Source organism: Marinobacterium marisflavi (assembly GCF_982447095.1).
The window spans coordinates 518298-630905 of sequence record NZ_OZ457898.1; the positions used below are offsets into that span (position 1 = coordinate 518298).

Consider the following 112608-nt stretch of genomic DNA (forward strand, 5'->3'; position numbering starts at 1 on the left):
GTCGTAAGTCCATTTGTGATAAGGACATACCAAGTTTGCAGCTTTTCCGCGTTCGGCTGTGCAGATGCGTGAACCACGGTGGCGACACATATTGTGGAAGGCGTTAACTTCGCCATTTGCGCCACGCACAATCAGGACAGGGTTCTTACCAATCTCGACAGTGAAGTATTCGCCTTTGGTTGAGATTTCGCTGGTCATTCCTACGAACAACCACTCTTTCTCAAAAATCTCTTCCATGTCCGCTCTGAACATGAAGGGATCGTTGTAAAAGGGTTGTGGCAGCGTGTAGTTGGGATCGCGCTCTTCCAGCATTTTTGCCATCTCTTCGCGTGCCTGCTCAATAGATGAGAAGCTAGCGTAAAGCAGATCGTTCTGATTCATGGTGTGACCGTCTCAACAAATCAGGGTTTACTAGAGGGTTAAGCTTTAACCCTCCCATCAGGCCGTTGCGGGACTGGAACATACCGACACCCCAATAAGTGTTGGAGGAACAGTTCGCTCGGCAAAGAGCCGGACGTTCCGGCTGCGTTACTGAGCGAATATATCTGGTTTAAAACTGTCGATACATTAGAAAAAAGCTCAGCGGGGGAATTTAGACAGATCTTTGTCGCGATTAGATAAGTGCGCTATGTTCTATGAAATGAAAATGCACTAACAGCGCAGGGTCCAGCTGGGTGTGCGCGCGTCAAATTGAAAAGGATTCCCCGCCATGGCCAGCTCGAACCTTACTGTCACTCATTCTGATTCGTTTTCTCCGATCACCACCCAAACTTGGGCCAACGGTCGACACGTGGTTCGTTGTGTCAAAATTATCCAAGAGACATGGGATGTAAAGACTTACTGCTTCATGGCGGAGCAACCGGTGATGTTCTTCTTCAAGCCCGGGCAGTTTGTCACACTGGAGCTTGAGATCGAAGGTGAGCAGGTCTTTCGTTCCTACACGATTTCGAGCTCTCCATCCGTGCCGTACAGCTTTTCGATAACGGTCAAACGCGTTCCAGGTGGGATGGTTTCAAATTGGCTGCATGACAATCTGTCTGAGGGCGAGATGCTCGCAGTGCATGGACCTGTCGGGCAGTTTAACAGTATCGATTTTCCAGCGGAGAAAGTGCTGTTTCTTTCCGGCGGTGTGGGTATCACGCCGGTTATGTCCATGGCGCGCTGGGCGTACGATACCAATATGGACACCGATATGGTCTTTGTCCACAGTGCTCGCACCCCAGCGGATATTATTTTCCACCGCGAGTTAGACAACATGTCTTCACGTGTTGGAAATTTCCAATTACACCTTATCTGTGAACGTCAGGTGTCGGGTCAGTCCTGGCATGGCTACCGTGGTTTTCTTGATCTGACCAAGCTCGAGATGATCGCGCCTGACTTCCTTGAGCGCGAGGTGTTCTGCTGCGGTCCGACTCCATATATGGCTGCCGTGCGCAAGATCCTGGAGGAGCAGGGCTATGACATGTCGCGTTATCATGAGGAGTCCTTTGGTGCGACGCCGGATACAGTTGAAGAACAAGCTGTAATCGATGCTGAGGTGGCAGTAGAGGAGGCAGAGGCAATCCCACGCGAAGATCTGCTCTCGATCTCATTTGATGCCTCTGGAAAATCCATCCAAGTCGCACCGGGCGAAACACTGCACTCGGCCGCTTCGCAGCTGGGGCTACATATTCCTAAAGCTTGCGGTATGGGAATCTGTGGTACCTGCAAGGTGATGGTTAAGTCAGGTAGCACGTCTATGGACCACAATGGTGGTATCACCGATGAGGATGTTGCAGAGGGGTACGTACTATCCTGTTGTACAGTACCCGAATCTGACGTGGTAATAGAGTTCTAGTTGGTTACCGAAAACTGATATCAACTAGCAGGTCTGAGGCGATCTCTTCGAGCGCATCCTGTAGTTGGTCTAGATCTGCGTCTTGCGGCACTAGCACTTTGCCTTGGGCTTTGAATAGAAGCTCACTGGACATAGAACCGGGTACTAGTTCAGTGTTCAGCTTGATAACGTTGACTTGGTGCTTGGCAAGAACTGCTGAGATATCTCTGACGATACCGGGCTTGTCATGACCCACTAAATCGAGCAAAACCTCGTTGTGCGGTACAGCGTCCTCGCCTTGTACGCTCACTTCAGAGTAAACGTGTATACCCTGATGAGCCAGATCCCCAAGCGCAGCATTCAGGCTTGAAACGCGATCCTCGGCTAGTTGTACTACGACAATCCCGGTAAACTTCCCTCCGAGGCGAGACAGGCTAGAGTCGAGCCAGTTACCCTCATGTTCTGATACTGTTTTCGAAAGCAGATTAACGAGGCCGGGTTTGTCATCGGCCATAAAAGTTAAAACGACTGTGGTCATCTAAAGTGTCCTTTAAAAGGTTTTGGCTTAAATCTAGCACTTTGTCCCGGCGGAGGGCACACGTTTGAACATAATTGCCTCTTTGGGACCTGTTTTCGCGCTACTGATGCTCGGTTATCTGCTCAAACGCTCAGGTTTTCCCGGCGATAGTTTCTGGCCACCCGCCGAGCGCTTTATCTACTTTATTTGCTTTCCTGCACTGCTGTTGACTCGGCTCTCACAGGCGCAGCTTGATGGCGCAGTTGCCTTGGATCTATTTTGGGCGGTGCTGATCCTGCTAGCGATTGCAACGCCCATATTGCTGGTGATTCAGAGCCTTATTCGGTTTGGTGGAGCTCAGTTTACCTCGATCTATCAGGGCAGTGTGCGTTTCAATACTTACATCGCCTTCGCTGTGGCCGCCGGTGTTTGGCCGGTGCAGGGTGTGGTCTATGCAGCGATCATTGCTGCGCTGCTGATTCCGCCCCTGAACGCGCTCTGTGTTCTGATGTTCGCTATCTATGGTGACAAGCGTCCCTCGCCGGGCCGAGTCTTGCTGAATGTGCTGCAAAATCCGCTGATTGTCGCCTGTCTTGCGGGTCTAGCCCTAAATTTTTGCGGCATCGGCGTTCCTGCAATGGTCTACGATGTGCTCGATCTGTTGTCACGTATTGCCCTACCACTGGGGCTTCTCGCTGTCGGTGCTGCGCTTGATTTGCGTGCACTGCGCTCAACTGGCCTGCCTCTGATTACAACCTTGGTGTTTCGCATTATTTTGATGCCCGCTATCGCGCTTTTGAGTGCCGCGTTACTCCATCTGGCACCTGAAGTGGCTCAGATACTGTTGGTTTTCGGTGCAGTGCCTGCTGCTTCTGCTGCTTATATCCTTGCACGGCAGCTGGGAGGCGATGCACCGCTGATGGCGGCGATTTTGAGCGGTCAAACTCTGGTAGCTATGGTGGTGCTACCCCTAGTGCTGACATATGGGGCGCAGTTCTATCCCACTCTGCTCTCGTGGTTTAATGGCTAATTCCGAAACGGGTAGTTAGCGCTGTTTTTTCACTGAAAGAATCACTAAAACAGCTTATTTCGTTGAAAATATGAAAATTTTTCCTGTTAGGTATGAACTTTTTGTGACAACTGGGGTCTACTCTGTCAAGAAGGTGATAGTGAGCCTTCGCTAACCCGGCAAAGCCGGACAGGAAAGACCCGATGAAAAGAAGTCCAGACCTAATTCTATTGATGCTGATCGCAGTAGTGGTTGGTGTTGTGATGACAGGTTTTGCGCAGAGCGATATTCAGATCGCTGCGCTGATGAAAGATATTTTTAACAGCTAAAACGCTACGCAGTACCGTAGCGTTCCTGGTCTGTTACCACCGCCTTGAGAGGAACATCCCAATCTGCAAGGCTTAGCTTCTCTACCCTCTGAAAATCATGTGCCATCCCCACCAATTTGGGACCTTTTAGCCCCTGTCGAGCGAGTGTAAAGGCGAAGGTGCGGTCGTAATAACCGCCGCCCATCCCCATGCGATTACACTCTGAATCAAAGGCAACCAGAGGCATTAACACCATATCCAACGCGTAAGCGGGTGCGCCAGGTCGCTTCAGTTGCGGTTCGAGTATTCTGTAGCGATTGTGGCTGAGTTTAGTTTGCGCAGTGTACGGGGTAAACCAGAGTCGGTTATGGCGCACGGGGTGGAGGACTGGAAGGTAAACAGATTTACCCAGCTTCCAGCAGAGTTCGATCAGCGGTTGGAGGTCAATTTCGCCATCACTCGCCAGATAGACTGCGATACGCTTAGCACGGCAGAATGCACGCATAGAGCGCACATTGGCACAGAGTTTACGGCTAGCGGTACGTTGTTGCAGGTCGCTGAGTGCTCTACGCTCCCGGCGGATGCGCATCCGAAGTTGGCGGCGGTCGTCAGATTTGCTGTCAGTGGAGAGTGTCATGAGAGAGTCAAAGTGGCCCCAGAATGCCGGTGGTGTTCTTGGCCCTGAACCCGAAGGTTCAGAGTGGAGGCAAGTAAAGGTGAATCAGGCTTTCCGAGTACGGACATGCTCACAACACCCCTAGCCTGCGTCCGGTAAAATGATTATCGGCTCGAGGGACTTGAACAACTGTCGAACATCCCAGGGTTGCCCTAATTATATATCCAGCGGGGTGCGGCTTTCCAACCCCTTTCACGGAATAATGCTATGAAAACTGCTCAGCTTGTTCGAGTGCAGAATCAATTTTTTCCGCCAGACGTTTCAGGTGAGCTTCAGTATCAACCGCATTGCTCGGGCCTGACTGCATGAGCTCGTGCGCAAGGTTAAGTCCCGCCATAACGGCGATGCGCTCTAGCCCCAGTAGTTTTGCCTGATCGCGGATCTCTCGCATTTTGCTATCCAATAGGTCGGCAGAGGCGATCAGCTCAGCCTCGGCGCCATCAGGGCAACTGATGGCATACTCTTTATCGAGCAGTTTTACACTGACGGTACGAACCTGGCTCATTTGGTTTTCTCCAGAGTTTTGAGGCGGGTTAACATTGCCTCCACCTGCGCCCGAGTCGCGTCGCTACTCTGCACCAGTTGTGCGCGCTCCTCTTCGAGTTTTGCGTTTTTACTGCGCAGTGCTCGGTTCTGCTCTTCAAGCTGGCCTAAACGCTTGATCAGTTGGTCGAGCTTCTGCTCAAGCGCAGCGAAATAGTGTTCGGTCATCAGATAGTCCGCAAAAGAGTGATCTGTAGATAGTATCAGCCCGCATCTGAGCGTCAATCTCTGCTGACGCGACGCGAGCGCTGGTTTAGACTAGTCGACATTGCTAAGTAAACCGTACCTATCAGGAGATTCTGTGGTTACCCAAGCGTCAGCCCCCGATTTTGAACAACTTGCTAACCTGCTGCTGGAAGAGGGTGCGGTGACTTTCTCACCCTCTGAATTACATGGACTCATTGTTGGGCAGATTGCCGCAGGGCGTCGCTTTGAAACGCCGGAACTGGCGACTTTTTGTGCCGAGCAGATAGATCTCTCGATACTCTCTCAGCCAAGTACGGTGCCTAATCTCACCCTGCTGTATAAAGAGTCGTTGGAGCAGTTGGAATCCAGCAACTTTGAGCTGGAGTTGCTGCTACCGGATGACGAGCACAGCCTAGGCCAGCGTGCCGAGCAGCTCGGTCTATGGGTTACGGGCTTTATCGCTGGCTTTGGCCTAGCAGTGACCGAGAAAGCCTCTACCCTCAGTAGCGAAGCTCAGGAGAGTATCGGCGACCTTGTACAGATTGCACAGATCGATGCGTCTGAAGAGGCGGAAGAGGATGAGGGGCTGTTGATGGAGGTAGAGGAGTATGTGCGCATGGTGGCTATGCTGCTCTTTACAGAATGTAATCAGGCCCCAGCAGAGAACAAATCAGATGATGCGCCAACACTCCATTGAGGAGAGACGATGAAACTGGATCAGCAAAACTACCGGGAACGACGTAAGCAGTTACTAGAGAAGATGCCAGAGGGCTCGATCATGGTGATCGCCGCTGAGTCGCTAAAGACGCGCAATAACGATGCTGAGTACCCCTTCCGTCAGTCGAGTAATTTTTACTACTTGACTGGTTTTAATGAGCCAGACGCGCTGCTGGTGATGGCTAAAGGGGAAGAGGCGGCGGTTACGCTTTTCTGTCCGCCGCGCGACCCCGATATGGAGATCTGGACTGGTTATCGTGCGGGACCTGAGGGCTGTGTTGAGCGTTTTGGCGCTGACCAAGCGTTCAATCTGGATGAGATTGATGAGCGCCTTCCGAAGATGATTGATGGCGCTAGCCAGTTGCTCTATCCGATTGCGCGAGACAAGGCGCTGGATGCACGCGTCAAAGGTTGGCTGGAAACACTCGGGCGCTCTGTGCGCTCGGGCGCTGTGCTACCACAAACCTTGGCAGACTCGGACCGCTTGTTGCACGAGATGCGCCTGTTCAAATCAGCTGCAGAGATTGAGGTGATGCAGCGGGCGGCGACTATCTCTGCCACCGCACACTGTCAGGCAATGATCGCCTGTAAACCCGGTATTTATGAATTTCAGTTGGAGAGTGTAATCCAGGCTTACTGCGGTTCTCAGGGGGCTCGGTTCCAAGCTTACACGCCGATTGTTGCGGGCGGCGCTAACGCCTGTATTCTGCACTACATTGAAAATGATCAGCCGATCGCCGACGGTGATTTAGTTCTGATCGATGCTGGCTGTGAATTGGACAACTACGCCAGCGATATTACTCGAACATTTCCAGCCAATGGTCGCTTCTCCGACGAGCAGGCGGCGATCTACGATCTGGTGCTCAAGGCAAATGAGGCCTGTATTGAGGCAGTTCGTCCAGGCACCTGCTGGGACTCCTTGCATCAGCTTTCAGTACGGATTCTGACTGAGGGGCTTATCGAGTTGGGTCTATTGCAAGGTGATCTTGATGAGTTGATCGAGGCGGGCGCCTTCCGTCGCTTCTACATGCACCGCATAGGTCACTGGCTCGGCATGGATGTGCATGACGTCGGTGATTATCGTGTAGACGGCGAGTGGCGCAAGCTGGCGCCGGGTATAGTGACCACGATCGAGCCGGGTATCTATATTGCACCTGATGATCACAGTGTTGAGGAGCGCTGGCGCGGAATCGGCGTGCGTATTGAAGATGATGTGCTAGTGACCGAGCAGGGCTCAAAAGTGTTGACCGCTGAGGTGCCTAAGCTGCGCTCTGAGATTGAGGCGTTGATGCAGAATGCCGGATAAGCTCCAGCAGTTTGATCTTATTGTCTGCGGTGGTGGCATGGTTGGCGCTAGCCTCGTTGTGGCGCTGCTACCCGCTGCCGAGCAGCTAGGACTGCGGATTGCTCTGATTGAACAGAACGCACTGCCTACGGTCGCGAACCCAGAGTATCAGCCCAGTTTCGACGCGCGTAGTACAGCTTTGGCTGCGGGCTCTCGTACGCTGCTAGAGACTATGGGGGTCTGGTCGGCACTCGCTGAACATCTAACCCCCATCAAAGAGATAGAAATATCGGCGAAAGGGCAATTTGGCCGGACACAGATGCAAGCTGAGCGAGAGCAGGTTCCGGCGCTCGGTTATGTGGTCGAGAATCACTGGATGGGGCAGGTGTTGATGAGCCATATCCAGCAAGTCGATTCGCCGCAGATTGAGTTCTTTAGCCCAGCGACTGTCCGATCGATCTCTCCAGCAATGCCGCTCTCTGAAGTGATAATTGAATCTGAAGGGGTGACTCAGACGCTCTCGGCTCCGTTAGTCGTTATGGCCGATGGTGGGCGCTCGGAGCTACGTCTGGCTATGGGGATCGACTACAGCGAGCAGGACTACCATCAGCATGCGCTGGTTGCCAACGTTGCGCTGGATAGACCGCATGAGGGTGTTGCCTATGAGCGCTTCACCGAACAGGGGCCTATTGCGCTTTTACCGATTGAGTCTGCGGATGGGCAGGCACGTATGGGGCTTGTCTGGACACTGTCTGAAGAGCGTATCGATCAGGTGATGGCGCTGGATGATGCAGCCTTCCTTGAGGAGTTGCAGGGAGCTTTTGGCTTTAGAGCCGGAGCACTGACACGAGTGGGTGAGCGTTTTAGTTACCCACTGAAGCTAATACTCGCTCAAGAGCAGGCGCGAACCGGATTGGTGGTGCTGGGCAATGCCGCTCACTCCTTACATCCAATTGCTGGTCAAGGTTTCAACCTGGCTATTCGGGGCGTGGCGCAACTGGCTGAGCTAGTTATTGCCCGTAAAAAAGCGGGGCAGGCGCTGGGTGATCTGGCTGCACTGCAAACCTTTGTTGAGCAGCGACGAGCTGATCAACAGCGCACCATTCGATTTGGTGACAGTTCGTTAAAGCTTTTTATGAGCAGAAACCCAGCGGTGCGACTGGGCCGATCTTTGGGCTTGCAATTGCTTGACCTAATTCCACCCGCTCGAACCTTGCTAGCACGCGCGGCTATGGGATTGGATACACCGGCTGCGAGGTTGAACCCAGATGACTGATCGCACTGTGGACCTGTTAGTTGTTGGGGCCGGCATGACCGGTTTAGCCTTGGGTCTTGCGCTGGCCGATGAGGGTTTCAGCGTTGAGTTGATCGAGCCGCAGCAGCCCGATCTGGATACACTTGAACAGCAGTTTGATCAGCTTTGCACAAATCTTCCTGGTGCTCGAGTCAGCGCGCTGACCCTAGCCTCGGAAGCGCTGCTGCGCAAGCTCGAGGTTTGGCAGCGGGTCTCTCAGACTCGCGCTGAAGCCTACACTCGGATGCATGTCTGGGACGGCGAAACCCGAGGCGAGATCAGCTTCGATGCGTTGGAATTGCACGAGCCGTGTCTGGGGCATATTGTTGAAAATCGTCTGATTGTAGCGGCGCTGTTAGAACGAGCAACCCAGCACCCCGATGTCCACTGCAGTTTTGGGCTTTCGCTTCGCTCGCTCGAGTTGAGTGGCTCAAGTCAGCGAGTGCTACTGAGTGATGGCTCTGAGCGCCACTGCTCTCTGGTTGTCGGTGCGGATGGGGCAAATTCAGTGACGCGCCGTTTGGCAGGTATGGGTACGCACGAGTGGGATTATGGCCATCATGCACTCGTAGCCACTCTGCGGTTAGAGGGTTCGCATCAGCACTGCTGCTGGCAGCGTTTTACCGAGGACGGTCCTTTGGCGCTGCTGCCGCTCAAGTCTGATGCGAATGACCTTGTGTCACTCGTTTGGTCGACGTCACCGGAGCATGCGCAAACACTGTATGGACTGGATGATAATTTGCTGTGCGAGGCGATTACACGGGGCAGTGACTCCCGTGCGGGGCGTGTTATCGAGGTTCATCACCGAGCCTTAGTGCCGTTGCGTCAACGCCACGCGCAGGATTACGTCTGCGCCGGTGTCGCCTTAGTTGGCGATGCTGCGCACACCATTCACCCGCTTGCGGGCCAGGGTGTAAACCTTGGCTTTCAGGATGTCGCTGCGCTCGTCGAGATACTCTCTGAAGCGCGCGACGGTTCTGAGGGACTCGGCAGCTTGCGAGTGTTGCGTCGCTATCAGCGTCGCCGAATGCTCACCAATCTTCGCATGAGTGCAGTGATGCAAGGTTTCCGCACGCTCTTTACACCTCAGCCTGCTATTGTGGAGTTGGTGCGCAGTCTCGGTATGCGTGCCGTAGATCAATGTGCGCCAGTTAAACAACATCTAATGTTAGATGCGATGGGTCTGCGCGCAGATCTACCCGAGCTGTTAAAGCGACCGTTGAAAATCTAGTCGTGCTCAAGATTGCGCGCTACACTATCGTCAAATCCTGATTAACCCCGAATAAGGTAAATAGATAATGAGCAACGTACCTAGTGAACTGAAGTATGTCAGCAGCCACGAGTGGATTCGTGAAGAGGGCGATGGCGTAGTCACTATTGGTATCACCGACTATGCGCAGGAGTCGCTCGGTGATGTCGTTTTCGTTGAGACACCGGATGTTGGCGCCGAAGTATCCGCAGGTGACGATGCGGGTGTTGTTGAGTCGGTTAAAGCGGCTTCGGATATCTACGCACCGTTGAGCGGTACGGTTATTGAGGTTAACGAAGAGCTGGAAGATGCGCCTGAGAACGTTAACAACGACCCTTACGGTGATGGCTGGTTCTTTAAGCTGAAATTGAGCGATGCGGCTGAGTTGGATGACCTTCTGAGCGCTGAAGAGTATCAGGAGCAGTGCGAAGAGGAGTAATCTCGTCGTACATCCTGTTTCAAAATATCCCCCGATCTGCCCCAGTCTCGCGCTGGTATTAGCAGTTCGGGGATTTGTTTTTTTAAGAGATTGAGTCAATGAGTGCAAAACCTCTGGTGCTTCGCACCGGTGCCGATAAGCGTCTGCGAGCTGGACATGTGTGGATCTACAGCAATGAGGTCGATACAAAAGCGACGCCGCTAAAGGATTTTGAACCCGGCGAACAGGTGCAGGTTGTCGACTCTCAGGGGCGTCCACGAGCGGCTGCGTACGTAAACCCAAACACGCTTATTTGTGGTCGAGTTTATAGTCGAGATCCTGAACAGGCCCTGGATCGCTCGTTGATTGTTCACCGCCTCAATATCGCGCTCTCGCTGCGTGAGATGAACTTTCCTGATCCTTGCTACCGATTAGTTTATGGTGACTCAGATGGCCTACCTGGCCTCGTGATCGACCGTTTCTACGACATCTTCGTGGTGCAGATCTCTACGGCGGGGATGGAGCGCGCTCAACACCATATTATTGATGCCCTCAATAAGGTGTTCAAACACTGCGCTATTCTGCTGCGTAACGATGGAAAATTCCGCGCGACCGAAGGTCTCGATACCTACGTTGAAGTGGTTCAAGGTGATATTCCTGACCTTGCGCCGCTGCGTGAAAATGGAGTCGATCTGCTCGCGCCGCTAATGACCGGCCAGAAGACCGGCTGGTTCTATGATCACCGCGAAAACCGCGCTCGCATGCAGCAACTGGTTAAAGGCAAGCGGGTTCTTGACCTATTCAGCTACGTCGGTGGCTGGGGTATCCAGGCGCTGGCCGCCGGTGCTGAAGAGGTGAGCTGTGTTGACGCCTCCGCTGGTGCACTCGAAGTGGCTGTAGAGAATGCACGGCTGAACGGCGCTGAAGCGAAACTGCGTCCACTGCAGGGTGATGCGTTCGATATTTGTAAGGCGTTGGTGGCCGAGAAGGAGCGTTTCGATCTGATTGTGGTAGATCCGCCGGCATTCATCATGCGCAAAAAGGATATTCGCAATGGTGAGCGTGCTTACGCGCGTATCAATAACTTCGCGATGCGTCTGCTGAATAAGGGTGGAGTGCTGGTGTCGGCTTCCTGTTCTATGCATCTGGAGACCAGTCGTCTGGTCGATATGCTGCGCCAGAACAGTCGTGAACTGGACCGCCAAGGGCAGATTTTTGCTCAGGGTTACCAAGGCGCGGATCATCCAATCCATCCGGCTATTCCTGAAACCGAGTACCTCAAGGCTTACTTTATGCGCCTGCTGGCCAGCGAGTAGCCTGAGTAGTTGTAGATCAAAGATCGAAGTCGCTTTCTTATATGTTTTGGGAGGCGACATCGCCATCCTTGTGCCACACTGAGTTTATAAGAACCGAAAAACTCTGGAGGTACCGATGGAAAGTATTCTTGTTCGCGATGTTATGGACGCTTCAATTGTTCCCCTTCGTCCAGAGACATCTCTCTCCGATGCGGTTGATCGCATCACCAGTTCGCACCATCTTGGCCTGCCTGTGATGGACGAGAATCACGTGCTTATCGGATTTCTCTCCGAACAAGATTGCATAAAGTATGTGATCAGCGGTAGCTACTATGCCGATAGTCTGATTCGAGTCGGCGATATCATGCGTACTGATCCTCTCTCTGTCGGTGCTAATGAGCAGATTCTGTCGTTAGCTGAGAAGATGCAGACCAGCCGTCCCAAAACCTATCCGGTGTGTGAAGATGGAAAGCTAGTCGGCATGGTGACACGCTCGGCGGTTATTCGCGCGCTTAACGATAAGTTGAAAACCACCAAAATTGCTATTTAGGTACAGGCACCCCGCATACCCTCTTTAGACACGCTCAAGCACATCCTTGTGACGCTCCGTATTTGCTATCCATGGCAAATAAGGGTCTAAAGAGGGTATGCGCGGCGCCACGAAACGACAATGTTGACACCTTCTATCCGCGGAGGTCGAGCATTGGCCAGTTTCTTTCGGTCGCGATTGCGGTTAGGCGCTCATCTGGGTTGACGGCTACTGGGTGGGTGACGCCCTCCAGCAACGGCAGGTCGTTAATTGAATCGGAGTAGAAATAACTCCCATCCAGTGATTCGCTGTTCTCTTTTAACCAACGATTTAAACGAACAACTTTGCCCTCTTGGAAGCAGGGGATATCTGTCACCTGACCGGTATATTTACCGTCGACCTGTTCAGGTTCGGTGGCGATAATTACGGGGACGTTGAGGCGTGCAGCGATTGGGCCGGTGACGAATCGGTTGGTGGCGGTAATGATCATCAGCTTATCGCCCGCATCACGGTGTTTTCGCAGTAGCGCTTCGGCTTTGGGTAGCATCATTGGCTCCACGACATCGCTCATGAACTCAGCGTGCCAAGCTGCTAGTTGCTCGTTTGAGTGTTGCGACAGAGGCTTGAGGGCAAAGCTGAGGAACTCAAGAATATCGAGTTTTCCCTCTTTGTAGAGCTGATAAAAGCGATCATTGGCTTCGCGGTACTCCACCTCATCCACCACACCTTTACGGCAGAGAAACTCGCCCCAAGCGTGATCGCTGTCGCCATTTAGCAGGGTATTATCTAAGTCAAATATTGCGAGGGCCATAGTGTCTCCGGTGCCGAGTTTGGGGCGCAATATTACTGCAATTCCCCAGATGACCGAAACACTCATATGTGAAACAATGGAGTTAAGAAAAATTTTTAGTTAAGGATTACTTACGTGATCGATTCTGATGGGTTCAGACCGAATGTCGGTATCATTCTGGTCAATTCGTCGGGTCAGGTGCTTTGGGCGCGTCGTTGCGGCCAAGATGCTTGGCAGTTCCCCCAGGGCGGGATCAAGACAGACGAGTCAGCCGAAGAGGCGATGTACCGAGAGCTGCAAGAGGAGGTTGGGTTATCACCCACCGATGTGGAGGTTCTAGGCGTTACTCGCGGGTGGCTGCGTTACCGTTTACCCAAACGCATGATTCGACGTCATCAGCACCCGCTCTGTATTGGCCAGAAGCAGAAGTGGTTTATGCTGCGCATGCTGAGTCAGGACGATGCGGTAAAAATCGACTGCTGTGATACGCCAGAGTTTGATGGATGGCGCTGGGTCAGTTACTGGTACCCCTTGGGTCAGGTTGTCTCGTTCAAGCGCGAGGTGTACCGCAAAGCGATGCGCGAGCTGTCGCCACGACTGGTTCGTGCGATCAAAGCCAAGTAGTCCAATAAAGAAGATAGAAACAGTTTAGACCGCAACTTAGGGAGTTGATGGATGAGTGTACTGACCCGTTTGCGTCAGATCGTACAGGAGGTTGCTTCAGCACCTGACTTTGAGTCGGCGCTAGAGCTCTGTGCCGAACGCATTCGAGACACAATGAAGACTGAGGTCTGCTCAATCTATCTGCTCGATACGAACACTCAGCGGTATGTTTTGCGCGCCACTGAGGGCCTTAATAAAGATGCAATCGGTAAGGTAAGTCTCTCACCCACCGAGGGCATTGTTGGCCAGGTCGGTACCCGATCTGAGCCGATTAACCTCGAAGATGCATCGACTCACCCTGCGTTCCTCTATCTGAAGTCTACCGGTGAGGAGCGTTACCACGCTTTCCTCGGTGTACCGATCATCCATCAGCGCACGGTATTCGGGGTTCTAGTTGTACAGCAGCGCGATGTGCGTCGTTTCGATGAGTCGGAAGAGGCGTTCATGGTAACGATCTCCGCTCAGTTGGCGGGCGTTATTGCGCACGCCGAGGCGACAGGATCAATTAACCCCGATAAGAATGTCTCGGATGATCAATCCGGTCGCCCGGCGCGCCACTTTACCGGTGTTGTCGGTAGTCCGGGTGTTGCTATCGGTGAGGTGCGTGTTGTTTCACTAACGGCCGATCTGGGTAGCGTACCGGATAAAGACGCCGAAGATATCGACGCTGAACTCGAGATTCTTGATAAAGCGATCGCAGCGGTACGTGAAGAGATCAGTGAGATCGCCGAGACTCTGGCGACTCGGTTGCGTACCGAAGAGCAGGCACTCTTCCAAGTCTACCTGCGCATGCTCGATGATAATGCGTTAGTTAGTGAAATTCGTGAGCGGATCAAATTGGGTAACTGGGCTCAGGGCGCGCTGCGTGATGTGATTCAGTCACATGTGCGCGAGTTCTCGATGATGGAAGATGCCTATCTGCGCGAGCGCGCCGCGGATATTAGAGATCTGGGGCGTCGTGTCCTGAATTGTCTGCAAGAGGGGGCCTCGGCTAAGCAGCAGGAGTACCCCGCTAACACTATTCTCGTTGCTGACGAACTCTCTCCAGCGATGTTTGGTCTGGTCCCGGAAGAGCAGTTGGCCGGTATGATCTCTATCAGCGGTTCGGGTACGTCGCACGCCGCTATTTTGGCGCGCTCTATGGGTATCCCAACCATTATGGGTGTCGTGGACCTACCTCACACGCGTATTGAGGGGCGCCACGTTATTGTTGATGGTTATTCGGGGCGCGTTTTTGTCGATCCGAAGGATGATCTGCTCTCCGCCTATGGCGATATCCTCAAAGAGGAGAGAGCGATTGCTGCGGGCTTGGATAAGCTAAAGGAGTTACCGGCTGAGACAACCGATGGTCACAGCATGCCGCTCTGGGTGAATACGGGCCTGACGGCTGATGTTGAGCGTTCGCTGGAGCGCGGCGCGGAGGGAATTGGCCTCTACCGTACCGAAATTCCATTCATGATTCGTGACTTCTTCCCTAGTGAACAGGAGCAGACCGAGACCTACCGTCGCCAGCTAGAGTTGTTTGCTCCACGAACAGTAACCATGCGCACGCTGGATATCGGTGGTGATAAGGCGCTGCCATACTTCCCGATAGAGGAGGAGAACCCCTTCCTCGGGTGGCGTGGTATTCGTGTAACCCTAGATCACCCTGAGATTTTCCTGGTTCAGGTGCGTGCTATGTTGCGCGCCTCTGAAGGCCTCAACAACCTGCGGATCATGCTGCCTATGGTGACCAGCGTGCACGAGGTTGAGACGGCGCTGGGGCAGATTGATCAGGCCTACAGTGAATTGTGCGAAGAGGGTCTCGATATCCGCAAGCCGCCGGTCGGTATCATGATTGAGGTACCTGCTGCGGTCTATCAGATTGGTCGGTTTGCAACGTTGATTGATTTTATCTCTGTCGGCTCTAATGACCTGACGCAGTATCTACTTGCGGTTGACCGTAACAATCCTCGAGTGGCTGGGCTCTATGCTTCCTACCATCCGTCTGTGTTGCATGCACTGCAGCATATTGCGCAAGAAGCCCAGCGAGTGAATAAACAGGTCTCCATCTGTGGTGAGATGGCCTCTGACCCCGGTGGTGCCCTGCTGTTGATGGCGATGGGCTATGACGTGCTGTCGATGAACTCCAATAACCTGCCGAAGGTTAAACTGGCGATTCGCAGTATCAGTTACAAAGATTCATTAGCACTTCTCGGGCGCGTGATGCGCATGTCGGATACTGCTGAAATCCATGCTGCGCTGCGTGCCGCGTTACAGGAGAGTGGTCTGACACAGCTTACCCGTCCCGATCTTCCTGGAGAGAAAGCGTGATCGAAGCGCTCCTTTTATATTTGGTTCTAGGTGCCGTGGCCGGTGTGGCTGCGGGTTTATTCGGTATCGGTGGTGGTCTGTTGATCGTGCCGGTTTTGATCTTTAGTTTCACGTTGCAAGGGCTGCCAGAGGCGGTGGTTACACACGCCGCAATCGCAACCTCGCTGGCGACTATTGTGATCACCTCAATCTCCTCTGTTCGAGCTCACAATTCTCGTGGCAGTGTTCGCTGGGATCTGTTTAAGCCCTTGGCTATCGGTATCGGCCTGGGTGCGATCATCGGGGTGTTGATCGCTGACTCACTTAGTGGCCCCAATCTACAACTACTGCTCGGTATCTTCGTTCTCAGTGTCTCGGTGCAGATGGCACTGGATCTGAAGCCCAAGCAAGGTTCAGAGGCACCCCAAACAGGCGAATTGGGTTTCGCTGGATCCTGCATCGGTTGCGCCTCATCTATTTTCGGTATTGGTGGCGGCACTTTGACGGTGCCCTATTTGACGATACGCAGTACAGAGATGCGCCAAGCTGTGGGTACCTCGGCGGCCTGTGGTCTGCCAATCGCTGCAGTCTCTGCGCTTGTCTACATCTGGGCCGGACAGGACGCGCAAGGCATGCCTGAGTACAGTTTGGGTTACATTTATTTGCCCGCATTTGCCGGCATTGCTGTGGCTAGCTCACAGTTTGCTAAGGTGGGCGCCAAGCTGGCGCACACCCTACCGCAGAAACGCCTAAAGCAAGTATTTGCGCTCTTCCTCTTTATTGTCGGTGTGCGTTTTCTTGTACTGAACCTGATGGGTGGCTAGGCCATGGTTTGGACGCATGCGATAGATCCGATCGCGCTGGCGCTTGGGCCGCTGCAGATTCACTGGTACGGCATCATGTACCTGGTTGCCTTTGGTTCAGCTTGGTTGCTAGGCGGTTACCGAGCTCGTCAGGCAAACTCTGGCTGGACCGAGCAGCAGCTCTCTGATTTGATCTTTTACGGCGCTATGGGGGTTATTCTCGGTGGTCGCACGGGCTACGTGCTCTTCTACCACTTCGATTATTTCCTTACCGATCCGCTCTGGCTCTTTGCGATCTGGGAGGGCGGTATGTCCTTTCACGGTGGTTTACTGGGAGTGATTGCAGTGATCGCCTGGTTCGCTCGCAAACAACAGAAATCGCTGTTTGAAATTGGAGATTTTGTAGCGCCCTTGGTGCCCCTCGGTCTGGCCGCAGGGCGCATGGGTAACTTTATTGGTGGAGAGCTTTGGGGGCGAGCCACCGACCAGAGCTGGGGAGTGATTTTCCCTCGCGCAGCTGATCAACTGGCTCGCCACCCATCGCAGCTCTATGAAGCTCTGTTAGAGGGTATCTTGCTGTTCGCTTTAGTCTGGTTCTACTCGGTTAAGCCGCGCAAGCCAGGTGCCGTGGCGGGTCTTTTCCTGCTCGGTTACGGTTTGGCGCGCAGTTTTGTGGAGTTCTTCCGTGAGCCGGATGCGCATCTTGGATTGATTGGGTTTGAACTGCTGTCGATGGGGCAGTTGCTTTCACTGCCAATGATTTTGGGTGGGCTTTTTTTACTTTTCCGCCCAACTGCGAAAAGCTGATGCGGTGGAGTCTGAATTGCTAAGCTGTTAGCCTCCTCGCTATAAAACTAGTTAAGAGAAGATGTTCGAATGAGACAGTATCTCGATCTCTGTCAGCGTATTGTTGACGAGGGTGTCTGGGTTGATAACGCGCGCACGGGCAAGCGCTGTTTGACGGTTATTAATGCCGACCTAACCTACAATGTGGGCGCTGGTGAGTTCCCACTAGTGACCACGCGTAAGAGCTTTTACAAAGCAGCGATCGCTGAGATGATCGGTTATCTGCGCGGCTATGACAATGCGGCCGATTTTCGCGCTCTAGGCACCAAAACTTGGGACGCCAACGCCAATGATAACGCCGACTGGTTGGCTAATCCGCATCGTAAGGGCGATGACGACTGTGGCTTTATCTACGGTAAGGTTGCACGTAATTTTCCTAAACCGGATGGCGGTTCAGTCGATCTGCTACGGAAAATCATCGATGATCTAAAAGCGGGGCGCGATGATCGTGGCGAGATCCTCACTTTTTATCACCCGGGTGCTTTCCATATGGGGTGTCTACGCCCGTGCATGTACTCGCACCACTTCTCACTGCTAGGCGGTAAGCTCTATCTGAACTCGACTCAGCGCAGCTGTGATGTGCCGTTAGGATTGAACTTCAATATGGTGCAGGTCTACTTCTTGCTGGCAATTGTGGCGCAGATTACCGGGCATGAGCCTGGTATGGCGTACCATAAGATTGTGAACGCGCATATCTACGAGGATCAGCTGGAGTTGATGCGCGATGTTCAGCTCAAGCGCGAGCCGTTGACGCCACCGACATTGAAAATTAATCCTGATATTCGCTCGCTCGAGGACCTTGAGACCTGGGTCAGTATGGATGACTTTGAGATTGAGGGTTACGAGTATCACCCAGCAATTCAATACCCCTTCTCGGTTTAAGGAGCTCACATGCGTTTGGCACTGATTGTTGCGCAAGGGAAGAATCGTGTAATCGGTAACGAGAACCGGCTGCCTTGGTATCTGCCAGAGGACCTGCGTTACTTTAAGCAGGTGACCTTGGGTAAGCCGATTATTATGGGGCGTAAGACCTACGAGTCTATCGGTAAGCCCCTGCCTGGCCGCACTAATATAGTCATCACTCGCGATCCTAACTGGAGTGCCGAAGGGGTGAAGTTGGCTAAGTCACTGGATGAGGCGATTGAGTTGGGTGAAGCGCAGGCCCTGATTGATGGTGCTGACGAGGCGGTTGTGATCGGTGGTGCTCAGATCTATGAGCAGTCTCTGTCGCGTGTCGATCGCCTCTACATGACTGAGGTCGACGCTGAACCTGAGGGCGACGCCTGGTTCCCGGAAGTTGATTACACCCAGTGGCGTGAGTTGGGTCGCGAGTCTTATCCTGCTGGCGATCAACCGAATCGTTACCCTTACGCTTTTGTGGTCTACGATCGCGCGGACGGCTGAACGTGAACCTACAGCTGTTGCGCCTTCTAGCAGATGGATCCTTTCATAGTGGTGCGCAACTCTGCGAGCAGCTAGGCGTCAGCCGCACGACTGTGTGGAATCAGGTACGCGAGATGCAGGCTTACGGTGTTGAGATTAACTCAGTACGTGGCCGCGGGTACCACATCACCGGTGGTATGGACCTATTGGATGAGGAGCACCTAAGAGCCCAGTTAGAGGCTCTAGGGATACTCGATCATTTAGACCTCCTAGATCTATCTGTGATCAGCGAATCAACCAATCTGAGCGCGCAGCGCGCCAGTTCAACGGGACATCAGCGTTCGCTTTTCGTTGCCGAGTATCAAAGCGGCGGACGTGGTCGCCGAGGTCGTACTTGGGCCAGCCCGCTCGGTGCAAATCTTTACTTCTCTTTGAGTTGGCCGTTCAGTGGCGGAGTTGCATCGCTAGAGGGATTGAGCCTGGCTGTGGGTGTTGCGCTCAAGCGAGCACTCGCTGCTCTGCATGTAGAGGGTGTCGAGCTGAAGTGGCCAAATGACCTCTTGTTGGACGGTCGCAAGCTCGGTGGTGTTTTGATTGAAGTGGGTGGTGACCTCTCTGGCGATTGCAGTGCGGTGATCGGTGTTGGATTGAATGTAGCAATGCCAGAGTCAGCGCAATTGCAGATTGATCAGCCTTGGTCGGATCTTACAGGGCGACTGCCAAAGGGTTTAACTCGCAGTGATTTACTAGCAGTGGTCGCAAAGTATCTGATTGAGATGCTCCAGCAGTTTGGTCAATCTGGATTTGCCGGGTTGCAGCAGGAGTGGGAAACGGCACACGCGTTTCAGAATAGGCCGGTTAAGTTGATCCTCGGTGACTCGCGTATAGACGGTCTCTGTCTCGGTGTGGATCGTACAGGTGCGCTACGACTGAAAACGGCTGACGGCGAGCAGCTATTTCAGGGTGGTGAGATAAGTATGCGGGCCAACTGATGCGATTAGAGTTTGATCTGGGTAACAGCTTCCTTAAGTGGCGCTTGGTGAATCCGCTGAGAGTCTCCGGTGGACAGCTCTTATTGGCTGAGCTCGAAGCCTGGTTAGCAGAACAGCACCAAGCAATCGATGAAATCTGGATTAGCTCGGTTGCTAGCGATTCGGTGAATCATCAGTTGGCGAACCGTCTTGCGCTGCACTTCGGTGTTGCACCTGAATTTGCCCGTGTGACAAAACAGGCAGCGGGAGTCGTTAACGCCTACGCTCATCCAGAGCGCATGGGCGTTGATAGGTGGCTAGTTATGTTGGCCGCCTGGGAAAAACTGCAGTGTGCATTCATCGTTGTTGATGCCGGCAGTGCCATAAATATCGAACGTGTCTCTGCTGATGGGCACTACCTCGGCGGCACTATATTAGCTGGCTATCAAATGCAGCAGCGCACCTTGCTTGGGCAGACTGCACGTGTACGCTTTGATCTGGCCGCAGGCGATGCTTTGCAGGGTGGGGTCGATACGGCCAGTTGTGTCGCTTCAGGTGCTGAGCTGGTGTTGCGTGGTGTGGCGCAACAGCTCCCGGATCTACTTGCAGAGTTGGCAGATGTCGGTGGACGATCTAAGCTAGTGTTAACCGGGGGCGATGCTCAACACCTAGTGAAATACTTACCCGAGGGGTTGGAGTACCAACTGTTACCTGAGCTAGTTATGGATGGCCTGGTTCTGGCAAAGAGGGAAAATATTTAATGCTGCGTTGGGTGTTTCTGCTCATTCTTTTAGCAAACTCGCTGCTCTTCTTCTGGTACGCCCAGAAGTATCACTTTACCGAGTCTAAATCTCAGCCCGATTTTAAGCCGAAGGTGTTGCGCCTGCCGTCTGAGTTGCAGCCCGGTGAAACTCTCGAAGCTCGGCCGCGTGAATGTGGTATTTTTCAGCCGTTGGCGAGCGAGTTTGAAGCGAGCCGCCTGGCTGAGCTATTGGCTGAACGTGGTTTCGCTTCTGAATATAAGGCGATGCCACCGGTAGAGGATGGTGTGCGGGTTGAATATCCCCTTCCAGCGGATGCTGAAGCGCGCATTCAGGTGCTTGACGATCTGGCCCGCGCTGGCTGGGTGCCAGAGACGCGAGATGGCGCCCTGGTATTGGGAAGCTATACTGACGAGAGCGTCGCGCGGCAGATGTTAGCGGGCCTTCCGGCACAGATAACTGATAAGGCGCGCGTTAAATCAGTGCTGCGTGCCTCGGGTGATTTTGAGGTGCATACTTCGTACCTAATTGGTTACGAAATAAGCAGTGAAATCAAGCAGCTAATCACCGATAGCTGGCCTGGTGTAAAATTTGAAAAAAATCTATGTGAAGGGGTTGCAAGGCCTAGGGTCGATCAGTAAGATACGCCCCACTTCGTCGCTGAGCCGGTATAGCTCAGTTGGTAGAGCAACTGACTTGTAATCAGTAGGTCCCGAGTTCGACTCTTGGTGCCGGCACCATTTAGCGATGAGGTTGTGGTGGGATTCCCGAGTGGCCAAAGGGATCGGATTGTAAATCCGACGCGAAAGCTTCGATGGTTCGAATCCATCTCCCACCACCATCCTGATCAGCTGCTTTCGGCGGGTATGGTATAGTGGCTATTACCTCAGCCTTCCAAGCTGAAGAGGCGGGTTCGATTCCCGCTACCCGCTCCAGCTCTGACTCACACTCCACTGTTTGGAGGAGATTTTCAGGGCAAAGCAAGCAAGATTCGCTCATGTAGCTCAGGGGTAGAGCACACCCTTGGTAAGGGTGAGGTCGGCGGTTCAAATCCGCCCATGAGCTCCAGTATTTAGAAGGGTAGATGTAGCGATATATCTGCCTTTTTTCGTTTTTGACCGAGGATATAAATCGTGGCAAAGCAACAATTTGAACGTAACAAACCACACGTTAACGTAGGTACAATCGGCCACGTTGACCACGGTAAAACTACTCTGACTGCAGCGCTGACTCGCGTATGTGCAGAAGCATTCGGCGGTGCAGCCGTAGCATTTGATGGTATCGACAAAGCTCCAGAAGAGCGTGAGCGCGGTATCACAATCAACACTTCTCACGTTGAATACGAGTCACCAACTCGTCACTACGCACACGTAGACTGCCCAGGACACGCTGACTACGTTAAGAACATGATCACCGGTGCTGCACAGATGGACGGCGCTATCCTGGTATGTTCAGCAGCTGACGGCCCAATGCCACAGACTCGTGAGCACATCCTGCTGTCTCGTCAGGTAGGTGTACCGTACATCGTTGTATTCCTGAACAAAGCTGACATGGTAGACGACGAAGAGCTACTTGAGCTGGTTGAGATGGAAGTTCGCGAACTTCTGGATACTTACGACTTCCCAGGTGATGACACTCCAATCGTTGTTGGTTCAGCGCTGATGGCACTGAACGGCGAAGATGGCAACGAAATGGGTACAACTGCTGTTAAGAAGCTGGTTGAGACTCTGGATGCTTACATCCCAGAACCACAGCGTCTGGTTGACCTGCCGTTCCTGATGCCAATCGAGGACGTATTCTCGATCTCTGGTCGTGGTACTGTAGTAACAGGGCGTGTAGAGCGCGGTATCATCAACGTAGGTGATGAGATCGAGATCGTTGGTATCAAAGACACTACCAAGACGACTTGTACTGGTGTTGAAATGTTCCGCAAGCTGCTTGACCAGGGTCGTGCAGGTGAGAACGTTGGTGCGCTGCTGCGTGGTACTAAGCGTGACGAAGTTGAGCGTGGTCAGGTTCTGTGTAAGCCTGGTTCAATCAAGCCACACACTCGTTTCGAAGGTGAAGTATACGTACTGAGCAAAGAAGAGGGTGGTCGTCACACTCCATTCTTCAAAGGCTACCGTCCACAGTTCTACTTCCGTACAACTGACATCACTGGTGCTGTAGAGCTGCCAGAAGGTGTGGAAATGGTAATGCCAGGCGACAACATCAAAATGGATGTTACGCTGATCAACCCAATCGCAATGGAAGATGGTCTGCGCTTCGCGATCCGTGAAGGTGGCCGTACCGTTGGTGCAGGTGTTGTATCTAAGGTCATCGAGTAATCGATATCTTTAAAGTGTAGGAGGGATGTACGCGAAGCGTATTTCCCGACTCAAGAAGCCCGCCCTGTGCGGGCTTTTTTGTTAATTGGGGTCAGACCCCTATTTTGGCTAAATTAGTGGCATCTACATTAGCGAAAAATGGGGTCAGACCCCGGATCACCGAGAAGTTTCCTGTATTCGCCCTGCCTTTGCCTATAAGCGACATTTTGTCCCGCCGACCAACGGCTAACTAGAAACTCCGAAGGGGTTGATATAGTCTCAGAGAGGTGTGTAGTCAGGACCGAAAAATATCCGGCTGCGGCGACAATAACAATAAAGGGAATAACGATGAAAAAATTCAAACTCACTGGCGTTGCTCTGGCGGTCAGTCTCTCTTCAGGTGCAGCTTTCGCAGATTGCGGTAAAGTCAGCATTGGTGCTATGGGCTGGGCCTCTGGTGAAGCGCTGGCAGCCATCGCTAGTTTCGTTCTTGATCAAGGTTACGGCTGTGAGACTACTATCGTTCCGACGGATACGGTACCTGCTGTGACTTCTCTTGCAGAGAACGGCGAGCCTGACCTAGTTGTTGAGCTTTGGCAGAACTCAGTACCAGCCTATGCAGATCTAGTTGCACAGGGTAAGGCAATTACGGCGAGCAGCATATTTGCTAATGGCGGTGAAGAGGGCTGGTGGATACCTAAGTACCTCGCTGACAAGCATCCTGAACTGCTGACTCTCGAAGGTATACTCGCAAATCCCGAATTGGTTGGCGGACGTTTCCATAACTGCCCAGTGGGCTGGGGTTGCCGTATCGTTAACGACAATCTGGCAAACTTCCACGATATGCGTGGCAAAGGCGTTGAGGTGTTCGATCACGGCTCTGGTGCAAACCTTGCTGCTTCCATCGCAGCGGCGTTCGAAGAGAAAGCTCCATGGTTCGGCTACTACTGGGGTCCTACAGCGATTCTTGGTAAATACCCAATGGCTCGCGTAAGCCTCGGTGCTGTTGATGCTGATCAGCACAAACTCAACCAGGTGCAGGATCAGGATCCAGCCAAGGTAGGCGTGTCTGACTTCCCAAGCGCGCCAGTGCTAAACGTCGTTACCACTTCACTTGCTGATCGTGAGCCAGAGGTAGCAGCATTTGCGAAAAACTTCTCTATTCCAAATGACGTTTTGAGCCAGATGCTGGCTTGGCAGGAAGAGAACAACGCTTCTGCTGATGAAGCGGCTGCATGGATGCTGACTCAGCAAACTGACCTGGTAATGGGTATGGTAAGCGACGATGCCCGTGCTAAGCTCAGCAAGCTGATGTAATCGCTACAACCCTTCAAAGTCGCGCCCCTTGGGGCGCGCATAAAAAACGACAAGAACACTAAAGGATCTCGGATGAGTAGTTACTCCGGTCTTTTCGACCTGCTCGGTATGCGCGAGTGGTGTGATGAAGACAAAAAGCCTTCTCTTATGTCCCTTGGAAAACTCAAGGGTGGTGAATCCAACTGGTACGACGTTAAATTTCCCTCCTTGGATAATCTGCATGAAGCCTGTGCAAAGGTCCCTCAGACACGTGATTTCACCGCGGGGATAGAAGATGGTTTTTTGGCTATCAGACCGGCACTGCGTACGGTCCTGGATCCTCTTACACAACCATTGAGTTGGGCACTTGATGGTGCGCTCTGGTTGTTTACCTCCACGCCTTGGTGGGCGTTAGTCCCGTTGCTGTTTATGCTTTGCGTTTTCGTTACTAAGAGCTGGAAAATCGGTGCTCTAGTATTATCGTTCCTCGCGACTTTTCTATTTATTGATCACTACGATCACGCAATGCAAACCTTGGCGATAATCTTTGTTTGTACGGTAATCTGTGTCGTGCTGGGTGTTCCGCTAGGTATCGCTATGTCAAAAAGCGATCGATTGCAAAGAGCGATAACGCCTGTCTTGGATATGTTGCAAACACTACCGACCTTCGTGTACCTGATTCCGCTCATCTTCCTGTTCAAAATTACAGAGCCGAAGCTCTATGGCCTAGCGATTATTCTCTACGCGATAGTACCAGTAGTGCGGTTAACTAATCTCGGTATCCGACTGGTAGATCCCGATGTTATCGAGGCTGCTGAAGCTTACGGCTTGAATAAGCGTAAGAAGCTTTGGGGTGTTGAGATTCCTCTGGCGCTGCCAACCATTATGGCGGGTGTGAACCAGACTATCATGATGTCGCTGGCGATGGTGGTAATTGCCTCGCTGGTATCAGCACCTGGCTTGGGTACGCTGGTACTGGACGGTATCAACAACCTGCGCCTGGGTGTAGGTTTCGTTGCTGGGTTTGCAATTGTACTGTTGGCGATTCTGCTAGATCGCGTATCTAAGGCTGCCTTGGATCGTGTCAATGCGACGCAGTCGAATCACTAAGGACTGATCATGAGTAATAAAGTTAAAGTATCGGTTCAGGGTCTCTACAAGATCTTCGGTGAGGATGGCGCTTCAAAAGTCGACCTTGTGAAAAACGGGATGACCAAGGCTGAACTGCTAGATCAGCATGGGCATGTTCTCGGATTGCAAGATATCAATGTGGATATGAAAGAGGGTGAGATCACCGTCATTATGGGCCTCTCTGGTTCAGGTAAGTCGACGCTGATTCGCCATCTTAATCGTCTAATTGAACCTACCGCGGGCAAAATTCTGCTCGACGGTGAGGATATTCTCTCGCTCCAAGGCGAGGCTCTACTTGAGATGCGCCGCACGCGTATGTCGATGGTGTTCCAAAAGTTTGCGCTCTTCCCGCATCGCACAGTTGCGGAAAACGCTGCGTTGGCGCTGGAAGTGGGCGGCGCAAGTAAGCAGGAACAGCGCGCAGAGGCTGAAAAGTGGCTGGCGCGTCTGGGTTTGAAAGGCTTTGAAGATAGCTATCCGAACCAGCTCAGTGGTGGTATGCAGCAGCGTGTGGGTATCGCCCGCGCCCTCTGTGCTCACTCTGAAGTCATGCTGTTGGATGAAGCCTTCTCTGCGCTAGATCCGATTATTCGTTCGCAGATGCAGGATCTATTGCTAGAGCTGCAGAAAGAGCTGCACAAGACCATTATCTTCATCACCCATGACCTGGATGAGGCGCTGAAGTTGGCTGACCACCTGGTCATTCTCAAGGATGGCTATGTGATCCAGCAGGGTGAACCGCAGCAGATAATCCTCAACCCAAGCGATGTCTACATTGAACGCTTTGTCAGTGATATTAACCGTGCTCGCGTATTGCGTACGCGCTCAATCATGAAGCCGCTCGATGGTCAGGATCTCTCAGTGGCGCTGCCTGTTGCTGCGGATGATAATCTTGAGTCGGTCATAGAGATGGTGGGCGGGGACACATCCAAGAGCTTTGTTGTTGAGGATAATGGACAGCAGCTAGGCTACTTCGATATGCACGATATTGTTGCAGCGATGGTGCCGCAGCGGGCAAAAGAGGAGTGGGTAGGCTAAGGTTTTTTCTCTCCTCTAAATATAAGGCGCACTTCTTCGGAACTGTGCCTTTTTTGTTTCTGGGAGCCAGCTATACGGGCTAGATACTGTTCTAGTTTTAGGTTGAGGGGCCTCAGAAAAAAGTTGAATTTTTCTCGTCTTTTTGATGTAAAAAAATCACTGGATGATGAGCAAGTCTGGGCGTATTCTCGCGCGCGCTGACCCACAAGGGCTGCAATCAAGCTAGGTAATTTGATTGTTTTTAGGGAGTCCTAAGCATGTACCAGAGTGAATCTTTCCTTAAAGAAAAAGATCGTCTTGCGAAATCTCGTGCTGCGCACCTGCGTCTAATGGCTTCTGGCCTGGGTGGTGCAATTACGCCATGGTTTGGCAACACTAGCAAAGCCTCAAACAAAGCTGCTAAGAAGATCTGATCGGATCTACACCCTCTTTCGAAACCCGAGCCTGTGTCGATACAGGCTCGGGTTTTTTATTTTGGGTTTTGTTGGCTGTTAGCTCCAAGGGAAGGGGCTATTGGAGGTAGGGTGAAGGTCCCCTTCGGCGTAGCGGCTGAATCTGAAGGGCAGCAGAAGTTCAGACCTTGCACCGCTCGTCAGTTCTTCAGCAACGAGTTTTCCGACACCTATCATCTTATAGCCGTGGTTTGAGTCAGCTAAAAACGTACAGTTCTCAAAGAAACGATCGAACACAGGGAAACTATCAGGTGTGAATGCACCTATGCCGCCGCTTGGCTCTTTCTTAAATTTGGGTAGCATCCCCTCGAAGCGTTTCTGGCAGTGAGCCAGGGCGCTAACCCACATGTGCGCGAAATCTTCGCCGACAATAAACTCAGGACTTTTCGGCCCATAGGGATCCACCGCCACCTGGTCAGCATCACGTTGCACTGGGAAGGGCGCTGCTCCGCCCTGGATGCCACCAAAGTTGAGGTCGGGCTTGTAATAGATACCCCACATCTTATCGGTAACCAGCGATCCGTCCCTTGTACTGTGCAGTGGGGCGTCACTGTCGACATGCAGTACGGGCGGCGCTGAACCGTCATTGGTTCTCTGTAAACCCGGATCTACCCCGAGAGTTCCCTCTTGTAGCGACCAGTAGAGCCACATATTAACGTCGGTGTGATCGACGCCCTGAGCGTCTCTGACCGTTATAGTCTTGGGCAGTTCAAGCATGTCCCAGAACTGCTTCGCCCAAGGACCGGGACAGATAATGAGCTGCTCACAGCTGATTTGCCCCTGACTTGTCTCAACGCTGCTAATCGACCCAGAGCTATCTTTGTTGATCGCGTTAACTTCTACTCCCGAGGCAAACTGCACACCCAAACCCTTCGCCATATTGGCCAGTCCGACCATTGCAGCACGGTTGTTGGCGTAGCCACCGCGCTTCTCATGGAGAACGCTGGTGATTCCCTTAGCTTGCCAGTCGTCAAATAGTCCGAGCATATATCGGCGGCTATCTGCTTCACCCTCTATAAAAAGAGATTCGTAACCGATATCCCTTTGCTGGGAAGCAATGCTGGCAACATCTTGATGCATAGATTCAGGGCTGATCTGCATGTAACCGACATTGTGGTAACTCAGTGCGGCAGCATGCTCTTCCCAAATATCAACGCTGTGTGCCATGAGTTTGCGCATGGCTGGTTGGAAATAGTTATTGCGTACAACCCCGCAAGCGATCCCTGATGCGCCAGCTGCGATATCCTGTTTGTCGATGACTAGAATTTGAGCTGGATCTTCACCTTTGGCTTTGAGACTAGCGCCCAGATGATAGGCGGTACTTAGTCCGTGAACGCCAGCGCCAACGATGAGATATTTAGCCGAATCGGGGATGCTCATAGATAGAAGTTCCGTTTTTTGTTGTTGTGTTCTGATGATGCTCTCAAAGTGTGAACATGATTTGCCTAATTTGGACAAAAAATTGCGTTTTTAAGCAAGTGTTTCAGGTAAATTCTGATTTACTCTGGAAGAACAACAATAAGCTAGGTCTAATATGGACTACTCAATTTTTCGCGTCATCAAAGAGGCGTTAAATAATCACAAAGGCTGGGGCCCTGCCTGGCGTACTCCTACTCCCAAACCGCACTACGATATCGTCATTGTAGGCGGCGGCGGTCACGGTTTGGCTACCGCTTTCTATCTTGCGAGCCGTTATGGTTTGCGCAATATTGCGGTGCTGGAGAAAGGCTGGCTGGGTGGTGGTAACGTCGGTCGCAATACCACGATTGTGCGCTCCAACTATATGTTGCCTGGAAACGAACCCTTCTATGAACTGTCGATGAAGCTCTGGGAAGGTTTGGAGCAGGAGCTCAACTACAACGCCATGGTATCCCAACGTGGCGTTCTCAATCTTTGTCACTCCGATGCTCAGCGTGACGCCTTCCGAAAGCGTGGTAACGCCATGTTGCTGCAGGGTGCTGATGCAGAGTTGCTAGACGCTGAGGGTGTCCGAAAACTCTACCCTTATCTCAATTTCGACGATGCACGTTTCCCTATAATGGGTGGTCTTTTGCAGCGCCGCGGCGGTACTGTGCGCCATGATGCCGTGGCCTGGGGCTACGCGCGCGCGGCCGATCAACTTGGCGTCGACATCATCCAGAACTGTGAGGTGCTCGATTTTCGCATCGAGAATGGTCAGGTGTCTGGGCTGGAAACCAGTCGCGGCTTTATTGGCGCGAATAAAGTGGGTACCGCCGTGGCAGGCTCCTCGAGTCGCTTACTTTCTAAAGCCGGCTTACGATTGCCTATCGAATCCCATGTACTACAGGCGTTTGTCTCTGAGGGTCTAAAGCCGGTAATACCCGGTGTAATTACCTTCGGAGCGGGACACTTCTATCTAAGTCAGTCGGACAAAGGCGGCCTGGTATTTGGTGGCGATATTGATGGCTATAACACCTATGCCCAGCGCGGCAATATGCCCGTGGTTGAAGATGTCTGCGAGGGGGCCATGGGGCTAATGCCGATGCTTGGCCGAGCTCGTATGCTGCGTAGCTGGGGTGGCATTATGGATATGAGCATGGATGGCTCTCCATTTATTGATCGCACCGATATCAAAGGTCTCTACTTCAATGGTGGCTGGTGCTACGGCGGCTTCAAAGCGACGCCTGCATCTGGGCTCTGTTTTGCGCATCTGCTGGCTACTGGTACCTCGCATGAGGTGGCCGCGCAGATGCGCCTCGACCGGTTTGCTCGGGGCGCCATGATAGATGAAAAAGGTCAGGGCGCTCAGCCCAACTTGCACTAGAGGTCTGTATGCTGATTAACCATCCACTGCTGGGACCGCGAGACGCTCAGGAGTTTGTTTACAAAGGCGATGCCAGTTTGTTGCACCGCCCTGACGCTATGGCTGAGGACGCCTTAGAACGATTCACTGAATATGCCTATCTGCGGGATAACCCTGCCGGTGAGCACCGCGAACTCTGGTATCACGAGCAAGGCGACCGCTCCTGGCTAGTTGTAACACGTAACACGCTGACGCATGAGATTTTGGATGTGCGGCTTGCGAGCGAGGTAGCACTATGAGCCGTCGTATCTCTGCAGGCCGCATTGGTACCTCTGTAGTGCGATTCAACTTTGATGGTAAACAGCTTGAGGGGCGAGAGGGCGATAGCCTAGCTGCGGCCCTGCTCGCTAATGACACCTTGCTAGTGGGGCGCTCGTTTAAGTATCACCGTCCTCGCGGCGTGCTCGCTCTGGGAAGTGAGGAGCCGAATGCGTTGGTTACCGTTGGTTCGAACGGATCCCAAACGCCAAATACGCGGGCCACTACGCAAGAGCTGTATGATGGATTATGTGCTGTCAGTCAGAACCGTTTTCCGTCACTAAAATTTGACCTGCTCTCTATCAATGATCGCTTAAGTCGCTTCTTGACGGCCGGGTTTTACTACAAAACCTTTATGTGGCCCAAGTCGTTTTGGGAGTCCGTGTACGAGCCAATAATTCGCCGTGCTGCTGGCCTGGGTCGACTTAGCGAGGTTGAGGATGAGGCGCATTATGATAAGGGGTTCTTACATTGTGACAGGCTAGTCATTGGTGGCGGCCTATCCGGCATTGAGTCGGCGCTGACAGCGGCGAAAGAGGGTAAGCAAGTTATCCTGTGTGAGGAGTTCTCACGTCTCGGAGGCGTTGCGTTATTTGAGTCCGCACCGCTAACCCAGGTTGACTCGTTGGTCGCAGAGCTTGAAGCGAATGCAAACATACGCGTTATGAAGCGCACAACGGTTCAAGGCGCCTACGATCACGGCGTCTATTCTGCCGTGACACTCAATACTGACCATCTTGCACAACCTCAGGCTAAGGCACCACGACAAACGCTGTGGCGCATCTACTCCAAAGAAGCGGTGCTAGCGACCGGTGCGCATGAACGGATGATCGCATTCGATAACAATGATCGCCCCGGTGTGATGCTATCAAGTGCTGTACGCGGTTACCTGAACTACTACGGGGTGCTGGCAGGTGATAGCTGCGTGGTGTTTGGTTGCCACGATGATGCGCGTAAGACGGTGGTAGACCTGAACGCTGCTGGTGCACAGGTTGTCTGGGTCGATACACGGGCGTCGCATCAGTCGGTGGACGGTGTTGAGTCTTTTACCAATGCAAAGGTTGTGAATACCCGCGGGCGGCACCGGTTAACTGGGGTCGAGATTGAGCAGCAGGGGCGCCGTTTCTGGATAAATTGCGAGGCTCTAGCGGTAGTAGGCGGTTGGAATCCACGGATTCAACTCGCTTGCCATCAGGGCGGCCGGCCAATCTGGTCTGCAGAGACCGGTGGTTTTGTGCCGGGCACTAAGCTGCCGCCTGGGATGCAGGTAGTTGGTTCGGCTGCGGGTGAGTATCTCGAGGGCAACTGGGAACCGGTTTGGGATGTCTCGGTAAAAGGTGCCGCCTTTGTCGATCCGCAAAATGATGTGACGGTTAAAGATATTAAACTCGCACATCAAGAGGGTTACATCAGTGTCGAGCATCTTAAGCGCTACACCACCTTGGGTATGGCCACGGACCAGGGTAAGAACGCCAACGCTTTGGGTATAGGTGTACTGAGTCAGCACTCTGGCGAATCGATAGAGTCAGTCGGTACGACGCTTTTCCGCCCGCCCTATACGCCGGTTGCTATTGGTGCGTTAGCGGGGCGAGCTCGTGGTAAGGATTTCAAGCCGACCCGTTTGACGCCATCACATGAGTTTGCCACCCGCCGCGGTGCTGCGTTTGTGACCGTTGGAAACTGGCTTCGAGCCTCCTACTTCCCGCTTGTCGGTGAGACGCACTGGCGCGAGTCGGTCGACCGTGAAGCTTTAACTGTGCGCCAAGCAGTGGGAGTCTGTGACGTCACGACTCTGGGAAAAATTGATGTTCAAGGGCGCGATGCGGCGGAATTTCTGAACCGAGTCTATGCCAACGGCTTCCTCAAACTGCCCATCGGTAAGACGCGTTATGGCTTGATGTTGCGCGAGGACGGCATTGTCTTTGATGATGGTACGGCTGCGCGTCTGGCGGAGAATCACTTCGTTGTAACTACAACCACAGCCAATGCAGTATCGGTCTATCGACACATGGAGTTTGTGCATCAGTGTCTGGCACCAGATTTGGATGTACACCTGATCTCTACAACTGAGGCCTGGGCTCAGTTTGCTGTTGCCGGGCCGAAGTCGCGTGAGCTGGTGCAGCGTGTGGTTGATCTGGATATCAGTAATGAGGCCTTCGGTTTTATGGCCTGTGCTGAGACTCAGCTGATTGACGGTACGCCGGCGCGTCTGTTCCGCATCTCTTTTTCGGGCGAGCTGGCCTACGAATTGGCCGTGCCAACTCGTTTTGGTAATAGTCTGATGGAGGCGCTGCTGGATGTGGGTAAGGATCTAGGCGCAGTCCCATACGGCACTGAGGCGCTAGGCGTTCTGCGTATCGAGAAGGGACATGCAGCAGGCAACGAACTTGATGGCCGCACCACAGCACTTAATCTTGGGTTGGGGCAGATGGTGGCGCAAACCAAAGATAGCATCGGTCGGGTATTGGCAAATCGCACAGAACTGGCTGATAGCACTCTGCGACTTGTCGGTTTTCGCTCAGAGGAGCAGATTCTTACCGGTAGTTGGTTGGTTCCCAATGGCGCTCCTGCCGAGCAGGCCCACACCCTAGGTTGGGTGTCGAGCGCCTGTTATTCGCCTAATCTAGGCTGCTACATTGCAATAGGCTTTATCCGTGACGCGCAGCAGCACATGGATACCCAGATGCGAGCTGTGAGCTTGTTGGATGGCGCTGACGTGAAGGTTCAAGTCGTTTCGCCCCATTTTGTTGATCCTGAAGGGGAGCGCTTACGTGTTTAAATTAACTGAAGCTCCGGCGCTGCGCACGGGTAAATATGAGCTAATGGAGTTAAGTATTGAACTGCTGGATAACACCCCGCGGCTCTCTATTGCGCCACTCAAAGGCGAGCTTGAGCAGGTACAGAAATGTCTGCAACAGCAGGGACTCAGCCTGCCGGCACCCACCGAGGCTAGTTTAGGTCCCTGTGTTGTGCTGCCGCTGGGTCAGGGGCAGTGGCTGTTCCAAGGTGTTCTACCAAATCTTGAATCATTGGATGGGCTGGTGGCCCTAACTGACCAGAGTGACGCCTGGTGTGGTTTCGCATTGCGTGGATCGAAAGCTCCTTTGATGCTGGAGCGTCTGGTCGCGAACGCCCCAGCTACATATTCAAGTGGTAAGGCAGTGCGAACTCAGATTGAGCATATTGGCTGTTGGGTGGTAGGTTTAGCTCAGAACGAATGGCAAGTCTTGGGTCCGAGATCCTCAGCCCAGTCGCTGTTTGACGCGCTCAAACATGCAGCTGATGCTGTCGTTGCGCTAACCGATAATTGGAACGAATAATCATACAGAGGAGAGCGGCGATGAACATACCGCTTATCAATCTCGACAGAGTCCAGGGTGATATTGAACAGGCGCGTGGATTGCCGAATCACTACTACATCACCGCAGAAGGTTATGCGCAGGAGCGCGATGCTGTTTTTGGTGCGAGCTGGGCCGGTGTGGCCTTCGCCTCTGATCTACCCGAGAAGGGTTCAATCTATCCGGTGCAGCTGGCGGGGATGCCCCTCTTAGCAGTGCGTGACAGAGACGATGTCATTCGTGTCTTCCATAATGTCTGCTCTCACCGCGGTGTAGCTCTAGCTGAAGAGCCGACGACGTTGATGGGTATGCTTTGCTGCCCCTATCACTCATGGACGTATGACCTGACGGGTAAGCTGGTAGCAACGCCTCACGTTGGTGGTATAAACAAACACCAGGTTGAAGGCCTCGCCTGCGAAGAGCACGGTCTGAAAGAGGTAAAAAGCCATATCTGGATGGGTATCATCTTTGTCGATCTGAATGGTAACGCGGGCCCGTTTGAAGAGCGTATTAGTGGTTTACTTGAGCGCTGGTCTGAATTTCATCCCGCTGGCGACTATGAAGCACTGGAGGCAGACGCTGAATCGGGTAACTGGGAGCAGGAGCTCGCCTGTAACTGGAAGCTGGCGGTGGAGAACTACTGCGAAGCCTACCATCTACCCTGGATTCATCCAGGTCTGAACAGCTATTCGAAACTCGACGATCACTACAATATCGTTGAACAGAGTTATTCCGGCCAAGGGAGTACCGCTTACCGCCTATCTGAGTTTGAGGGCTATCAACTACCCAAGATTCCGGACTGGCCAGCGGAGCGCATAGAGAACGCCGAGTACATCAGCCTCTATCCAAATGTGCTTCTCGGGCTGCAAGCGGACCATGCCTTTGCGATGTTGTTGCTTCCGCGAGGTCCCGAACGGACACAGGAGAGGCTGCGTCTGTTTTACATGCCGGGTGTGGTGTCGGATAGCTCAACCGCTGCGGCGCGCAATTCGGTACTCAAAGCTTGGCAGGAAGTTTTCCAAGAGGACATTGGTGTCGTTGAGGCGATGCAGCGCGGTCGTCACTCGCCGGGGTTCGATGGCGGGAAGTTCTCTCCCGTGATGGATCCGCCAACCCATGTGTTCCATCGATGGGTAGCGGCAGCGTTGGAGGCCCAAGGTGTATAAAAACTATTGGGGTGGAGCCTGGTATGAGGGTGGCGCCGGGACGGTTGATGTCGAGAATCCTGCCACAGGCGATATCATTGGTCAGCAGGCCCTTGCGTCGGTAGACGATGTGAATGCGGCCGTTCAAGCTGCTCGCCAGGCGGTTAACGACCGCACCTGGTCGGGCATGCGTCCGGGAGATCGCGGACGTATGGTGCGTAAACTCGGCGAGTATTTCACGCTCAACCGCATGGAGATAGCTGCTGAGTTAGCTGCAGAGTCCGGTAAACCGCTGTTTGAGGCGCTGATTGAGGTTGATGGTACGGCCCGCTACTTCGAGTACTACGGCTGTCAGTCCGATAACTTTCAGGGCGATAGTATCCCGCTGGGTGATGCCTATATCGACTTTACTGAGCTTGAGCCTCTGGGTATCTCAGCGCAAATTATCCCCTGGAACTATCCACTAGAGATGGTTGGGCGCAGTGTGGGCGCCGCGCTAGCGGTTGGCTGTGTGACGGTTATTAAATCCCCCGAACTTGACCCGCTCTCGAGCCGGCACTTTGCACTAGCAGCAGAATATGCTGAGTTTCCTGCGGGTGTCATGAACCTAGTGTGTGGTGAGGGTGCGGTAGCTGGCGCGGCGCTTGCTGGCCACAGCGATGTGGATCAGGTGGTGTTCACTGGATCGGTTGCGACCGGTCGTAGTGTTGCCACGGCCGCTGCGCAAAACTTAATTCCCTGTGTGCTGGAGCTCGGTGGTAAATCGGCAGCGATCGTGCGCAAAGATGCTGACATGGAGCTGGTCATTGAGAGCGTGCGCTGGGGGATTTTCTTTGGTGCCGGTCAGGTCTGTTCAGCCCTCTCGCGCGTGATTATTCAGCAGGATCGACTGCAAGAGTTCACTCAGCGTGTTACGCAGTTGGTGAGTTCTATCAAGGTAAGGGAGGCTTCAGCGGTAGCTGACGAGAGCCTGATAATGGGTGCTATGGTTAATACCGCGCAGCGCGACAGGGCGGCTGAGCTGGTGCAACAAGCCCTGGATGCTGGTGCCCTCATGTTGGCGCAGGGTAGTGCGCCGAGTCAGGGCGCCTTCTACCCTCCAACGGTCCTGCAAGTAACAGCTGAGAGTGATATCGCTCAGACAGAAGTCTTTGGTCCTGTCCTCTGTGTAATTCCGTATCAGGACGACGAAGAGGCGCTGGCGATTGCTAATGGCACGGATTATGGCTTAGTGTCGGGGGTATTCAGTCAGGATATCAATGCTTGTCTGCAACTGGCGCGCCGCTTGCGCGCGGGGCAGGTATTCATTAATGAGTGGTTCGCGGGTGGCGTAGAGACTCCGTTCGGCGGAGTAAAACAGAGTGGTTATGGGCGTGAGAAGGGCCGCGAGGCCATGTTGAACTACGTCGCTACTAAAAACATTGCAGTTCGTCTGCGCAGCTAGTTATTAGTATTAAATGAGTTAGGAAGAGAGATGACAAAAAGCTATCAGAATTACATTGGCGGTACCTGGGTTGACGGTTCAGGCGAAGTTGAAAATATAAACCCATCGGATACACGTGATGTTATCGGGCTTTTTGCTCAAGGCAGCTCGGCGCAAGTTGATCAGGCAGTCGTAGCCGCGACTGAGGCGCAGGCGGTCTGGAAGGGTTACGGACTAGAGAGACGTCAGGCGGTTTTGCAGGCGATCGGTGAAGAGTTGATGGCGCGCAGCGCAGAACTTGGCGAGTTGCTCAGCCGCGAAGAGGGTAAGCCTCTGGCTGAAGGTAAGGGCGAGATCTACCGAGCCGGCCAGTTCTTTACCTACTATGCCGCCGAGTGTCTGCGCCAGTTAGGCCAGAATGCTGATTCGGTACGCCCCAATATTGAGATAGATGTGCGTCGCGAGCCGGTGGGTGTGATTGCCGTAATTAGTCCGTGGAACTTCCCAACCGCAACGGCGGCCTGGAAGATCGCCCCGGCTCTCTGTTACGGCAATGCGGTTATCTGGAAACCGGCAAACCTTACGCCGGCATCAGCTGTAGCGTTGACTGAAATTATCGCCAAACAGGATATACCCGCGGGGCTGTTCAACCTGGTGGTGGGTTCAGGCTCAGAAGTAGGTGAGGCACTGGCGGCGCACAAAGGTGTTAAGGCGATATCCTTCACCGGTTCTGTGCCCGTCGGTAGACGCATCGCGCAGGTTGCAGTGAGCAACTTCACCAAACTGCAGATGGAGATGGGTTCGAAAAACGCATTGGCCGTGATGGACGATGCCGACCTTGATCTTGCGGTTGCGGTTGCGCTTGGTGGAGCCTTTGGTGGTAGCGGTCAAAAGTGTACGGCCTCATCACGTTTAGTGGTGCACGAGGGGATTCATGATGCATTCGTTGAGAAGCTTATTGCCGGAGCAAAAGCGATGCAGGTGGGCCACGCGCTCGAGCAGGGCACACAGATGGGCCCCGTTGTGTCGCAAACTCAGTTGGATGAGAACCTCGAGTACGTCCGTCTGGGACTGAGTGAAGGTGCGGAGCTGGCTTGTGGCGGCGAGCAGTTGGAACTTGCCACGCCTGGCTTCTACATGAGCCCCGGGGTGTTCCTGGGTACGCGCAACGATATGCGTATCAACCGCGAAGAGATGTTTGCCCCGCTGACTTCGGTGATCAAGGTGGGTAGCTATGATGAGGCGCTCAGTGTTGTAAACGATACTGAGTTCGGGCTTACCTCAGGTATTGTCACGCGCTCGTTGGCACGGGCTAACCATTTCCGCCGTAACGCTCAGACCGGCGTAGTTACAGTTAACTTGCCGACGGCCGGTACGGACTATCACGTGCCCTTTGGTGGCCGCGGGGAGAGCTCGTATGGCCCGCGTGAACAGGGTCGCACAGCGGATGAGTTCTTTACCGTGGTTAAGACGGCCTACATCAGTGCAGGTGATGATTTATGAGAATAGATGCGCTTCAGTACTGCAACTATTCGGAGAAGATCTTCCGTCAGTGGCGTGAAGCGCAACTAGATGCGGTTCATGTCACGATCGCCTACCACGAAAATTTCCGTGAGATGGTAGCCAACCTTGAAGCCTGGAACCGTCACTTTGAGCGATTTCCAGAGCTGATTTTCAAGGGTACAACAGCAGCTGACGTAGAGCTGGCGCATGCCAGTGATAAAACTGCAGTGTTTTTCGGCTTTCAGAACCCCAGCCCAATCGAGGACGACATAGGTCTGGTCGAGATCGTGCACCAGCTCGGTGTACGCTTTATGCAGCTGACCTATAACAACCAGTCGCTGTTGGCTTCCGGTTGTTATGAGCCAGTCGATGCGGGTATTAGCCGAATGGGCAAAGAGGTTATCGCCGAGATGAACCGTGTAGGGCTGGTCGTTGATATGTCTCACTCGGGTGACCGCAGTACCATAGAAGCGGCCGAAATCTCATCGCGGCCGATCGTTGTGACGCATGCCAATCCGCATGAGTGGCACCCGGCACTGCGCAATAAACGCGAAGAGGTTCTGCGCGCTGTATTTAATAGCGGTGGCATGATCGGCTTTTCGCTCTATCCACACCATTTGAAGGATAAGAGTGACTGCACACTGGAAAGCTTCTGTCGCATGGTGGCTGATACTGCACATAAGTACGGTATTGAGCACATCGGTATAGGGTCGGATCTCTGTCAGGATCAACCCGATTCGGTTGTAGAGTGGATGCGAGTTGGTCGCTGGACGAAGCAGATTGACTTTGGTGAGGGCTCCAAAGCCGCTCCAGGGTTTCCTGATCAGCCTGATTGGTTCGCTGATAGCCGGGGTTTTAATGACTTGGAGGCGGGCCTCTCTGCCGTCGGTTTTTCTGAAACAGAGGTGGGGCTGGTGCTGGGTGATAACTGGCACCGCTTCTTCCGCGATAACTTTTCCGCTATAGAGTGATGATCTAGATAAGCGTTGGAGGTGGTGAGATGAGTATGGCGCTTCGTACACCTGATCGATTAATGAAACTGAATCGGCTTGGTTCATTTCATCCGAGCCGTATGAGTTTTATGCACCAACTGCTAAGGCGAATGGGGCGGGAGCAATGGCGCTATGAGCAGGGTCTGTTTGATATAGATGAGCGGGGCGTGGGGCGTGCGGTGTTAACCATGCATGGGCCAGAGCGCAGCTACTCCTTGGTGGCTTTTGCCCACGATCTGCCCGACGAGCTCAGATCAGACCGGGTCATTGCTCAAGCTTGGGATGCCACGTTTTGCCTGTTTGACGGCATTCCGACGCCACACGATGTAGCTCGCTTGGAAACGCAGGTGCCCGGGCAAGAGACGGCTCGCTTGACGCCGACTGAACTTTGCCTTTCGCGCGCCAATCGTTCGGTGCGACTCTGGAATACGGTGGTAGAGGCCCTGAGTCGTGGAGAGCAGCCGGGTCTCCATACCCTCAATGAAGTGGGGTATTTGATGCGCACTACTGCGGTCTATGGTTCCGGCAAATTCGGGCTTTGTGACCGTTTTGCGATTGCTAATCGTCCAGAGTTTAATTCACCCTTTCAGGCGGAGATGCTAACAGTCTTCTTGATTCGCCAGTTTGTGCTGGATCTAATTAATCAATGCGCACGCAACGTTGGAGGTAACGCGGCTGTCGAGCTCGCCCCTGAATTGGCGCGTACGCTCGGTATTGGTAACTCTACAGGTCTGGGTATGGCGCCATTTCTGGTTAACCATCCGCGTCTGATTGACCGTTGGATCGGTGCGCGCGAGGGCGCGCTCGCAGAGATCTGTGAGAGCGGCAGTTTTGCATCTGAACATCTCTCTCGGGCTTTGGCTCGGCTCTCGAAAGGGCAGGCTAATCTGCCGCGCTGGAGAAGTACGCATCCGTATCAAGTTGAGCGGGTTTCCCAGCTAAGGCGCGACCTTGATAACTTAGATGCAGTAGATCTTTCATCTCCGTCGGCTAGTTTGCAGTGGGCGGAGGAGCAGCTTTCAGATGAGGGGCGGGAGTTCTGGATAACTTGTCTGTTAGAGGCTTATCCCGAAATCGCTGATCGCTGGTCAGAGCAGATGTCGATTGATGAGTCTAGCGACTATGAGATTGACGGGCGTTGGTCACTGCGCCAAGCGCTGGATGCGATAGATGAGCATTTCGACTGGGCGCTGCAGCGTGACTGGAACGCGTCAGATACTGCTCGTGTTTGGTATGTTTCGCAGGAGAAGCTGGAGCCGCGTCTAGCTGAGCGTGCTGATGAACCGGTGGAGCCCTACGAGCAGCCTTTGGCACCGGGGCGTGATATGGCGCTCTTTGCCGCAGCGCTGCGTCAGAGCGATGCAATAAATCTCGCAAGCTTCTTGTTGCAGCACCCCGAGCATCGTCACACTGCGCGGCGGCTACAGTGGGTGTGCAAGTCGCCCTTCGGCGAAATTCACGACAACACCATCTCAGCTCAGCTCAAACCGATCGATATGCTACGTCTCAAGCTCTCATTTTTTGGTGCCAACTATTTCGACCCTCGCTCTGATCGATGGCTACGTATCTGTATGTTTGCTGATGCCCCTTATGCTACTGAGCTATCGATGGAGAATTGTGAGGGCTGGGGTTAGGTGAAGGTCAGTTTTAATGAGCTTGAAGCTCGACTAAAAAAAGCCGCCAAAGGTGCGGGTCTACCTTGGGGGTTGAGCGAGGAGTTCGCTAAATCACTCCTATGGTTGGCGCAGCTAAATGTGCGTCTGGATACCTGGGTTGCAGACTTCCTAAAGAATCAAAAATGTGCCGACCAACTGACTCAATGGGCCTACGATTTAGACCTGAGAGTGGTACCTTCAGCACCGCAGGATCCAGCCGTTGGAGAATACTGGGTTTGGCTCGGGTTTCAGGGGCGTTTAGCGAAGTTACACAACACACAACTCGATTTTCAAACCGCGCGTGTCAGCTCTATGAGACTTGAGTTGATTGGGGAGTCCGAGACTGCAAGTTACGCGCAATCTGCAGAGCCGATCTTGCGAGCGGATGTTAGCTCATCGCTCTGGAGTGAACTTGAAATTTTTGAATACAAGACTTATGCGCCAGAGTCCGAGGCATCTCGTCTCAAGGGGGCTGGAGCCGGTGTTACGGATAACGATTAAAGCGTCGCAATGACGCAAGTCGAACCTCTTCGTTTCAGTTAAAAGTGCGGTTTTGCTGAACAATTTTAAGAGGAGCTCGGCAGATGAGTCAGTCACCCCTTCCCCTGAGTGGCGTGAATGTTGTCGATTTTGGGCAGTACATTGCAGGTCCTGCGGTCGCGATGATACTGGCCGATTTGGGTGCCACAGTCGTTCATATTGACCCGCCGGGTGGCGCGCTCTGGGATAATCCAGCAAATGCCGTCCTCAATCGCAATAAATTGAGCGTCGAGATAGACCTCAAAACAGAGCAGGGTCTCATTGACGCGCTCGCTCTTATTGATCAAGCCGATATCGTTATCGAGGGCTTTCGCAATGGCGTAATGGCACGCTTGGGTATCGATTTTCAAACGCTGCGAGAGCAGCGCCCTGAGTTGATTACCCTAAGCATTCCTGGGTTTGCCTCCAATGACACCCTGCGAGCACAGTGGCGCGCATTTGAGAGCGTGGTTGCAGCTCAGTCTGGTGTCTTTACAGATATGGGGCTTAACCGTGTTCTCATGGGGATAAATCCCTCATTTTCTCCACTTCCGCTCAGCAGTGCGTACGGCACTATGTTAGCCGCATCGTCAGTGGTAATTGCACTGCAGGCCCGCGAGCGTATCGGCTATGGTGACCATATCGAAGTTCCGTTGGCGACTGCCGTGATGGAAGGTCTCTGTTACAACTCGATCGAAATTGAAAACCTGCCCGAGCGCTATCTGACTCAGCGTGAGCAGGAGATCAACCGCCGTCGCGCTGAGAACCTGCCGATGGATCTAAGCTTTGAGGATCTTCAGGAGCTGCTGGACCCCTTCTACCGTTCCTATAGATGCAAAGATGGCCGTTACTTCTATGTGGTCTGCCCGAGTCACCGTTTTCATGCTAAACGCTGCCTACAGACCCTCGGTATATATGATGAACTTCTAGCCGAAGGGCTGGAGGAGCAGATCGATACCTATCTGCCACAGAGCCAGTGGACTTCTGATGTGAGTCTGGGCGTATACCCCTTACCCAAACGCTGGGCAGATAAGATCGCAGAGCGCATGAAAGAGATCTTCCTGACCCGCAGTGCAGCGGAGTGGGAGAAAATTTTTGGCTGGGGTAAGTTTCCTGGAGCTCGTCAGCGCTGGCTGCAAGAGTGGATGTATGATGATCACGTCGAAATGGCGGGCCTCATGTTGCAGGTAGACGATCCGCAATACGGACGAATGCTTCAGCCCGGTCCGCTGGTGTGGTTCCGTGAAAGCGCTGAGCAGATGGCAACTCCCGCAGGACGAACCTGGGGCAACGTCAGCGATGCCCTTGAGCGTCTAGCGCAGAATCCGCGTCCAGATTTTACCTTCACCGACGCCGATCAGCCTTGGATGCAAGGTGTGAAGGTGCTGGATCTGTGTAACGTTATAGCGGGTCCGCACTCGGTGGGCTATTTTGCCCGGTTCGGCGCTGAGGTGATTAAGATCGACCCGGCTACACCGCTCTACGATGCGTGGAATACGGTTATCTTCGGTATGTCGCATATGCGCTCCAAGCGTTCCGCCTTGCTGGATATTCGTGAGGGTGCAGGACGCGAGGCGCTGGAACGCCTGATTAAACAGGTGGATGTAGTTGTCTGGAATGCAACTGACGCCCAGGTAGCTGAGATGCGACTGGACCGCGAACATCTGCAGCAGATTAACCCGAATGTGATTCTCTGCCAGCTCGACTGCTTCAGTGGTATTCGTCAGGGACCTAAAACCAACTACCTTGGTTATGATGACCTGGTGCAGGCCTGCACCGGCATTATGCAGCGTTTCGGTGGGTCGATGGATCGGGTTGAGGAGCACGCTCATGTCGGCACTATTGATGTGATGTGTGGCTTCGGTGGTGCAGTCGGTGTCGCTGCTGCGCTCTACCAACGCCAGCGCACCAGCGCTGTAGGACGCCCGAAAACCTCGCTCTCGGCACTCAGCGGGCTTGCGCAGATTCCTTTCTGTCATGATTTTCAGGGGAGGGGCTCATTCAATGAGCCCAGTGGTCCGTATGTGCGTGGGTATAATGCGCTTGAGCATCTCTACGAGGCAGCGGATGGCTGGATGATGATCGCTTGTCAGGAGCCTGATCTCGCCTCTTTGGAAGCGGTTGTAGGTAAACTTCCAGATCTGGACTCGGAGAGGCAAGAGTTTCTTTCTGCTATCCTTGCAACTCGCACTCGACAGGAGTGGGTGGAGCAGTTCCAGCTCTACAATCTTGCAGCGGCCCCGTGCGGCAAGATGGAGACCTTGCGTACCGAGTACAGTCGGCCTTACGACAATAGCTGCGGTACTGAACACGGCAGTTATGCTTTTAGTATCTACCCTGACCATCCGGCGGGACGCAAAGTGGTGCAGCTGGACGCCTGTGCTGTGCGATCACGTCGCGCCCCATTGATAGCTCCACGACCCAGTGAGAAATATGGTGCGTCTACCCGAGCGGTGTTGCTGCAAGCAGGTTACACCGACGCCGAGATCGATGCGTTGATTGAACAGGGAGTGGCCTCTGAGAGCTGGAGCTCAGAGTATTTCCCCTCTTAAAAGCGGGGCTCAGAGTAGCTCTCTGAGCCCCGTCATTTAGCCGCGCAGTAGCTCGTCTTCATATGGGAAGCGGGTAAGGTTCTCAAAACCATCCTCGGTGATCAAAATCTGATCCTCCAGTTTTACGCCCTCTTTTCCGCCAACCGCGCCAACGTAGGCCTCGACGCAAAGCGTCATTCCGGGTTCAAGCACTCCGGGATAACCGTGATGTTCGACATCTTCTGGGTAACGCACGCAGGGGTACTCATCACACAGACCAATGCCGTGCATGATGACGCCATAGCGCTGCGCACGAAACTCTTCTGGAAGGCGATGGGCTCGCTGAGTTATCTCTTCAAGCGTCATCCCAGGTTTGAGTATGCTCATGTTGGTTTGAATATGCTCGTAGGCGATCTTGTAGAGACGCTTCTGTTCTGCAGTGGGCTTCACATCGCCGATGATCCAGGAGCGAGATAGATCTGCGCAGATGCCGTAAGGGCCGATAAGATCTGTGTCGAAGGCGAGCATATCGCCCGCTTGGACTACGCGCGGCCCGGACTCTTGGAACCAGGGGTTTGTGCGAGGGCCTGAGGAGAGCAGGCGGCACTCGATCCACTCGCCGCCGCGACGAATATTTTCGGCGTGTAGAACTGCCCAGATGTCATTTTCGGTCACGCCGGGCTGGCTGGCATCACGCATCAGGTGCATTGCAGCCTCTGTGGCTGCAATTGAACAGCGCATGGCGTTGATCTCATCAAGCGACTTGATGACACGTGCGTGCTCCATGACGCGCTGTCCATCGCTGACCTCTATACCCAGCGCTTCAATGCTCCAAAGCCCTGCTATCTCGATCTTATCGATCGCCAGGCGTCTGTTACTACCGGCATGACTTTGCAGGAGTTCATCGATCTCTTGGGCAAAGTGAGCCGCATGTTCAGCGGTCTTGTCGCCTGTTTCGAAGTAAAAAAATGAAGCGCCTGAACGCACCTCTTTTACCAGCGGCAGGTGTGCAGAGAGGTGGTCGCAGTTGTGAAAGTCCCAAAGCACCATGTACCCGTCCGCTGAAACGAAACAGGCGCGTGCATGGTTGTGCGTAATCCAGACCTGCATATTGGTGGTATCGGTAGCGTAGCGGATATTAAGTGGGTCAAATAGCAGGATGCCGGCGAGATCTTGAGCTTGGAGCTGTTGCACAATTCTATCGAGGCGGTAGTGTCGCATCGCCTCAAGGTTGGGTGCGGTAAGTCCAAGTTCGCGCCATTCATTAAAGGCGAGTTGGGTGGGCCCAATCTCTACACGATCGTTGTTGTCCGGTGAGCCATCGGGTCTCAGTAGTCGAGACGGGCGAACGTAGGGTTCCATCTTGCTCATGATTGCGGCCTCCCGCTAGAGTTGGCTATCGAGCAAGAATATTCAAAGTCGGTAGGGTAGGTAAGTAGCCTGTCGCGATTAGGCAACTTTTGCGTTATTGCACAAAAATAGGCAGTGTTACCTAGCGAGTACATTGTGATTAAAAACCAACGGTCAGGAATTAAAACTAATGCCCAAACTCTCCCTAGAACAGATAGAGGCACTCTGCTTCGACGCGCTCCGTACATGTGGCGCCTCCGAACTGCAGGCGCGAGCCGCAGCGCTTGAGTTGATGGACGCTGAAGCCGAGGGAATTCGCAATGTCGGTTTAGGTTATATCCATCTTTACCTGAAACACCTTCGTTGCGGCAAAGTGCTTGGTGATGCACAACCTAGCGTTGTAAAAAGTTCAGCGTCAGCAGTGGTCGTGGATGCTGCTCACGGTTTTTGTCATACAGCCTATCTACACGCCGAGGAGCAGTTAGTTGAGGCGGCCAAGGCGCAAGGTGTGGCTACTATGGTGATCCATCGCTCCTATTCTGCGGGTGTGTTGGGTTGGTTTACACGGCGGCTGGCTAAACGAGGTCTGGTTAGTTTGATGTACGCTAACTCTTCAAAAGCGGTCGCGGCTCATGGAGGGAAAGTGCCGTTTTTTGGAACCAATCCGATGGCCTTTGCTGCCCCCCGTGCCGGTGATGAACCACTAGTGTTCGATATGGCAACTGCATCTACCGCAAGGGTCAACCTCGTAAAAGCGGCTCGCGACGGCGTGTCTATCGAACCTGGACACGCGATCGATCCCGAGGGAAATCCAACGACTGATCCTGCGCTGGGTTTGAAAGGTGCTCAACTCCCGATGGGGGGGGCGAAGGGTTTTGGCTTGGGCTTGATGGTCGATATTCTCGGTGGCGTACTTAGTGGCAGCAACTGCTCATACGAAGCGTCTATGTTCTCGACTGAGGACGGCGGTCCGCCAAATGTGGGACAAACTATTATTGCGTTTTGTCCTGACTATTTCGCTTCTGGTTTTGTCGAACACCTCGAGCAGATGTTGGCAGATCTAACCGAGGACAATGACGTACGAGTGCCAGGTGAACGCCGTGGACAGCTGCGTGCTAAGCACGAGTCTGAGGGTGTTGAGGTGCCTCAAGAACTGTTGGATCAGATAGTAGCGCTTCAGAAATAAGGGGCAGACCCAGTTTCCCACTAAATTAGAAGGCGATAAATTCGCGAAAATAGGGCTCTGACCTCAATTAACGGCTTGCTTGTGTGCGGTCTCCCTGTTTAAATACGCGCCGTCTTCAGGGCGCTCGGCAAGCTCGGTGTCCCGGTCTACTCTTTCAACGAGTAGTGCTCAGAGGTTTTTCAAGTAAAAAGGGTCTTACCCCTTTTCCTACGCTGGCGACGCGGGTATAATGCGCGTCCCTTACTTGTAGGGTAGTGGCTCAATTGGCAGAGCAGCGGTCTCCAAAACCGCAGGTTGGGGGTTCGAGTCCCTCCTACCCTGCCATCTCTTTTGAGATGGTAAGTTATTGAAACAAGTAGGCTATCTGATTTTAACCTGAGGCTTTTACGTGAACGCAAAAGTAGAAACCCAAGCATCCAAGCTCGACGGTCTTAAGTGGCTGATTGTTGTCGCGCTTGTAGCAGTTGGCGTTGTTGGTAATTCAATGTTTGCCAACGAGTCGCTGCTTTATCGTGTACTGGCTTTGGTGGCTTTGGCGATCGTGGCGGGCTTAATCGCGCTGCAAACGGCAAAAGGTAAAGCGTTCTTCCAGCTATTTAAAGAAGCTAAGAACGAGATTCGTAAAGTGGTGTGGCCTACGCGTCAGGAGACTCTGCAGACAACCGGTATTGTGGTTGTAGCAGTGCTGATTATCGGTCTTCTACTTTGGGGTCTGGATTCGCTGTTGGGCTGGATTATTTCTGGCTTCATCGGTTAAGGGGAAAATATGAGCTCTGAAAACAAACGTTGGTACGTTGTGCATGCATACTCAGGTTATGAGAAGCGTGTTATGGCTGGCCTGCAGGAAGCTATCGAGCGTAACGGCGTAGAAGATCTTTTCGGTGACATCTTGGTACCGACCGAAGAGGTTGTTGAGATCCGTGACGGTAAGAAGCGTAAGTCAGAGCGCAAGTTCTACCCAGGCTATGTGTTGGTCAACATGGTCATGAATGATGAGACTTGGCACCTAGTAAAGAGCACTCCACGTGTTCTTGGCTTTATTGGTGGTACAGCTGATAAGCCAGCACCAATCACTCAGCGTGAGGCGGATGAGATTCTTCAGCGCGTTGAATCAGGTGTTGATAAGCCACGTCCAAAGACTGTGTTCGAGCCAGGCGAAATGGTTCGCGTTACCGATGGTCCATTTGCCGACTTCAATGGTGTGGTTGAAGAGGTTAACTACGAGAAGTCACGCTTGCAGGTAGCAGTGTTGATCTTCGGTCGCTCAACTCCGGTTGAGCTGGAATTTGGCCAGGTAGAAAAGGCTTAATTCAAACGAATTTTTGGAAGCTGAGTAGCTCAAAAGGCTACTCGGTTTTTGTTGTGTAAAGGGGAGCCGAAAGGCGTTTGTACCCAAAGGAGTAGCTCAATGGCTAAGAAAATTTCTGCATACATTAAGTTGCAGGTTAAAGCCGGTCAGGCGAACCCGAGTCCACCAGTAGGTCCGGCTCTGGGTCAGCACGGTGTAAACATCATGGAATTCTGTAAGGCTTTCAATGCTCAGACTCAGAGCATGGAGCCAGGTCTGCCGATTCCAGTTGTAATCACTGTATACAGCGACCGTAGCTTCACATTCATCACTAAGACTCCACCAGCTTCAATTCTGTTGAAGAAAGCTATGGGTCTGAAGAGCGGTTCAGCTCGTCCAAACACTGAGAAAGTGGGTACTGTTACTCGCGCTCAGCTGGAAGAGATTGCAACTGTTAAAATGCCTGACCTGACTGCATCTGACATGGATGCTGCAGTGCGCACTATCGCAGGTTCTGCACGTCGCATGGGTCTGATCGTGGAGGGTGATGACTGATGGCTAAGTTGACTAAGCGTCAGAAAGCGATTGCTGAGAAAGTAGAAGCAGGCAAGCACTACGCTGCTGAAGAAGCTTTCCAGATTCTGAAAGAAGTTTCGGCTGTTAAGTTTGCTGAATCAGTAGACGTAGCGGTAAACCTGGGTGTTGACCCACGTAAATCTGATCAGGTTGTTCGTGGTTCTACTGTAATGCCACACGGTACTGGTAAAGATGTACGTGTTGCTGTTTTCGCTCAGGGCGACAACGCTGAGAAAGCGAAAGAAGCGGGTGCAGATATCGTTGGTTTTGAAGATCTGGCTGAGTCAGTAAAAGCTGGCAACCTGGACTTCGATGTTGTAATCGCTAGCCCAGACGCAATGCGCGTTGTTGGTGCTCTCGGTACTGTACTTGGCCCACGCGGCCTGATGCCAAACCCTAAGGTTGGTACTGTAACTCCAGACGTTGCTGGTGCGGTTAAAAACGCTAAAGCGGGTCAGGTACGTTTCCGTACTGACAAGAACGGCATTATCCACGCTTCAGTGGGTAAGGTTGGCTTCGAAGCGAACGCAATTAAAGAGAACGTAGAAGCCCTGATGGCAGACCTGAAGAAACTCAAGCCTGCTTCAGCTAAAGGTATCTACTTCAAGAAAGTGACCCTGAGCACCACTATGGGGCCGGGTCTGGTTGTCGATCAGGCGTCTCTGAACGTTTAATCGCGCAGCCAAAGGTTTTTTGAGGGTCTTTAGATCTGTCTGACAGAGACGAAGACTGTCAAAGACCGCAGGTGAGGGGGTAAGCCTAGCTTCTCCCTCTTAATGGAATACCGGCCTGCGCAGACGGTGAGATTCACTCAGAATCACGACCACCGTACTCATGCCTCGGTAAGGCGTAAGCTGAATCGGGGTGGTTGGTAACAAGTCGAAAGACAAACCAGGAGTAAATCGTGGCAATAGGACTTGAACAAAAAAAGGCGATCGTCGCTGAAGTTCAGGAAGCTGCCAATGGCGCTCTTTCAGCTGTCGTAGCGGATTCGCGCGGCGTTGAAGTAGGCGACATGACTGCACTGCGTAAGCAGGCACGTGAAGCGGGAGTATGGCTACGCGTCGTACGTAACACGCTGGCACGTCGTGCAGTTGAAGGTACAGCTTTTGAATGTCTGACAGATACCTTCGTTGGTCCGACTATCATTGCTTTCTCAAATGAGCATCCGGGCGCTGGCGCTCGCATCCTCAAAGACTTTGCGAAAGGCAACGACAAGTTCGAACTGAAAGCAGCTGCTTTCGAAGGAAATGTTGTAGACGTAGCGATGCTGGCAAGCTTGCCAACATACGACGAGGCGCTGGCGAAACTGATGAGCTGCATGAAAGAAGCAGCTGCAGGCAAGCTGGTACGTACTCTCGATGCGGTACGCGTTGCGAAGGAAGGCGAAGCTGCATAAGCAGTTGGGCCTTAATAGTTTTAGAACAAGTTTATACAGGAATTAAACAATGTCTCTGTCTAAAGACGATATTATCAATGCAATTGCTGAAATGTCAGTAATGGATGTAGTAGAACTGGTTTCTGCTATGGAAGAAAAATTCGGCGTTTCTGCAGCTGCTGCTGTAGTTGCTGGTCCTGCTGGCGATGCTGGCGCAGCTGCTGAAGAGAAGACTGAATTCGACGTAGTTCTGACTTCTGCTGGCGAGAAGAAAGTAAACGTAATCAAGGTTGTTCGCGGCGCGACTGGTCTTGGTCTGAAAGAAGCGAAAGAGATGGTTGATGGCGCTCCAGCAACTATCAAAGAAGCCGCTTCTAAAGAAGAAGCTGAAGCTATCAAGAAAGATCTTGAAGAAGCTGGCGCGTCTGTTGAGCTCAAGTAATTTACTTGATACTCGATCCGCTGCTTAACTAGCTTAAACAGCGTGGGCTGGGGGCAAAAATGCCTCCGGCCCTTTTCCGTTATTAGTAGGCACACTAATAATGGAAATTTTTGACCCGACAACGTTCGGGTTTCCGTTTCTCAACCTAGGTGCACATGCTGGGGAACATTGATGACATACACATACACTGAAAAGAAACGTATCCGTAAGGATTTTAGTAAGCTGGGCACGGTACTGGACCTTCCATACCTACTCGCGACCCAGTTGGATTCTTACCGCAAGTTTCTACAAGCTGGCACAGCGGCTGAAAGTCTAAATGACGAAGGTCTGCATGCTGCCTTTAACTCCGTATTCCCTATCGTTTCCTATTCAGGAAACGCTGCGCTGGAGTACGCTGGCTACCGTTTGGGTGAGCCAGTATTTGACGTAAAAGAGTGTCAGCAACGCGGCATTACTTATGCGGCTCCACTGCGCGTAAAAGTACGTCTGGTTATCTACGATCGCGATTCGTCTACGAAAGCGGTTAAAGATATCAAAGAGCAAGAAGTTTACATGGGCGAGATTCCGCTCATGACCGAGAATGGTACCTTTGTAGTCAATGGTACCGAGCGCGTTATCGTATCGCAGCTCCACCGTTCACCTGGTGTATTCTTTGACCACGACAAGGGTAAGACTCACTCGTCTGGCAAGTTGCTCTATTCAGCACGTATCATCCCGTACCGTGGTTCATGGCTCGACTTTGAGTTTGACCCGAAAGATTCACTCTTCGTGCGTATCGACCGTCGTCGTAAGTTGCCGGCAACTATTCTGTTGCGTGCACTCGGCTATCAGGCGGAGGAGATCCTCGAAACCTTCTTTGATACTACTGGCTGGAACCTCTCTGCTGAGAAAGTTCAGATGGACCTGATCCCTGAACGTCTGCGCGGTGAGACTATGAGCTTTGAGATCCTGTCACCTAAGGGTGAGGTGATCGTAGAAGCTGGCCGTCGTATCACGCCACGCCACATCCGTCAGATGCAGAAAGATGGTATGACTCAGTTGGAGACTCCAGCAGAGTATCTGTCGGGCAAAGCGATTGCCAAAGATATCGTTGATCCAAGCACCGGTGAAGTGCTGCTGCCATGCAACACTGAACTGACTGAAGAGGCGATTGAGAAGCTTATTAAAGCGGGCGTAGATCGTATTGAGACTATCTACACCAACGAGCTGGACTGCGGTCCATTCGTCTCTGATACCCTGCGTATCGACCCAACGCGCAACCAGCTGGAAGCACTGGTAGAGATCTACCGTATGATGCGCCCGGGTGAGCCACCGACTAAAGAGTCGGCTGAAGGTCTGTTTGAGAACCTGTTCTTCTCTGAAGAGCGATACGACCTCTCTGCAGTAGGTCGCATGAAGTTCAACCGTCGCCTCGGCCGCGAAGAGGAGACTGGTTCAGGCATCCTCTCTAAGGATGACATCCTGACTGTCATGCAGACGCTGATCGATATCCGTAACGGTAAGGGCGTTGTCGACGATATCGACCACCTCGGTAACCGCCGTATCCGCTCTGTCGGTGAGATGGCTGAGAACCAGTTCCGTGTTGGTCTAGTGCGTGTAGAACGTGCTGTGCGTGAGCGTCTGAGCATGGCTGAATCAGACAACCTGATGCCTCAGGATCTGATCAACGCTAAGCCAGTTGCTGCAGCAGTTAAAGAGTTCTTCGGCTCGTCTCAGCTGTCACAGTTTATGGACCAGAACAACCCGCTGTCTGAGATCACGCACAAGCGTCGTGTCTCTGCGCTTGGCCCAGGTGGTCTGACGCGTGAGCGTGCTGGCTTCGAAGTCCGCGACGTACACCCAACGCACTACGGCCGTGTATGTCCTATCGAGACTCCGGAAGGTCCAAACATCGGTCTGATCAACTCGCTGGCGGTTTTCGCTCGCACCAACGATTACGGTTTCCTTGAGACTCCGTACCGTCGCGTTGTTGACAACAAAGTAACCGATGAGATCGATTACCTCTCTGCGATCGAAGAGTCTAACTTCGTTATCGCACAGGCATCAGCTGCAACCAATGATAAGGGTGAGCTGACTGAAGAGCTGGTAACCGTTCGTCATATGAATGAAACAACGGTAATGCCTAAAGAGCGCGTTCAGTACATGGACGTATCTCCTCGTCAGGTAGTATCGGTTGCTGCATCGCTGATTCCATTCCTGGAGCACGATGATGCGAACCGCGCACTGATGGGTTCAAACATGCAGCGCCAGGCCGTTCCTACACTTAAGGCTGACAAGCCTCTAGTAGGTACCGGTATCGAGCGTAACGTAGCAACTGACTCAGGTGTCTGTGTGGTTGCCAAGCGTGGCGGTGTTATCGAATCTGTAGACGCTAGCCGTGTAGTTGTTCGTGTAAACGATGACGAGATCACTGCAGGCGACGCAGGTGTAGATATCTACAACCTGACTAAATACGTCCGTTCTAACCAGAACACCTGTATCAACCAGCGCGCTATCGTAGCTCTGGGTGATTCAGTGTCTCGCGGCGACATTCTGGCTGACGGTCCATCGACTGACCTCGGTGAGCTGGCTCTGGGTCAGAACATGCGCATCGCGTTCATGCCGTGGAATGGTTACAACTTCGAGGACTCGATTCTGATCTCTGAGCGTGTCGTTCAGGAAGATCGTTTCACGACGATCCACATTCAGGAGCTAACCTGTGTGTCACGTGACACCAAACTGGGTTCTGAAGAGATCACTGCGGATATTCCTAACGTCGGCGAAGCTGCTCTGGCGAAGCTGGACGAGTCTGGCATCGTGCACATCGGTGCGGAAGTCGGCCCAGGCGACATTCTGGTTGGTAAGGTGACGCCTAAGGGTGAAACTCAGCTAACTCCAGAAGAGAAGCTGCTGCGTGCGATCTTCGGTGAGAAGGCATCTGACGTTAAAGATACGTCGCTGCGTGTTAAGACAGGTACGGTCGGTAAGGTTATCGACGTTCAGGTCTTCACCCGTGACGGTGTTGCTAAAGATGAGCGCGCTATCGCGATCGAGCAGGACGAACTCCAGCGCATCCGTAAGGACCTGGATGATGAGTTCCGCATCGTTGAAGTTGCGACTTACGAGCGTCTTGAGCGTGCTCTTGTTGGCCAGAAGGCTGATGGTGGTGCTGGCCTGAAGAAGGGTCAGGAGATCACGTCTGAGTTCTTGGCTGAGCTGAAGCGTTCTGACTGGTTCAAGATTCGTGTGGCAGACAGCGCTGCGCAGGATATGCTCGAAGCGGCTCAGAAGCAGTTGGAAGAGCGTCGCGAACAGCTCGATGCACGCTTCGAAGACAAGAAAGGCAAACTCCAGACTGGCGATGATCTGGCACCCGGTGTGTTGAAGATCGTTAAGGTATACGTTGCAACTAAGCGTCGTGTACAGCCAGGTGACAAGATGGCAGGTCGTCACGGTAACAAGGGTGTTATCTCGGTTATCATGCCTGTCGAAGATATGCCATACGATGAGCACGGTGAGCCAGTAGATGTGGTTCTTAACCCTCTGGGCGTACCTTCACGTATGAACGTTGGTCAGATCCTTGAAACCCATATGGGTATGGCTGCTAAGGGCCTGGGTCGTAAGATCAACACAATGCTCGAAGCAGAGCGTGCTAAAGCTGAGACTGTTAAGGAGCTGCGAGGCTTCCTGGATCAGGTCTACAACGCCAAGCACAGCGATCTTGAGTGTAAACGTAGCGAAGCACTGGATACTCTCTCTGATGATGAGATCTTGGCAATGGCCGCCAACCTGAAGGATGGTGTACCACTGGCAACGCCAGTATTCGATGGCGCGAAAGAGTCTGAAATCAAAGCGCTGCTGCGTCTGGCAGACATGGATGATTCCGGTCAGGTAACGCTGTTTGATGGCCGTACAGGCGATCAGTTCATGCGTCCTGTAACCGTGGGTTACATGTACATGCTCAAGCTCAACCACCTGGTTGATGACAAGATGCACGCACGTTCAACCGGCTCGTACAGCCTCGTTACTCAGCAGCCGCTGGGTGGTAAGGCGCAGTTCGGTGGTCAGCGATTCGGTGAGATGGAAGTATGGGCACTCGAAGCGTACGGCGCGGCCTACACGCTTCAGGAGATGCTCACCGTTAAGTCCGATGACGTTAATGGTCGTACGAAGATGTACAAAAACATCGTCGATGGTGACCATAGCATGGAGCCAGGTATGCCTGAGTCCTTCAACGTGCTGATCAAAGAGATCCGTTCACTCGGTATCGACATCGAACTTGAGAGCGAATAAGAGCCCGGAGTACTAGACCATGAAAGATTTGTTAAATCTGTTGAAGTCTCAAAGTCAGAGCGACGAGTTCGATGCTATTCGCATCTCTCTGGCGTCACCTGAGATGATCCGTAGCTGGTCATTCGGTGAGGTTAAGAAGCCTGAAACTATCAACTACCGTACCTTTAAGCCGGAGCGTGATGGCCTCTTCTGTGCCAAAATCTTCGGCCCTGTGAAGGACTACGAGTGCTTGTGTGGTAAATACAAGCGCATGAAACACCGCGGTGTTATCTGTGAGAAGTGTGGCGTTGAAGTGACCATGACTAAAGTGCGTCGTGAGCGCATGGGTCACATCGAGCTGGCTTCTCCAGTTGCACACATCTGGTTCCTTAAGTCACTGCCATCTCGCATCGGTTTGATGCTTGATATGACACTGCGTGATATCGAACGTGTTCTCTACTTCGAATCATTCGTTGTTATCGATGAAGGCATGACTACGCTACAGCGTGGCCAGATGCTCAACGACGAGCAGTACTTTGAAGCGCTAGAAGAGTTCGGCGATGACTTCGATGCCCGTATGGGTGCCGAGGCGATCGGTCAGCTACTGGCGTCTATCGATCTTGAGCACGAGATCCAGGTGATCCGTGAAGAGATCCCAGCAACTAACTCTGAGACTAAGCTCAAGAAGCTGTCGAAGCGTCTGAAGCTGCTGGAAGCTTTCTACAAGTCTGGCAACAATCCAGAGTGGATGATCATGCAGGTACTTCCAGTACTGCCGCCTGATCTGCGTCCTCTGGTACCGCTGGATGGTGGTCGTTTCGCGACTTCAGATCTGAACGATCTGTACCGTCGTGTTATCAACCGTAACAACCGTCTGAAGCGCCTGCTGGACCTTAACGCACCGGATATCATCGTACGTAACGAGAAGCGTATGCTGCAGGAGTCTGTCGACGCGCTGCTTGATAACGGTCGTCGTGGCCGTGCGATCACGGGCTCTAACAAGCGTCCTCTGAAGTCGCTTGCAGACATGATCAAAGGTAAGCAGGGTCGTTTCCGTCAGAACCTTCTTGGTAAGCGTGTTGACTACTCTGGCCGTTCAGTAATCGTGGTAGGTCCATACTTGCGTCTGCACCAGTGTGGTCTACCTAAGAAGATGGCACTTGAGCTGTTCAAGCCATTCATCTTCAGCAAGCTCGAACTGCGTGGTTACGCTACGACTATCAAGGCTGCGAAGAAGATGGTTGAGCGCGAAGAGCCGCTGGTATGGGATATCCTCGATGAGGTTATCCGTGAGCATCCAGTACTGCTGAACCGTGCGCCAACACTTCACCGTCTGGGTATCCAGGCGTTTGAACCTGTACTGATTGAAGGTAAAGCGATTCAGCTGCACCCACTGGTGTGTGCGGCATACAACGCTGACTTCGACGGTGACCAGATGGCTGTACACGTGCCGCTGACGCTGGAAGCGCAGCTCGAAGCACGTGCACTGATGATGTCGACAAACAACATCCTGTCTCCAGCGAACGGTGAGCCAATCATCGTACCTTCGCAGGACGTGGTACTGGGTCTCTACTTCATGACCCGTTCACGTATCAACGCGAAAGGCGAAGGCATGCACTTCTCTGATATCAAAGAGGTACAGCGTGCATACGGTGCTGGTCAGGTTGATCTACAGGCGATCATCAAGGTTCGTATCGCCGAGACTATCCGCGACATCGAAGGTAACGAAGAGGACCGTTACGGCCTGGTAGAGACTACCGTTGGTCGTGCGATGCTGTTTGATATCGTGCCTAAGGGTCTGCCATTTGAGCTGGTTAACCAGCCAATGAAGAAGAAGGCGATCTCACGTCTTCTCAACGAAGCCTACCGTCGTTGTGGTCTGAAGGACACTGTCATCTTCGCTGACCAGATCATGTACATGGGCTTCCGTCAGGCAACTATGTCGGGCGCTTCTATCGGTGTTAACGACTTCGTTATCCCAGATGAGAAGACTGAAATTGTTGCTGAGGCGGATCTTGAAGTTAAAGAGATCGAGCGTCAGTTCGCTGAAGGTCTGGTAACTCAGGGCGAGAAATACAACAAAGTTGTCGACATCTGGTCACGTGCGAACGAGCTGCTGGCTAAGAAGATGATGGACAACCTGAAGACCGATATCGTCACTAATAAAGATGGCGAGCAGGTTGAACAGGATTCGTTCAACTCGGTTTACATGATGGCCGACTCGGGCGCTCGTGGTAGCGCGGCTCAGATTCGTCAGCTCGCAGGTATGCGTGGTCTGATGGCTAAGCCAGACGGTTCGATCATCGAAACCCCAATCACTGCGAACTTCCGTGAAGGTCTGAACGTACTCCAGTACTTCATCTCGACTCACGGTGCTCGTAAGGGTCTGGCGGATACTGCACTTAAGACTGCGAACTCAGGTTACCTGACTCGTCGTCTGGTAGACGTAGCACAGGATATGGTTATCACTGAGCACGACTGTGGCACCGAGGAGGGTCTGGTAATGCAGCCTCTGATCGAAGGTGGCGACATCGTGGTTGGTCTGGGTGACCGCGTACTGGGCCGTGTTGTGGCACAGGATGTACTCAACCCTAAAGGTAACGATGTACTGATCGAAGCGGGCACGTTGATCGATGAGTCTTGGGTTAACCGTCTGGATAACGACGAAACCTACAGCTCAATCGATGAGATCATCGTACGTTCAGCGATCACCTGTACTTCACGTCACGGTATCTGTTCAAGCTGTTACGGTCGTGACCTCGGTCGCGGTCACAAGGTTAACATCGGTGAAGCTGTCGGCGTTGTTGCGGCACAGTCAATCGGTGAGCCAGGTACACAGCTGACCATGCGTACCTTCCACATCGGTGGTGCGGCATCTCGAGCAGCTGCTGTTGATAACATCCAGGTTAAGAACGGCGGCGAGATCCGTCTGCACAACCTGAAGTTTGTCGAGCGTACTGATGGCAACCTGGTTGCGACTTCACGTTCTGGCGAGCTGGGTGTTACTGACGAGCACGGTCGTGAGCGTGAGCGTTACAAGCTCCCTTACGGTGCAGTAATTAAAGTCAAAGATGGCGATACTGTTGATGCAGGCGCAATCGTAGCGAACTGGGACCCGCACACTCACCCGATCGTATCGGAAGTGGCTGGTCGCATTGAGTTCGCAGGCATGGAAGACGGTATCACTGTTAAGCGTCAGACAGATGAGTTGACCGGTCTGTCGACTATCGAAGTTCTGGATGCGAAAGATCGTCCACAGGCGGGTAAAGATATCCGTCCGATGATCAAACTGCTTAACGCCGACGGTTCCGAGGTGAAACTGACTGGTACTGATATGCCAGCACAGTACCTGCTGCCAGCTAAGTCGATCATCAACCTGAACGACGGTGCTGATGTACAGGTGGGTGACATCCTTGCTCGTCTGCCGCAGGAAGGTACAGTCAATAAGGATATCACCGGTGGTCTTCCGCGCGTTGCTGACCTCTTTGAAGCACGTAAACCTAAGGAAGCTGCAATCCTTGCAGAGATCTCAGGTACCGTGACCTTCGGTAAAGAGACCAAAGGTAAGCGCCGTATCGTTATCACTCCACACGACGGCGGTGATGCGATCGAGATCATGATCCAGAAATGGCGTGGTCTGAACGTATTCGAAGGTGAGACAGTACAGAAGGGTGAAGTGATTGCAGATGGTCCATCTAGCGCTCACGATATCCTGCGTGTTCTCGGCGTCGAAGAGTTGGCTAAGTACATCGTTTCTGAGATCCAGGACGTTTACCGTCTGCAGGGTGTAGGTATCAACGACAAGCACATCGAAGTCATCGTACGTCAGATGCTGCGTAAAGTTGAGATCCTTGACTCGGGTGATACTGAGTTTATCCAGGGTGAACAGGCTGAATTCGCTGCCGTACAGGAAGCGAACGAAGCAGCTGAAGCTGAAGGCAAGATTCCTGCGAAGTTCGAACGCGTTCTTCTGGGTATCACCAAAGCATCGCTTGCGACTGAGTCGTTCATCTCTGCAGCATCGTTCCAGGAGACGACTCGTGTCCTAACTGAAGGTGCAGTAACAGGTAAGAAAGATTACCTACGCGGCCTGAAAGAGAACGTTGTTGTGGGTCGTCTGATCCCGGCAGGTACAGGTTTGGCTTACCACTCAGAGCGCAAGCGTAAGCGCGCAATGGGTAGTGAGCCGACAGCGACTGTAAGTGCAGAAGAGGTGCAAGCAGCACTGACCGAAGCGCTTAATGCTTCGCTATCTGACTCAGAGTGAGTCTGCTGTTTATCTCCTGAAGCACCATCCATGGTGCTTCGCGGAGGTCGAAAGGAAAAAATGTGATTTTTCCTTTCTCGCAAAATAATCGCCGAGGGCGCTTATTTTGGTGATACATCCTTGTATCACATGGCGATCCCTAGGGATTGCTATATAGGTGCAGATTGATTACAATCTGCGCCCCTTAAAGTCCGTGACATTGGGTTGCGGACTTTTTGATTTGTTTATTTAACTTAAACGTGGAGTTTGCTTAATGGCAACAATCAACCAGCTGGTACGCAAACCACGTAAACGTGTTGTGGAGCAGAGCGATGTCCGTGCATTGCAGGCTTGCCCACAGCGTCGTGGCGTATGTACTCGCGTTTATACAACTACACCGAAGAAGCCAAACTCGGCACTACGTAAAGTATGTCGTGTTCGTCTGACAAACGGTTTTGAAGTTTCATCTTACATCGGCGGTGAAGGCCACAACCTGCAGGAACACTCTGTTGTCCTGATTCGTGGTGGTCGAGTTAAGGACCTGCCAGGTGTTCGTTACCACACTGTACGTGGTGCGTTGGACTGTTCTGGCGTTAATGACCGTAAACAGGCTCGTTCTAAATACGGTACTAAGCGTCCTAAGGGTTAATAGACCTTTAAGGACCTAATCGTCTGACAAAAAGTCGGTAAGAGTAAGGTCGAGTTAGATGCTCGGATTACCTGAAGACCTACAAACAATTTATTGAGGGCTTACACATGCCAAGACGTCGCGTAGCCGCGAAGCGTGAGATCCTACCGGATCCTAAATTCGGAAACATCACGCTGGCAAAATTTATCAACCACTTGATGATCAGTGGTAAGAAGTCTGTAGCTGAGAGCATCGTTTACGGTGCCCTAGCGAAAGTTGAAGAGCGCACTAAAGCAGATCCACTGGAACTGTTCGACAAAGCTCTGGAAACTGTACAGCCAATGGTCGAAGTTAAGTCTCGCCGCGTAGGTGGTGCAACTTACCAGGTACCTGTTGAAGTACGTCCATCTCGCCGTATGGCTCTTGCAATGCGTTGGCTGGTTGACGCATCACGCAAGCGTGGTGAGAAAGATATGTCACTTCGTCTGGCAGGTGAACTGCTGGATGCGGCTGAAGGTCGTGGCGCTGCTGTTAAGAAGCGTGAAGACGTTCACCGTATGGCTGAAGCAAACAAGGCGTTCGCGCACTACCGCTTCTAATTTTGCTACCGAACTGCAGTTGCTTGAGGGCAAGTGCAGTAAGGTGGGTGCTCTATTTGAGCATAAAAAAGCCCTCGTCTTTGACGGGGGTTTTTTGTTTGTGGTGATGTCCCTATACTGCTGCGCAAGCGAATTCGCAGTTAGAGTTTTTGGAGTTAAAAATGGCTCGTATAACCCCTATCGAACGCTACCGTAATATCGGTATCTGTGCCCACGTTGACGCTGGTAAAACCACGACAACTGAGCGCGTTCTGTTCTACACAGGTCTGTCTCATAAGATTGGTGAGGTGCACGACGGTGCGGCTACTATGGACTGGATGGAGCAAGAGCAGGAGCGAGGTATCACCATAACCTCAGCTGCTACTACCTGTTTTTGGCAGGGTATGAATCAGCAGTTTGATAAACACCGCATCAATATTATTGATACCCCGGGGCACGTTGACTTCACCATCGAAGTTGAGCGCTCTTTGCGAGTTCTTGATGGTGCCGTTGTTGTGCTTTGTGCTTCATCAGGTGTACAGCCACAGACCGAGACTGTATGGCGTCAGGCGAACAAATACGAAGTGCCACGCATGGTATTTGTTAACAAGATGGACCGTGCCGGTGCCGACTTCTATATGGTTGTCGAACAGTTGAAGAAGCGTCTAGGCGCAGCACCAGTACCGATCAACATCCCGATCGGTGCGGAAGAGAACTTCAAAGGCGTCGTCGATTTGATCCGCATGAAGGCGATCATGTGGAATGAAGATGATCAGGGCATGACCTACGACCTGGTCGATATCCCTGCCGATCTTCAAGCACGCGCTGAAGAGCTGCGTGAAGAGATGATCGAAGCGGCTGCCGAAGCTAACGAAGAGCTGATGGATAAGTACCTTGAAGAGGGTGAGCTATCAGAAGAGGAGATCAAAGCCGGTCTGCGTGAGCGCACGTTGAACAACGAGATCGTATTGATGCTGGCAGGTTCTGCCTTCAAGAACAAAGGCGTGCAGGCAGTACTGGATGCCGTAATCGAATACCTGCCGTCGCCGGTCGAGGTTAAAGCGATTGAAGGTACGCTGGACGATAAAGATGAGACTGTCGCGTCTCGTGAAGCCGATGACAACGCGCCTTTCGCAGCCTTGGCATTCAAGATTGCCACAGATCCTTTCGTTGGTACGCTTACTTTCGTTCGCGTTTACTCAGGTGTACTTAAGTCCGGCGATGCTGTCTACAATTCGGTTAAGCAGAAGAAAGAGCGCATCGGCCGTATGGTACAGATGCACGCAAACAACCGTGAAGAGATTAAAGAGGTTCGCGCAGGCGATATCGCTGCTCTGATCGGTATCAAAGACTGTACAACGGGTGACACCCTGTGTGACGGCGATCAGAAGATAGTACTGGAGCGCATGGAGTTCCCTGAGCCAGTAATCTCTGTCGCTGTTGAGCCAAAATCACAAGCTGATCAGGAAAAAATGGGTGTTGCGCTAGGTAAGTTGGCACAAGAAGACCCATCCTTCCGTGTTGAGACTGACCAAGAGACTGGGCAAACTATTATCTCAGGCATGGGCGAGTTGCACCTCGATATTATCGTCGATCGTATGAAGCGTGAGTTCAAGGTTGAAGCAAACATCGGTAAGCCGCAGGTGGCATACCGTGAGAAGATTCGCCGTGCCGTGGATGCCAACCACAAGTTTGCTCGTCAGTCGGGCGGTCGTGGTCAGTACGGTCACGTCGTGATCGAGTTCACACCAAGCGAAGAGGAAGGTCTGGAGTTCATCTCTGAGATCGTCGGTGGTTCTATTCCTAAGGAGTACATCCCAGCGATCGAGAAGGGCATTCAGGAGCAGATGAAGAACGGTGTTATGGCGGGTTACCCGCTGATCGGTCTGAAAGCGCGTCTGTACGATGGCTCGTTCCATGAGGTCGACTCAAATGAGATGGCGTTCAAAATCGCGGCATCCCAGGCCCTTAAAAAGTATGCGGCCGAAGCTGATCCCTGCCTGCTAGAGCCGATGATGAAAGTTGAAGTGGTTACCCCGGAAGATTACATGGGTGATGTCATGGGTGACCTTAACCGTCGCCGCGGCCTAGTACAGGGCATGGATGATCTGCCATCTGGCAAAGCGATTCATGCACTCGTGCCACTCGGAGAGATGTTCGGCTATGCCACAGATCTGCGTTCTGCATCACAAGGCCGTGCAACCTACTCAATGGAGTTTGACTCTTACGGTGAAGCGCCGAAAAACGTTGTTGATCAGTTGATGGGGCGCATCTGATAAGGTGCTCTAATCTACTATCCATTGAAGGGCCGCTAGGCCCTTTTTTTATGATTTTGTGTTACTTTCGGTACAAATATTGCCCGCTAATTCTAAAATAAGTATCAAAACAGTGGTAAAAAAGTGCTTGAAACTGCGAAACTCTCGATAAAGCAAAGGTCGGACATCGTTCAAATTGTCCTTGGCACTGTAGCGACGATATTGAGTTTCTTATTGCCGCCGCACCAGACCGGCTCGGCTATCGCGATTTATCCACTTATTTTGACCCTTGTTGTCCTATTTCACTTTGGCTGCAGTATCAGAGGGCATGATCGGTTCGAAATTGCTGCAAGTTATCTGCTTTACCTCCTCGCTTGTCTTTATTGGGTTGTAGTTTTGGTAAATGGCACTTTACCCATTATTCTTGCCCCCGCTTTTTTGGCGTTCATCGGTCTCAACGGATTTAATAGACGTTGGCTGTTGCCACTCTATGGTGGGGCTACCATCATGGTTGTGCTCTGGGTGGCGCACACAGATCCAAGTGTTGATTTAGCTGTTGCTACAAGGAGTGTTGTATCAGCTTTGGCCGTGCTGCTTATATTGGTTATGTTGCAACAAGCCTTGATACAACAGGAGTTGACTATTGATCGACTAAACCGAGCGCAAAAGGAGCGCGAGCATTATGACGATTTGCTGCTGGGTGCAATGCAGTTCGCTGGGCTCGATGTGTACGATGAAAATGTAGACTCAGGCGACGGTTTCAATATTCATCAATCGCCCTTTGAGGGCAATGTCTACGTCGGTGGCGGAGACCGACTAGCCTGTGTTGCGCCCGAGCAACGTGAACTTTTGCGAGCCAACTTGGAGGTTGTGGGACGTTCAACGGAGTTCCGCTTTCGTCACCCAGGGAATACCGAGTACGGCTGGTTTAAGCAGGCAACCATTAAGGAGTACCTTGATTCTGTTGGTGATCTGCATCGTGTGGGTGTCTCCCAATCGATACAGGCCGAGATCGATATACGACAAGAGTTAGCGAGCGCACTAGAGAGCGAGCAAAAAGCTAGCGATACATTGAAGCAGTTGGCTGCGCAGCGCAACATAATGCTAGGCATGATTGCTCACGAGTTGAGAACGCCGGCTTCTAGCATAAGTATGTTGGCAGCTACCACTACCCAGCAGGAGTGGAGCTCGCAACAGCAGGTGGTTCTGGAACAGAGTAACCAGTTGTTGACCACAATTGATGATATGCGCCTACTGCTTAATCCGGATCAACAGCGGCCGCTGCGTCTCGAGCAAGCCGAAATTGCCGGGTTTAACACAGTCATGGAGATCGGCTTGGCCTCCATAGCTAACGCTTCAAATGTAGAGTTGCGTTTTTGCTCAGCTTTTCCAAATGAGCTGAGGCGAAAGGTATTTGTAACCGACACTTACAGAGTCAAAACGGCTGTCACAAACTGCGTGCGTAATGCCTGTCTGCACGCTTTTGCAAGCGAGGTGAGGGTCGTCAATCGTATCGTGACTGATACTGCTGGTTATAAATTCATAGAGTGGGTTGTCATTGATAATGGTGTGGGTATTGATGAGTCCAATAGAAAGAAGATCTTCAAGCTAGGTGAGCGCGCATCAGCGTCTACCGATGGTAGCGGCTTTGGACTCTACATCGCCAAAGTCTGGCTCTCTGAGATAGGCGGGGACGTTTATTACACGCCAGGTGCAAGACGAGGGAGTCGCTTCCATATTCGTGCACCTCTTGATCTGGTCGAAAACCCGGCGATTGTCTCTCAGACTCAGCCTGCAGAGGTGGACTCTGACGCTCAGGAGCTCTCTACACTTAAGGTTTTGTTTGTTGAGGATGATGCATTACTGCGAATGTTGGGTCAAAAATTGGCTGAACAGCTGTTTGGTGAAGTGGTCGTTGCTAGTGATGGGCAAGCGGGACTAGAGCTGTTTGAGCAGGGATTCGATCTGATTCTAACCGACTATTTTATGCCCAACCTTTCAGGACGTGAGATGATTTCAGAGATCCGAAGTAGGGGATACTCGGGTGCAATCATCGGTGTGACCGCAGCCACGCTAGGCCAACAGAGCGAAGAGTTGCTAGAATCGGGTGCCGATCTGGTCATTTCCAAGCCGCTTACACTCGAAAAACTGCAGGCAGCAATCGTTGAGCTGCGTACACGGCTCACCTAGCCTGCATTGAATGTATGAACTCAGTCTACTAACTGTCTCCCTGCTGCTCGTAACCGGCTTTCTGGCGGGCATGATCAATGTTTTGGCCGGGGGTGGTTCGAACCTAACCCTACCTGCGCTTATGGTGATGGGGTTACCAGCAGATATCGCCAATGCAACGAATCGTGTATCGATATTTTTGCAGTCTGTTACGGCAGTGACAGGTTTCCGTAAGCACGGTAAGTTGGATATGCCCGATCTGAGAAAGATTCTGGGTGTCACAGTCGTCGGCGGGCTTTTTGGCGCATTGACCGCCTCCTATATGCCCCAGGGGCTGCTTAAACCGGTGCTGCTTAGTGCGATGGTGATTATGGCGGGCATTATCCTATTTAAACCCTCTGTTGTGGCGCCGCCTGAGGGTACGCCGCCTCGAGGTTTGACCGACTCCTCAAGCTCTATCCCCCTGTTGTTGCTGGCCGGTTTTTACGGCGGGTTTGTCCAGGCGGGCGTAGGTTTTATTTTGATCGCAGCGATCGCTGGTGGTTTGCGCTATGACTTGGTGCGCACTAATGCGCTGAAAGTCGCTTGCTCCCTGGCGTTTACCGCTATCGCACTGCTGGTCTTTATCGCTAATGATCAGATACTTTGGGTCCCTGGATTAATTTTAGCGCTTGGCAGTATCGTAGGTGCCCATATGGCGGTGAAGATCACCATCAATCTCAGTCAAAAAGCGCTCAAATGGATTCTCTTTGTGATGACCATCATTGCGAGCGGATTTGCCCTGTTTAGTTAGTACTCTAGGCGTATGGCCTCTGCGTCGGCTTTTATGTCATCAGTGTGACCTGGATTGTCCCAAAATTCGGCGTCACCAATGCGATCGCTTTTGCGCTTTTAGGTCAGTTAGTCGCAATGACCATCATCGACCACTTCGGCCTCTTTGGTGCAACTCAGTACAGCATCACGCTCAAGCGAACCCTCGGTTTGGTGATGATGGCTTTGGGGATCTATCTCGTGCTCGATAAGGGTTTGTCGAAGCTCTCTTAAATGCGCTGATTACGAGTGAGTCGAGGGTATTTTCAGGCCAATCGACTCAAAGATGACCTTTTTCGATTGAAACTGGTTCAGGATTCTGTTTACTCTCAAATGGCGACCCATCCACCCTAACAAGTGAGGCGTTATGTTTGAGAACAATAATAAGATTTTACTAACCGAAGATGAGATGCCAACCCAGTGGTATAACATTCTTCCTGACCTGCCGGAGCCGATGGCTCCACCTCTGCATCCTGGTACATTGCAACCGGCGACGGCGGAGGATTTTGCTCCGCTCTTCCCAATGGCACTGATTCAGCAAGAGATGAGTCAGGAGCGCTTCATTGATATTCCCGGAGAGGTGCTGGATGTTTACAAGCTCTGGCGTCCATCACCGCTTTTCCGTGCTCGTCGTCTAGAGAAGCTTCTCGATACGCCTGCACGAATTTACTACAAGTACGAGGGTGTTAGCCCTGCAGGCTCTCACAAGCCTAACACCGCAGTACCTCAGGCTTATTACAACCACAAAGAGGGTATTAAGAAACTCACGACTGAAACAGGAGCAGGTCAGTGGGGTACTTCTCTCGCCTTTGCCTGTGCACAGTTTGGTATGGAGTGTGAGATATGGCAGGTCGCTGCCTCATATCGCTCCAAGCCATATCGCAAAACGATGATGGAGATTTACGGGGGTATACTGCACCCAAGTCCATCTGACAGAACAGAATATGGACGCAAGCTATTAGCCGAGGATCCTAATCACCCCGGTTCACTGGGTATCGCAATATCCGAAGCGGTAGGCGAGGCTGCGGCTAATCCTGAAGCGCGTTACGCACTCGGTTCAGTGCTTAACCATGTGTTGATGCATCAGACCATTATCGGTGAGGAGGCGCTGTTGCAGCTTGCTAAAGTCGGTGAGACGCCTGACGTATTAGTCGGTTGTACCGGTGGTGGTTCCAACTTTGGTGGGCTAGCCTTCCCATTCTTGCGAGAGAAGATGGCCGGTAAGATGAATCCGACGATTCGGTGTGTCGAACCATCGGCTTGTCCCACCTTGACTCGCGGAGAGTTTCGCTACGATTTTGGCGACACTGCCGGAATGACGCCGCTGATGAAGATGCACACACTTGGTCATGATTTCATCCCCGATACCATTCATGCAGGCGGTTTACGCTATCACGGTATGGCACCGCTGGTATCACACCTCTACGAGCTAGGTATGGTCGAAGCGATTAACATTCCACAGACAGAGTGTTTTGAGGGTGCGCTTAAATTTGCACGCACCGAGGGTATTGTTCCAGCACCTGAGCCAACCCATGCTATCGCTGCAGCGATCCGTGAGGCTCTGGCGTGTAAAGAGTCGGGCGAGGAGAAGGTGATTCTTACTGCACTTTGTGGTCATGGACATCTGGATTTGGCAGCCTACGAGAACTTCCTGGCAGGTGAAATGGTTGATGCTGATCTAGAACAGTCTGTTATTGATCACTCGATGGAGACGGTACCTCAGATTTAAAAAAACGACCGCTTTTCCTAAAGGGCCGAAAGGCCCTTTTTTATTAGTTTCTTTCAGCATGCGAAAGCTGGATTGACTATTTTTTAAACAACCTTGTGATCTGTGCGGAGATTGGCGGACGTAATCGCAAAAGTTAGACCCGTACTCTAAATACAAAAAAACTCGAGGTTGATATGATCCCTTCGTCCTTTGAATACCATCGGGCGACAAGCGTTGCCGACGCTGTTGCCAAACTGGCAGCTAATGACGAGGCAAAGATCATCGCAGGTGGGCACTCGCTACTGCCGATGATGAAGCTTCGTTTTGCTGAGCCACCCTGTCTTATCGATATCAATGGCATTGCCGAACTCAAAGGTATCTCCGTAGATGGAGATCACCTTGTCATCGGCGCGATGACATCAGAAAACGAGCTCATTGCCTCTGATCTAGTCGCTCAACACTGCCCTCACCTCATTAATGTGGCCAAGCTGATTGCCGACCCGCAGGTGCGTAACCGCGGTTCAATTGGTGGCGATATCGCCCACGGTGACCCAGGTAACGACCACCCAGCCGTAATGCTATCTCTCGATGCGCAACTAGTGCTGCACGGCCCAGATGGCGAACGCTCGGTGCCAGCTAATGGTTTCTTCCTGGGAACCTACTGGACTGGGCTCGAAGAGCATGAGTTGCTGGTTAAGGTAAAAATCCCAGTGCGCAAGCCCAGCATGGGCTACGGCTACGAGAAGCTGAAGCGCAAGACGGGTGACTATGCAGTTGCCGGTGCATCCGTGGTGGTCGAAATGAACAGTGGTCAGATCGGTGACGTTCGTATCGGGCTAACGAATGTAGCTCCCTGTGCGATCCGTGCGGAAGCAGCTGAGGATATTCTCCGTGGTCAGACCCCGAGCGACGATCTGATTGCACGCGCCGCTGAAGCGGTTCGTGACGCTTGTGATCCAGCAGAGGATCTGCGTGGTGACGCTGAGTACAAAGCGAACATGGCAGCGGTGATGTTTAGCCGCGCAATCGAAAAAGCAATTGCGGACGCGCGGGGGTAATCATGGCTAAGCAAGCAGTTTCATTCAAAGTAAACGGTAAGCAGGTCGATGTACTGGTCGATCCTCGCGAGCTTCTAGTGCACACGCTGCGCGAAAAATTGCAGCTCACCGGCACTCACATCGGCTGTGAGAGTACTCACTGTGGTGTCTGTACAGTCGATATTGATGGTCAGTCAATTAAGTCTTGTACCTTTCTAACCGTTCAGGCTGAAGGCGCAGAGATTACGACTGTTGAGGGCCTAGCCTCGGCAGATGGTCTGCACATTGTGCAGCAGGCATTTGTTGAAGAGCACGGTCTGCAGTGTGGTTTCTGTACTCCGGGCATGATGGTTCGTGCCGCAAGCTTCCTTAAAGAGAATCCAAATCCGACCGAGGAGGAGATTCGTTGGGGTATGTCGGGCAACCTGTGCCGCTGCACCGGTTACCAGAACATCATCAAAGCTGTGAAAACAGCTGCGCGCATGATGCAAGAAGCTTAAGGGAGGTTCGCAATGACTGAACAGATGGATAAAGAGACCCGAGAAGCGGCCCTCCAAGGGATGGGCTGTTCGCGCAAACGCAAAGAGGATGCGCGTTTTATTCAGGGTAAAGGCCGCTATACTGATGATATTCAGATGGCGGGAATGTTGTTCGCGGACATGGTGCGTAGCCCTTACGCTCACGCGCGAATCAAGAGTATCAACAAAGAGAAAGCCTTGGCGTTGCCAGGTGTGCACGCTGTCCTGACGGCGGATGACTTGAAGCCGCTTAACCTGCATTGGATGCCAACGCTGGCAGGTGATGTGCAGGCTGTGCTTGCAGACGAAAAGGTACATTTCCAGTACCAAGAAGTGGCCGTCGTTGTAGCGGATGACCGATACATTGCGGCTGACGCGGTTGACTTAGTAGAAGTGGAGTACGAAGAGCTTCCAGTGCTGGTAGATGCACACAAGGCCATGGATTCGGATGCGCCAGTGCTGCGCGAGGATCTGGTTGGCAAGATGCAGGGCGCGCACTCAGAGCGTAAGCATGACAATCATATCTTCAACTGGCAGGCAGGTGACAAAGAGGCGGCTGATCGCGTCTTTGATAATGCCGAGGTCGTAGTCTCTCAGGATATGTACTACCACCGCGTACACCCATGTCCACTAGAGACCTGTGGCTGTGTCGCGTCGTTCGACAAAGTGAATGGTCACCTGACTGTATACCTCACATCGCAGGCACCGCACGTCGTGCGTACTGTCGTATCGATGCTATCAGGTCTACCGGAGAGCAAGGTACGGGTAATCTCGCCTGACATCGGCGGCGGCTTCGGCAACAAGGTCGGCATCTACCCAGGCTATGTAACTGCGATAGTTGCATCAATCGTGTTAGGTGTTCCTGTGAAATGGGTCGAAGACCGCATGGAGAATATCTCCACTACCGCCTTTGCACGTGACTACCATATGACTGGCGAAATCGCTGCAGATAAGGACGGTATCATTAAGGCCCTGCGCGTTAATGTACTGGCTGACCATGGTGCATTCGACGCTTGTGCCGATCCATCCAAGTTCCCAGCAGGTCTGATGCATATCTGTACCGGTTCTTATGATGTGCCGGTAGCTCACCTCAATGTTGACGGTGTTTACACCAACAAAGCGCCGGGCGGCGTAGCATATCGCTGTTCATTCCGCGTAACTGAAGCGGTCTATGTGATTGAGCGTACGATGGACGTTCTAGCGCAGAAACTGGGTATCGATAAAGCGGAGATCCGTCGTCGTAACTTCATTAAGTCTGAGCAGATGCCGTACAAGACTTGCCTCGGCTGGGAGATCGACAGTGGTGAGTACCACAGCTCTCTGCAGAAGGTGCTGGATGCTGTTGATTACGACGGTTTGCGTCGTGAGCAGGAGGAGAAACGTGCCAAGGGTGAGTTGATGGGTATTGGCCTAGTAACCTTCACTGAAATCGTCGGTGCCGGACCAAGCCGCAACTGTGACATTCTGGGTATCGGCATGTTCGATAGTGCCGAGATCCGCGTCCATCCTACCGGCAGTGCGATTGCTCGCATGGGTACGATTACTCAAGGTCAGGGCCACCAGACAACCTATGCGCAGATCATTGCGACTGAATTGGGTCTGCCGTCTGAAGAGATTCAGATTGAAGAGGGTGACACCGATACTGCACCATACGGTTTGGGTACCTACGGTTCGCGCTCTACACCGGTTGCAGGTGCTGCAACTGCCGTAGCCGCGCGCAAGATTAAAGCTAAAGCACAGAAGATCGCCGCTCACCTGCTAGAGGTGAGTGAGGATGACCTTGAGTGGGAAATCGATCGCTTCAAGGTGAAAGGCAATCCAGGTCAAGAGAAGACCATGAAGGAGATCGCTTGGGCGGCTTACAACAACGTACCAGAAGGTATGGAGCCGGGACTTGAGGCAGTGGATTACTACGATCCACCAAACTTCACATACCCGTACGGCATCTACCTCTGTGTTGTTGATATCGACAAGCAGACCGGTGAGACCAGCGTTCGCCGTTTCTATGCACTCGACGACTGTGGTACCCGTATTAACCCGATGATCATTGACGGTCAGATCCATGGTGGCCTGAACGAGGGCTTTGCGGTCGCTATGGGGCAGGAGATGCCTTACGACGAGCAGGGTAACCTGCTGGGTAATACCTTGATGGATTACTTCGTGCCGACCTTTGTAGAGACTCCGAAGTGGGAGACCGACTTCACTGTGACACCATCACCACACCACCCTCTGGGTGCTAAGGGTGTGGCTGAGTCACCGCATGTAGGTTCGATCCCGACCTTCACGTCGGCTGTTGTGGATGCATTTTCCCACCTCGGTGTAACGCATCTCAATATGCCGCACACGGCTCCACGTCTGTGGAAAACCATGCAAGAACTTGGTGTTAAGTAGTGATGATGGCCGGCCTCACGCGAGGTCGGCCTTTTTTGGAGCAGTAAGATGCAAGTAGATCTAGATAAAACCTTTGAACTTCCCGGCTCTGCTAATCAGGGATGGGCCTTTTTGCAGGATATTAGCGGCGTTGCGAGCTGCATGCCTGGCGCTGAAATCACCGAGCAGGTGGATGACAGTAACTACAAAGGTAGCGTTAAGGCGAAGATCGGACCGGCTACGATGGCCTTCGCCGGTAACATAGAGATCCGCTCGATTGATCTTGATAAGCGCGAGTTGCAGATGGTAGGTAAGGGACAAGACTCGAAAGGTTCATCCTCCGCGACCATGGATTTGACGGCTTGGGTTACTGAGGAGGAGGGAAAGGTTGTCTTGCGTGGAAAGGCTACCGTGACGGTGACCGGCAAAGCGGCGAGTCTCGGTGGTCGTATGATGACACAGGTGGCCGATCAGATTCTTAATCAGTTTGGTAAAAACTTCTGTAATAACGTGGCAGCGATGGGCGAGGACGAGGTTGCAGAGCAAGCGCGTGAAGAACTTTCAGAGCAGCCTAAAGAGCTCAATGGATTCGCTTTCGCTTGGTCGGTATTTACCGGCTGGTTGCGCAGCCTATTTGGCGGTAAAGCGAGCAACTAATCGTGTCCCATCAGGATATCTCAGCCTTTCGTTCTGAATTGCTTCAGGCGGGTTATGTTGCAGACGCCGAGCTTGGCTCGGCGCTCTGGCTTGTTAGTCGACTGGAGCGTCCTCTTCTACTTGAAGGAGACGCTGGGGTTGGTAAAACCGAGATTGCCAAAGCGCTCGCTAAAGTGCTGGGCACGCAATTGATTCGGTTGCAGTGCTACGAGGGGTTAGATGTTAACTCGGCTGTTTATGAGTGGAACTACCAGCACCAGCTATTAGCCATTCGCTCACAAGAGGGAAGTGCTAATTCAGATACAGCTATCTTTGATCCAAAGTATCTCCTTGAACGGCCTCTACTAGCGGCCATCCAATCTGATAAGGCTGCGGTGCTGCTTATCGACGAAATTGATCGATCTGACGAAGAGTTTGAAGCCTTCTTATTGGAGGTGCTGTCAGATTTTCAGGTCAGTATCCCTGAGTTGGGGACGATTGAAGCGAAGAGTCGACCGAGGGTAATTCTGACATCCAACGGTACACGACAGCTGAGCGATGCACTGCGCCGCCGCTGTCTTTATCACTACGTAGACTATCCAAGCTTCGATAAAGAGTTGAAGATTTTGCGTACCCGCTTGCCCGAGGTGAATGTTGCACTTGCGCGTCAGATCGTCGGGTTCGTGCAGGATCTGCGCAAGGTTGACTTGGTTAAACGGCCGGGTATTGCGGAGACGCTCGACTGGGCGGCCGCTCTGTTGCAGTTCGGTTTGGATAAATTAGATGCTGATCCAGAGGTATTGCGCTCAACCCTGGTTTGCCTGTTGAAGACGCGGGAAGACAGTGAGCGTCTCGAAGACTTTGAGCTCGAGCGCTTGGTCGCTCGTGCGGTGTGAGTCTCAATGAGTGATGTAGCTGAGATTCTCGATCCTCAGATACCTGACAATCTGTCTCAGCGTCTCTTAGGTTTTGTGCATCAAGCACGCGCGAACGGCTTTCGGGTTGGTGTCTCTGAGCAACTCTTAGTACAGAACTCGATAGCCCTGATCGATCCCTTTTCGGAGAGGGAGTTGCGTTCACTCCTACGCTTGATTCTTTGCAGCGAAAAACGGGACTGGAATCGGTTTGACGAGCTGTTCGATAGCTATTGGCACGGCGAGCGTAGTCGCCGGCAAGTACACACAGCAGGCGGTTCGGGAAGCGCACTGAAACTGGCAACAGAACAATCCGAGGATCCAGACCGAACCGCTTCGAACTCTAACCAAGGCGATGCAAATGAGGGGGCGGGAGACTCTGATGGCACCGGCGAGGGCTATCAGGAGGGTGCCAGCCGTTCGACCTCTATCGAGAAAGTTGATTTTGGTAGCATCACGGACCCAGAAGAGATGCGCCGAATCGAGTTGATGGTAGAGCGTATGGCGTTGGATATGCGCAAACGGCTGAGTCGGCGCAAAAAAGTGAGCAAGAAGCAGGGTGCTGTCGATTTAAGGCGGACGTTGCGTCGTTCGTTAGCGACGGGCGGAGAGCCCATCACCTTGTTGCGCAAACAGGTGCGCAAACGTCAGCCGCGTCTGCTACTGATACTTGATGTGAGTCGTTCGATGTCGATGTACAGCTTTTTACTCCTTCGATTTGCTCGCGGTATCGCGCGCTGTTTCCGTGATGTCGCAGTCTTTGCCTTCCATACCCAGATAGTCCCTATTACCGATGCCCTGCGGCAAACCAGTCTCGTCCGTGTGCGCAATTCCCTGGCGATGTTGGGTTCTGGTTGGTCTGGCGGTACACGCATTGGCGAGTCTTTGGCCCAATTTAATGAGCGCTACGGTAACTGGGTGAACAGCCGTACGCTCACCTGTGTTGTTAGTGATGGTTATGACACGGGCGATTTAGATGCATTGCAGCAGTCTTTGCACCAGCTTAAGCAACGCGGGCGTAACTTGTTGTGGGTTAACCCGTTATGGAAACGCGAAGGCTTCACCCCCGAGGCTAAGGGCATGAAGATTGCTATGGACTACGCAGATCAAGTCGCTGGCGCACACAATATAGAAACGTTGCGAGCCTTGGGGCCGCACTTTACCCGACTGGCTTAAAGGTGCCAGCAGAAATGGGGAGAGATCGATGCTAACAAAAGAACTGCAACAGACGGCTGATCAACTCAGCTTAGAGGGCGAGCGTTTAGCGGTTGCAACGGTGGTGCGTGTTGAGTCCCCCACTTCATCTAAGCCGGGCGCTCGAGCGTTGATTACGGAGCAGGGCGAAATCCATGGCTGGATTGGCGGTGGTTGTGCGCAGCCGGCGGTTATACGAGCAGCACAGCGCGTGCTAGCGGCAGGAGAGCCCGAGCTGGTAAGAGTGACCCCCGAGGCAGACAAGGTTACCGAGATCGGTATGGTTGCACACAAGTCGTCGTGCAAGAGCGGCGGTGTGCTCGATATCTTCATTGAACCTTTCGTTAGCCGCAAGGCCTTGTTGATTCTCGGTTCTAGCCCTTGTGCGTTAGCGCTCGCGCGTCTTGCCACGGCCCTCGACTTCGACGTTACGCTAGCAGCCAATGGCGAACTACCGGATATGTACGGAGTGATATCGCACCAAGGGTATGAATTGAGTGAACTCTCCTTCTCTTCTCTCCCCTATATCGTCGTTGCTACCCAAGGACGTGGTGATAAAGCGGCACTCACTGCAGCATCACGCTTGCCTGCCGCTGTATTTGGATTCGTGGCAAGTGCCAAAAAGGGCGCTGCACTGAAGGCAGAGTTAGTGTCAGCCGAGGGTGTTGGACCGCATATCCAGCAGATGATCGCCCCCTTCGGCGTTGATCTGAAGGTTAAGTCCCCGCAAGAGATCGCTGTTGCTGTACTGGCCCAACTTATTGAACTGCGTAACGGCGGTATGGCTAAAAGCACGCCCAGTGAAGTGCGGCTCGATGCGATCGGTCAACCTGCCAAGAGCTGTTGTGGAGGTTGATATGACTACTCTTAAAAGGCTATCGGTGGTGCTACTGGCTGCGGGAGAGTCTCGTAGAATGGGCGAACTCAACAAACTCACTTTGCCTGTTGACGGTCTCCCCATGCTGCGTCGCACTGCAATGATGTTATCTAACTACGGACGGGCCGAAGGGTGCGGCTTTGCTGAAGTAGTCGTCGTCACCGGTCATCAGCAGCGCGAGGCAGTTGAGCAACTCTCAGGGCTGCCGACATTGATTGCCCATAATTCTGATTACGCCGACGGGCAGATGAGTTCAGTGCTATGCGGTTTGCGGGCTTTTAGCCAGCCAGTAGATGGTGTCATGGTCTGTTTGAGTGATCTACCGCTGCTTGATCTTGAAGACTTGCGCACCATTCACCAGGCGTTTACTAGAGCTCAGAAGCCCATACTTGTACCGACTTTTGAGGGTCAGCGCGGGAATCCAATTGTTCTAGCGTTTGAGCAGGTAGAAGAGATCATATCGACCGGCCGCAACCTAGGGTGTAAGCATCTGATCGAACGCGAACCCGAGCGCGTAACCACCATAGAAATGCCGAATGACCATGTCGTTGTCGACATGGACACACCTGATAATTATAAGAGCGTACAGGCGCGGATTGCGAAAAAGTCGATCACGCATCTAGTTGACGCAGTCTAGGGAGGCGCGATGAATCCTATCTTTTCTTTAATTGAAAAGCTGCAACAGAAGAGAGAGCCATTTGCGATCGCAACTGTGGTGGAAACCTACGGTTCGGTCTCTGCTAAGACCGGCTCGAAAGCCGTGATTGATAAAGAGGGGCAGTTGCTAGCCGGCTGGGTCGGTGGTGGTTGCGCTGAGTCCACCGCATGTCAGGAGGCTTATGACGCGATTATCTCCGGCGAAACGGCGATTATCGATCTTGACCTCGATGACGAAGTGTTGGGTACAGGTATGCCCTGCGGCGGCGGTATGCGGGTCTACATAGAGCCGGTGCTACCCAGTCCTAGTATCTGGTTGATGGGGCATGGGCGCGTTGCAGAAGTGATCTGCGAGATGGGTGCGATCTTGGGCTACGATGTGATCGTTAATGACCTGGGTGCCGATGTGGCGCGCTTCCCGAAGGCGCAGCAAGTTATCGTAGATGATCTCGATTATGCGCAGTTACAACCCAAGCCGGATGATTATGTTGTCATTGCGACACAGGCAAAAGGCGATCATGAATCGATGCTGCGTGCCCTGGCCTCGGAATCAAAATATATAGCACTGATTGCCAGTCGCAAGCGTTCACGCCTGGTCATGGAGTTTCTTCATCGAGAGGGCTTTAGTGATCAAGAGTTAGAGCGTGTGATGGCCCCGTCTGGAGTGGACTTGAACCCCAGAACACCGGAAGAAATTGCGCTGTGTATACTCTCCGAAATCACATTGGTACGTCGTAACGGCAGCGGCATGCGCATGAAAGATAAGTTTGCCCAAGAGGAGGCGCAGGCTGCCCAGCGTGATAATTTGGCAAAATTCGAGGCGAAGTCGAAGGAGGCGGGCTAATGACGTCGCTCTCTGGCGCGTTGGCTAATATACGGAACCTGTTCCCACAGGTGCGTGAAAGCCCCACTGCTTACCTTGACAGCGCAGCGACCACGCATAAGCCTGAGATGGTTATACAGGCGATGCGTGAGGCGACATCAACCAGCTACGCGCCGATTCATCGCGGCTTTTATGCAGAAGCTGAAATGGCCAGCAAAGCGTACGAGCATGTTCGACGCCAATGTGCTGACCTCCTCGGTTTTAATCAGCAAGAAATCATATTCACTCGCTCTGCGACTGAGAGCATTAACGCGGTTGCTGAATCCTTTTTAACACCCAAGTTATCCGAAGGGGATTGGGTCTGGGTTACAGAGCTCGAGCACCACGCAAATTATCTGCCGTGGCAGCGTGCCTGCCAGAGGAGCGGGGCAGAGCTAAAGGTGCTTAAGATAGATTACACCACCGGCGCTGTCTCAGCGGAACAGGTCGAGGAGCTCGCTGACGAGCGTACGAAGATGTTGGCTATCACCGGGCAGTCGAATGTTCTGGGTGTGATGCCACAGCTGGAGCCGTTAATGCAGGTCGCGCATGCGGTCGGAGCGACGGTACTCATAGATGCAGCCCAGTGTATAGCGCATCAGGCTTCAGCCTTATCCAAGTTGGACGCTGACTTTATTGTATTCTCCGCTCATAAGGTCTTTGGACCTACTGGGGTAGGAGTATTGGCTGGCCGATACAAGCACCTTGAAAACATGGAACCCTGGTTGTTGGGCGGCGGAATGGTAGATTGGGTTGGCGAGGGAGCGCAGCCTTCTGAGTGGACTGACATCCCCGCCCGGTTTGAGGCCGGATCTCCTAACTATATCGGCGTGATCGGCTTGGGGGCCGCATTAGGGTTCCTTGAGCAACTTCCGTCAAAGCTGGTCTCTGAACAGCTTCTACGAATTGGCGTCTACGCCCATCACTCACTCAGTGTCCTTCCCAAGGTGCGCATGCTGACCCCATCTTCAGCTGCAGCCACCGGCGTAATTAGTTTTCTACACGAAGATATTCACCCTCATGACCTAGGGCAGATCTGCGCTGACTCCGGCGTGGCTGTCAGAGCTGGGCATCATTGTGCTCAGCCGCTTATGGCGGCACTAGATATTCCTGCATGTCTGCGAGCGAGTTGTTCTGTCTACACGAATCGGGATGATATTGATCGCCTAGTAGACGCAGTTAAGCAGGCTGAGAGGATCTTTCTTTGAGTAGTGACGCACTCTATAAAGAGGCATTGCTGGAACATTTCAAACATCCACGCAGCCACCGTAAGGAGCCGTTTGAGCCAGGTTATCTAACTGCGCGTGGGCGTAACCCTCGCTGTGGTGATGATGTCGAGGTTGGTTTGATGGTTCAAGATGGTAGGGTTGCGGTCTCAGGTTTTCGAGGCCGTGGGTGCTCCATCTGCATAGCTTCAACATCAATGTTGGTAGAAGCAGTGGAGGGATCGGATATAGGTGAGTTAAGGACGCTGTACAAGCAGGTTATCAACTGGGGTGATGATGCATCAGCGCTCCCCGCTGCGCTTGAAGCGCTGGATGCCGTGCGCAGCTCGCCATCACGCAAAAAATGCGCTTTGCTGGGATGGAACGCGCTGGGAGAGATTCTGGAGCAGTCGCAGAATTAGGCCCTTGCCAGCTATTCAGTTCTCGGCTGTCGAGGGCTGGTTAGGCGTGAGATTTAAAAAATAAAAAAGGGCCCGTAGGCCCTTTTTCAACTGGAAGCCTAATTACTTAGCTTCTTTGCGTGCTTTCGCTTCAGCGATAACTGTATCAGCTACGTTCTGAGGACATGCAGAGTAGTGGCTGAACTCCATAGAGAACTGGCCGCGACCTGAAGTCATAGTACGCAGGTGACCGATGTAACCGAACATCTCTGACAGAGGAACGTCTGCCTTGATGCGTACACCAGTAACGCCAGCTTCCTGGTCTTTGATCATGCCGCGGCGACGGTTAAGGTCACCGATAACATCACCAACGTGATCTTCAGGAGTGAACACGTCAACTTTCATCACAGGCTCAAGCAGCTGTGGGCCTGCTTTAGGCATAGACTGACGGAATGCGCCTTTAGCAGCGATTTCGTAAGCGATTGCTGATGAGTCCACTGCGTGTGAAGCACCGTCGAACAGTTCAACTTCAACGTCAACTACAGGGTAACCAGCGAGGGTACCTTCCTGCATCATTGACTGGAAGCCTTTCTCAACTGCAGGCCAGAACTCCTTAGGAACGTTACCGCCAACTACAGAAGAGGTGAAGCTGAAGCCAGTACCGGCCTCTGCAGGGCGCATGCGGTAATCGATCTTACCGTACTGACCTGAACCACCAGACTGCTTCTTGTGTGTGTAGCTGTCTTCAACTGGGATAGTAATAGACTCGCGGTATGCAACCTGTGGCTTACCAACAACCAGTTCAACGCCGTAAGTACGCTTGAGGATGTCGACTTTAACGTCCAAGTGAAGCTCACCCATACCTTTAAGGATGGTTTCGCCTGAATCTTCATCAGTTTCAACGCGGAATGAAGGATCCTCTGCAACCATCTTACCGATCGCAATACCCATCTTCTCAGAACCACCTTTGTCCTTAGGAGCAACGGCGATTGAGATTACTGGCTCTGGGAATACCATCGCTTCCAGAGTACATGGGTGTTTAACATCACACAGAGTGTGACCGGTCTGAACGTTCTTCATACCAACGATCGCGATGATGTCACCTGCGGTAGCAGTTGAGATTTCGTTACGATCATTTGCGTGCATCTCAACCATACGGCCGATACGCTCAGTTTTGCCGGTTGCTGAGTTAAGGATAGTGTCACCCTTGTTCAGCACACCTGAGTAGACACGTACGAAGGTCAGGGCACCGAAACGGTCATCCATGATCTTGAATGCCAGCGCGCGCAGTGGCTCGTCTGCAGATACGATCGCTTTCTCACCAGTTGCGTTACCTTCTTCGTCGGTCAGATCCTGTGGTTCAACTTCAGTTGGGCTTGGCAGGTAGTCAACAACGCCATCCAGAACCAGCTGAACACCTTTGTTCTTGAACGCAGAACCACAGAAGGTTGGGAAGAAGTCGAGGTTACGAGTACCCTTACGGATACACTCTTTGATCTGCTCAATGGTTGGCATCTCGCCTTCCATGTAAGCCATCATCAGATCGTCATCTTGCTCAACTGCAGTTTCAATCAGTTGCTCGTGGTACATCTCTACATCGTCAACCATGTCCGCAGGAACATCAGTGATCTCGTAGTTTTCTGGCAGACCAGTATCGTCCCACACCCAAGCTTTCTTGGTTAGAACGTCAACAACGCCAACGAAGTTCTCTTCTGTACCGATAGGCAGAGTCATAACCAGTGGGTTAGCGCCCAGTACCTTCTTAACCTGCTCTACGACGCGGTAGAAATCTGCACCCAGACGGTCCAGTTTGTTTACGAAGATTACACGAGCTACTTCTGACTCGTTCGCGTAGCGCCAGTTAGTTTCAGACTGAGGCTCTACACCGCCTGAACCACAGAATACGCCTACACCACCGTCAAGTACCTTCAGTGAACGGTATACTTCGACTGTGAAGTCAACGTGCCCTGGAGTATCGATGATGTTGAAACGGTGGTCTTTCCAGAAACAGGTCGTCGCTGCAGACTGGATGGTGATACCACGCTCCTGCTCCTGCTCCATGAAGTCGGTAGTCGCCGCACCTTCATGTACTTCACCAGTTTTGTGGATCTTACCAGTGAGCTTCAGGATACGCTCAGTAGTTGTGGTTTTACCCGCATCTACGTGAGCGAAGATGCCTATATTTCGGTATTTGCTTAAATCAGTCATGGTTTCACTCTGATTAGTGGGTGTAAAAAAGTGCGCGCATTATACGCGCCTTAGACCAATGATGGAATAGCTGTAAGTGGTGGGATTGGCTAAAAGTTGTTCAACCGGCTGAAGTGTGTTTGTGTTGCTATATATAGCTGACTGAATCTGGCGAAAAACTCAGTTTTTAGCAAAAAATGGGTTGGCGAAGCTTGACTCTGGGTCTGATAGCGTTAAACTTTCGCGCCGACTCGGACTCTCTTTGCGAAAGCGTGTCCGCTAATTTAAGTGATCAATCAAGGGATACAGCCCGTGGCTAAGCAACAATTTGAACGTAACAAACCACACGTTAACGTAGGTACAATCGGCCACGTTGACCACGGTAAAACTACTCTGACTGCAGCGCTGACTCGCGTATGTGCAGAAGTATACGGCGGTGAAGCCGTAGCATTTGATGGTATCGACAAAGCTCCAGAAGAGCGTGAGCGCGGTATCACAATCAACACTTCTCACGTTGAATACGAGTCACCAACTCGTCACTACGCACACGTAGACTGCCCAGGACACGCTGACTACGTTAAGAACATGATCACCGGTGCTGCACAGATGGACGGCGCTATCCTGGTATGTTCAGCAGCTGACGGCCCAATGCCACAGACTCGTGAGCACATCCTGCTGTCTCGTCAGGTAGGTGTACCGTACATCGTTGTATTCCTGAACAAAGCTGACATGGTAGACGACGAAGAGCTACTTGAGCTGGTTGAGATGGAGGTTCGCGAACTTCTGGATACTTACGACTTCCCAGGTGATGACACTCCAATCGTTGTTGGTTCAGCGCTGATGGCACTGAACGGCGAAGATGGCAACGAAATGGGTACAACTGCTGTTAAGAAGCTGGTTGAGACTCTGGATGCTTACATCCCAGAACCACAGCGTCTGGTTGACCTGCCGTTCCTGATGCCAATCGAGGACGTATTCTCGATCTCTGGTCGTGGTACTGTAGTAACAGGTCGTGTAGAGCGCGGTATCATCAACGTAGGTGATGAGATCGAGATCGTTGGTATCAAAGACACTACCAAGACGACTTGTACTGGTGTTGAGATGTTCCGCAAGCTGCTTGACCAGGGTCGTGCAGGTGAGAACGTTGGTGCGCTGCTGCGTGGTACTAAGCGTGACGAAGTTGAGCGTGGTCAGGTTCTGTGTAAGCCTGGTTCAATCAAGCCACACACTCGTTTCGAAGGTGAAGTATACGTACTGAGCAAAGAAGAGGGTGGTCGTCACACTCCATTCTTCAAAGGCTACCGTCCACAGTTCTACTTCCGTACAACTGACATCACTGGTGCTGTAGAGCTGCCAGAAGGTGTGGAAATGGTAATGCCAGGCGACAACATCAAAATGGATGTTACGCTGATCAACCCAATCGCAATGGAAGATGGTCTGCGCTTCGCGATCCGTGAAGGTGGCCGTACCGTTGGTGCAGGTGTTGTATCTAAGATCATCGAGTAATCGATAATCTTTCTTGAAGAAGCCCGCCTTGTGCGGGCTTTTTTGTGCTCAAAATTTGAGTTGGCTATTTTTTATACAAAACCTTGGGTTTGGGGGTGTGAAAAGGTTTGACTCTGTTGAGTTAGTCCGCGTACAATTTGCGTCCCCTTATTCCGAGGGGAGGTCGGCTATTGCCGTAAATTAACTATTAGGAAATGCGTGATCAAAATGCAGAACCAAAAAATCAGAATTCGTCTGAAAGCTTTTGACCATCGACTGATCGATTCATCGGCTCAGGAGATTGTTGAAACAGCTAAGCGAACTGGTGCTCAGGTGCGTGGTCCGATCCCACTTCCTACTCGCAAAGAGCGTTACACCGTTCTGATCTCTCCGCACGTCAACAAAGACGCGCGTGATCAGTACGAAATTCGTACGCACAAGCGTGTTCTAGACATCGTTGAGCCAACTGAAAAAACAGTTGACGCACTGATGAAGCTGGATCTCGCAGCGGGTGTAGAAGTGCAGATCAGCCTAGGCTAATAAGCACGCGCAGATTTATTAATTAATGAAGCGCTATTTGTGGAATACCCCTGCAAAGGGTAGCCGTAGTGGGTAACAGCCCCGTACACAACTGGCAAGAGGTATAGAAAATGTCATTAGGACTTATCGGACGTAAAGCGGGTATGACCCGTGTCTTCACTGAAGACGGCGTGTCCGTGCCAGTCACCGTCATCGAGGTAGAACCGAACCGCGTGACTTGCGTGAAAACTGTCGATACCGATGGTTACGCAGCTATTCAGGTGACTACTGGTGCAAAGAAGGCTAACCGCCTTTCAAAACCAGAAGCTGGTCACTTCGCAAAAGCTGGCGTCGAAGCAGGCGCAGGTTTGTGGGAGTTCCGCGCGAAGGGTGATGAGGAAATCAACGTAGGTGATTCACTTACAGTTGAGCGCTTCGAAGCAGGTCAGAAAGTAGATGTTACTGGTCAGTCAAAGGGTAAAGGATTCCAAGGTGGCGTTAAGCGTCATAACTTCCGTACTCAGGACATGACTCACGGTAACTCACTGTCTCACCGTGCTCCGGGTTCAATCGGCCAGTGTCAAACACCAGGTCGCGTTTTCAAAGGTAAGCGCATGGCGGGTCATATGGGCGCAGAGCGTTCTACAGTACAGAGCCTTGAGGTTGTACGTGTAGATGCAGAGCGTAACCTGATCCTCGTCAAGGGTGCCGTTCCAGGTGCTCCAGGCGGTGATGTCATCGTTAAACCAGCTGTTAAAGCGCGCGGCTAAGGGAGATTGACATGAATTTGAATCTAACTGGTGCCAACGGTTCAGTAGAAGTAGCTGAATCAGCGTTTGGTAAAGAGTTTAATGAAGCACTGGTACACCAGGTTGTAACTGCTTACATGGCAGGTGCGCGTCAGGGTACTAAAGCTCAGAAAACCCGTTCAGAAGTTGCTGGTGGTGGTGCTAAGCCATTCCGTCAGAAAGGTACAGGTCGTGCTCGTCAGGGTACTACTCGTTCTCCTATCTGGCGTACAGGTGGCGTAACATTCGCTGCTAAGCCACGTAGCTACGACCAGAAAGTAAACAAGAAGATGTACCGCGCTGCGATGCGTTCTATCTTGTCTGAACTGGTCCGTCAGGAGCGTCTGGTTGTTGTTGAGAACTTCTCTGTAGAAGCTCCAAAAACCAAGCAGTTCTTGGCAAAAATGAAAGAGTTCGACCTGAGCAATGCTCTGGTTGTAACTGAAGAAGTTGATCAGAACCTCTACCTCTCTTCACGTAACGTGCCACACGTTGATGTGATTGATGCAGCAGGTATCGACCCAGTATCACTGATCGGTTTCGACAAAGTCGTTATGACTGTTCCTGCTCTGAAGAAGATCGAGGAGGTGTTTGCATGAACCCGGAACGCATCTACAAAGTGCTGCTCGGACCGCACATCTCTGAGAAGGCTACCATCGTAGCTGAAGGAAGTGAGCAGGTTGTTTTCCGTGTAGCTAAAGACGCAACTAAGCCTGAAATCAAGGCTGCAGTTGAGCAGCTGTTCAACGTCACTGTTGAAAGCGTTAACGTACTGAACCAGAAAGGCAAAACCAAGCGCACTATGCGTGGTATGGGTAAGCGTTCTGATGTTCGTAAAGCGTACGTACGTCTGGCTGACGGTTCAGAAATCGATTTTCTGGCTGCTGGCGAATAAGAGGGGTTGAGACATGGCAACTGTTAAAGCAAAACCAACCTCAGCAGGACGTCGTCACGTCGTTACTGTGAAAGGTCAGGAACTGCACAAAGGTAAGCCTTTTGCAGCTCTGGTTGAGAAGAAGTCTAAGTCTGGCGGTCGTAACAATAACGGTCGTATCACTACCCGTCATATCGGTGGTGGTCACAAGCAGGCTTACCGCGTGGTTGATTTCCGTCGCAACAAAGACAACATCCCAGGTGTTGTTGAGCGTCTGGAATACGATCCAAACCGTTCTGCGAACATCGCACTGGTGAAATACGCAGACGGTGAGCGTCGCTACATCATCGCCCCTAAAGGCGTTGAAGCTGGCGCGCAGCTGATGTCCGGCGAAATGGTCGATATCAAGCCAGGCAACTGCATGCCTCTACGCAACATCCCAGTGGGTTCTACTATCCACTGTATCGAACTGAAGCCTGGTAAAGGCGCTCAGCTGGCTCGATCAGCTGGTGCATCAGTTCAGCTGGTTGCGCGTGAAGGTACTTACGCAACTATCCGTCTGCGTTCAGGCGAGATGCGTAAAGTCCTGGTTGAGTGTCGTGCGACTCTCGGTGAAGTTGGTAACGGCGAGCATAGCCTTCGTCGTCTGGGTAAAGCTGGTGCTACGCGCTGGCGTGGTGTTCGTCCTACGGTCCGCGGTGTGGCGATGAACCCAGTAGATCACCCACACGGTGGTGGTGAAGGTCGTACCTCTGGTGGTCGTCACCCAGTTACACCTTGGGGTGTTCCGACTAAGGGTCACAAGACTCGTAAGAACAAGCGTACCGATAAGCTTATCGTACGTGACCGTCGCAAGTAAGGGGAATCAGCCGTGCCACGTTCATTGAAGAAAGGTCCTTTTATCGACCTTCACTTGTTGAAAAAGGTAGAAGCTGCAATCGAAGCGAATGATCGCAAGCCAATTAAGACTTGGTCACGTCGCTCTACAATCTTTCCGAACTTTGTCGGACTGACGATTGCTGTACACAACGGCCGCCAGCACGTCCCAGTTTATGTAACTGAAGACATGGTAGGTCACAAACTAGGCGAATTCTCTGCTACTCGTACCTTTAAAGGTCACGTAGCAGACAAGAAGGCTAAGAAGTAATAGGAGTCGATGATGGAAGTTGTTGCTAAGCATAACGGCGCCCGCATCTCCGCTCAGAAAGCTCGACTGGTTGCAGACCAGATTCGTGGCAAGTCTGTTGGCGAAGCTCTGAATATTCTGGCGTTCAGCACCAAGAAAGGTGCACACCTGGTTAAGAAAGTGCTTGAGTCTGCTATTGCAAACGCTGAGCACAATAACGGTGCTGACATCGACGAACTGCGTGTATCTACCGTATTCGTTGATGAAGGTATGACTATGAAGCGTATCCGTCCACGTGCTAAGGGTCGAGCTGATCGTATTTTGAAACGCTCTTGCCATATCACGGTTAAGGTCGCGGACTAATAGCTGAGTACTAGGAGATTTAATCATGGGTCAGAAAGTTCACCCAACCGGTATTCGGCTTGGCGTTGTTAAAGACCACACTTCTGTGTGGTACGCGGACAAAGCCGATTACGCGAAAAAATTGCTGAATGATCTCGAGGTACGTAAGTACTTGGAGAAGCAGCTTGAAAAAGCATCTGTAAGCCGCATCGAAATCGAGCGTCCTGCACAGAATGCAAAAATCACTATCTATACTGCCCGTCCCGGTATCGTGATTGGTAAGAAAGGTGAAGACGTAGAAGTTCTGCGTTCAACTGTATCTGCGATGATGGGTGTGCCTGTGCACATCAACATCGAAGAAGTTCGCAAGCCAGACCTGGATGCGAAACTGGTTGCACAGAACGTTGCGGGTCAGCTGGAACGTCGTGTGATGTTCCGTCGCGCTATGAAGCGTGCGGTACAGAACGCTATGCGTGCTGGCGCGAAAGGTATCAAGATCTCTCTGGCTGGCCGTCTTGGCGGTGCTGAGATCGCGCGTACTGAATGGTACCGCGAAGGTCGTGTGCCTCTTCACACTCTGCGTGCCGATATCGATTACGCGACTTATGAAGCGCACACCACTTACGGTGTAATCGGCGTTAAAGTATGGATCTTCAAAGGTGAAATCCTTGGCGGTATCGAACAGGTACGTGCTGAGAAAAATGCACCTGCGAAGAAAGGCAAGTGAGGTAGAGATCAATGCTACAACCTAAACGCCTAAAATTCCGCAAGGTACAGACTGGTCGTAACCGTGGTCTGGCGCAGCGCGGCAGCAAAGTAAGCTTCGGTGAAATTGCACTGAAAGCAACAGGTCGCGGCCGTATCACTGCACGTCAGATCGAGGCAGCTCGTCGTACCATGACTCGTCACGTAAAGCGTGGTGGTAAAATCTGGATCCGTGTGTTCCCAGACAAGCCAATCACTGGCAAGCCACTTGAAGTACGTATGGGTAAAGGTAAGGGTAACGTTGAGTACTGGGTCGCTCAGATCCAGCCTGGTAAGGTTCTGTTCGAAATGGCAGGCGTACCAGAAGATCTCGCTACCGAAGCCTTCGCGCTGGCTGCTGCTAAGCTGCCGGTTCCAACAAACGTTGTTAAGCGGACGGTGATGTAATGAACGCAACTGAACTACGTGAACAGTCCGTTGATCAGCTTCAGCAGTCTCTGCTGGGTTTGCTCAAGGACCAGTTTAACCTGCGTATGCAGAAAGCTACTGGCCAGCTGGCACAGACTCACCTGCTTGGTCAGGTTCGTCGTGACATCGCTCGCGTAAAGACAGTACTGAACGAAAAGCAGGTGAATAAATGAGCGCTGAAAAACGTACCCGTACTGTGACCGGTAAGGTCATCAGTGACAAGATGGATAAAACCATCACTGTGCTGGTTGAGCGCAAGGTAAAACACCCGATCTACGGCAAATTCGTTAAGCGTTCAACTAAGTTGCACGCACATGACGAAAAAAATGAGTGCCAGATGGGTGACCTCGTGACCATCGCGGAAAGTCGCCCATTGTCGAAGACTAAAACTTGGTCTTTGATTCGCATTGAAGAACGTGGAGCAAAGGTGTAATATACCGCACCTTTGCTTCACTAGCCGCTTCGCTCACTGCGATTTTGTTGTGGGCGAAGACATAGAGATTGTGGAGTAAACCATGATTCAGACAGAAACTATGCTTGATGTCGCTGACAACAGCGGTGCCAAGCGAGTTATGTGTATTAAGGTCCTGGGTGGTTCTCACCGCCGCTACGCCAGTGTTGGCGATGTCATCAAGGTGACAGTCAAGGAAGCAATTCCGCGTGGCAAGGTTAAGAAAGGTCAGGTTCTTAAAGCAGTCGTAGTACGTACCCGTAAAGGTGTTCGTCGTCCTGATGGCTCACTGATCCGCTTTGATACTAACTCAGCGGTTCTGTTGAACAACAACGATGCACCAATCGGTACTCGTATCTTCGGCCCAGTAACGCGTGAGCTTCGTAACGAGAAGTTCATGAAGATCATTTCCCTGGCGCCTGAAGTGCTGTAAGACCCCGAAATTTTTTCGGAGTTTTGACGAAAACGCCAAGCTCGAGAGAGTTTGGCGTTTTTGAGCATGAGGAAGGTAGTAGGAAACGAAGGTAATTTAAAATGCGCAAGATTAAACGTGACGACGAAGTCATCGTTATCGCAGGCAAGGACAAGGGTAAGCGTGGCAAAGTTGTACGCGTACTCGAAAACGATCGTTTGATCGTGTCTGGCATCAACATGGTTAAGAAGCACCAGAAACCAAACCCCATGCTTCAGCAGCCTGGTGGCATCGTTGAGAAAGAGGCAGCTATCGCTACTTCTAACGTTGCGATCTTCAACGCTGAAACTGGTAAAGGCGACCGTGTCGGCTTCAAGACTCTTGAAGATGGCAAGAAAGTTCGCTTCTACAAATCAACCGGCGCTGTAGTAGCTGGCGATCAGTAATAGGAGTTGAACAGATGTCTAGATTGAAAGCGCTTTACGACTCAGAAGCAAAATTGAGTCTGAAAGAAGAACTGAATTCGCCAAACGTAATGGCCGTTCCACGCGTCACTAAAATCACCCTTAACATGGGTGTGGGTGAAGCGCTGGCTGACAAGAAACTGCTGGAAAATGCAGTTAACGATCTAACTCAGATCGCTGGTCAGAAGCCGGTTATCACTAAGGCACGTAAATCTGTCGCGGGCTTCAAGGTTCGTGAAGGTTGGCCAATCGGTTGTAAGGTTACCCTGCGCGGTGAGCGTATGTGGGAATTCCTGGACCGTCTGGTAGACGTAGCAATTCCACGTATCCGTGACTTCCGCGGTCTGAACCCTAAGTCTTTTGACGGTCGTGGTAACTACAGCATGGGCGTTAAAGAGCAGATCATCTTCCCAGAGATCGACTACGACAAAGTAGACACTCTGCGTGGTCTTGATATCACTATCACGACTACTGCGAAGACGAACGACGAAGGTCGTGCTCTGTTGAGCGCGCTGCAGTTCCCATTCAAGCAATAAGGGTAGGACTATGGCTAAGGTATCAATGTGGAATCGCGAGTCTAAGCGCGAAAAGTTGGCGGCTAAGTTCGCTGAAAAACGCGCTGCTCTTAAAGCGGTTATCGCTTCACCAGCTTCTTCTGAAGACGAAGTTTGGGAAGCTCAGGTTGCGTTGCAGAAAATGCCACGTGACGCTAGCCCAGTACGTAAACAGCGCCGCTGTCAGGTTACAGGTCGTCCACACGCGGTTTACCGCAAGTTTGGTCTGTGCCGTAACCAGCTGCGCGAAGCTGCAATGCGCGGCGACGTTCCGGGTCTTAAGAAAGCTAGCTGGTAATAATCCACTACTAGCTGGTTAACGGTAAGCGCGGTGGACTGGGCCTAATGAATAGGTTGTTAGGCTACCGCATCGCGCTGCACATTAGAGGAAGTAAAGCATGAGCATGCAAGACACGCTCGCGGATATGTTCACACGCATCCGTAACGGTCACATGGCTGAAAAAGCTGCTGTGGCTATGCCTTCTTCGAAGCAGAAAATCGCTATTGCGAAAGTACTGAAGGAAGAGGGTTACATCGCTGACTACGCCGTAGAAGGTGATGTGAAACCTGTGCTGTCGATCGAACTGAAATACTTCGAAGGCAAGCCAGTTATCGCTGAGATCAAGCGCGTAAGCAAACCATCTCTGCGTATCTATAAAGGTGTTGGTGATCTGCCTAAGGTCTCTGACGGTCTGGGTGTCGCTATCATTTCTACTAGCAAAGGTGTAATGACCGATCGCGCTGCGCGCGCTGCTGGTATTGGTGGCGAAGTTATTGCAACTGTATTCTAAGGGAGTATTAGGATGTCTCGTATCGCTAAGAAACCTGTTGCACTCCCATCAGGCGTCACTGTGACAGTTGCAGGTCAGTCCGTTACCGTTAAAGGTTCAAACGGTCAGCTGACTCACGACATTCACCCATCTGTTGCTATGGAACAGGGTGATGCACAGCTGACTTTCGCTCCACGCGATGGTTCTAAAGGTGCTATGGCATTGGCCGGCACCACTCGCGCTATCGTTGGTAACATGGTTACTGGTGTGAGCGAAGGGTTCAAAAAGGAACTGCAACTTATCGGTGTAGGTTACCGTGCTGCGCTTCAGGGTAAGTCTCTGAACCTGTCACTCGGTTTCTCACATCCAATCGAATACGCACTGCCAGAAGGCATCACTGCTGAAGTTCCTGCTGCAACTCAGGTTGTAATCAAAGGCGCTGATAAGCAGGTTGTTGGTCAGGTAGCTGCAGAAATTCGTGGTTTCCGTCCGCCAGAGCCTTACAAAGGTAAAGGTGTTCGCTACGTCGACGAATATGTTCGCCGTAAAGAAGCTAAGAAGAAGTAAGGCAGGGTTATGAACGTTAAAAAAGAAGCTCGTATTCGTCGTGCTCGCCGCTCACGCTCTCAGATGCGTGAACAGGGTGTAGTGCGTCTGTGTGTTAACCGCACACCGCGTCATATCTATGCGCAAGTTATCTCTGCCGACGGCAGCGCTGTACTAGCATCTGCTTCTACAGTTGAAAAAGAACTGCGTGAAGGCGCAACTGGTAACATCGATGCTGCTAAAAAAGTCGGTGCGCTTATCGCAAGCCGTGCTAAAGAAGCAGGTGTTAGCCAGGTAGCGTTTGACCGCTCTGGTTTTAAATACCACGGTCGTGTAGCTGCTCTCGCAGACGCTGCACGTGAAGGCGGTCTGGAATTCTAAAGGTCTCATTATGGCAAATCACGAACAGAAAGACGGTGAACTGCAAGAGAAGCTTGTTCAGGTTAACCGCGTAGCCAAAGTAGTTAAGGGTGGTCGTATCTTCGGCTTCACTGCTCTGACTGTAGTTGGCGATGGTAAAGGTCGTGTAGGTTTTGGTCGCGGTAAAGCGCGCGAAGTGCCTGTTGCGATTCAGAAGGCTATGGAGCAGGCTCGCCGTAACATGGTAAGCGTACAGCTCAATGGCCACACTCTGCAGTACCCAATTAAAGCCCGTCACGGTGCTTCAAAGGTATACATGCAGCCAGCATCTGAAGGTACCGGCGTAATCGCGGGTGGCGCAATGCGTGCTGTACTGGAACTTGCAGGTGTAGAAAACGTACTGGCTAAGTGCTACGGCTCAACTAATCCAGTGAACGTTGTTCGCGCGACTGTTAAAGGTCTTGCTGCAATGACTTCACCAGAAGATGTTGCTGCTAAGCGTGGCAAGTCTGTAGACGAAATTCTGGGGAGCTAAGCAATGGCTAACACTGTAAAAGTAACCCTAGTACGTAGCCCAATCGGCACTCTGCCGAAGCACAAGGCGACCCTTACTGGTCTGGGCCTGCGTCGCATGAACCACACTGTTGAGTTGGAAGATACTCCTGCAGTCCGTGGCATGATTAACAAAGTCAGCTACATGCTTCGTGTAGAAGGCGAGTAAGAGGATCACCCAATGCGTTTGAACACTCTACGCCCGGGTGCCGGCTCTAAGCAGGCGCCAAAGCGCGTCGGCCGAGGTATCGGCTCTGGTCTGGGTAAAACTTGTGGCCGTGGTCACAAGGGTTTGAAAAGCCGCTCTGGCGGTTCTGTAAAACCGGGATTTGAAGGCGGTCAGATGCCGCTGCAGCGTCGTCTGCCTAAGTTTGGCTTCAACTCTCGTATGGCGCGTTACGTAGCTGAGATTCGTCTGAACGAGCTCGTTGCTGCGGGTGTTGACACTGTCGACCTAGCTGCGCTGAAACAGGCTGACATCATCCGTGAAGAGATCACCTCTGCACGTGTGATTCTGTCTGGTGAAATTACCAAGGCAGTTACCGTCAAAGGTCTTAAAGTGACCAAAGGCGCTAAAGCTGCTATTGAAGCTGCCGGTGGTAAGGTAGAAGAGTAATGGCAATCAAAGGACAAGCAACAGCGGGAATGCAGAGCGGTTTGGGTGAGCTATGGGCTCGTCTACGCTTCGTCGCGATCGCAATCATTGTGTATCGAATCGGCGCGCATATTCCGGTACCGGGTATTAACCCAGATCGTCTCGCTGCGCTCTTTGATCAGAACGAGGGTACTATCCTGAGCCTGTTTAACATGTTCTCAGGTGGTGCGCTCGAGCGTATGTCGATTCTTGCGTTGGGCATCATGCCGTACATCTCTGCATCTATCATTATGCAGTTGATGACCGCTGTGAGCCCGCAGCTCGAAGCTCTCAAGAAAGAGGGTGAAGCGGGCCGCCGTAAGATCAACCAGTACACCCGTTACGGTACCGTTGTTTTGGCAACTGTACAGGCGCTGGGTATGGCGGTTGGTCTGGCTAATCAGGGCGTAGCCTTCACTACTGCGTTCAACTTCTACTTTGTAGCGGTTGTCACTCTAGTAGCGGGCGCAGTATTCCTGATGTGGCTTGGTGAGCAGGTGACAGAGCGTGGTATCGGCAACGGTATCTCTATTCTGATCTTTGCTGGTATCGTGGCGGGTCTGCCGGGTGCGATCGGTCAGTCCTTTGAATCGGCTCGTCAGGGTGACTTGAACATCCTAGCGCTGTTGGCAATCGGTGTGTTGGCGATTGCGACTGTTGGTTTCGTGGTATTCATGGAACGTGGACAACGTCGCATAACGATCAACTATGCCAAGCGCCAGCAGGGCCGTCGCGTTTACGCGGCGCAGACTAGCCACTTGCCGCTGAAGGTCAACATGGCGGGTGTAATCCCGGCGATCTTCGCGTCTTCTATCCTGCTGTTCCCTGCATCCCTTGGCCAATGGTTTGGTCAGTCGGAAGGCATGGATTGGCTGCAGGACATTGCATTGGCACTTGGCCCAGGCCAGCCGCTGTATATCCTGTTGTTTGCCGCAGCAATTATCTTCTTCTGCTACTTCTACACGGCGATTATGTTTAATCCTCGTGAAGTAGCGGATAACCTGAAGAAATCGGGTGCCTTCATTCCGGGGATTCGCCCAGGTGAACAGTCTGCCCGTTACATCGACACGGTATTGAGCCGCCTGACCCTGTTTGGTGCTCTTTACATTACTGGGGTATCGCTGATGCCGCAGGCTCTGGTTGTCGCATGGAACGTGCCTTTCTACTTCGGTGGTACATCGCTACTGATCGTTGTAGTTGTGGTGATGGACTTCATGGCGCAGGTGCAGTCGCACTTGATGTCACACCAGTACGAATCCTTGATGAAGAAATCGAATCTTAAGGGCGGCGCAGGCTTCCTGCGTTAAGCCGAAAGAGGTGGACCATGAAAGTACGTGCATCTGTTAAAAAGATTTGCCGTAACTGCAAGATTGTACGTCGTAACGGTAGCGTTCGCGTAATCTGCAAAGTGGAGCCCCGTCATAAACAGCGTCAGGGTTAATCCTGACGTTTGATGGGGGGAAGGCCGCAACCGTTGATTTATTTTTAATCAACGTGTAGTATTGCGCGCCTTCCACGAACTGAATGAATTTCGTTCCGGTTCATGCCGGGAGAGAATTAATAGAATTGGAGTACATTGAATGGCCCGTATAGCTGGCGTCAATATTCCTGACAATAAGCATGCGGTAATTTCGCTGACCTACATTTACGGGATCGGCCGCACAACTGCTCAGCAGATTTGTGCCGCAGTAGGCATTGAGCCATCTACTAAGATTGGTGAACTGTCTGAAGAAGTTCTCGATATTGTTCGTGGTGAAGTTACCAAGTTGACTGTCGAAGGTGACCTTCGTCGTGAAGTCAACATGAATATTAAGCGTCTTATGGACCTCGGTTGTTTCCGCGGTATCCGCCACCGTCGTAACCTGCCGGTTCGCGGTCAGCGCAGCAAGACTAACGCACGTACCCGTAAGGGCCCGCGTAAGCCGATCCGTAAGTAAGCGATAGGAATTACCATTATGGCAAAGCCAAACAATCGCACACGTAAAAAGGTTAAAAAGCAGGTAGCCGATGGCCTCGCGCACATCCACGCCTCTTTTAACAACACCATTATTACCATTACCGATCGTCAGGGTAATGCTCTGTCATGGGCAACCTCAGGTGGCTCCGGCTTCCGTGGTTCTCGTAAGAGCACGCCGTTCGCTGCACAGGTTGCTGCTGAACGTGCTGGTCAGGCTGCACTTGAGTACGGTCTGAAAAACCTAGACGTTTTTGTTAAGGGTCCTGGTCCAGGTCGTGAGTCTGCAGTACGCGCACTCAACGCTTGTGGCTACAAGATCGCCAACATCACTGACGTGACGCCAATTCCGCACAACGGATGTCGTCCACCGAAGAAACGTCGCGTTTAATCTGGAGACGGTAAGTAATTATGGCTCGTTATATTGGACCTAAGTGCAAGCTGTCACGCCGCGAAGGCACCGACCTCTTCCTGAAGAGCGGTGTTCGCGCATTAGACAGCAAGTGCAAGGCTGAAACTGTACCAGGCGTACACGGCGCTCGTCGTGGCCGTCTGTCTGACTACGGTCTTCAGCTTCGTGAAAAACAGAAAGTTCGTCGTATGTACGGTGTGCTCGAGAAGCAGTTCCGTGGATACTACAAAGAAGCGGCTCGTCGTAAGGGCGCAACAGGTGAAAACTTGATGCAGCTCCTCGAAAGCCGTCTAGACAACGTTGTATACCGCATGGGTTACGGTTCTACACGTGCTGAAGCACGTCAGATCGTTTCTCACCGTCAGATCACTGTTAATGGCGCTGTTGTAAACATCGCTTCTTACCAGGTTCAGGCTGGTGACGTTGTTGCTGTACGTGAAAAGTCAAAAAACCAGCTCCGAATTAAAGCGGCCCTGGAACTGGCTGCACAGCGTGCACCAGTTGAGTGGATCGAAGTAGACAGCGCTAAAATGGAAGGTACTTTCAAGTCCGCTCCAGAGCGTTCAGATCTCTCTGCTGACATCAACGAACTGTTGATCGTAGAGCTCTACTCTAAGTAATTTAACTTTGACTGGTGGAACACACATGCAGCGTTCAGTAAATGAGTTTCTAAGCCCACGTCATATCGACGTACAGGAGATTAGCCAGACACGTGCGAAGGTGGTTCTTGAGCCGCTGGAGCGTGGTTTCGGTCACACTCTGGGTAACGCGCTGCGCCGTATTCTTCTCTCTTCAATGCCAGGTTGTGCTGTTACTGAAGTTGAGATCGACGGTGTTCTGCATGAGTACAGTACCATTGAAGGTGTGCAGGAGGATGTTATTGAGATCCTCCTCAATCTTAAAGGTGTAGCTATTACTCTGCATAACGCTGACGAAGCGGTGCTGACAATCAACAAATCTGGCCCTGGTGCTGTTACCGCAGGTGACATCCAGGTTAATCAGGATGTTGAGATTGCAAACCCAGAACACGTAATAGCAAACCTGACTTCAGGTTCGCTCAATATGCGTCTGACAGTTACTCGTGGTCGCGGTTACGTGCCTGCTGATGCTCGCATCAGCGACGAAGACGAAACTCGTGCGATTGGCCGACTGCAGTTGGATGCTAGTTACAGCCCAGTTCTGCGCGTCTCGTACGCTGTTGAGAGTGCGCGTGTAGAACAGCGTACTGACCTCGACAAGCTGGTTATCGATATCGAATCTAACGGTACGATCGATCCAGAAGAGTGCATCCGTCGTGCGGCAACAATCCTGCAGCAGCAGCTTGCAGTATTTGTTGACCTCGAAGATGCAGGCGAGCAGGCGAAGGCTGAGCCAGCAGAACCAGAAATCGATCCAGTGCTTCTGCGCCCGGTTGATGACCTGGAACTGACTGTACGTTCTGCTAACTGTCTCAAGGCTGAGCAGATCTACTACATCGGTGACCTGATCCAGCGCACCGAAGTTGAACTGCTGAAAACTCCGAACTTGGGTAAAAAGTCACTCACGGAGATCAAGGATGTCTTGGCATCTAAAGGTCTTTCCCTGGGTATGCGTCTTGAGAACTGGCCACCGGCTAGCCTCAAAGGCGACGAGAAAGCGGCTTCCTGAGTTGGCTTAAGCTAAGTTTTAAAGGATACATAAGATGCGTCATCGTAAATCTGGTCGTCACCTAAATCGTACCAGTGCGCACCGCAAAGCGATGTTCAAGAATATGGCTGTGTCTTTGATCGAACACGAAGTGATCAAGACTACACTGCCAAAAGCTAAAGAACTCCGTCGCGTTGCAGAGCCACTGATTACTCTGGCGAAAAATGATTCAGTCGCTAACCGTCGTCTGGCTTTCAGCCGCACACGTAGCGATTCTGCTGTCGGTAAACTGTTTAACGAACTGGGCCCTCGCTACGCGAATCGTCCAGGCGGTTACATCCGCATCCTGAAGTGTGGTTTTCGCGCTGGCGACGCTGCACCAATGGCATACGTTGAACTGGTTGATCGTCCAGTAGCTGCTGAAGAGTCTTCTGAAGACTAAGTTTTAGCAGACCCTTAAAAACCCGGCCTTGGCCGGGTTTTTTATTGTTTACAGTTTTACACCTCGCTGTGTAGATGTAAAAACGCCCGCTTGTGCGGGCGCTTTATTAGAAGTTAACTACAAACTTCTGTTTACTCAGTAGCGGTGTTACCAAACGGAGCTTCTTCGAAGGCTCCCTTGGACCAGTCGTACGCCGAGTCCACCACTGCTTCATCGATTGCGTAGCTAGTAATCGGCTGTGGCTCACCGTAAGTTGGTGTCATCACCAGAGCGCTGTCGACCATGGCTTCGTCAACAGCGTAGCTGGTCAGCTCCAGTGGCTCGCCTCGACTGATTTCCATCACGTATGCTGTGTCTACCATTGCCTCCTCTTCGGCGTATGTTAGACCAGCTGCGACAGCTGAAGTTGACATCATAATTGCTGCACCAAATGCTGTAGCGATTTTGATAGTTTTCATGGGGTGTTCCTCCAAATGTTTTAAGTAGCGGTGTTCGCTTTTTAACTCCCCGTGGGGTGTACTTACATATTACGAGAGTACAGAGAATTGGCCTTATGACATTCCTCTAGAGGTACGTAGGAGGAACCTCCCTATCGGTGTTTTATCTGAAACTTTCCTGAAATATTTCGGTCTATGGTGGTTTTGGTCTTTGTTTCTCACCGAAATCTTTGTGCTGTTCCGTTCTTGGTAATATTAAAAATACCTTAAAACAACAACATAAAACGTTTCTGTTGGGTCTTAATATTCAAGTTCTAAAATCTCCATTTTTTGTTCCTTGTCGCGCTCTCATTGGGCGGTTGAGCGCACGTCTGCTTAAACGGAGATATCTGTGATTGAGATTTCGGTTGGGATATTTATTTAAATCTATATATCTAGATCCGTTTTTATCGGCGCAAAAAAGCCGGCGATAGCCGGCTCTTGTTTAAACTCTAGATAGTCTCAGTGGTGGGTCATTTCGAGGTAGCCTCGCATCACCTTGTTTAAAAGGGCTGAACGATTCTTTACCCCTAGCTTTCGGTAGACGCGTGTCAGATGGTTGCGCAATGTACTTTCGGAAACGTTCAGTTTCTCCGCTAGACCGGTTGCCGAATAGTCTGGATGCTCTCTAAACAGCGTCACTATCTGCATCTCCCGCTTTGTTAGTTGTTCCCCATATTCGCCTTGAGGGGTAGGGTGATGTTCATTCTGTAATCGGTGTAGGAGGTAATGCGTAGCTTTACCCTGTAGCCAGACCTCGCCGCGGGCGATAGCGACGATGGCCCTGCAAAAGGTTTCGATACTCTTATCTTCGCTGATGATCCCTTTGCAACCAGTCATCAGTGCCTGATCAATAACATACTCATCAATTCGGCGTCCCAGAAGAGCAACGGGGCTGGGCTTGCTGGTTCGCTGGTGACGCTCCATCCAAGCCAGTGCTTCGGTTGCATGTTCGTCGACATCAATCAAGACTAGGTCTACGTCATGGCTTTGTCGGGGGTCTAAGCTATCCAGGTTGGTCGATATTTCAACGCTTATAGGTTGAGGGCTGGAGCTGTGCGCGAGTGCGCTAATGTAAACTTCGCGAGAGAGTTGGAAGTCGCTGAGTAAGGCGATTCGAATACCGCTATTCATTCCGAAGGTACCTGCCTGGTTGCTTAAATAGTATGTACCTCCTACATACTAGGCAGTTCCTCCTGTATTTCATCTGACAGACGTGCTGTTAGTGACTTACACACGATTAATTTATTGAATATTTCGCATATGCACAAAACTATCGAATTAATCGATAAATCGGGTAATCGGACTAATGTAGGGCGGCACTTGAACCGCCACATAGCACGAACTAGTCGGACGAATAGCCAACCTAGTTGGAAGTTTCTTAAGAGAATATCTGCAGGGTAAGTCGGCTTAAAAACCGACCTACCGTGCGAATGCGCACTAAGCAGTTTTACTTGAGCATCAGCTTTAAGAAGCGCCCTGTCTCAGATCCTTTGGTATCGGCGACCTGTTCAGGAGTGCCGGCGGCGATAATCTGCCCGCCACCTGAACCGCCCTCGGGGCCCAGATCGACAATCCAGTCTGCAGTCTTGATGACATCAAGGTTGTGCTCGATGACCACAATGGTGTTGCCGTGGTCGCGTAGACGATTCAGGACCGCCAGCAACTGCTCAATATCGTAGAAATGCAGACCGGTGGTAGGTTCATCAAGGATGTAGAGTGTTTTACCGGTATCGCGTTTAGAGAGCTCTTTCGCCAGTTTGACGCGCTGGGCTTCACCACCCGAGAGGGTTGTTGCGGCTTGGCCAAGGCGGATGTAACTCAGACCTACATCCACTAGGGTCTGTAGTCGTCGCGCTAGAGCAGGAATCGCTTCGAAGAAGCTGAGTGCGTCCTCTACCGTTAGATCGAGAACCTCATGAATATTTTTCCCTTTGTACATCACTTCAAGGGTTTCGCGGTTGTAGCGCTTTCCTTTACACACATCACAAGGCACATAGATATCCGGAAGGAAGTGCATCTCTACCTTGATTACACCATCGCCCTGACAGGCTTCGCAGCGTCCACCTTTGACGTTGAAACTAAAGCGCCCTGGTTTGTAGCCGCGCGAGCGTGCTTCTTGAGTGCCCGAGAATAGCTCGCGAATCTGCGTAAAGATCCCGGTGTAGGTTGCCGGGTTTGATCGCGGTGTGCGTCCAATCGGACTCTGATCGATATCGATCACCTTATCGAAATGGTTGAGCCCCTCGATCTTGTTGTAAGGTGCTGGTGTCAGGGTGGTCGCCTTGTTCAACTCGGTTGCCGCGAGCGGGTAGAGCGTATTGTTGATCAGTGTTGATTTACCTGAACCTGATACACCGGTTACGCAGGTGAATAGGCCGACAGGAATCTCAAGGTCAACGTTTTGAAGGTTGTTGCCACGGGCTCCCAGAAGTTTGAGTTGCTTCTTCGGATCGGCTTTGTGCCGTTCCTTTGGAATCTCAATTGCACGGGAACCACTCAGGTACTGCCCAGTCAGTGAACGCTCACTCTTGATGATGTCATCATACTGCCCGGCAGCAACAACCTCGCCGCCGTGCACGCCTGCACCGGGTCCTATATCGACGATGTAATCTGCACTGCGGATCGCATCCTCATCATGCTCAACCACGATAACCGTGTTGCCTAGGTCGCGTAGGTGCACCAGGGTGTTCAACAGGCGCTCGTTGTCACGTTGATGCAGGCCTATCGACGGTTCGTCGAGGATGTACATAACGCCAACTAAGCCAGCGCCAATCTGGCTTGCGAGTCGAATACGTTGTGCTTCACCGCCTGACAGCGTGTCTGCGCTGCGCTCGAGCGAGAGGTAGTCGAGCCCTACGTTAACTAGGAAGCTTAATCGCTCACGAATCTCTTTGAGGATCTTCTCGGCGATCTCACCCTGTTTGCCTTCTAGCACAAGTTGTTCGAAGTAGGCTTTAGCTGCTCCGATAGGTAGTTGTGTTAGCTGTGGCAGCGTCCGCTCATCAATAAAGACATGTCGAGCCTCTTTGCGAAGACGGCTGCCATTACAACTCGGACAGGGTTGCATGTTGAGGTACTTGGCTAGATCCTCGCGAACCATCTCCGACTCGGTTTCGCGATAACGGCGCTCTAAGTTGTTCAGTACGCCCTCAAACGGGTGTGATTTGCTGATGATATCGCCACGGTCGTTTAGGTAACGAAAGGGGATCACTTCGGATCCGCTGCCTTTAAGCACAGCGTCCTGATGCTTTTTGCTCAGCTCTTTAAACGGTGTATCGATATCGAATCCGTAGTGCTCCGCAACCGCTTTAAGCTGCTGAAAGTAGTAGAGTGTGCGTCGGTCCCAACCTCGAATAGCACCCTCAGAGATCGTTAAACTTGGATCATGTACCACTTTGATAGGATCGAAGTACTGGCGCACGCCCAAGCCATCACAGCTCGGGCAGGCGCCGTGTGGGTTGTTAAACGAGAATAGTCGCGGTTCAAGCTCTTGGATTGAGTGACCACACTTAGGGCAGGCAAAGCGCGCGGAGAAGATGATCTCCTCACCTGCACCCTCATCCATCCAATCGATCGTAGCGATACCGTCTGTAAGCTCTAGAGCCGTTTCAAACGACTCAGCCAAGCGCTGCTGCAGGTCGTCGCGCACCTTAAAACGATCGACAACCACATCGATACGATGCTTTTTGTTCTTGTCGAGTTCGGGGGCTTCATCTAGGTCAACGACGATGCCGTTGATGCGCGCACGGACGAAACCCTGGGCACGCAGATTGCTTATTGTGTGTAGGTGCTCGCCTTTGCGATCTTGCACAACGGGGGCAAGCAGCATCAGTTTGCTGCCTTCTGGCAGCGCCAATACTTGGTCAACCATTTGGCTGATCGTCTGGGCCTTCAGTGGTAAATCGTGCTCTGGACAGCGAGGTTCACCCGCACGGGCAAACAACAAGCGCAGGTAGTCGTAGATCTCGGTAATCGTGCCCACAGTGGAGCGCGGGTTATGCGAGGTCGATTTCTGTTCAATAGAGATAGCAGGCGAGAGACCCTCTATATGGTCAATTTCCGGTTTCTCCATCATGGACAGGAATTGACGCGCGTAAGTAGAGAGTGACTCTACATAGCGGCGCTGGCCCTCGGCATAGAGTGTATCAAAAGCGAGAGAGGACTTGCCCGACCCTGAGAGTCCGGTAACCACTATTAACTTGTCGCGAGGGATATCGAGGTCAATATTCTTGAGGTTGTGCGTACGGGCTCCCCGTACGAGAATCTTGTCCATTACTGCTCCAGTCGTGCGGGCAAAGGCGAAATTATAACACGCGGCCCTAGTCAAAAATCAGCTAATTTTACGGCTGATTCATCAACACTGATCTGTTAAAGTAGAGCGAAATTTTTGAACCATATTGCGGAGAGAACGGATGGCACGCGGTGTAAATAAAGTAATTCTGGTCGGGAATCTGGGGACTGATCCAGAGGTGCGTTACATGCCTTCCGGTGGTGCGGTTACCAACGTCAACATTGCTACCAGCGAAACTTGGAAAGATAAGCAGTCGGGCCAGATGCAGGAGCGCACTGAGTGGCACCGAGTGGTCTTCTTTAACCGCCTAGCGGAGATCGCTGGTGAGTACTTGAAGAAAGGCTCCAAGATCTATTGCGAGGGTTCACTGCGCACCCGTAAGTGGCAGGATAACAACGGCCAGGATCGCTACACTACAGAGATTGTTGCTAGCGAAATGCAGATGCTGGACGCGCGTGGCGGGGAAGGCGGCATGGGTGGTGGTTACAACCAAGATCCAGGTTACGGTCAGCCACAGCAGCAGGCACCACGCCAGCAGGCGCCGCAGCAAGCGCCTCAACAGGCTCCAGCCCAGCAGCCGCCAGCCTTTGATGACTTTGACGACGATATTCCGTTCTGATCAGACCTATATTAAGAAGAACCTCGCTGCGGCGAGGTTTTTTGTGGGTTCTAATTCTCCAATTCAGCGAACAAGTCGCTGATACTCATTACCTCACCCGAGTGATCGCAGCTATAACCAGGCAGCGTCAGAATTCCATCTGTAAAGCGCTCAGAGCGAATGTCGTTCAGAAAACGCTGCATCGCAGGGTTTGCCAAGGTCTCTTTGAGGCAGATCAGCAGATAATGCTCGCTCGCTACCGGAATAAAGTCGAGAGAGAACTGGCGCGCCGGTGGTTCTACACCCAAGCCCGTATCTGCCATTCCGGAGGCAACATAGGCGGCGATGGCTGAGTGGGTAAACTCGCGGGTGGTGAAGCCTTTTATTCGTCCAGTCTCTACAGAGTTACGCTCCAGCAGTTCATTGAGAAGCGCGCTCGTTCCTGAGCCCGCCTGTCGATTTACAAAGCGCACGTCTTCACGACTCAGATCTCGGAGCGATCTGATCTGCTTTGGATTGCCAGCAGCCACCATCAACCCTTGTTGGCGCGTGATAAAGCGAATAATACGCAAATCTGGATTCGACAGTCTCTCTTTGTATTCCGCGTAGATACGCGATCCAGATAGCTGCGCAGGAAGATGAAATCCCGCCACCTGACAGTCTCCACACTCCACAGCAGCTATGCCCTCTAGGCTCGGCATGTACTGTATATTGAGTTGTAGCTCTTGAACTAGGTTCGGCAGCATCGCTACAGCATAACCATGACTGGCAAACAGATTGATAACCGGGGTGTCCGATCGTAGTGCCTGGTGGATCTCTAAATTTAACTCCGAGGCAAGTGACTCCATCTGCGGACCGAGACGTGCCAGTACACGTTCCTCTGCCCAGAGAAGTTTTTCTCCGAGGTTCGTCAGGCTAGCGCCGCGCCCCTTCTGCATATCCACGAGTGGTGTGCCAAAAAATTCAGCCCAGCGCTGAATCAGGTTCCAGCCGTGGCGGTAGGAGATACCGAGTTTCTTTGTTGCGTTGGTGAGCTTTCCGCTCTCGTGCAGTTCCCGGAGTAGGTCGAACAGCTGCGGATTGAGTTGGTTTCCCTCGCTGTCACTAAACGCCCAATTGGGTACAACTTTTATCTGTTTCATATGCACAAGAGTACATATTTTTAACCCATTCAAACAGTGTTAAATTGCGCTATCGAGTCGCAAACCTAGTTTTTGCGGCATAAATATGAATACATATGCATATATGTACAGAGTTAGAGGGGCATAATATGCCTTTAACTGCCGAGCAGATTACCACTGAGGTTCAGGCCTCTATCGATAAGCTGATAGCCAAGCCCGGTGCGCTGCTGCCTATACTTCACGACATTCAGGAGACGCTAGGGTACATTCCACCTGAGGCGGTTGGGCAGGTAGCCAAAGCGCTGAACCAGTCGAGTGCTGAAATTCACGGCGTTATCACCTTCTACCATCAGTTCCGTACCCACCCAGTTGGCAAGCACAATGTCGAGATCTGTCGTGCTGAGGCCTGTCAGGCGATGGGTAGCCGCACTCTGGAGAGACACGCAAAAGCATCGCTCGGTATCGACTACCATCAGACTACAGGGGATGGAGCCATCTTCCTCGAGCCTGTTTACTGCCTTGGCAACTGCGCCTGTTCACCTTCGGTTCGTATTGGCGATCGTGTCCATGCACGTGTTACTCCAGAGCGCTTCGATGCACTGATGGAAGAGCTGCGTACGGAGAAGTTGGAGGTGCTCCATGGTTAAGGTTTATGTGCCTCAGGACTCCACAGCCAAAGCTCTCGGCGCTGATGCTGTCGCAGCGTCCATCCAGATTTTTGCAGCAACCAAGGGCATAGAGCTTGAATTGGTGCGCAACGGTTCACGCGGTATTTTTTGGCTTGAGCCTCTGGTTGAGGTCGAGACATCTGCAGGGCGTGTCGCCTATGGTCCAGTACTGGATGATCAGATCGACTCGCTGCTCAACGCAGGTCTGCTGGATGCCACAACAGATTCGCCGCTCTACCTCGGTCTGACGGAAGATATTCCATACCTTGCTCGCCAGCAGCGCTTCACCTTTGCGCGTGCGGGTATAGCAGATCCTGTCTGCCTCGATAGCTACAAGGCGCAGGGCGGCTATGAAGGTCTCGTCAAAGCGCTGGCTATGAGTGGTCAGGCAATCGTTGATGAAGTGAAAACGTCCGGCTTGCGTGGGCGCGGTGGTGCGGCTTTCCCAACAGGTATCAAGTGGCAGACTGTTCATGACGCCCAGCCGACTGACGGCGAAACTAAATACATCGTGTGTAATGCCGATGAGGGTGATTCGGGTACTTTCGCTGACCGTCTGGCGATGGAGGCTGATCCTTATCAGTTGATTGAGGGGATGACGATTGCAGGTTTGGCTGTTGGTGCCCAGCAGGGCTACATCTATCTGCGCTCTGAGTACCCTGATGCACACCGCATTTTGAACGAGGCGATCAGTCGCGCTGAAGCAGCTGGTTACCTAGGCGAGAATATCATCGGTTCTGGTCGCACCTTTAATCTGGAGGTGCGTCTAGGCGCCAAAGCTTATATCTGTGGTGAAGAGACCTCGCTGCTTGAGAGCCTCGAGGGTAAGCGCGGTATGGTGCGTGCTAAGCCACCACTGCCGGCGATTGTGGGTCTCTTTGGTCAGCCAACGATTGTAAACAATGTCCTTACTCTGGCTGCTGTGCCGTTTATCTTGGCGCAGGGTGCACAGGCGTATGCTGATGTCGGCTTTGGCCGTTCTCGCGGTACGCTGGCGTTCCAGTTGGCTGGGAACATCAAACGCGGCGGTCTGGTTGAGGTCGCGTTTGGCTTGAGTCTTAAAGAGCTGCTCGAAGATTTTGGTGGCGGCACATATACCGGTCGCCCAATGCGCGCAGTACAGGTGGGCGGGCCTCTGGGCGCTTACCTGCCTGAGTCTCAGTGGGATACCCCGCTAGATTACGAAGCCTTTGCCGCACAGCAGGCGGTGCTGGGCCACGGCGGAGTAGTGGTGTTCGACGATACTGTGGATATGTCTGAGCAGGCGCGTTTCTCTATGGAGTTCTGTGTCGCGGAATCCTGCGGTAAGTGTACCCCTTGCCGCATCGGTTCTACCCGCGGTGTAGAGGTGATCGATCGCATTCGCGCCAATCAGAACCGTGAAGCGAATATGGAACTGTTGCAGGATCTATGTGAAACCATGGTGGATGGCTCACTCTGTGCGATGGGGGGTATGACACCTTTCCCAGTTATGAGTGCAGTGCGTCACTTCGGTGAAGATTTCAGCCGTGATACGGCAACCCAAAATGAAGAGGTATCGGCATGAGCGTTCAATATTTTGATGCCAAAGGTGACTTCGACAAAGACTTCGGAACGCCTAAGAGTCAGTCTACTGAGCTTGTGAGCCTAGAGATCGATGGTCAGACGGTTGTGGTACCCATGGGTACTTCAGTCCTGCGTGCAGCATCTGAAATTGGCATTCAGATTCCTAAACTCTGTGCCAGCGATAACCTCGAAGCCTTCGGTTCTTGTCGTATATGTGCGGTCGAAATTGAAGGGCGTCGTGGCACGCCAGCGTCCTGTACCACGCCAGTAGAGGCGGGTATGAAGGTGACGACGCAGAATGCGCGTCTGGGCAAGCTGCGCCGTAACATCATGGAGCTCTACATCTCCGATCACCCGCTCGACTGTCTCACCTGTCCAGCAAACGGGAACTGTGAGCTGCAGGATATGGCGGGTGCTGTGGGTCTGCGTGAGGTGCGCTACGGCTTCGACGGTGAGAACCACCTGGATGCTCCAACCGACAGCTCCAACCCTTACTTCAGCTTCGATGCCAGTAAATGTATCGTCTGCTCACGCTGTGTACGCGCCTGTGAAGAGGTGCAGGGCACCTTTGCGCTGACCATCAGCGGTCGTGGTTTTGAATCTAAGGTGAGCCCCGGTACCGAACAGACCTTTATGGACTCGGACTGTGTCTCCTGTGGCGCCTGTGTGCAGGCCTGTCCAACCTCCACGTTGATGGAGAAGTCAGTTATCGACCAGGGACAGCCTGAGCACTCAGTGGTTACAACCTGTGCTTACTGTGGTGTTGGCTGTTCGTTCAAGGCAGAGATGAAAGGTTCTGAATTGATTCGTATGGTGCCGTACAAAGGTGGTGAGGCGAACATGGGCCACTCCTGTGTTAAAGGCCGTTTCGCCTTTGGTTACGCAACCCATAAAGACCGTGTCACCAAGCCGATGGTGCGTGATTCGATCGACCAGCCGTGGAAAGAGGTCTCTTGGGATGAGGCATTTAACTTTGCTGCAGCCAAACTCAAAGGCATTCAGCAGACCCACGGTCGCGATAGCATCGGTGGTATCACCTCATCACGCTGTACCAATGAAGAGACTTACCTGGTTCAGAAACTGATTCGCGCCGGCTTCGGCAACAACAATACCGATACCTGTGCGCGTGTCTGTCACTCGCCAACGGGTTTTGGTCTTAAAACTACGTTGGGTGAATCTGCTGGTACCCAGACCTTTGAGTCTGTGCTCTATGCTGATGCCGTGATAGTGATCGGCGCCAACCCAACAGACGCCCACCCGGTATTCGGTTCGCTGCTGAAGAAGCGCCTGCGTCAGGGTGCCAAGCTTATCGTCGCTGACCCACGCAGTACTGATCTGGTACGCAGCCCGCATATTCAGGCAGAGCAGCACCTTAAGTTGCGTCCGGGTACTAACGTTGCGCTGATCAATGCACTGGCGCACGTTGTTATTACTGAGGGTCTGGAAGACAAGGCGTTCGTTGATTCACGTACGGACGGTGACTCCTACATGCGCTGGCGCGCGTTTATCTCTGATGTGCGTCACTCGCCTGAAGCAACGGAAGAGATTACAGGTGTGCCGGCAGAGCAGATGCGTGATGCCGCTCGTATTTACGCCGCTGCAAATAATGCAGCCATCTATTACGGGCTAGGTGTTACTGAACATTCGCAGGGCTCAACCATGGTAATGGGTATTGCCAACCTCGCGATGGCGACCGGTAATATCGGCCGCAAAGGCGTAGGTGTGAACCCGCTACGTGGTCAGAACAACGTACAGGGCTCTTGTGATATGGGCTCTTTCCCGCACGAACTGCCGGGTTACCAGCATGTTTCTGATCCGGTGGTGCGTGCCCGCTTTGAATCAGTCTGGGGTGTTCAACTGGATGACGAGCCGGGCCTGCGTATTCCCAACATGTTCAACGCCGCTCTAGATGGCACCTTCAAAGGCATGTACGTACAGGGTGAGGATATCGCGCAGTCGGATCCAAACACCGCTCACGTTGAAGCCGCACTGCGCTCGCTCGAGTGTCTTGTAGTACAGGACATCTTCCTCAATGAAACGGCGAAGTTTGCCCACGTATTCCTCCCAGGTTCCTCTTTCCTCGAGAAAGATGGCACCTTCACTAACGCTGAGCGCCGTATCAACCGCGTGCGCAAAGTGATGCCGCCGCTGGCCGGTTTGGCAGACTGGGAAGCCACTATGGGGCTGGCGAATGCATTGGGTTACCCAATGAACTACAGCCACCCATCCGAGATCATGGATGAGATTGCGCAGCTGACACCCACCTTCACCGGTGTGAGTTACCAGAAACTCGAAGAGCTCGGCTCGATTCAGTGGCCCTGTAACGACTCGGCTCCAGACGGAACTCCAACGATGCACGTTGAGAGCTTCCCAATTGGTGAGGCGCGCTTTGCCATTACTGAGTACGTCGCAACCGAGGAGCGTTCTAACCGCCGCTTCCCACTGCTGCTCACAACGGGTCGCATTCTGTCGCAGTACAACGTGGGGGCGCAGACACGTCGCACCGAAAACCAGAACTGGCACGACGAGGATATTCTCGAGCTGCACCCAGTCGACGCGCTCGATCGTGGTATCAGTGACGGTGATATGGTGGCGATCAGCAGTCGCGTCGGTGAAACCGTGCTTCATGCGCGCGTATCTGATCGGATGCAGCCGGGCGTGGTTTACACCACCTTCCACCACCCTAATTCGGGAGCCAACGTAGTGACGACCGACAACTCCGACTGGGCAACCAACTGTCCGGAGTACAAGGTAACCGCGGTGCAGGTGACCAAGGTAACCGGTGAGTCTAACTGGCAGCAGCAGTTCCGTCAGTTCGACGAAAAACAGAAAGAGTTTCTGGCGGATGCGAAGCGCGAGGAGCATGTCTAAGGCCCTCAACTTTCAGATCCGCTCAGTCGAGCGCTGGCGTCAGGGTGAAGAGATTCGCTTTGGCGAGGATGCTCTGGCTGAAGAGGTGCCTGTCGCACTGGTCTACGGCGGTATCTCCTACGCGGTGATGATGGCGACTCCCGATGCGCTCGAGCAGTTTGCACTGGGGTTCAGCCTGACAGAGGGATTGGTTGCATCAGCCGACGAGGTCTTCTCGATTGAGGCCTCTGAGGTTGAGTTAGAGCTAGGGCCTGGGCTGCAAGTCGATATTGAAGTTAGCCAACGCCGTTTGCATCAGTTGAAAGAGCGGCGGCGCAACCTGGCGGGCCGTACCGGCTGTGGTCTCTGTGGTAGTGAATCCTTGGATGGTGCAATTCGACCGATTAATCGAGTTGAACCACTAGCTATGATTGCCCCAACAGCCATTGAACAGGGTCTAGAGAACCTAACGGCTAACCAGTCTCTAAAGCAGCAGACCGGAGCCGTTCACGGTGCAGCCTGGTGCAACACAGAGGGAGGTCTGGTGTATCTGTTTGAGGATGTCGGCCGGCACAATGCGTTGGATAAACTAGTGGGTGAGATGACGCTCAATTCGGTTGATCCTCGTGAGGGGTTTGTATTGATGACGAGCCGTGGCAGCTACGAGGTTATCCATAAATGCGCTGCAGCGAATGTCTCGAATCTAGTCTGCATCTCGGCGCCAACCGGGCTGGCAGTTAAACTCGCTCAGCAAGCCGGCATGAACTTGGTGGGTTTTGCCCGCAACGGTAAGCACACGATCTACACACGGGGTCAGACCTCTCTCTAAAAGAACAGCTAAAAAGGGGTCTGACCCCACAGGAAAAAGATAATGGAATCTCATCAACTTACATCGATGATCTCAATGGCGAATCAGATCGCCGCAAACCTGCCACACGATCAGTCGCAGGAAGAGTGTGATAAAGCCGTGGCCAGCCACCTTCAACGTTTCTGGTCACGCGGTATGAAGCAACAGATTCGCGACCACCTCGCGGCGGGTGGTGAAGGCTTAAGCGATGCAGCCAAGCGGGCGTTGGCGCGCATTTAAACCTGAGATTTGGTTGGGGTCAGACCCCTTTTTAGTATAAAAAGGGGTCTGAACCCATTACGAGTCGCCCAAATGTACGATTGGCCCTTCACCTATGAGCAATTCATCACCGCTGCTGACTACGTCGGTATAGCGGTATTCGCCATCACCGGAGTGTTGGCTGCGGCTGGTCGTGGCATCGACTTCTTTGGTGTGATTGTTCTTGGAATGGTCACCGCACTGGGTGGCGGTACCATTCGCGATGTCACTCTAGGTGCCTATCCACTCGTCTGGGTTGAAAATCCCCTCTACCTTGAGATTGCCGTTGGCACCTCTATCTTCGCGTTTTTCTGGTCACGCTACCTCCACTCTCCACGGCGAATGATTCTGGTTTTAGACGCTGCCGGACTCGCATTATTTGCCATTATCGGCCTGCAAAAAGCGTTGGCGCTCGATGCGGCACCCATTGTTGCTGTCACGATGGCGGTCGTTACCGGTGTGGCAGGAGGCATGATCCGCGATCTTTTGACCGACCAGATTCCACTGGTGCTGCGCCCTGATAGTCAATTCTATGCAACCTGTGCTATTTTCGGCGCTGCTGTCTATCTGGCATTGGAGTGGTATGTCGGGTATGCCAATCGCTGGGTCGCGCTCGCGGCTATGGGTGCGGCCTTCGCGTTGCGCATCCTCTCAGTGTGGCGCCAGGTCACCCTACCTCACTTCACCCAGCGTCAGCGTAATTAATCCTCGAACTCTCTCGGTGCTTTAATGAACGAAGCTCAGTGGTGGGTGTTTCTACCCGCCTGTATCGGTATGAACTTTTTCCCGGGCCCTAACAACCTGATTGCGCTAGTCCATGGTACGCGCGTGGGTATAACGGCTTCATCTATCGCTGGCTTAGCGCGTTTGCCGGTTATGGTGATCATGTTGGTGCTGTTGGCAATAGGGCTTGAGGCGCTGTTGGCGATGAGCGAAAACGCCTTCTACATGATGCGTTTTGCTGGGGCCGCCTATCTGCTCTACATGGCTTGGCAGACGCTTAGCGCGCGTGTGAATTTCTCTGGTGTGGATGGGAACCAGAGCAGTATGTGGGCGATGGTTAAAGCCGAGGCACTGATCGCATCAACGAATCCTAAGTTGATTCTGATCTTTACTGCGTTCTTCCCGCAGTTTATTCAGCCAGCCGAGCCGGTAGCGCCCCAAGTCGCCGTTATGGGCGGGACGTTTATCCTGATCGAGATAGCGGCGATTGTGGCTTATGCTTCAGGTGGGAAAGGGTTGCAGCGTATGTTGTCCAAAGATGATAACGCCAAGTGGCTGGCGCGCTTTACCGCCTTAGCGCTTACCGCTGCAGCAGGCTTGATACTGATCCCCTAGCGATCAAATCGCTCAAGCAGTTGCATTAGGGTTGCGCGCTCGCCGGCGGAGAATTCTGTCAGCAGGGATTTTTCCTGTTTGGCTACTTCGGTCTCGATCTCCTGCATCGCCGCATCACCTTGCTCAGTCATATAGAGTGCGCGCTGACGCCGATCGTTCGGTGATGGACGGCGCTCCACGAAACCGAGTTTCTGTAGCTTATCGAGTGCCGTAACCATTGCTGAACTGTCGATATTTAGCCGGTTGCATACGGCTATTTGGCTGCATCCTGGGTTGTATCGAATGGCGATCAATATACCGTATAGCCCTGGGGTAATTCTGTAGCGATTGAAGATTTCAGAGTGGACGGTGAACAGCAGATACTGAGCTGAACGCAGACGGTAGGCCAACAGGTCTTCCATCGATCCAAGTGAGAGTCTCTCTTGCTCTCGGTCGTTCTCTTGATTCATTTCAGAATGCGTCATACTGCTGTTCCGCTATAAAACACTGACAGATATAATAACTGACAAATACAGTAATTGTATCTACAACTTTTTTCTCTCTGGAGTCCTCATGCAAGTTACACAGGCTGTTCAATCGAGAGTAACGTGTCGAGCTTTCAAACCGGAGACTGTGCCGGCCGAGCTTGTGCGAGAAGTCTTGCAGTTGGCTGCTCGAGCGCCGTCGAACGGAAACCTTCAACCCTGGCGAGTCTTTGTAGTGTCGGGAGAAAAGTTGGAGAGCCTCAAGCGTGATGCCGTTGAGCGAATCACAACCCAAGGTTGGGAAGAGCCTGAGTACTTTGTCTATCCCTCCCCACTGAAAGAGCCTTACCGCACTTTGCGCTTTGAGGTGGGCGAAGCACTCTACAAAACCATCGGCGTTGAGCGTTCTGATAAGGCAGGTCGCCTTGCGCAGTTTGCCAAGAATGCTGAGCTTTTCGGGGCACCCTTGGGACTCTTTTTCTACATCGATCGCAGTATGAGTCAGGGGCAGTGGATGGATCTGGGTATGTTTATCCAAACCCTAATGCTCTTGTTTGAAGAGCGCGGCATCGCGACCTGTGCCCAAGGCTATTGGACCGGGTTGCACCAAACTCTCGCAAAACAGATACAGCCACCCGAGGAGTTAATGCTCGCCTGCGGAATGGCCGTTGGCTACGCTGACGCTGATGCAGCTATCAATAGCCTGCGTTCAGACCGCCAGAGCTTCGATGAATTTGTGTTATTTTGTGAGTGATGGGCGACTGGAGAAGTCGCCCTGTTTGAGCAAGAACAGGTGTTTATCGCTTGTCGCCTATGGACGCAAGTAAACAAAACCCTCCTGCTGCAGTTTACCGATCTCAGCTACGCCGGACGGAACAACGTCGCTGTTATCAGCGAAGTAGAGATCTTCGAGTGCAATTTTGCGGCCTTTGAGCGTATTGGCGCAGATCTTAAACTCCACTCCCTGAGCGCGAAGTGAGTCAACTCGGCCCGCGGCATCGCTATTTTCATTAACGACTGAGCGAAGAAGCTCGACACCATTACCGTGGAGTAGGAATTGGATCTCGTAGTTGCCGTCACCCAACGCATTGATATGGTTTTGTGCATTACGCATTGCACCGATTGAGCGTTTGGCGTCGTTGTAGTTAACGTGATAAACCACTTTCTGCTTGGCATATCCAGAGTCAGCTTGGGCTACAGTACCTGCGAATACAAAGCTTAGAGCTAAGAGTATGGTTGAAAAGAATTTCATTTCGGGATCCCTCCGGTTGATTAGTGAAGCGATTATGTTGAAGGGTTATATAACAGTAAAATATTAAAAGTAACAATAATTATAATTATTTGGTATATAAGTGTCAGGTGAAGCGGCGAGGATGATTGCTAGTGAGAGGCTGTCCGGCGGAACGGTCGCTGACGCGACTGATTTCTTTAGTGTGCCGGACTCCCCGTTGATCTTGAAGCGATGATTAAAGCTGAGAGCGCCAGTAATCTATGCCGGCCTGCGCGCACTCCATATCCTGCGCAGGGGTGCCAGAGCTCAGTCCGATACCGCCAACCACCTGACCATCATGTTCGATTGGCAGACCGCCACCGACAACACAAAGACGACCACCCAGCGCAGTATGAATACCAAATACCAACGATCCTGGCTGGCATACAGCATTGTATTCATGCGTTGCTTTTTTCGCGGCGGCCGCGGTAAACGCTTTGTCTTGCGAAATTGTGACGCTGGTGATCTTGCCGCCATCCATGCGCTCAAACGCAATAAGGTTGCCGGACTCATCCACAATTGAGATACACATAGGGACGCCGATCTCTTGAGCTTTAATACGAGCACCCTCGATAAGGACGCTAGCATCGGCAATATCTAAACGTGTAACGGTTAACATAATTTTCTCCAATTCAATAAATTCTTCTTAAACGGCAAGCGGACTAATCTGCTCGTTGCCCTGATAAGCTTGGACCACTGCAGTTGTCACGATATCTGCAGTTGCGGCGCTCAGCGTCCAACCAAGGTGTCCGTGGCCCGTGTTGTAGAAGACATTTGGACGGCGTCCTGCCCCTACCTTAGGCATCATGTTTGGCATCATTGGACGTAGGCCAGCCCAAGGCACAACGCTCTCGGTCGATACACCTGGGAAGTATTGCTGACACCACTCGACGAGTGGTTTGATGCGGTCCGCGCGGATATCACGGTTGTAGCCATTGAACTCAGCGGTACCAGCAATGCGGAAACGATCGATGCCCAAACGGCTGGTCACAATTTTCGCTTTGTCATCCAGCAGTGAGCGCATTGGAGCGCTCTGCTGGCTCTGTTCGTCACGCAGGTTCACGGTGATGGAGTAACCTTTGACAGGGTAGATATTAACGCGATCACCGAGCTTAGCTGCGAGCGCGCGGCTGCCGACACCGGAGCAGACGACAATCCCGTCAAACTCATGCGCGTTGCCGCTGGCATCCGTCAGTTTAACGCCATCGTTATAGGTTTTTACATCGACCAGTTCTGTCTCCATCATGAACTTCACGCCCGCTTTGCGGATCGCTTCCGCTAGGCCGAATGCGTACTTGTGGATGTCACCCGTGAAATCACTGGGTGTCCAGAAACCGCCAACAAAGTCGCCGCGCAGTTGTGGCTCTTTTTCGATGATCTCAGAAGGGGAGAGCTCAAATCGCTCGAGGCCGCCTTTAGCCAGTAGTCTGTTCACTCGGCGAGCATGTTCGAAATCCTTTCGCTCAGAGTAAAAATGCAATATTCCGCAGTCTGATGAGTCATACTCTACACCCCACCGTGCAGCTAGCTCGCGCATGTGGGCACGTGAGGCGACAGCGAGTTCTGTGGTTGCGATGGTGTTGCGCTCGTAGTTGGGTATGTTGCCCATAAACTCGAGCATCCAGCTGATCTTATGCCATGAAGGTTTGGGGTTCACGAGTAACGGTGCATCTGACTGGAGCATCCACTTAAGCCCTTTCAGAATGGTTGACCACGTGTTCCACACCTCAGCATTCGAAGCAGATAACTGCCCACCGTTGGCAAAACTAGTATCCATCGCAGCGTAGCGCTGACGGTCGATTACCGTTACATTGAAGCCCTGTTCGTGAAGTTTTGCAGCAGTGGTGATACCGGTGATACCGGCGCCTAATACAGCGATCGTTTTCATAGAAGTGCACTCTTATCGTGCGGACCCACAGTGACGGGCTGATTTGCCCAGCGTGTCCGGCTACCCCCTCCGTCATGGTACCTGAGAGATTCACGACAGCAGTCCCCTGACTACAGCGCTTGCTCCTTCGGTGGATCTGAAAAGTGCTACAGATCGCTCTTCGGATGTCATTCAACTTGCCGGTCCTTTTACCTGAGAGTTTGCGGGGGCAAATGCTCCTTCGGCGGCGCGGGCGATAGGTGCTTAGCGCTCTCTCCCGGTCAAGTCGTAAGATGCGCTATAGTGCATGTTTAAAAAGAAGGCAACAGTTTGTTTTTTAAACAGTATGAAAATAAGTCATTGAAAATAATAATTTTTTACAACTAAAAGGCCGCTCGAAAGCGGCCTATAAGGAGCTTAAAACGGATTAGCGCATCGCTTCCACAAGCGCGAGGGAAAGGCTCGGTACAGCGATCAGCAGTATCAGGCGGGCAAGATCGACAGAGATAAATGGCACCAGTCCGCGGAATATTGCCGCAAAGGAGACGTTGGGTAGCGTCGCTTTAAGTACAAAGACGTTCATACCAATCGGCGGGGTGATCAGGGCGATTTCAGTCACGACAACGACGATGATGCCGAACCAGATCAGATCGAAGCCGTTAGCGAGTACAATCGGTACAAACAGTGGTACACAGATTAGAATAATCGCTAGTGAGTCCATCACACAGCCAAGTAGTAAGAAGATGATCATAATGATCGCGATCAGTTCGAAACCGCTCAGCCCCGAAGCTTCGACGGCTGCGAGGATCCCTTCTGCTAGACCTGAGAAGGATACAAGCTTGGCAAACAACATTGCACCGAAGAGTACTGAGTAGAGCATCACCGATGTAAATGACGCATCAAGGAAGATGTGTTTGAAGCTCTCCCAGGTCATGCGTTTCTGCAGCAGAGCAATAATCAACGCGAAACCTGCGCCCATACCTGCAGCTTCAGTCGCGGTAAAAAACTTGGCGTAGATGCCGCCAAAGATCAGCAGGAACAGC

At 52.3% G+C, this 112608-nt stretch carries 117 protein-coding genes, 5 tRNA genes, 1 other RNA gene, 1 pseudogene and 1 riboswitch (2 of these 125 running past the window's edge); of the genes and pseudogenes, 105 read left to right on the plus strand and 19 right to left on the minus strand.

The genetic code is table 11. The annotated features are described in order from the left end of the window. Window positions 1-381, minus strand: partial view of an aromatic ring-hydroxylating oxygenase subunit alpha gene (locus tag AC1WNR_RS02400; protein WP_481642948.1) — the beginning only. 891 nt of this gene lie to the left of the window's left edge; the window shows 381 of its 1272 coding nt (coding positions 1-381); its start codon is at window positions 379-381; its stop codon lies off the left edge, out of view. Window positions 382-709: 328 nt separating this feature from the next. Between AC1WNR_RS02400 and AC1WNR_RS02405 the strand changes: the two genes are divergently transcribed. Continuing rightward, a complete protein-coding gene (locus AC1WNR_RS02405; RefSeq protein WP_481642949.1) occupies window positions 710-1837 on the plus strand; it encodes an FAD-binding oxidoreductase in 1128 nt (375 codons plus the stop codon). 4 nt (window positions 1838-1841) lie between these two features. Here AC1WNR_RS02405 and AC1WNR_RS02410 read toward each other — a convergent pair whose 3' ends face one another. Next, on the minus strand, window positions 1842-2354 hold the full coding sequence (locus AC1WNR_RS02410) for a glycine cleavage system transcriptional repressor (protein ID WP_481642950.1): 513 nt from the start codon (window positions 2352-2354) through the stop codon (window positions 1842-1844). Between the two features lie 64 nt (window positions 2355-2418). Here AC1WNR_RS02410 and AC1WNR_RS02415 point away from each other — a divergent pair, with 64 nt between their 5' ends. Together AC1WNR_RS02415 and AC1WNR_RS02420 are read left to right on the plus strand one after the other, a co-directional pair. Then, a complete protein-coding gene (locus AC1WNR_RS02415; protein ID WP_481642951.1) occupies window positions 2419-3363 on the plus strand; it encodes an AEC family transporter in 945 nt (314 codons plus the stop codon). A 182-nt stretch (window positions 3364-3545) separates the two neighbouring features. Further along, window positions 3546-3671 carry a hypothetical protein gene (locus tag AC1WNR_RS02420; protein WP_481642952.1) on the plus strand — a complete coding sequence of 42 codons (126 nt, stop codon included), beginning with the start codon at window positions 3546-3548 and terminating at the stop codon, window positions 3669-3671. A 4-nt stretch (window positions 3672-3675) separates the two neighbouring features. Here AC1WNR_RS02420 and AC1WNR_RS02425 read toward each other — a convergent pair whose 3' ends face one another. From AC1WNR_RS02425 to AC1WNR_RS02440, 4 genes are all read right to left on the minus strand, one after another. Beyond that, a complete protein-coding gene (locus tag AC1WNR_RS02425) occupies window positions 3676-4287 on the minus strand; it encodes a 5-formyltetrahydrofolate cyclo-ligase (RefSeq protein WP_481642953.1) in 612 nt (203 codons plus the stop codon). 11 nt (window positions 4288-4298) lie between these two features. Next, window positions 4299-4477: non-coding RNA, 6S RNA (gene ssrS, locus AC1WNR_RS02430), on the minus strand. Window positions 4478-4531: 54 nt separating this feature from the next. Next, the gene (locus tag AC1WNR_RS02435; RefSeq protein WP_481642954.1) at window positions 4532-4831 is read right to left on the minus strand and encodes a cell division protein ZapA; all 300 of its coding nucleotides are present in this window, start codon (window positions 4829-4831) and stop codon (window positions 4532-4534) included. Beyond that, a complete protein-coding gene (locus tag AC1WNR_RS02440) occupies window positions 4828-5037 on the minus strand; it encodes a TIGR02449 family protein (RefSeq protein WP_481642955.1) in 210 nt (69 codons plus the stop codon). The genes AC1WNR_RS02435 and AC1WNR_RS02440 overlap by 4 nt, the downstream gene beginning before the upstream one ends. Window positions 5038-5170: 133 nt before the next feature. Here AC1WNR_RS02440 and AC1WNR_RS02445 point away from each other — a divergent pair, with 133 nt between their 5' ends. From AC1WNR_RS02445 to AC1WNR_RS02475, 7 genes are all read left to right on the plus strand, one after another. Then, window positions 5171-5752, plus strand: coding sequence for a UPF0149 family protein (locus AC1WNR_RS02445; RefSeq protein WP_481642956.1), 582 nt, complete (start codon window positions 5171-5173; stop codon window positions 5750-5752). Between the two features lie 9 nt (window positions 5753-5761). Beyond that, window positions 5762-7078 (plus strand): Xaa-Pro aminopeptidase, encoded by a 1317-nt coding sequence (gene pepP / locus AC1WNR_RS02450; RefSeq protein ID WP_481642957.1) that lies wholly within the window; start codon window positions 5762-5764, stop codon window positions 7076-7078. Then, a complete protein-coding gene (gene ubiH / locus AC1WNR_RS02455; RefSeq protein ID WP_481642958.1) occupies window positions 7068-8333 on the plus strand; it encodes a 2-octaprenyl-6-methoxyphenyl hydroxylase in 1266 nt (421 codons plus the stop codon). The genes pepP and ubiH overlap by 11 nt, the downstream gene beginning before the upstream one ends. Next, window positions 8326-9582 carry a UbiH/UbiF/VisC/COQ6 family ubiquinone biosynthesis hydroxylase gene (locus tag AC1WNR_RS02460; protein WP_481642959.1) on the plus strand — a complete coding sequence of 419 codons (1257 nt, stop codon included), beginning with the start codon at window positions 8326-8328 and terminating at the stop codon, window positions 9580-9582. The genes ubiH and AC1WNR_RS02460 overlap by 8 nt, the downstream gene beginning before the upstream one ends. Before the next feature lie 67 nt (window positions 9583-9649). After that, entirely contained in the window at window positions 9650-10039 is a 390-nt protein-coding gene (gcvH, locus tag AC1WNR_RS02465) for a glycine cleavage system protein GcvH (protein WP_481642960.1), read from the plus strand. Window positions 10040-10137: 98 nt separating this feature from the next. Next, window positions 10138-11334 carry a class I SAM-dependent rRNA methyltransferase gene (locus AC1WNR_RS02470; RefSeq protein WP_481642961.1) on the plus strand — a complete coding sequence of 399 codons (1197 nt, stop codon included), beginning with the start codon at window positions 10138-10140 and terminating at the stop codon, window positions 11332-11334. 115 nt (window positions 11335-11449) lie between these two features. Then, window positions 11450-11863: a CBS domain-containing protein gene (locus tag AC1WNR_RS02475; RefSeq protein WP_481642962.1), complete on the plus strand. Its 414-nt coding sequence runs from the start codon at window positions 11450-11452 to the stop codon at window positions 11861-11863. A 133-nt stretch (window positions 11864-11996) separates the two neighbouring features. Here AC1WNR_RS02475 and AC1WNR_RS02480 read toward each other — a convergent pair whose 3' ends face one another. Beyond that, window positions 11997-12653 (minus strand): histidinol-phosphatase, encoded by a 657-nt coding sequence (locus AC1WNR_RS02480; RefSeq protein ID WP_481642963.1) that lies wholly within the window; start codon window positions 12651-12653, stop codon window positions 11997-11999. Window positions 12654-12767: 114 nt separating this feature from the next. On the opposite strand from AC1WNR_RS02480, the gene AC1WNR_RS02485 reads away from it, so the two are divergent. The 18 genes from AC1WNR_RS02485 (at window position 12768) to AC1WNR_RS02570 (ending at window position 26535) form a co-directional block, all read left to right on the plus strand. Beyond that, complete coding sequence (locus AC1WNR_RS02485; RefSeq protein WP_481642964.1) at window positions 12768-13256, plus strand: RNA pyrophosphohydrolase; 489 nt, start codon at window positions 12768-12770, stop codon at window positions 13254-13256. 51 nt (window positions 13257-13307) lie between these two features. Then, window positions 13308-15608, plus strand: a complete 2301-nt coding sequence (gene ptsP / locus AC1WNR_RS02490) for a phosphoenolpyruvate--protein phosphotransferase (RefSeq protein WP_481642965.1) — start codon at window positions 13308-13310, stop codon at window positions 15606-15608. After that, window positions 15605-16411 (plus strand): sulfite exporter TauE/SafE family protein, encoded by an 807-nt coding sequence (locus tag AC1WNR_RS02495; protein ID WP_481642966.1) that lies wholly within the window; start codon window positions 15605-15607, stop codon window positions 16409-16411. The genes ptsP and AC1WNR_RS02495 overlap by 4 nt, the downstream gene beginning before the upstream one ends. Before the next feature lie 3 nt (window positions 16412-16414). Next, window positions 16415-17197: a prolipoprotein diacylglyceryl transferase gene (lgt, locus tag AC1WNR_RS02500; RefSeq protein ID WP_481642967.1), complete on the plus strand. Its 783-nt coding sequence runs from the start codon at window positions 16415-16417 to the stop codon at window positions 17195-17197. Between the two features lie 69 nt (window positions 17198-17266). After that, window positions 17267-18118, plus strand: coding sequence for a thymidylate synthase (locus AC1WNR_RS02505; RefSeq protein WP_481642968.1), 852 nt, complete (start codon window positions 17267-17269; stop codon window positions 18116-18118). 9 nt (window positions 18119-18127) lie between these two features. Then, window positions 18128-18640, plus strand: a complete 513-nt coding sequence (locus AC1WNR_RS02510; protein ID WP_481642969.1) for a dihydrofolate reductase — start codon at window positions 18128-18130, stop codon at window positions 18638-18640. A 2-nt stretch (window positions 18641-18642) separates the two neighbouring features. Next, on the plus strand, window positions 18643-19611 hold the full coding sequence (gene birA / locus AC1WNR_RS02515) for a bifunctional biotin--[acetyl-CoA-carboxylase] ligase/biotin operon repressor BirA (protein ID WP_481642970.1): 969 nt from the start codon (window positions 18643-18645) through the stop codon (window positions 19609-19611). Continuing rightward, window positions 19611-20351, plus strand: coding sequence for a type III pantothenate kinase (locus AC1WNR_RS02520; protein ID WP_481642971.1), 741 nt, complete (start codon window positions 19611-19613; stop codon window positions 20349-20351). The genes birA and AC1WNR_RS02520 overlap by 1 nt, the downstream gene beginning before the upstream one ends. After that, window positions 20351-20992, plus strand: coding sequence for a hypothetical protein (locus AC1WNR_RS02525; protein ID WP_481642972.1), 642 nt, complete (start codon window positions 20351-20353; stop codon window positions 20990-20992). The genes AC1WNR_RS02520 and AC1WNR_RS02525 overlap by 1 nt, the downstream gene beginning before the upstream one ends. Before the next feature lie 23 nt (window positions 20993-21015). Continuing rightward, window positions 21016-21091, plus strand: a tRNA-Thr gene (locus AC1WNR_RS02530). Window positions 21092-21108: 17 nt separating this feature from the next. Continuing rightward, a tRNA-Tyr gene (locus AC1WNR_RS02535) sits at window positions 21109-21192 on the plus strand. A 19-nt stretch (window positions 21193-21211) separates the two neighbouring features. After that, window positions 21212-21286, plus strand: a tRNA-Gly gene (locus AC1WNR_RS02540). A gap of 58 nt (window positions 21287-21344) precedes the next feature. Further along, window positions 21345-21419: transfer RNA gene (locus tag AC1WNR_RS02545), tRNA-Thr, on the plus strand. A gap of 65 nt (window positions 21420-21484) precedes the next feature. Next, on the plus strand, window positions 21485-22678 hold the full coding sequence (tuf, locus tag AC1WNR_RS02550; RefSeq protein WP_481642973.1) for an elongation factor Tu: 1194 nt from the start codon (window positions 21485-21487) through the stop codon (window positions 22676-22678). A 327-nt stretch (window positions 22679-23005) separates the two neighbouring features. After that, on the plus strand, window positions 23006-23974 hold the full coding sequence (locus tag AC1WNR_RS02555; RefSeq protein ID WP_481642974.1) for a glycine betaine ABC transporter substrate-binding protein: 969 nt from the start codon (window positions 23006-23008) through the stop codon (window positions 23972-23974). A gap of 72 nt (window positions 23975-24046) precedes the next feature. Beyond that, window positions 24047-25063: an ABC transporter permease gene (locus tag AC1WNR_RS02560; RefSeq protein ID WP_481642975.1), complete on the plus strand. Its 1017-nt coding sequence runs from the start codon at window positions 24047-24049 to the stop codon at window positions 25061-25063. 9 nt (window positions 25064-25072) lie between these two features. Next, a complete protein-coding gene (locus tag AC1WNR_RS02565; protein WP_481642976.1) occupies window positions 25073-26122 on the plus strand; it encodes a quaternary amine ABC transporter ATP-binding protein in 1050 nt (349 codons plus the stop codon). Window positions 26123-26379: 257 nt separating this feature from the next. Beyond that, complete coding sequence (locus tag AC1WNR_RS02570; RefSeq protein ID WP_481642977.1) at window positions 26380-26535, plus strand: hypothetical protein; 156 nt, start codon at window positions 26380-26382, stop codon at window positions 26533-26535. Between the two features lie 78 nt (window positions 26536-26613). Here AC1WNR_RS02570 and AC1WNR_RS02575 read toward each other — a convergent pair whose 3' ends face one another. Then, window positions 26614-27954, minus strand: coding sequence for an NAD(P)/FAD-dependent oxidoreductase (locus AC1WNR_RS02575; protein ID WP_481642978.1), 1341 nt, complete (start codon window positions 27952-27954; stop codon window positions 26614-26616). Window positions 27955-28108: 154 nt separating this feature from the next. Here AC1WNR_RS02575 and AC1WNR_RS02580 point away from each other — a divergent pair, with 154 nt between their 5' ends. The 11 genes from AC1WNR_RS02580 to AC1WNR_RS02630 all read left to right on the plus strand — a co-directional run bounded on the left by AC1WNR_RS02580 (window position 28109) and on the right by AC1WNR_RS02630 (window position 42783). Then, window positions 28109-29359: a sarcosine oxidase subunit beta family protein gene (locus tag AC1WNR_RS02580; RefSeq protein WP_481642979.1), complete on the plus strand. Its 1251-nt coding sequence runs from the start codon at window positions 28109-28111 to the stop codon at window positions 29357-29359. Window positions 29360-29367: 8 nt separating this feature from the next. After that, window positions 29368-29637 carry a sarcosine oxidase subunit delta gene (locus AC1WNR_RS02585; protein WP_481642980.1) on the plus strand — a complete coding sequence of 90 codons (270 nt, stop codon included), beginning with the start codon at window positions 29368-29370 and terminating at the stop codon, window positions 29635-29637. Continuing rightward, window positions 29634-32435: a 2Fe-2S iron-sulfur cluster-binding protein gene (locus AC1WNR_RS02590; protein WP_481642981.1), complete on the plus strand. Its 2802-nt coding sequence runs from the start codon at window positions 29634-29636 to the stop codon at window positions 32433-32435. Before AC1WNR_RS02585 ends, AC1WNR_RS02590 begins: the two co-directional genes overlap by 4 nt. Further along, the gene (locus tag AC1WNR_RS02595; protein WP_481642982.1) at window positions 32428-32976 is read left to right on the plus strand and encodes a sarcosine oxidase subunit gamma; all 549 of its coding nucleotides are present in this window, start codon (window positions 32428-32430) and stop codon (window positions 32974-32976) included. Before AC1WNR_RS02590 ends, AC1WNR_RS02595 begins: the two co-directional genes overlap by 8 nt. A gap of 20 nt (window positions 32977-32996) precedes the next feature. Further along, a complete protein-coding gene (locus AC1WNR_RS02600) occupies window positions 32997-34160 on the plus strand; it encodes an aromatic ring-hydroxylating oxygenase subunit alpha (protein WP_481642983.1) in 1164 nt (387 codons plus the stop codon). Then, entirely contained in the window at window positions 34153-35583 is a 1431-nt protein-coding gene (locus AC1WNR_RS02605; RefSeq protein WP_481642984.1) for an aldehyde dehydrogenase family protein, read from the plus strand. Before AC1WNR_RS02600 ends, AC1WNR_RS02605 begins: the two co-directional genes overlap by 8 nt. Window positions 35584-35613: 30 nt before the next feature. Continuing rightward, on the plus strand, window positions 35614-37065 hold the full coding sequence (locus tag AC1WNR_RS02610) for an aldehyde dehydrogenase family protein (protein WP_481642985.1): 1452 nt from the start codon (window positions 35614-35616) through the stop codon (window positions 37063-37065). Further along, window positions 37062-38036: a membrane dipeptidase gene (locus AC1WNR_RS02615; protein ID WP_481642986.1), complete on the plus strand. Its 975-nt coding sequence runs from the start codon at window positions 37062-37064 to the stop codon at window positions 38034-38036. Before AC1WNR_RS02610 ends, AC1WNR_RS02615 begins: the two co-directional genes overlap by 4 nt. A 29-nt stretch (window positions 38037-38065) precedes the next feature. Beyond that, on the plus strand, window positions 38066-39691 hold the full coding sequence (locus tag AC1WNR_RS02620; protein WP_481642987.1) for a hypothetical protein: 1626 nt from the start codon (window positions 38066-38068) through the stop codon (window positions 39689-39691). Further along, window positions 39692-40213 carry a DUF3726 domain-containing protein gene (locus AC1WNR_RS02625; protein ID WP_481642988.1) on the plus strand — a complete coding sequence of 174 codons (522 nt, stop codon included), beginning with the start codon at window positions 39692-39694 and terminating at the stop codon, window positions 40211-40213. It abuts the gene before it with no gap. An 83-nt stretch (window positions 40214-40296) separates the two neighbouring features. Further along, the gene (locus tag AC1WNR_RS02630; protein ID WP_481642989.1) at window positions 40297-42783 is read left to right on the plus strand and encodes a CoA transferase; all 2487 of its coding nucleotides are present in this window, start codon (window positions 40297-40299) and stop codon (window positions 42781-42783) included. A 36-nt stretch (window positions 42784-42819) separates the two neighbouring features. Here the strand turns inward: AC1WNR_RS02630 and dddP are convergent, their stop codons facing one another. Further along, a complete protein-coding gene (gene dddP, locus AC1WNR_RS02635) occupies window positions 42820-44133 on the minus strand; it encodes a dimethylsulfonioproprionate lyase DddP (protein ID WP_481642990.1) in 1314 nt (437 codons plus the stop codon). 169 nt (window positions 44134-44302) lie between these two features. Here dddP and AC1WNR_RS02640 point away from each other — a divergent pair, with 169 nt between their 5' ends. From AC1WNR_RS02640 to sufU, 28 genes and pseudogenes are all read left to right on the plus strand, one after another. Further along, window positions 44303-45298: an Ldh family oxidoreductase gene (locus AC1WNR_RS02640; RefSeq protein WP_481642991.1), complete on the plus strand. Its 996-nt coding sequence runs from the start codon at window positions 44303-44305 to the stop codon at window positions 45296-45298. 248 nt (window positions 45299-45546) lie between these two features. Further along, window positions 45547-45622 (plus strand) — tRNA-Trp (locus AC1WNR_RS02645). Window positions 45623-45686: 64 nt separating this feature from the next. Then, complete coding sequence (gene secE / locus AC1WNR_RS02650) at window positions 45687-46055, plus strand: preprotein translocase subunit SecE (protein WP_481642992.1); 369 nt, start codon at window positions 45687-45689, stop codon at window positions 46053-46055. A gap of 9 nt (window positions 46056-46064) precedes the next feature. After that, on the plus strand, window positions 46065-46607 hold the full coding sequence (gene nusG / locus AC1WNR_RS02655; RefSeq protein WP_481642993.1) for a transcription termination/antitermination protein NusG: 543 nt from the start codon (window positions 46065-46067) through the stop codon (window positions 46605-46607). 99 nt (window positions 46608-46706) lie between these two features. Next, window positions 46707-47141 carry a 50S ribosomal protein L11 gene (gene rplK / locus AC1WNR_RS02660; protein ID WP_481642994.1) on the plus strand — a complete coding sequence of 145 codons (435 nt, stop codon included), beginning with the start codon at window positions 46707-46709 and terminating at the stop codon, window positions 47139-47141. Then, window positions 47141-47836 carry a 50S ribosomal protein L1 gene (rplA, locus tag AC1WNR_RS02665; protein ID WP_481642995.1) on the plus strand — a complete coding sequence of 232 codons (696 nt, stop codon included), beginning with the start codon at window positions 47141-47143 and terminating at the stop codon, window positions 47834-47836. The genes rplK and rplA overlap by 1 nt, the downstream gene beginning before the upstream one ends. A gap of 230 nt (window positions 47837-48066) precedes the next feature. Beyond that, window positions 48067-48561, plus strand: coding sequence for a 50S ribosomal protein L10 (gene rplJ, locus AC1WNR_RS02670; protein WP_481642996.1), 495 nt, complete (start codon window positions 48067-48069; stop codon window positions 48559-48561). 49 nt (window positions 48562-48610) lie between these two features. Continuing rightward, window positions 48611-48982: a 50S ribosomal protein L7/L12 gene (gene rplL, locus AC1WNR_RS02675; protein WP_481642997.1), complete on the plus strand. Its 372-nt coding sequence runs from the start codon at window positions 48611-48613 to the stop codon at window positions 48980-48982. 171 nt (window positions 48983-49153) lie between these two features. After that, window positions 49154-53254: a DNA-directed RNA polymerase subunit beta gene (gene rpoB, locus AC1WNR_RS02680; protein ID WP_481642998.1), complete on the plus strand. Its 4101-nt coding sequence runs from the start codon at window positions 49154-49156 to the stop codon at window positions 53252-53254. 19 nt (window positions 53255-53273) lie between these two features. Beyond that, window positions 53274-57500, plus strand: a complete 4227-nt coding sequence (gene rpoC, locus AC1WNR_RS02685; RefSeq protein ID WP_481642999.1) for a DNA-directed RNA polymerase subunit beta' — start codon at window positions 53274-53276, stop codon at window positions 57498-57500. A gap of 253 nt (window positions 57501-57753) precedes the next feature. Further along, a complete protein-coding gene (gene rpsL, locus AC1WNR_RS02690) occupies window positions 57754-58128 on the plus strand; it encodes a 30S ribosomal protein S12 (protein WP_481643000.1) in 375 nt (124 codons plus the stop codon). A 107-nt stretch (window positions 58129-58235) separates the two neighbouring features. Then, complete coding sequence (gene rpsG, locus AC1WNR_RS02695; protein ID WP_481643001.1) at window positions 58236-58706, plus strand: 30S ribosomal protein S7; 471 nt, start codon at window positions 58236-58238, stop codon at window positions 58704-58706. A gap of 161 nt (window positions 58707-58867) precedes the next feature. Continuing rightward, window positions 58868-60961, plus strand: a complete 2094-nt coding sequence (fusA, locus tag AC1WNR_RS02700; RefSeq protein WP_481643002.1) for an elongation factor G — start codon at window positions 58868-58870, stop codon at window positions 60959-60961. Between the two features lie 567 nt (window positions 60962-61528). Then, window positions 61529-63130: a response regulator gene (locus AC1WNR_RS02705; protein ID WP_481645353.1), complete on the plus strand. Its 1602-nt coding sequence runs from the start codon at window positions 61529-61531 to the stop codon at window positions 63128-63130. Between the two features lie 10 nt (window positions 63131-63140). Further along, window positions 63141-63902 carry a sulfite exporter TauE/SafE family protein gene (locus AC1WNR_RS02710; protein ID WP_481643003.1) on the plus strand — a complete coding sequence of 254 codons (762 nt, stop codon included), beginning with the start codon at window positions 63141-63143 and terminating at the stop codon, window positions 63900-63902. Between the two features lie 26 nt (window positions 63903-63928). Continuing rightward, window positions 63929-64153: pseudogene (locus AC1WNR_RS02715) on the plus strand (DMT family transporter); the annotation flags it as partial. Window positions 64154-64286: 133 nt separating this feature from the next. After that, entirely contained in the window at window positions 64287-65648 is a 1362-nt protein-coding gene (locus tag AC1WNR_RS02720; protein WP_481643004.1) for a TrpB-like pyridoxal phosphate-dependent enzyme, read from the plus strand. Window positions 65649-65821: 173 nt separating this feature from the next. Beyond that, window positions 65822-66685 carry an FAD binding domain-containing protein gene (locus AC1WNR_RS02725; protein WP_481643005.1) on the plus strand — a complete coding sequence of 288 codons (864 nt, stop codon included), beginning with the start codon at window positions 65822-65824 and terminating at the stop codon, window positions 66683-66685. Between the two features lie 2 nt (window positions 66686-66687). Then, entirely contained in the window at window positions 66688-67164 is a 477-nt protein-coding gene (locus AC1WNR_RS02730) for a (2Fe-2S)-binding protein (protein ID WP_481643006.1), read from the plus strand. A gap of 12 nt (window positions 67165-67176) precedes the next feature. Next, window positions 67177-69573 (plus strand): aerobic carbon-monoxide dehydrogenase large subunit, encoded by a 2397-nt coding sequence (locus AC1WNR_RS02735; RefSeq protein ID WP_481643007.1) that lies wholly within the window; start codon window positions 67177-67179, stop codon window positions 69571-69573. 48 nt (window positions 69574-69621) lie between these two features. Next, window positions 69622-70209 (plus strand): SRPBCC family protein, encoded by a 588-nt coding sequence (locus AC1WNR_RS02740; protein WP_481643008.1) that lies wholly within the window; start codon window positions 69622-69624, stop codon window positions 70207-70209. Window positions 70210-70211: 2 nt separating this feature from the next. Beyond that, window positions 70212-71084: an AAA family ATPase gene (locus tag AC1WNR_RS02745; protein WP_481643009.1), complete on the plus strand. Its 873-nt coding sequence runs from the start codon at window positions 70212-70214 to the stop codon at window positions 71082-71084. Window positions 71085-71090: 6 nt separating this feature from the next. Then, window positions 71091-72278 carry a vWA domain-containing protein gene (locus tag AC1WNR_RS02750; protein ID WP_481643010.1) on the plus strand — a complete coding sequence of 396 codons (1188 nt, stop codon included), beginning with the start codon at window positions 71091-71093 and terminating at the stop codon, window positions 72276-72278. 28 nt (window positions 72279-72306) lie between these two features. Next, entirely contained in the window at window positions 72307-73152 is an 846-nt protein-coding gene (locus AC1WNR_RS02755; RefSeq protein ID WP_481643011.1) for an XdhC family protein, read from the plus strand. A 1-nt stretch (window position 73153) separates the two neighbouring features. Then, complete coding sequence (locus tag AC1WNR_RS02760; RefSeq protein WP_481643012.1) at window positions 73154-73810, plus strand: nucleotidyltransferase family protein; 657 nt, start codon at window positions 73154-73156, stop codon at window positions 73808-73810. Between the two features lie 9 nt (window positions 73811-73819). After that, window positions 73820-74674 carry an XdhC family protein gene (locus AC1WNR_RS02765; RefSeq protein ID WP_481643013.1) on the plus strand — a complete coding sequence of 285 codons (855 nt, stop codon included), beginning with the start codon at window positions 73820-73822 and terminating at the stop codon, window positions 74672-74674. Next, on the plus strand, window positions 74674-75900 hold the full coding sequence (locus AC1WNR_RS02770; protein WP_481643014.1) for an aminotransferase class V-fold PLP-dependent enzyme: 1227 nt from the start codon (window positions 74674-74676) through the stop codon (window positions 75898-75900). Before AC1WNR_RS02765 ends, AC1WNR_RS02770 begins: the two co-directional genes overlap by 1 nt. Beyond that, window positions 75897-76319: a Fe-S cluster assembly sulfur transfer protein SufU gene (sufU, locus tag AC1WNR_RS02775; RefSeq protein ID WP_481643015.1), complete on the plus strand. Its 423-nt coding sequence runs from the start codon at window positions 75897-75899 to the stop codon at window positions 76317-76319. Before AC1WNR_RS02770 ends, sufU begins: the two co-directional genes overlap by 4 nt. A 102-nt stretch (window positions 76320-76421) precedes the next feature. On the opposite strand, the gene fusA (AC1WNR_RS02780) is transcribed toward sufU, so the two are convergent. Then, window positions 76422-78506: an elongation factor G gene (gene fusA / locus AC1WNR_RS02780; RefSeq protein ID WP_481643016.1), complete on the minus strand. Its 2085-nt coding sequence runs from the start codon at window positions 78504-78506 to the stop codon at window positions 76422-76424. A 291-nt stretch (window positions 78507-78797) separates the two neighbouring features. Here fusA (AC1WNR_RS02780) and tuf (AC1WNR_RS02785) point away from each other — a divergent pair, with 291 nt between their 5' ends. From tuf (AC1WNR_RS02785) to rplQ, 29 genes are all read left to right on the plus strand, one after another. Further along, window positions 78798-79991 (plus strand): elongation factor Tu, encoded by a 1194-nt coding sequence (gene tuf / locus AC1WNR_RS02785; protein ID WP_481643017.1) that lies wholly within the window; start codon window positions 78798-78800, stop codon window positions 79989-79991. A 207-nt stretch (window positions 79992-80198) separates the two neighbouring features. After that, complete coding sequence (gene rpsJ / locus AC1WNR_RS02790; RefSeq protein ID WP_209287949.1) at window positions 80199-80510, plus strand: 30S ribosomal protein S10; 312 nt, start codon at window positions 80199-80201, stop codon at window positions 80508-80510. Window positions 80511-80620: 110 nt separating this feature from the next. Continuing rightward, window positions 80621-81259 (plus strand): 50S ribosomal protein L3, encoded by a 639-nt coding sequence (gene rplC / locus AC1WNR_RS02795; RefSeq protein ID WP_481643018.1) that lies wholly within the window; start codon window positions 80621-80623, stop codon window positions 81257-81259. Between the two features lie 11 nt (window positions 81260-81270). Further along, complete coding sequence (gene rplD, locus AC1WNR_RS02800) at window positions 81271-81876, plus strand: 50S ribosomal protein L4 (RefSeq protein WP_481643019.1); 606 nt, start codon at window positions 81271-81273, stop codon at window positions 81874-81876. Further along, complete coding sequence (gene rplW, locus AC1WNR_RS02805) at window positions 81873-82172, plus strand: 50S ribosomal protein L23 (RefSeq protein ID WP_481643020.1); 300 nt, start codon at window positions 81873-81875, stop codon at window positions 82170-82172. Before rplD ends, rplW begins: the two co-directional genes overlap by 4 nt. Before the next feature lie 13 nt (window positions 82173-82185). Next, entirely contained in the window at window positions 82186-83010 is an 825-nt protein-coding gene (rplB, locus tag AC1WNR_RS02810; RefSeq protein ID WP_481643021.1) for a 50S ribosomal protein L2, read from the plus strand. Between the two features lie 12 nt (window positions 83011-83022). After that, window positions 83023-83298 (plus strand): 30S ribosomal protein S19, encoded by a 276-nt coding sequence (gene rpsS, locus AC1WNR_RS02815; protein ID WP_481643022.1) that lies wholly within the window; start codon window positions 83023-83025, stop codon window positions 83296-83298. 9 nt (window positions 83299-83307) lie between these two features. Beyond that, on the plus strand, window positions 83308-83640 hold the full coding sequence (gene rplV, locus AC1WNR_RS02820; RefSeq protein ID WP_481643023.1) for a 50S ribosomal protein L22: 333 nt from the start codon (window positions 83308-83310) through the stop codon (window positions 83638-83640). A 25-nt stretch (window positions 83641-83665) separates the two neighbouring features. After that, window positions 83666-84346 carry a 30S ribosomal protein S3 gene (rpsC, locus tag AC1WNR_RS02825; protein ID WP_481643024.1) on the plus strand — a complete coding sequence of 227 codons (681 nt, stop codon included), beginning with the start codon at window positions 83666-83668 and terminating at the stop codon, window positions 84344-84346. An 11-nt stretch (window positions 84347-84357) separates the two neighbouring features. Then, complete coding sequence (rplP, locus tag AC1WNR_RS02830) at window positions 84358-84771, plus strand: 50S ribosomal protein L16 (protein WP_481643025.1); 414 nt, start codon at window positions 84358-84360, stop codon at window positions 84769-84771. Further along, window positions 84771-84965 carry a 50S ribosomal protein L29 gene (rpmC, locus tag AC1WNR_RS02835; protein ID WP_481643026.1) on the plus strand — a complete coding sequence of 65 codons (195 nt, stop codon included), beginning with the start codon at window positions 84771-84773 and terminating at the stop codon, window positions 84963-84965. The genes rplP and rpmC overlap by 1 nt, the downstream gene beginning before the upstream one ends. Then, window positions 84962-85225, plus strand: coding sequence for a 30S ribosomal protein S17 (gene rpsQ / locus AC1WNR_RS02840; RefSeq protein WP_481643027.1), 264 nt, complete (start codon window positions 84962-84964; stop codon window positions 85223-85225). Before rpmC ends, rpsQ begins: the two co-directional genes overlap by 4 nt. Before the next feature lie 82 nt (window positions 85226-85307). After that, window positions 85308-85676, plus strand: a complete 369-nt coding sequence (rplN, locus tag AC1WNR_RS02845) for a 50S ribosomal protein L14 (protein ID WP_481643028.1) — start codon at window positions 85308-85310, stop codon at window positions 85674-85676. A gap of 101 nt (window positions 85677-85777) precedes the next feature. Beyond that, window positions 85778-86101, plus strand: coding sequence for a 50S ribosomal protein L24 (gene rplX / locus AC1WNR_RS02850; RefSeq protein WP_481643029.1), 324 nt, complete (start codon window positions 85778-85780; stop codon window positions 86099-86101). 14 nt (window positions 86102-86115) lie between these two features. Then, window positions 86116-86655 carry a 50S ribosomal protein L5 gene (rplE, locus tag AC1WNR_RS02855; RefSeq protein WP_481643030.1) on the plus strand — a complete coding sequence of 180 codons (540 nt, stop codon included), beginning with the start codon at window positions 86116-86118 and terminating at the stop codon, window positions 86653-86655. 10 nt (window positions 86656-86665) lie between these two features. Continuing rightward, window positions 86666-86971 carry a 30S ribosomal protein S14 gene (gene rpsN / locus AC1WNR_RS02860; RefSeq protein ID WP_481643031.1) on the plus strand — a complete coding sequence of 102 codons (306 nt, stop codon included), beginning with the start codon at window positions 86666-86668 and terminating at the stop codon, window positions 86969-86971. Window positions 86972-87071: 100 nt separating this feature from the next. Then, window positions 87072-87464 carry a 30S ribosomal protein S8 gene (gene rpsH / locus AC1WNR_RS02865; protein ID WP_481643032.1) on the plus strand — a complete coding sequence of 131 codons (393 nt, stop codon included), beginning with the start codon at window positions 87072-87074 and terminating at the stop codon, window positions 87462-87464. Window positions 87465-87476: 12 nt separating this feature from the next. Next, on the plus strand, window positions 87477-88010 hold the full coding sequence (rplF, locus tag AC1WNR_RS02870) for a 50S ribosomal protein L6 (protein ID WP_481643033.1): 534 nt from the start codon (window positions 87477-87479) through the stop codon (window positions 88008-88010). Window positions 88011-88019: 9 nt separating this feature from the next. Beyond that, a complete protein-coding gene (rplR, locus tag AC1WNR_RS02875; protein ID WP_481643034.1) occupies window positions 88020-88370 on the plus strand; it encodes a 50S ribosomal protein L18 in 351 nt (116 codons plus the stop codon). 10 nt (window positions 88371-88380) lie between these two features. After that, complete coding sequence (gene rpsE, locus AC1WNR_RS02880; protein ID WP_481643035.1) at window positions 88381-88884, plus strand: 30S ribosomal protein S5; 504 nt, start codon at window positions 88381-88383, stop codon at window positions 88882-88884. Window positions 88885-88887: 3 nt separating this feature from the next. Further along, window positions 88888-89070 carry a 50S ribosomal protein L30 gene (rpmD, locus tag AC1WNR_RS02885; RefSeq protein ID WP_481643036.1) on the plus strand — a complete coding sequence of 61 codons (183 nt, stop codon included), beginning with the start codon at window positions 88888-88890 and terminating at the stop codon, window positions 89068-89070. A gap of 12 nt (window positions 89071-89082) precedes the next feature. Next, a complete protein-coding gene (gene rplO / locus AC1WNR_RS02890; RefSeq protein WP_481643037.1) occupies window positions 89083-89517 on the plus strand; it encodes a 50S ribosomal protein L15 in 435 nt (144 codons plus the stop codon). Next, window positions 89517-90842, plus strand: a complete 1326-nt coding sequence (gene secY, locus AC1WNR_RS02895; RefSeq protein WP_481643038.1) for a preprotein translocase subunit SecY — start codon at window positions 89517-89519, stop codon at window positions 90840-90842. Before rplO ends, secY begins: the two co-directional genes overlap by 1 nt. Before the next feature lie 17 nt (window positions 90843-90859). Beyond that, window positions 90860-90976, plus strand: coding sequence for a 50S ribosomal protein L36 (gene rpmJ, locus AC1WNR_RS02900; protein WP_007021200.1), 117 nt, complete (start codon window positions 90860-90862; stop codon window positions 90974-90976). A gap of 139 nt (window positions 90977-91115) precedes the next feature. After that, entirely contained in the window at window positions 91116-91472 is a 357-nt protein-coding gene (gene rpsM, locus AC1WNR_RS02905; RefSeq protein WP_481643039.1) for a 30S ribosomal protein S13, read from the plus strand. Between the two features lie 18 nt (window positions 91473-91490). Further along, window positions 91491-91880 (plus strand): 30S ribosomal protein S11, encoded by a 390-nt coding sequence (rpsK, locus tag AC1WNR_RS02910; RefSeq protein WP_481643040.1) that lies wholly within the window; start codon window positions 91491-91493, stop codon window positions 91878-91880. A gap of 20 nt (window positions 91881-91900) precedes the next feature. Then, a complete protein-coding gene (rpsD, locus tag AC1WNR_RS02915) occupies window positions 91901-92521 on the plus strand; it encodes a 30S ribosomal protein S4 (protein WP_481643041.1) in 621 nt (206 codons plus the stop codon). Window positions 92522-92546: 25 nt separating this feature from the next. Then, complete coding sequence (locus AC1WNR_RS02920; protein ID WP_481643042.1) at window positions 92547-93548, plus strand: DNA-directed RNA polymerase subunit alpha; 1002 nt, start codon at window positions 92547-92549, stop codon at window positions 93546-93548. Between the two features lie 34 nt (window positions 93549-93582). Continuing rightward, window positions 93583-93969 (plus strand): 50S ribosomal protein L17, encoded by a 387-nt coding sequence (rplQ, locus tag AC1WNR_RS02925; RefSeq protein ID WP_481643043.1) that lies wholly within the window; start codon window positions 93583-93585, stop codon window positions 93967-93969. Between the two features lie 131 nt (window positions 93970-94100). Here the strand turns inward: rplQ and AC1WNR_RS02930 are convergent, their stop codons facing one another. The 3 genes from AC1WNR_RS02930 to uvrA form a co-directional block, all read right to left on the minus strand. Beyond that, window positions 94101-94427: a hypothetical protein gene (locus tag AC1WNR_RS02930; RefSeq protein ID WP_481643044.1), complete on the minus strand. Its 327-nt coding sequence runs from the start codon at window positions 94425-94427 to the stop codon at window positions 94101-94103. Window positions 94428-94907: 480 nt separating this feature from the next. After that, window positions 94908-95579, minus strand: coding sequence for a helix-turn-helix transcriptional regulator (locus AC1WNR_RS02935; protein WP_481643045.1), 672 nt, complete (start codon window positions 95577-95579; stop codon window positions 94908-94910). 316 nt (window positions 95580-95895) lie between these two features. Further along, a complete protein-coding gene (uvrA, locus tag AC1WNR_RS02940) occupies window positions 95896-98721 on the minus strand; it encodes an excinuclease ABC subunit UvrA (RefSeq protein ID WP_481643046.1) in 2826 nt (941 codons plus the stop codon). A gap of 139 nt (window positions 98722-98860) precedes the next feature. Here uvrA and ssb point away from each other — a divergent pair, with 139 nt between their 5' ends. Then, window positions 98861-99358, plus strand: coding sequence for a single-stranded DNA-binding protein (gene ssb, locus AC1WNR_RS02945; RefSeq protein ID WP_481643047.1), 498 nt, complete (start codon window positions 98861-98863; stop codon window positions 99356-99358). Window positions 99359-99408: 50 nt separating this feature from the next. On the opposite strand, the gene AC1WNR_RS02950 is transcribed toward ssb, so the two are convergent. Then, window positions 99409-100479: a substrate-binding domain-containing protein gene (locus AC1WNR_RS02950; protein ID WP_481643048.1), complete on the minus strand. Its 1071-nt coding sequence runs from the start codon at window positions 100477-100479 to the stop codon at window positions 99409-99411. A 128-nt stretch (window positions 100480-100607) separates the two neighbouring features. Between AC1WNR_RS02950 and AC1WNR_RS02955 the strand changes: the two genes are divergently transcribed. From AC1WNR_RS02955 to AC1WNR_RS02985, 7 genes are all read left to right on the plus strand, one after another. Beyond that, a complete protein-coding gene (locus AC1WNR_RS02955) occupies window positions 100608-101105 on the plus strand; it encodes a formate dehydrogenase subunit gamma (protein WP_481643049.1) in 498 nt (165 codons plus the stop codon). After that, entirely contained in the window at window positions 101098-102672 is a 1575-nt protein-coding gene (locus AC1WNR_RS02960; RefSeq protein ID WP_481643050.1) for a formate dehydrogenase beta subunit, read from the plus strand. The genes AC1WNR_RS02955 and AC1WNR_RS02960 overlap by 8 nt, the downstream gene beginning before the upstream one ends. Then, a complete protein-coding gene (gene fdhF, locus AC1WNR_RS02965) occupies window positions 102669-105542 on the plus strand; it encodes a formate dehydrogenase subunit alpha (RefSeq protein WP_481643051.1) in 2874 nt (957 codons plus the stop codon). Before AC1WNR_RS02960 ends, fdhF begins: the two co-directional genes overlap by 4 nt. Beyond that, window positions 105535-106350: a formate dehydrogenase accessory sulfurtransferase FdhD gene (gene fdhD, locus AC1WNR_RS02970; protein WP_481643052.1), complete on the plus strand. Its 816-nt coding sequence runs from the start codon at window positions 105535-105537 to the stop codon at window positions 106348-106350. The genes fdhF and fdhD overlap by 8 nt, the downstream gene beginning before the upstream one ends. Window positions 106351-106392: 42 nt before the next feature. Further along, window positions 106393-106608, plus strand: coding sequence for a formate dehydrogenase subunit delta (locus AC1WNR_RS02975; protein WP_481643053.1), 216 nt, complete (start codon window positions 106393-106395; stop codon window positions 106606-106608). A gap of 72 nt (window positions 106609-106680) precedes the next feature. Beyond that, entirely contained in the window at window positions 106681-107331 is a 651-nt protein-coding gene (locus tag AC1WNR_RS02980) for a trimeric intracellular cation channel family protein (protein WP_481643054.1), read from the plus strand. Between the two features lie 24 nt (window positions 107332-107355). Beyond that, a complete protein-coding gene (locus AC1WNR_RS02985; protein WP_481643055.1) occupies window positions 107356-107964 on the plus strand; it encodes a LysE family translocator in 609 nt (202 codons plus the stop codon). On the opposite strand, the gene AC1WNR_RS02990 is transcribed toward AC1WNR_RS02985, so the two are convergent. After that, window positions 107961-108428 (minus strand): MarR family winged helix-turn-helix transcriptional regulator, encoded by a 468-nt coding sequence (locus AC1WNR_RS02990; RefSeq protein ID WP_481643056.1) that lies wholly within the window; start codon window positions 108426-108428, stop codon window positions 107961-107963. The two genes, AC1WNR_RS02985 and AC1WNR_RS02990, sit on opposite strands and share 4 nt — an antisense overlap. An 88-nt stretch (window positions 108429-108516) precedes the next feature. Here AC1WNR_RS02990 and AC1WNR_RS02995 point away from each other — a divergent pair, with 88 nt between their 5' ends. Further along, complete coding sequence (locus AC1WNR_RS02995) at window positions 108517-109182, plus strand: nitroreductase (RefSeq protein WP_481643057.1); 666 nt, start codon at window positions 108517-108519, stop codon at window positions 109180-109182. Window positions 109183-109239: 57 nt separating this feature from the next. On the opposite strand, the gene AC1WNR_RS03000 is transcribed toward AC1WNR_RS02995, so the two are convergent. The 4 genes from AC1WNR_RS03000 to AC1WNR_RS03015 form a co-directional block, all read right to left on the minus strand. Then, window positions 109240-109680 carry a DsrE family protein gene (locus tag AC1WNR_RS03000; protein WP_481643058.1) on the minus strand — a complete coding sequence of 147 codons (441 nt, stop codon included), beginning with the start codon at window positions 109678-109680 and terminating at the stop codon, window positions 109240-109242. 214 nt (window positions 109681-109894) lie between these two features. Next, complete coding sequence (locus AC1WNR_RS03005) at window positions 109895-110317, minus strand: GlcG/HbpS family heme-binding protein (RefSeq protein ID WP_481643059.1); 423 nt, start codon at window positions 110315-110317, stop codon at window positions 109895-109897. Between the two features lie 27 nt (window positions 110318-110344). After that, a complete protein-coding gene (locus AC1WNR_RS03010) occupies window positions 110345-111586 on the minus strand; it encodes a D-amino acid dehydrogenase (protein ID WP_481643060.1) in 1242 nt (413 codons plus the stop codon). 170 nt (window positions 111587-111756) lie between these two features. Continuing rightward, a riboswitch (glycine riboswitch) is annotated at window positions 111757-111855 on the minus strand. Window positions 111856-111992: 137 nt separating this feature from the next. Next, window positions 111993-112608, minus strand: partial view of a TRAP transporter large permease gene (locus AC1WNR_RS03015; protein ID WP_481643061.1) — the end only. The gene runs 677 nt beyond the window's last position; 616 of the gene's 1293 nt are visible here — the last part of the coding sequence; its start codon lies beyond the right edge, outside the window; it ends in the stop codon at window positions 111993-111995.

Coding starts and splice junctions, on each gene's coding strand:
- AC1WNR_RS02405 (WP_481642949.1), top strand. CDS start 710: ATGGCCAGCTCGAACCTTACTGTCACTCATTCTGATTCGTTTTCTCCG.
- AC1WNR_RS02410 (WP_481642950.1), bottom strand. CDS start 2,354: ATGACCACAGTCGTTTTAACTTTTATGGCCGATGACAAACCCGGCCTC.
- AC1WNR_RS02420 (WP_481642952.1), top strand. CDS start 3,546: ATGAAAAGAAGTCCAGACCTAATTCTATTGATGCTGATCGCAGTAGTG.
- AC1WNR_RS02425 (WP_481642953.1), bottom strand. CDS start 4,287: ATGACACTCTCCACTGACAGCAAATCTGACGACCGCCGCCAACTTCGG.
- AC1WNR_RS02435 (WP_481642954.1), bottom strand. CDS start 4,831: ATGAGCCAGGTTCGTACCGTCAGTGTAAAACTGCTCGATAAAGAGTAT.
- AC1WNR_RS02440 (WP_481642955.1), bottom strand. CDS start 5,037: ATGACCGAACACTATTTCGCTGCGCTTGAGCAGAAGCTCGACCAACTG.
- pepP (WP_481642957.1), top strand. CDS start 5,762: ATGAAACTGGATCAGCAAAACTACCGGGAACGACGTAAGCAGTTACTA.
- ubiH (WP_481642958.1), top strand. CDS start 7,068: ATGCCGGATAAGCTCCAGCAGTTTGATCTTATTGTCTGCGGTGGTGGC.
- AC1WNR_RS02460 (WP_481642959.1), top strand. CDS start 8,326: ATGACTGATCGCACTGTGGACCTGTTAGTTGTTGGGGCCGGCATGACC.
- gcvH (WP_481642960.1), top strand. CDS start 9,650: ATGAGCAACGTACCTAGTGAACTGAAGTATGTCAGCAGCCACGAGTGG.
- AC1WNR_RS02470 (WP_481642961.1), top strand. CDS start 10,138: ATGAGTGCAAAACCTCTGGTGCTTCGCACCGGTGCCGATAAGCGTCTG.
- AC1WNR_RS02475 (WP_481642962.1), top strand. CDS start 11,450: ATGGAAAGTATTCTTGTTCGCGATGTTATGGACGCTTCAATTGTTCCC.
- AC1WNR_RS02480 (WP_481642963.1), bottom strand. CDS start 12,653: ATGGCCCTCGCAATATTTGACTTAGATAATACCCTGCTAAATGGCGAC.
- ptsP (WP_481642965.1), top strand. CDS start 13,308: ATGAGTGTACTGACCCGTTTGCGTCAGATCGTACAGGAGGTTGCTTCA.
- lgt (WP_481642967.1), top strand. CDS start 16,415: ATGGTTTGGACGCATGCGATAGATCCGATCGCGCTGGCGCTTGGGCCG.
- AC1WNR_RS02505 (WP_481642968.1), top strand. CDS start 17,267: ATGAGACAGTATCTCGATCTCTGTCAGCGTATTGTTGACGAGGGTGTC.
- AC1WNR_RS02510 (WP_481642969.1), top strand. CDS start 18,128: ATGCGTTTGGCACTGATTGTTGCGCAAGGGAAGAATCGTGTAATCGGT.
- AC1WNR_RS02520 (WP_481642971.1), top strand. CDS start 19,611: ATGCGATTAGAGTTTGATCTGGGTAACAGCTTCCTTAAGTGGCGCTTG.
- AC1WNR_RS02525 (WP_481642972.1), top strand. CDS start 20,351: ATGCTGCGTTGGGTGTTTCTGCTCATTCTTTTAGCAAACTCGCTGCTC.
- AC1WNR_RS02555 (WP_481642974.1), top strand. CDS start 23,006: ATGAAAAAATTCAAACTCACTGGCGTTGCTCTGGCGGTCAGTCTCTCT.
- AC1WNR_RS02560 (WP_481642975.1), top strand. CDS start 24,047: ATGAGTAGTTACTCCGGTCTTTTCGACCTGCTCGGTATGCGCGAGTGG.
- AC1WNR_RS02565 (WP_481642976.1), top strand. CDS start 25,073: ATGAGTAATAAAGTTAAAGTATCGGTTCAGGGTCTCTACAAGATCTTC.
- AC1WNR_RS02570 (WP_481642977.1), top strand. CDS start 26,380: ATGTACCAGAGTGAATCTTTCCTTAAAGAAAAAGATCGTCTTGCGAAA.
- AC1WNR_RS02575 (WP_481642978.1), bottom strand. CDS start 27,954: ATGAGCATCCCCGATTCGGCTAAATATCTCATCGTTGGCGCTGGCGTT.
- AC1WNR_RS02580 (WP_481642979.1), top strand. CDS start 28,109: ATGGACTACTCAATTTTTCGCGTCATCAAAGAGGCGTTAAATAATCAC.
- AC1WNR_RS02585 (WP_481642980.1), top strand. CDS start 29,368: ATGCTGATTAACCATCCACTGCTGGGACCGCGAGACGCTCAGGAGTTT.
- AC1WNR_RS02590 (WP_481642981.1), top strand. CDS start 29,634: ATGAGCCGTCGTATCTCTGCAGGCCGCATTGGTACCTCTGTAGTGCGA.
- AC1WNR_RS02600 (WP_481642983.1), top strand. CDS start 32,997: ATGAACATACCGCTTATCAATCTCGACAGAGTCCAGGGTGATATTGAA.
- AC1WNR_RS02610 (WP_481642985.1), top strand. CDS start 35,614: ATGACAAAAAGCTATCAGAATTACATTGGCGGTACCTGGGTTGACGGT.
- AC1WNR_RS02615 (WP_481642986.1), top strand. CDS start 37,062: ATGAGAATAGATGCGCTTCAGTACTGCAACTATTCGGAGAAGATCTTC.
- AC1WNR_RS02620 (WP_481642987.1), top strand. CDS start 38,066: ATGAGTATGGCGCTTCGTACACCTGATCGATTAATGAAACTGAATCGG.
- AC1WNR_RS02630 (WP_481642989.1), top strand. CDS start 40,297: ATGAGTCAGTCACCCCTTCCCCTGAGTGGCGTGAATGTTGTCGATTTT.
- dddP (WP_481642990.1), bottom strand. CDS start 44,133: ATGAGCAAGATGGAACCCTACGTTCGCCCGTCTCGACTACTGAGACCC.
- AC1WNR_RS02640 (WP_481642991.1), top strand. CDS start 44,303: ATGCCCAAACTCTCCCTAGAACAGATAGAGGCACTCTGCTTCGACGCG.
- nusG (WP_481642993.1), top strand. CDS start 46,065: ATGAGCTCTGAAAACAAACGTTGGTACGTTGTGCATGCATACTCAGGT.
- rplK (WP_481642994.1), top strand. CDS start 46,707: ATGGCTAAGAAAATTTCTGCATACATTAAGTTGCAGGTTAAAGCCGGT.
- rplA (WP_481642995.1), top strand. CDS start 47,141: ATGGCTAAGTTGACTAAGCGTCAGAAAGCGATTGCTGAGAAAGTAGAA.
- rplL (WP_481642997.1), top strand. CDS start 48,611: ATGTCTCTGTCTAAAGACGATATTATCAATGCAATTGCTGAAATGTCA.
- rpoB (WP_481642998.1), top strand. CDS start 49,154: ATGACATACACATACACTGAAAAGAAACGTATCCGTAAGGATTTTAGT.
- rpoC (WP_481642999.1), top strand. CDS start 53,274: ATGAAAGATTTGTTAAATCTGTTGAAGTCTCAAAGTCAGAGCGACGAG.
- rpsL (WP_481643000.1), top strand. CDS start 57,754: ATGGCAACAATCAACCAGCTGGTACGCAAACCACGTAAACGTGTTGTG.
- rpsG (WP_481643001.1), top strand. CDS start 58,236: ATGCCAAGACGTCGCGTAGCCGCGAAGCGTGAGATCCTACCGGATCCT.
- fusA (WP_481643002.1), top strand. CDS start 58,868: ATGGCTCGTATAACCCCTATCGAACGCTACCGTAATATCGGTATCTGT.
- AC1WNR_RS02710 (WP_481643003.1), top strand. CDS start 63,141: ATGTATGAACTCAGTCTACTAACTGTCTCCCTGCTGCTCGTAACCGGC.
- AC1WNR_RS02720 (WP_481643004.1), top strand. CDS start 64,287: ATGTTTGAGAACAATAATAAGATTTTACTAACCGAAGATGAGATGCCA.
- AC1WNR_RS02725 (WP_481643005.1), top strand. CDS start 65,822: ATGATCCCTTCGTCCTTTGAATACCATCGGGCGACAAGCGTTGCCGAC.
- AC1WNR_RS02730 (WP_481643006.1), top strand. CDS start 66,688: ATGGCTAAGCAAGCAGTTTCATTCAAAGTAAACGGTAAGCAGGTCGAT.
- AC1WNR_RS02735 (WP_481643007.1), top strand. CDS start 67,177: ATGACTGAACAGATGGATAAAGAGACCCGAGAAGCGGCCCTCCAAGGG.
- AC1WNR_RS02740 (WP_481643008.1), top strand. CDS start 69,622: ATGCAAGTAGATCTAGATAAAACCTTTGAACTTCCCGGCTCTGCTAAT.
- AC1WNR_RS02750 (WP_481643010.1), top strand. CDS start 71,091: ATGAGTGATGTAGCTGAGATTCTCGATCCTCAGATACCTGACAATCTG.
- AC1WNR_RS02755 (WP_481643011.1), top strand. CDS start 72,307: ATGCTAACAAAAGAACTGCAACAGACGGCTGATCAACTCAGCTTAGAG.
- AC1WNR_RS02760 (WP_481643012.1), top strand. CDS start 73,154: ATGACTACTCTTAAAAGGCTATCGGTGGTGCTACTGGCTGCGGGAGAG.
- AC1WNR_RS02765 (WP_481643013.1), top strand. CDS start 73,820: ATGAATCCTATCTTTTCTTTAATTGAAAAGCTGCAACAGAAGAGAGAG.
- AC1WNR_RS02770 (WP_481643014.1), top strand. CDS start 74,674: ATGACGTCGCTCTCTGGCGCGTTGGCTAATATACGGAACCTGTTCCCA.
- fusA (WP_481643016.1), bottom strand. CDS start 78,506: ATGACTGATTTAAGCAAATACCGAAATATAGGCATCTTCGCTCACGTA.
- rpsJ (WP_209287949.1), top strand. CDS start 80,199: ATGCAGAACCAAAAAATCAGAATTCGTCTGAAAGCTTTTGACCATCGA.
- rplC (WP_481643018.1), top strand. CDS start 80,621: ATGTCATTAGGACTTATCGGACGTAAAGCGGGTATGACCCGTGTCTTC.
- rplD (WP_481643019.1), top strand. CDS start 81,271: ATGAATTTGAATCTAACTGGTGCCAACGGTTCAGTAGAAGTAGCTGAA.
- rplW (WP_481643020.1), top strand. CDS start 81,873: ATGAACCCGGAACGCATCTACAAAGTGCTGCTCGGACCGCACATCTCT.
- rplB (WP_481643021.1), top strand. CDS start 82,186: ATGGCAACTGTTAAAGCAAAACCAACCTCAGCAGGACGTCGTCACGTC.
- rplV (WP_481643023.1), top strand. CDS start 83,308: ATGATGGAAGTTGTTGCTAAGCATAACGGCGCCCGCATCTCCGCTCAG.
- rpsC (WP_481643024.1), top strand. CDS start 83,666: ATGGGTCAGAAAGTTCACCCAACCGGTATTCGGCTTGGCGTTGTTAAA.
- rplP (WP_481643025.1), top strand. CDS start 84,358: ATGCTACAACCTAAACGCCTAAAATTCCGCAAGGTACAGACTGGTCGT.
- rpmC (WP_481643026.1), top strand. CDS start 84,771: ATGAACGCAACTGAACTACGTGAACAGTCCGTTGATCAGCTTCAGCAG.
- rpsQ (WP_481643027.1), top strand. CDS start 84,962: ATGAGCGCTGAAAAACGTACCCGTACTGTGACCGGTAAGGTCATCAGT.
- rplN (WP_481643028.1), top strand. CDS start 85,308: ATGATTCAGACAGAAACTATGCTTGATGTCGCTGACAACAGCGGTGCC.
- rplX (WP_481643029.1), top strand. CDS start 85,778: ATGCGCAAGATTAAACGTGACGACGAAGTCATCGTTATCGCAGGCAAG.
- rplE (WP_481643030.1), top strand. CDS start 86,116: ATGTCTAGATTGAAAGCGCTTTACGACTCAGAAGCAAAATTGAGTCTG.
- rpsN (WP_481643031.1), top strand. CDS start 86,666: ATGGCTAAGGTATCAATGTGGAATCGCGAGTCTAAGCGCGAAAAGTTG.
- rpsH (WP_481643032.1), top strand. CDS start 87,072: ATGAGCATGCAAGACACGCTCGCGGATATGTTCACACGCATCCGTAAC.
- rplF (WP_481643033.1), top strand. CDS start 87,477: ATGTCTCGTATCGCTAAGAAACCTGTTGCACTCCCATCAGGCGTCACT.
- rplR (WP_481643034.1), top strand. CDS start 88,020: ATGAACGTTAAAAAAGAAGCTCGTATTCGTCGTGCTCGCCGCTCACGC.
- rpsE (WP_481643035.1), top strand. CDS start 88,381: ATGGCAAATCACGAACAGAAAGACGGTGAACTGCAAGAGAAGCTTGTT.
- rpmD (WP_481643036.1), top strand. CDS start 88,888: ATGGCTAACACTGTAAAAGTAACCCTAGTACGTAGCCCAATCGGCACT.
- rplO (WP_481643037.1), top strand. CDS start 89,083: ATGCGTTTGAACACTCTACGCCCGGGTGCCGGCTCTAAGCAGGCGCCA.
- secY (WP_481643038.1), top strand. CDS start 89,517: ATGGCAATCAAAGGACAAGCAACAGCGGGAATGCAGAGCGGTTTGGGT.
- rpmJ (WP_007021200.1), top strand. CDS start 90,860: ATGAAAGTACGTGCATCTGTTAAAAAGATTTGCCGTAACTGCAAGATT.
- rpsM (WP_481643039.1), top strand. CDS start 91,116: ATGGCCCGTATAGCTGGCGTCAATATTCCTGACAATAAGCATGCGGTA.
- rpsK (WP_481643040.1), top strand. CDS start 91,491: ATGGCAAAGCCAAACAATCGCACACGTAAAAAGGTTAAAAAGCAGGTA.
- rpsD (WP_481643041.1), top strand. CDS start 91,901: ATGGCTCGTTATATTGGACCTAAGTGCAAGCTGTCACGCCGCGAAGGC.
- AC1WNR_RS02920 (WP_481643042.1), top strand. CDS start 92,547: ATGCAGCGTTCAGTAAATGAGTTTCTAAGCCCACGTCATATCGACGTA.
- rplQ (WP_481643043.1), top strand. CDS start 93,583: ATGCGTCATCGTAAATCTGGTCGTCACCTAAATCGTACCAGTGCGCAC.
- AC1WNR_RS02930 (WP_481643044.1), bottom strand. CDS start 94,427: ATGAAAACTATCAAAATCGCTACAGCATTTGGTGCAGCAATTATGATG.
- AC1WNR_RS02935 (WP_481643045.1), bottom strand. CDS start 95,579: ATGAATAGCGGTATTCGAATCGCCTTACTCAGCGACTTCCAACTCTCT.
- uvrA (WP_481643046.1), bottom strand. CDS start 98,721: ATGGACAAGATTCTCGTACGGGGAGCCCGTACGCACAACCTCAAGAAT.
- ssb (WP_481643047.1), top strand. CDS start 98,861: ATGGCACGCGGTGTAAATAAAGTAATTCTGGTCGGGAATCTGGGGACT.
- AC1WNR_RS02950 (WP_481643048.1), bottom strand. CDS start 100,479: ATGAAACAGATAAAAGTTGTACCCAATTGGGCGTTTAGTGACAGCGAG.
- AC1WNR_RS02955 (WP_481643049.1), top strand. CDS start 100,608: ATGCCTTTAACTGCCGAGCAGATTACCACTGAGGTTCAGGCCTCTATC.
- AC1WNR_RS02960 (WP_481643050.1), top strand. CDS start 101,098: ATGGTTAAGGTTTATGTGCCTCAGGACTCCACAGCCAAAGCTCTCGGC.
- fdhF (WP_481643051.1), top strand. CDS start 102,669: ATGAGCGTTCAATATTTTGATGCCAAAGGTGACTTCGACAAAGACTTC.
- fdhD (WP_481643052.1), top strand. CDS start 105,535: ATGTCTAAGGCCCTCAACTTTCAGATCCGCTCAGTCGAGCGCTGGCGT.
- AC1WNR_RS02975 (WP_481643053.1), top strand. CDS start 106,393: ATGGAATCTCATCAACTTACATCGATGATCTCAATGGCGAATCAGATC.
- AC1WNR_RS02980 (WP_481643054.1), top strand. CDS start 106,681: ATGTACGATTGGCCCTTCACCTATGAGCAATTCATCACCGCTGCTGAC.
- AC1WNR_RS02985 (WP_481643055.1), top strand. CDS start 107,356: ATGAACGAAGCTCAGTGGTGGGTGTTTCTACCCGCCTGTATCGGTATG.
- AC1WNR_RS02990 (WP_481643056.1), bottom strand. CDS start 108,428: ATGACGCATTCTGAAATGAATCAAGAGAACGACCGAGAGCAAGAGAGA.
- AC1WNR_RS02995 (WP_481643057.1), top strand. CDS start 108,517: ATGCAAGTTACACAGGCTGTTCAATCGAGAGTAACGTGTCGAGCTTTC.
- AC1WNR_RS03000 (WP_481643058.1), bottom strand. CDS start 109,680: ATGAAATTCTTTTCAACCATACTCTTAGCTCTAAGCTTTGTATTCGCA.
- AC1WNR_RS03005 (WP_481643059.1), bottom strand. CDS start 110,317: ATGTTAACCGTTACACGTTTAGATATTGCCGATGCTAGCGTCCTTATC.
- AC1WNR_RS03010 (WP_481643060.1), bottom strand. CDS start 111,586: ATGAAAACGATCGCTGTATTAGGCGCCGGTATCACCGGTATCACCACT.